The organism is Mycolicibacterium gilvum, from assembly GCF_900454025.1.
Lineage (GTDB): Bacteria > Actinomycetota > Actinomycetes > Mycobacteriales > Mycobacteriaceae > Mycobacterium > Mycobacterium gilvum.
In genome coordinates, this window is sequence record NZ_UGQM01000001.1 from 1,612,060 (window position 1) to 1,726,019 (window position 113,960).

At 68.3% G+C, this 113,960-nt stretch carries 107 protein-coding genes, 1 tRNA gene and 1 pseudogene (2 of these 109 only partly in view); 57 read left to right on the forward strand and 52 right to left on the reverse strand.

Annotated elements, in window-relative coordinates; translation table 11 throughout:
• Window positions 1–464, forward strand: the 3' portion of a protein-coding gene (locus DYE23_RS07635; protein WP_115326921.1) for a two-component system sensor histidine kinase PdtaS. Its footprint begins 1,027 nt before the window's first position; 464 of the gene's 1,491 nt are visible here — the last part of the coding sequence; its start codon lies beyond the left edge, outside the window; it ends in the stop codon at window positions 462–464.
• Between the two features lie 103 nt (window positions 465–567).
• Here the strand turns inward: DYE23_RS07635 and DYE23_RS07640 are convergent, their stop codons facing one another.
• Both DYE23_RS07640 and DYE23_RS07645 read right to left on the reverse strand, forming a co-directional pair.
• Window positions 568–822, reverse strand: a complete 255-nt coding sequence (locus DYE23_RS07640; RefSeq protein ID WP_011895521.1) for a WhiB family transcriptional regulator — start codon at window positions 820–822, stop codon at window positions 568–570.
• Window positions 823–1,093: 271 nt separating this feature from the next.
• Window positions 1,094–2,050 carry a diacylglycerol/lipid kinase family protein gene (locus tag DYE23_RS07645; protein ID WP_011895520.1) on the reverse strand — a complete coding sequence of 319 codons (957 nt, stop codon included), beginning with the start codon at window positions 2,048–2,050 and terminating at the stop codon, window positions 1,094–1,096.
• 79 nt (window positions 2,051–2,129) lie between these two features.
• Here DYE23_RS07645 and aroQ point away from each other — a divergent pair, with 79 nt between their 5' ends.
• Together aroQ and DYE23_RS07655 are read left to right on the forward strand one after the other, a co-directional pair.
• Window positions 2,130–2,573, forward strand: a complete 444-nt coding sequence (aroQ, locus tag DYE23_RS07650; protein WP_013472465.1) for a type II 3-dehydroquinate dehydratase — start codon at window positions 2,130–2,132, stop codon at window positions 2,571–2,573.
• Window positions 2,570–3,022, forward strand: coding sequence for a hypothetical protein (locus DYE23_RS07655; protein ID WP_013472464.1), 453 nt, complete (start codon window positions 2,570–2,572; stop codon window positions 3,020–3,022). The genes aroQ and DYE23_RS07655 overlap by 4 nt, the downstream gene beginning before the upstream one ends.
• Here DYE23_RS07655 and DYE23_RS07660 read toward each other — a convergent pair.
• The 3 genes from DYE23_RS07660 to DYE23_RS07670 are packed head-to-tail and all read right to left on the reverse strand — an operon-like array spanning window position 2,956 to window position 5,188.
• On the reverse strand, window positions 2,956–3,486 hold the full coding sequence (locus DYE23_RS07660) for a GNAT family N-acetyltransferase (RefSeq protein WP_115326922.1): 531 nt from the start codon (window positions 3,484–3,486) through the stop codon (window positions 2,956–2,958). The two genes, DYE23_RS07655 and DYE23_RS07660, sit on opposite strands and share 67 nt — an antisense overlap.
• Window positions 3,483–4,580, reverse strand: a complete 1,098-nt coding sequence (locus DYE23_RS07665; RefSeq protein WP_013472462.1) for an isochorismate synthase — start codon at window positions 4,578–4,580, stop codon at window positions 3,483–3,485. The genes DYE23_RS07660 and DYE23_RS07665 overlap by 4 nt, the downstream gene beginning before the upstream one ends.
• Window positions 4,577–5,188, reverse strand: a complete 612-nt coding sequence (locus DYE23_RS07670; protein WP_013472461.1) for an acid phosphatase — start codon at window positions 5,186–5,188, stop codon at window positions 4,577–4,579. Before DYE23_RS07670 ends, DYE23_RS07665 begins: the two co-directional genes overlap by 4 nt.
• Before the next feature lie 102 nt (window positions 5,189–5,290).
• Between DYE23_RS07670 and DYE23_RS07675 the strand changes: the two genes are divergently transcribed.
• Window positions 5,291–6,085 carry a ParA family protein gene (locus tag DYE23_RS07675; protein ID WP_013472460.1) on the forward strand — a complete coding sequence of 265 codons (795 nt, stop codon included), beginning with the start codon at window positions 5,291–5,293 and terminating at the stop codon, window positions 6,083–6,085.
• On the opposite strand, the gene DYE23_RS07680 is transcribed toward DYE23_RS07675, so the two are convergent.
• Both DYE23_RS07680 and DYE23_RS07685 read right to left on the reverse strand, forming a co-directional pair.
• Window positions 6,082–7,290, reverse strand: a complete 1,209-nt coding sequence (locus DYE23_RS07680) for an Rv3212 family protein (RefSeq protein ID WP_041788062.1) — start codon at window positions 7,288–7,290, stop codon at window positions 6,082–6,084. The two genes, DYE23_RS07675 and DYE23_RS07680, sit on opposite strands and share 4 nt — an antisense overlap.
• Before the next feature lie 9 nt (window positions 7,291–7,299).
• Window positions 7,300–8,817 carry a DEAD/DEAH box helicase gene (locus tag DYE23_RS07685; RefSeq protein WP_013472458.1) on the reverse strand — a complete coding sequence of 506 codons (1,518 nt, stop codon included), beginning with the start codon at window positions 8,815–8,817 and terminating at the stop codon, window positions 7,300–7,302.
• A 252-nt stretch (window positions 8,818–9,069) separates the two neighbouring features.
• Here DYE23_RS07685 and DYE23_RS07690 point away from each other — a divergent pair, with 252 nt between their 5' ends.
• Window positions 9,070–9,795 carry a ferritin-like fold-containing protein gene (locus DYE23_RS07690; RefSeq protein WP_013472457.1) on the forward strand — a complete coding sequence of 242 codons (726 nt, stop codon included), beginning with the start codon at window positions 9,070–9,072 and terminating at the stop codon, window positions 9,793–9,795.
• Between the two features lie 27 nt (window positions 9,796–9,822).
• Here the strand turns inward: DYE23_RS07690 and DYE23_RS07695 are convergent, their stop codons facing one another.
• Window positions 9,823–10,665, reverse strand: a complete 843-nt coding sequence (locus DYE23_RS07695) for a hypothetical protein (protein ID WP_115326923.1) — start codon at window positions 10,663–10,665, stop codon at window positions 9,823–9,825.
• 55 nt (window positions 10,666–10,720) lie between these two features.
• Between DYE23_RS07695 and DYE23_RS30800 the strand changes: the two genes are divergently transcribed.
• Window positions 10,721–10,879 carry a hypothetical protein gene (locus tag DYE23_RS30800; RefSeq protein WP_172527729.1) on the forward strand — a complete coding sequence of 53 codons (159 nt, stop codon included), beginning with the start codon at window positions 10,721–10,723 and terminating at the stop codon, window positions 10,877–10,879.
• Window positions 10,880–10,923: 44 nt separating this feature from the next.
• Window positions 10,924–11,172 carry a DUF3107 domain-containing protein gene (locus DYE23_RS07700; protein WP_011895509.1) on the forward strand — a complete coding sequence of 83 codons (249 nt, stop codon included), beginning with the start codon at window positions 10,924–10,926 and terminating at the stop codon, window positions 11,170–11,172.
• An 83-nt stretch (window positions 11,173–11,255) separates the two neighbouring features.
• Here the strand turns inward: DYE23_RS07700 and fasR are convergent, their stop codons facing one another.
• The gene (fasR, locus tag DYE23_RS07705; protein ID WP_011895508.1) at window positions 11,256–11,930 is read right to left on the reverse strand and encodes an HTH-type transcriptional activator FasR; all 675 of its coding nucleotides are present in this window, start codon (window positions 11,928–11,930) and stop codon (window positions 11,256–11,258) included.
• Between the two features lie 186 nt (window positions 11,931–12,116).
• Here fasR and DYE23_RS07710 point away from each other — a divergent pair, with 186 nt between their 5' ends.
• From DYE23_RS07710 to DYE23_RS07720, 3 genes are all read left to right on the forward strand, one after another.
• Window positions 12,117–13,139 (forward strand): DUF3152 domain-containing protein, encoded by a 1,023-nt coding sequence (locus tag DYE23_RS07710; RefSeq protein ID WP_041800319.1) that lies wholly within the window; start codon window positions 12,117–12,119, stop codon window positions 13,137–13,139.
• Between the two features lie 174 nt (window positions 13,140–13,313).
• The gene (gene moeZ, locus DYE23_RS07715; protein WP_013472454.1) at window positions 13,314–14,507 is read left to right on the forward strand and encodes an adenylyltransferase/sulfurtransferase MoeZ; all 1,194 of its coding nucleotides are present in this window, start codon (window positions 13,314–13,316) and stop codon (window positions 14,505–14,507) included.
• 36 nt (window positions 14,508–14,543) lie between these two features.
• Window positions 14,544–15,398, forward strand: coding sequence for a TIGR02569 family protein (locus DYE23_RS07720; protein WP_115328896.1), 855 nt, complete (start codon window positions 14,544–14,546; stop codon window positions 15,396–15,398).
• A 79-nt stretch (window positions 15,399–15,477) separates the two neighbouring features.
• On the opposite strand, the gene DYE23_RS07725 is transcribed toward DYE23_RS07720, so the two are convergent.
• On the reverse strand, window positions 15,478–15,774 hold the full coding sequence (locus DYE23_RS07725; RefSeq protein ID WP_013472453.1) for an MGMT family protein: 297 nt from the start codon (window positions 15,772–15,774) through the stop codon (window positions 15,478–15,480).
• A gap of 2 nt (window positions 15,775–15,776) precedes the next feature.
• Window positions 15,777–16,571, reverse strand: coding sequence for an alpha/beta fold hydrolase (locus DYE23_RS07730; protein WP_099961099.1), 795 nt, complete (start codon window positions 16,569–16,571; stop codon window positions 15,777–15,779).
• Window positions 16,572–16,649: 78 nt separating this feature from the next.
• Between DYE23_RS07730 and DYE23_RS07735 the strand changes: the two genes are divergently transcribed.
• Window positions 16,650–19,766: an ATP-dependent helicase gene (locus DYE23_RS07735; protein WP_115326924.1), complete on the forward strand. Its 3,117-nt coding sequence runs from the start codon at window positions 16,650–16,652 to the stop codon at window positions 19,764–19,766.
• Window positions 19,763–23,038 carry an ATP-dependent helicase gene (locus DYE23_RS07740; RefSeq protein WP_115328897.1) on the forward strand — a complete coding sequence of 1,092 codons (3,276 nt, stop codon included), beginning with the start codon at window positions 19,763–19,765 and terminating at the stop codon, window positions 23,036–23,038. The genes DYE23_RS07735 and DYE23_RS07740 overlap by 4 nt, the downstream gene beginning before the upstream one ends.
• A gap of 7 nt (window positions 23,039–23,045) precedes the next feature.
• Here the strand turns inward: DYE23_RS07740 and DYE23_RS07745 are convergent, their stop codons facing one another.
• Window positions 23,046–23,450 (reverse strand): DoxX family protein, encoded by a 405-nt coding sequence (locus DYE23_RS07745; RefSeq protein WP_115326925.1) that lies wholly within the window; start codon window positions 23,448–23,450, stop codon window positions 23,046–23,048.
• A 46-nt stretch (window positions 23,451–23,496) separates the two neighbouring features.
• Between DYE23_RS07745 and DYE23_RS07750 the strand changes: the two genes are divergently transcribed.
• The 3 genes from DYE23_RS07750 to DYE23_RS07760 all read left to right on the forward strand — a co-directional run bounded on the left by DYE23_RS07750 (window position 23,497) and on the right by DYE23_RS07760 (window position 25,829).
• Entirely contained in the window at window positions 23,497–24,576 is a 1,080-nt protein-coding gene (locus DYE23_RS07750) for a potassium channel family protein (protein WP_011895499.1), read from the forward strand.
• 28 nt (window positions 24,577–24,604) lie between these two features.
• The gene (nudC, locus tag DYE23_RS07755) at window positions 24,605–25,531 is read left to right on the forward strand and encodes an NAD(+) diphosphatase (protein ID WP_115326926.1); all 927 of its coding nucleotides are present in this window, start codon (window positions 24,605–24,607) and stop codon (window positions 25,529–25,531) included.
• A 61-nt stretch (window positions 25,532–25,592) separates the two neighbouring features.
• Window positions 25,593–25,829 (forward strand): hypothetical protein, encoded by a 237-nt coding sequence (locus tag DYE23_RS07760; protein ID WP_115326927.1) that lies wholly within the window; start codon window positions 25,593–25,595, stop codon window positions 25,827–25,829.
• On the opposite strand, the gene DYE23_RS07765 is transcribed toward DYE23_RS07760, so the two are convergent.
• Window positions 25,826–26,077 carry a mycoredoxin gene (locus tag DYE23_RS07765; RefSeq protein ID WP_011895497.1) on the reverse strand — a complete coding sequence of 84 codons (252 nt, stop codon included), beginning with the start codon at window positions 26,075–26,077 and terminating at the stop codon, window positions 25,826–25,828. The genes DYE23_RS07760 and DYE23_RS07765 overlap by 4 nt on opposite strands.
• Before the next feature lie 69 nt (window positions 26,078–26,146).
• Between DYE23_RS07765 and DYE23_RS07770 the strand changes: the two genes are divergently transcribed.
• From DYE23_RS07770 to DYE23_RS07780, 3 genes are all read left to right on the forward strand, one after another.
• Window positions 26,147–28,270 carry an ATP-dependent DNA helicase UvrD2 gene (locus DYE23_RS07770; protein WP_115326928.1) on the forward strand — a complete coding sequence of 708 codons (2,124 nt, stop codon included), beginning with the start codon at window positions 26,147–26,149 and terminating at the stop codon, window positions 28,268–28,270.
• A gap of 105 nt (window positions 28,271–28,375) precedes the next feature.
• Window positions 28,376–28,570: a hypothetical protein gene (locus DYE23_RS07775; RefSeq protein ID WP_147292271.1), complete on the forward strand. Its 195-nt coding sequence runs from the start codon at window positions 28,376–28,378 to the stop codon at window positions 28,568–28,570.
• A gap of 109 nt (window positions 28,571–28,679) precedes the next feature.
• Window positions 28,680–28,973, forward strand: coding sequence for a WhiB family transcriptional regulator (locus tag DYE23_RS07780; RefSeq protein ID WP_011895495.1), 294 nt, complete (start codon window positions 28,680–28,682; stop codon window positions 28,971–28,973).
• Window positions 28,974–28,992: 19 nt separating this feature from the next.
• Here the strand turns inward: DYE23_RS07780 and DYE23_RS07785 are convergent, their stop codons facing one another.
• The 3 genes from DYE23_RS07785 to DYE23_RS07795 form a co-directional block, all read right to left on the reverse strand.
• Window positions 28,993–30,330: a macrolide-binding ATPase MABP-1 gene (locus tag DYE23_RS07785; RefSeq protein ID WP_115326930.1), complete on the reverse strand. Its 1,338-nt coding sequence runs from the start codon at window positions 30,328–30,330 to the stop codon at window positions 28,993–28,995.
• 42 nt (window positions 30,331–30,372) lie between these two features.
• Complete coding sequence (locus DYE23_RS07790; RefSeq protein WP_115326931.1) at window positions 30,373–31,206, reverse strand: bacteriocin biosynthesis cyclodehydratase domain-containing protein; 834 nt, start codon at window positions 31,204–31,206, stop codon at window positions 30,373–30,375.
• Between the two features lie 87 nt (window positions 31,207–31,293).
• The gene (locus DYE23_RS07795; protein WP_115328898.1) at window positions 31,294–32,676 is read right to left on the reverse strand and encodes a zinc-dependent metalloprotease; all 1,383 of its coding nucleotides are present in this window, start codon (window positions 32,674–32,676) and stop codon (window positions 31,294–31,296) included.
• A 134-nt stretch (window positions 32,677–32,810) separates the two neighbouring features.
• Between DYE23_RS07795 and DYE23_RS07800 the strand changes: the two genes are divergently transcribed.
• The 7 genes from DYE23_RS07800 (at window position 32,811) to DYE23_RS07830 (ending at window position 45,022) form a co-directional block, all read left to right on the forward strand.
• Entirely contained in the window at window positions 32,811–33,833 is a 1,023-nt protein-coding gene (locus DYE23_RS07800; protein WP_013472440.1) for a YlbL family protein, read from the forward strand.
• An 89-nt stretch (window positions 33,834–33,922) separates the two neighbouring features.
• Window positions 33,923–36,937, forward strand: a complete 3,015-nt coding sequence (locus DYE23_RS07805; RefSeq protein WP_115326932.1) for a UPF0182 family protein — start codon at window positions 33,923–33,925, stop codon at window positions 36,935–36,937.
• A gap of 13 nt (window positions 36,938–36,950) precedes the next feature.
• On the forward strand, window positions 36,951–40,397 hold the full coding sequence (locus DYE23_RS07810) for an ATP-binding protein (RefSeq protein ID WP_115326933.1): 3,447 nt from the start codon (window positions 36,951–36,953) through the stop codon (window positions 40,395–40,397).
• A gap of 169 nt (window positions 40,398–40,566) precedes the next feature.
• On the forward strand, window positions 40,567–41,187 hold the full coding sequence (locus tag DYE23_RS07815) for a hypothetical protein (protein WP_013472437.1): 621 nt from the start codon (window positions 40,567–40,569) through the stop codon (window positions 41,185–41,187).
• Window positions 41,188–41,419: 232 nt separating this feature from the next.
• Complete coding sequence (locus tag DYE23_RS07820; protein ID WP_011895487.1) at window positions 41,420–42,808, forward strand: FAD-binding oxidoreductase; 1,389 nt, start codon at window positions 41,420–41,422, stop codon at window positions 42,806–42,808.
• Between the two features lie 83 nt (window positions 42,809–42,891).
• Window positions 42,892–44,847 (forward strand): molecular chaperone HtpG, encoded by a 1,956-nt coding sequence (htpG, locus tag DYE23_RS07825; protein WP_013472435.1) that lies wholly within the window; start codon window positions 42,892–42,894, stop codon window positions 44,845–44,847.
• A 101-nt stretch (window positions 44,848–44,948) separates the two neighbouring features.
• Window positions 44,949–45,022 (forward strand) — tRNA-Met (locus tag DYE23_RS07830).
• A gap of 183 nt (window positions 45,023–45,205) precedes the next feature.
• Here the strand turns inward: DYE23_RS07830 and DYE23_RS07835 are convergent.
• The 6 genes from DYE23_RS07835 to DYE23_RS07860 all read right to left on the reverse strand — a co-directional run bounded on the left by DYE23_RS07835 (window position 45,206) and on the right by DYE23_RS07860 (window position 50,209).
• A complete protein-coding gene (locus tag DYE23_RS07835; RefSeq protein ID WP_013472434.1) occupies window positions 45,206–46,219 on the reverse strand; it encodes a substrate-binding domain-containing protein in 1,014 nt (337 codons plus the stop codon).
• A 128-nt stretch (window positions 46,220–46,347) separates the two neighbouring features.
• Entirely contained in the window at window positions 46,348–47,679 is a 1,332-nt protein-coding gene (locus DYE23_RS07840) for a histidine phosphatase family protein (RefSeq protein ID WP_011895419.1), read from the reverse strand.
• Between the two features lie 113 nt (window positions 47,680–47,792).
• Window positions 47,793–48,071, reverse strand: coding sequence for a cytochrome C oxidase subunit IV family protein (locus tag DYE23_RS07845; RefSeq protein ID WP_011895418.1), 279 nt, complete (start codon window positions 48,069–48,071; stop codon window positions 47,793–47,795).
• Window positions 48,072–48,075: 4 nt separating this feature from the next.
• Window positions 48,076–48,678 carry a cytochrome c oxidase subunit 3 gene (locus tag DYE23_RS07850; protein WP_115326935.1) on the reverse strand — a complete coding sequence of 201 codons (603 nt, stop codon included), beginning with the start codon at window positions 48,676–48,678 and terminating at the stop codon, window positions 48,076–48,078.
• Window positions 48,675–49,475 carry a hypothetical protein gene (locus DYE23_RS07855; protein WP_115326936.1) on the reverse strand — a complete coding sequence of 267 codons (801 nt, stop codon included), beginning with the start codon at window positions 49,473–49,475 and terminating at the stop codon, window positions 48,675–48,677. The genes DYE23_RS07850 and DYE23_RS07855 overlap by 4 nt, the downstream gene beginning before the upstream one ends.
• The gene (locus DYE23_RS07860) at window positions 49,472–50,209 is read right to left on the reverse strand and encodes a hypothetical protein (RefSeq protein WP_115328899.1); all 738 of its coding nucleotides are present in this window, start codon (window positions 50,207–50,209) and stop codon (window positions 49,472–49,474) included. The genes DYE23_RS07855 and DYE23_RS07860 overlap by 4 nt, the downstream gene beginning before the upstream one ends.
• 208 nt (window positions 50,210–50,417) lie before the next feature.
• Between DYE23_RS07860 and DYE23_RS07865 the strand changes: the two genes are divergently transcribed.
• Together DYE23_RS07865 and DYE23_RS07870 are read left to right on the forward strand one after the other, a co-directional pair.
• Window positions 50,418–51,044 carry a TetR/AcrR family transcriptional regulator gene (locus DYE23_RS07865; RefSeq protein WP_011895414.1) on the forward strand — a complete coding sequence of 209 codons (627 nt, stop codon included), beginning with the start codon at window positions 50,418–50,420 and terminating at the stop codon, window positions 51,042–51,044.
• A gap of 182 nt (window positions 51,045–51,226) precedes the next feature.
• Complete coding sequence (locus tag DYE23_RS07870; protein ID WP_041800850.1) at window positions 51,227–52,522, forward strand: sensor domain-containing phosphodiesterase; 1,296 nt, start codon at window positions 51,227–51,229, stop codon at window positions 52,520–52,522.
• Between the two features lie 3 nt (window positions 52,523–52,525).
• Here DYE23_RS07870 and DYE23_RS07875 read toward each other — a convergent pair whose 3' ends face one another.
• Both DYE23_RS07875 and DYE23_RS07880 read right to left on the reverse strand, forming a co-directional pair.
• On the reverse strand, window positions 52,526–53,095 hold the full coding sequence (locus DYE23_RS07875; RefSeq protein ID WP_115326937.1) for a PaaI family thioesterase: 570 nt from the start codon (window positions 53,093–53,095) through the stop codon (window positions 52,526–52,528).
• Window positions 53,092–53,598 carry a flavin reductase family protein gene (locus DYE23_RS07880; RefSeq protein WP_115326938.1) on the reverse strand — a complete coding sequence of 169 codons (507 nt, stop codon included), beginning with the start codon at window positions 53,596–53,598 and terminating at the stop codon, window positions 53,092–53,094. Before DYE23_RS07880 ends, DYE23_RS07875 begins: the two co-directional genes overlap by 4 nt.
• Window positions 53,599–53,720: 122 nt before the next feature.
• Here DYE23_RS07880 and DYE23_RS07885 point away from each other — a divergent pair, with 122 nt between their 5' ends.
• Window positions 53,721–54,404 (forward strand): PadR family transcriptional regulator, encoded by a 684-nt coding sequence (locus tag DYE23_RS07885; protein ID WP_115326939.1) that lies wholly within the window; start codon window positions 53,721–53,723, stop codon window positions 54,402–54,404.
• Window positions 54,405–54,416: 12 nt separating this feature from the next.
• Here the strand turns inward: DYE23_RS07885 and DYE23_RS07890 are convergent, their stop codons facing one another.
• Window positions 54,417–56,117 (reverse strand): 3-ketosteroid-delta-1-dehydrogenase, encoded by a 1,701-nt coding sequence (locus DYE23_RS07890; protein ID WP_011895409.1) that lies wholly within the window; start codon window positions 56,115–56,117, stop codon window positions 54,417–54,419.
• A 101-nt stretch (window positions 56,118–56,218) separates the two neighbouring features.
• Here DYE23_RS07890 and DYE23_RS07895 point away from each other — a divergent pair, with 101 nt between their 5' ends.
• Window positions 56,219–57,373: a 3-ketosteroid-9-alpha-monooxygenase, oxygenase component gene (locus tag DYE23_RS07895; protein WP_115326940.1), complete on the forward strand. Its 1,155-nt coding sequence runs from the start codon at window positions 56,219–56,221 to the stop codon at window positions 57,371–57,373.
• The gene (locus tag DYE23_RS07900; RefSeq protein WP_011895407.1) at window positions 57,373–57,642 is read left to right on the forward strand and encodes a hypothetical protein; all 270 of its coding nucleotides are present in this window, start codon (window positions 57,373–57,375) and stop codon (window positions 57,640–57,642) included. The genes DYE23_RS07895 and DYE23_RS07900 overlap by 1 nt, the downstream gene beginning before the upstream one ends.
• 9 nt (window positions 57,643–57,651) lie before the next feature.
• On the opposite strand, the gene DYE23_RS07905 is transcribed toward DYE23_RS07900, so the two are convergent.
• The 7 genes from DYE23_RS07905 to DYE23_RS07935 form a co-directional block, all read right to left on the reverse strand.
• Window positions 57,652–59,226, reverse strand: a complete 1,575-nt coding sequence (locus tag DYE23_RS07905; protein WP_115326941.1) for an FAD-binding protein — start codon at window positions 59,224–59,226, stop codon at window positions 57,652–57,654.
• 5 nt (window positions 59,227–59,231) lie between these two features.
• Window positions 59,232–60,308: a hypothetical protein gene (locus DYE23_RS07910; protein WP_013472423.1), complete on the reverse strand. Its 1,077-nt coding sequence runs from the start codon at window positions 60,306–60,308 to the stop codon at window positions 59,232–59,234.
• Between the two features lie 194 nt (window positions 60,309–60,502).
• Window positions 60,503–61,447: an alpha/beta hydrolase gene (locus tag DYE23_RS07915; RefSeq protein ID WP_011895404.1), complete on the reverse strand. Its 945-nt coding sequence runs from the start codon at window positions 61,445–61,447 to the stop codon at window positions 60,503–60,505.
• Complete coding sequence (locus DYE23_RS07920; protein WP_115326942.1) at window positions 61,448–62,317, reverse strand: SDR family NAD(P)-dependent oxidoreductase; 870 nt, start codon at window positions 62,315–62,317, stop codon at window positions 61,448–61,450.
• Entirely contained in the window at window positions 62,314–62,805 is a 492-nt protein-coding gene (locus DYE23_RS07925) for a nuclear transport factor 2 family protein (protein ID WP_011895402.1), read from the reverse strand. Before DYE23_RS07925 ends, DYE23_RS07920 begins: the two co-directional genes overlap by 4 nt.
• A gap of 70 nt (window positions 62,806–62,875) precedes the next feature.
• Entirely contained in the window at window positions 62,876–64,465 is a 1,590-nt protein-coding gene (locus DYE23_RS07930; protein ID WP_013472419.1) for an acyl-CoA synthetase, read from the reverse strand.
• Entirely contained in the window at window positions 64,458–65,639 is a 1,182-nt protein-coding gene (locus tag DYE23_RS07935; RefSeq protein ID WP_115326943.1) for an acyl-CoA dehydrogenase family protein, read from the reverse strand. The genes DYE23_RS07930 and DYE23_RS07935 overlap by 8 nt, the downstream gene beginning before the upstream one ends.
• Before the next feature lie 122 nt (window positions 65,640–65,761).
• On the opposite strand from DYE23_RS07935, the gene DYE23_RS07940 reads away from it, so the two are divergent.
• The gene (locus DYE23_RS07940) at window positions 65,762–67,681 is read left to right on the forward strand and encodes a flavin-containing monooxygenase (RefSeq protein ID WP_115326944.1); all 1,920 of its coding nucleotides are present in this window, start codon (window positions 65,762–65,764) and stop codon (window positions 67,679–67,681) included.
• Complete coding sequence (locus DYE23_RS07945) at window positions 67,678–68,565, forward strand: SDR family NAD(P)-dependent oxidoreductase (protein ID WP_115326945.1); 888 nt, start codon at window positions 67,678–67,680, stop codon at window positions 68,563–68,565. The genes DYE23_RS07940 and DYE23_RS07945 overlap by 4 nt, the downstream gene beginning before the upstream one ends.
• A 10-nt stretch (window positions 68,566–68,575) precedes the next feature.
• On the opposite strand, the gene DYE23_RS07950 is transcribed toward DYE23_RS07945, so the two are convergent.
• Together DYE23_RS07950 and DYE23_RS07955 are read right to left on the reverse strand one after the other, a co-directional pair.
• On the reverse strand, window positions 68,576–69,202 hold the full coding sequence (locus DYE23_RS07950) for a Dabb family protein (RefSeq protein WP_115326946.1): 627 nt from the start codon (window positions 69,200–69,202) through the stop codon (window positions 68,576–68,578).
• Window positions 69,195–69,536 carry a hypothetical protein gene (locus tag DYE23_RS07955; protein WP_115326947.1) on the reverse strand — a complete coding sequence of 114 codons (342 nt, stop codon included), beginning with the start codon at window positions 69,534–69,536 and terminating at the stop codon, window positions 69,195–69,197. The genes DYE23_RS07950 and DYE23_RS07955 overlap by 8 nt, the downstream gene beginning before the upstream one ends.
• A gap of 100 nt (window positions 69,537–69,636) precedes the next feature.
• On the opposite strand from DYE23_RS07955, the gene DYE23_RS07960 reads away from it, so the two are divergent.
• A complete protein-coding gene (locus DYE23_RS07960; RefSeq protein ID WP_115326948.1) occupies window positions 69,637–70,866 on the forward strand; it encodes an NADH:flavin oxidoreductase in 1,230 nt (409 codons plus the stop codon).
• On the opposite strand, the gene lipP1 is transcribed toward DYE23_RS07960, so the two are convergent.
• The 6 genes from lipP1 to DYE23_RS07990 all read right to left on the reverse strand — a co-directional run bounded on the left by lipP1 (window position 70,831) and on the right by DYE23_RS07990 (window position 76,683).
• Window positions 70,831–71,754 carry a LipP1 family hormone-sensitive lipase gene (gene lipP1 / locus DYE23_RS07965; RefSeq protein WP_115326949.1) on the reverse strand — a complete coding sequence of 308 codons (924 nt, stop codon included), beginning with the start codon at window positions 71,752–71,754 and terminating at the stop codon, window positions 70,831–70,833. The two genes, DYE23_RS07960 and lipP1, sit on opposite strands and share 36 nt — an antisense overlap.
• Window positions 71,751–72,581, reverse strand: a complete 831-nt coding sequence (locus DYE23_RS07970; RefSeq protein ID WP_011895393.1) for an IclR family transcriptional regulator — start codon at window positions 72,579–72,581, stop codon at window positions 71,751–71,753. The genes lipP1 and DYE23_RS07970 overlap by 4 nt, the downstream gene beginning before the upstream one ends.
• 170 nt (window positions 72,582–72,751) lie before the next feature.
• On the reverse strand, window positions 72,752–74,200 hold the full coding sequence (locus DYE23_RS07975) for an FAD-dependent oxidoreductase (protein ID WP_115326950.1): 1,449 nt from the start codon (window positions 74,198–74,200) through the stop codon (window positions 72,752–72,754).
• Complete coding sequence (gene bphC, locus DYE23_RS07980; RefSeq protein ID WP_011895391.1) at window positions 74,197–75,105, reverse strand: biphenyl-2,3-diol 1,2-dioxygenase; 909 nt, start codon at window positions 75,103–75,105, stop codon at window positions 74,197–74,199. Before bphC ends, DYE23_RS07975 begins: the two co-directional genes overlap by 4 nt.
• Window positions 75,106–75,114: 9 nt before the next feature.
• Window positions 75,115–76,296 (reverse strand): acyl-CoA dehydrogenase family protein, encoded by a 1,182-nt coding sequence (locus DYE23_RS07985; protein WP_011895390.1) that lies wholly within the window; start codon window positions 76,294–76,296, stop codon window positions 75,115–75,117.
• An 87-nt stretch (window positions 76,297–76,383) separates the two neighbouring features.
• On the reverse strand, window positions 76,384–76,683 hold the full coding sequence (locus DYE23_RS07990; RefSeq protein WP_099961123.1) for a 2Fe-2S iron-sulfur cluster-binding protein: 300 nt from the start codon (window positions 76,681–76,683) through the stop codon (window positions 76,384–76,386).
• 100 nt (window positions 76,684–76,783) lie between these two features.
• On the opposite strand from DYE23_RS07990, the gene DYE23_RS07995 reads away from it, so the two are divergent.
• Window positions 76,784–78,400, forward strand: coding sequence for a flavin-containing monooxygenase (locus DYE23_RS07995; RefSeq protein WP_172527730.1), 1,617 nt, complete (start codon window positions 76,784–76,786; stop codon window positions 78,398–78,400).
• On the opposite strand, the gene DYE23_RS08000 is transcribed toward DYE23_RS07995, so the two are convergent.
• Window positions 78,397–79,209 carry an SDR family NAD(P)-dependent oxidoreductase gene (locus tag DYE23_RS08000; RefSeq protein WP_235660351.1) on the reverse strand — a complete coding sequence of 271 codons (813 nt, stop codon included), beginning with the start codon at window positions 79,207–79,209 and terminating at the stop codon, window positions 78,397–78,399. The genes DYE23_RS07995 and DYE23_RS08000 overlap by 4 nt on opposite strands.
• Before the next feature lie 45 nt (window positions 79,210–79,254).
• Between DYE23_RS08000 and DYE23_RS08005 the strand changes: the two genes are divergently transcribed.
• Window positions 79,255–80,103, forward strand: coding sequence for a TIGR03619 family F420-dependent LLM class oxidoreductase (locus DYE23_RS08005; protein ID WP_013472408.1), 849 nt, complete (start codon window positions 79,255–79,257; stop codon window positions 80,101–80,103).
• 17 nt (window positions 80,104–80,120) lie between these two features.
• Window positions 80,121–80,690, forward strand: coding sequence for a nuclear transport factor 2 family protein (locus DYE23_RS08010; protein WP_013472407.1), 570 nt, complete (start codon window positions 80,121–80,123; stop codon window positions 80,688–80,690).
• Here DYE23_RS08010 and DYE23_RS08015 read toward each other — a convergent pair.
• Together DYE23_RS08015 and DYE23_RS08020 are read right to left on the reverse strand one after the other, a co-directional pair.
• A complete protein-coding gene (locus DYE23_RS08015; RefSeq protein ID WP_013472406.1) occupies window positions 80,671–81,117 on the reverse strand; it encodes a hypothetical protein in 447 nt (148 codons plus the stop codon). The two genes, DYE23_RS08010 and DYE23_RS08015, sit on opposite strands and share 20 nt — an antisense overlap.
• Window positions 81,118–81,150: 33 nt before the next feature.
• Window positions 81,151–81,978, reverse strand: a complete 828-nt coding sequence (locus DYE23_RS08020) for an SDR family NAD(P)-dependent oxidoreductase (protein WP_235660352.1) — start codon at window positions 81,976–81,978, stop codon at window positions 81,151–81,153.
• Between the two features lie 199 nt (window positions 81,979–82,177).
• Between DYE23_RS08020 and DYE23_RS08025 the strand changes: the two genes are divergently transcribed.
• From DYE23_RS08025 to DYE23_RS08060, 8 genes and pseudogenes are all read left to right on the forward strand, one after another.
• Window positions 82,178–82,990, forward strand: a complete 813-nt coding sequence (locus tag DYE23_RS08025) for an MlaE family ABC transporter permease (RefSeq protein ID WP_013472404.1) — start codon at window positions 82,178–82,180, stop codon at window positions 82,988–82,990.
• A 6-nt stretch (window positions 82,991–82,996) separates the two neighbouring features.
• Entirely contained in the window at window positions 82,997–83,845 is an 849-nt protein-coding gene (locus DYE23_RS08030; protein WP_011895381.1) for an MlaE family ABC transporter permease, read from the forward strand.
• Window positions 83,846–83,865: 20 nt separating this feature from the next.
• Window positions 83,866–85,053: pseudogene (locus DYE23_RS08035) on the forward strand (MCE family protein).
• Window positions 85,050–86,081, forward strand: coding sequence for an MCE family protein (locus tag DYE23_RS08040; RefSeq protein WP_013472402.1), 1,032 nt, complete (start codon window positions 85,050–85,052; stop codon window positions 86,079–86,081). The pseudogene DYE23_RS08035 and the gene DYE23_RS08040 overlap by 4 nt, the downstream one beginning before the upstream one ends.
• A complete protein-coding gene (locus DYE23_RS08045) occupies window positions 86,081–87,163 on the forward strand; it encodes an MCE family protein (protein ID WP_013472401.1) in 1,083 nt (360 codons plus the stop codon). The genes DYE23_RS08040 and DYE23_RS08045 overlap by 1 nt, the downstream gene beginning before the upstream one ends.
• On the forward strand, window positions 87,160–88,623 hold the full coding sequence (locus tag DYE23_RS08050) for an MCE family protein (protein ID WP_013472400.1): 1,464 nt from the start codon (window positions 87,160–87,162) through the stop codon (window positions 88,621–88,623). The genes DYE23_RS08045 and DYE23_RS08050 overlap by 4 nt, the downstream gene beginning before the upstream one ends.
• Window positions 88,623–89,822, forward strand: a complete 1,200-nt coding sequence (locus tag DYE23_RS08055) for an MCE family protein (RefSeq protein ID WP_115326953.1) — start codon at window positions 88,623–88,625, stop codon at window positions 89,820–89,822. The genes DYE23_RS08050 and DYE23_RS08055 overlap by 1 nt, the downstream gene beginning before the upstream one ends.
• On the forward strand, window positions 89,822–91,336 hold the full coding sequence (locus DYE23_RS08060) for an MCE family protein (protein ID WP_115326954.1): 1,515 nt from the start codon (window positions 89,822–89,824) through the stop codon (window positions 91,334–91,336). Before DYE23_RS08055 ends, DYE23_RS08060 begins: the two co-directional genes overlap by 1 nt.
• Before the next feature lie 101 nt (window positions 91,337–91,437).
• On the opposite strand, the gene DYE23_RS08065 is transcribed toward DYE23_RS08060, so the two are convergent.
• Window positions 91,438–91,953 carry an Rv2253/PknI dimerization domain-containing protein gene (locus DYE23_RS08065; RefSeq protein ID WP_115326955.1) on the reverse strand — a complete coding sequence of 172 codons (516 nt, stop codon included), beginning with the start codon at window positions 91,951–91,953 and terminating at the stop codon, window positions 91,438–91,440.
• A 154-nt stretch (window positions 91,954–92,107) separates the two neighbouring features.
• On the opposite strand from DYE23_RS08065, the gene DYE23_RS08070 reads away from it, so the two are divergent.
• Genes DYE23_RS08070 through DYE23_RS08085 form a run of 4 tightly spaced genes read left to right on the forward strand, consistent with a single transcriptional unit; the run spans window position 92,108 to window position 93,902 of the window.
• Complete coding sequence (locus DYE23_RS08070) at window positions 92,108–92,473, forward strand: hypothetical protein (RefSeq protein WP_013472396.1); 366 nt, start codon at window positions 92,108–92,110, stop codon at window positions 92,471–92,473.
• A complete protein-coding gene (locus DYE23_RS08075) occupies window positions 92,463–92,873 on the forward strand; it encodes an Rv2576c family protein (protein WP_013472395.1) in 411 nt (136 codons plus the stop codon). The genes DYE23_RS08070 and DYE23_RS08075 overlap by 11 nt, the downstream gene beginning before the upstream one ends.
• 10 nt (window positions 92,874–92,883) lie before the next feature.
• Window positions 92,884–93,402, forward strand: a complete 519-nt coding sequence (locus DYE23_RS08080) for an Rv1363c family protein (RefSeq protein WP_013472394.1) — start codon at window positions 92,884–92,886, stop codon at window positions 93,400–93,402.
• Window positions 93,399–93,902 carry a hypothetical protein gene (locus DYE23_RS08085; RefSeq protein WP_013472393.1) on the forward strand — a complete coding sequence of 168 codons (504 nt, stop codon included), beginning with the start codon at window positions 93,399–93,401 and terminating at the stop codon, window positions 93,900–93,902. Before DYE23_RS08080 ends, DYE23_RS08085 begins: the two co-directional genes overlap by 4 nt.
• Before the next feature lie 95 nt (window positions 93,903–93,997).
• Here DYE23_RS08085 and DYE23_RS08090 read toward each other — a convergent pair whose 3' ends face one another.
• From DYE23_RS08090 to DYE23_RS08100, 3 genes are read right to left on the reverse strand one after another with little or no spacing between them, the layout of a single operon-like run.
• Window positions 93,998–95,197: a lipid-transfer protein gene (locus DYE23_RS08090; RefSeq protein ID WP_115326956.1), complete on the reverse strand. Its 1,200-nt coding sequence runs from the start codon at window positions 95,195–95,197 to the stop codon at window positions 93,998–94,000.
• A complete protein-coding gene (locus DYE23_RS08095) occupies window positions 95,194–95,625 on the reverse strand; it encodes a Zn-ribbon domain-containing OB-fold protein (RefSeq protein WP_011895368.1) in 432 nt (143 codons plus the stop codon). The genes DYE23_RS08090 and DYE23_RS08095 overlap by 4 nt, the downstream gene beginning before the upstream one ends.
• Window positions 95,622–96,494 (reverse strand): alpha/beta fold hydrolase, encoded by an 873-nt coding sequence (locus DYE23_RS08100; RefSeq protein WP_115326957.1) that lies wholly within the window; start codon window positions 96,492–96,494, stop codon window positions 95,622–95,624. The genes DYE23_RS08095 and DYE23_RS08100 overlap by 4 nt, the downstream gene beginning before the upstream one ends.
• 228 nt (window positions 96,495–96,722) lie before the next feature.
• Between DYE23_RS08100 and DYE23_RS08105 the strand changes: the two genes are divergently transcribed.
• The 8 genes from DYE23_RS08105 to DYE23_RS08135 all read left to right on the forward strand — a co-directional run bounded on the left by DYE23_RS08105 (window position 96,723) and on the right by DYE23_RS08135 (window position 107,582).
• On the forward strand, window positions 96,723–98,042 hold the full coding sequence (locus DYE23_RS08105) for an MFS transporter (RefSeq protein ID WP_013472390.1): 1,320 nt from the start codon (window positions 96,723–96,725) through the stop codon (window positions 98,040–98,042).
• Window positions 98,039–98,170, forward strand: a complete 132-nt coding sequence (locus DYE23_RS31735; RefSeq protein ID WP_264033100.1) for a hypothetical protein — start codon at window positions 98,039–98,041, stop codon at window positions 98,168–98,170. The genes DYE23_RS08105 and DYE23_RS31735 overlap by 4 nt, the downstream gene beginning before the upstream one ends.
• 45 nt (window positions 98,171–98,215) lie before the next feature.
• Window positions 98,216–99,103 (forward strand): ATP-grasp fold amidoligase family protein, encoded by an 888-nt coding sequence (locus DYE23_RS08110; RefSeq protein ID WP_115326958.1) that lies wholly within the window; start codon window positions 98,216–98,218, stop codon window positions 99,101–99,103.
• Window positions 99,104–99,187: 84 nt separating this feature from the next.
• A complete protein-coding gene (locus tag DYE23_RS08115; RefSeq protein ID WP_235660354.1) occupies window positions 99,188–100,312 on the forward strand; it encodes a transporter substrate-binding domain-containing protein in 1,125 nt (374 codons plus the stop codon).
• 216 nt (window positions 100,313–100,528) lie between these two features.
• Window positions 100,529–103,084: a SpoIIE family protein phosphatase gene (locus tag DYE23_RS08120; protein WP_115326959.1), complete on the forward strand. Its 2,556-nt coding sequence runs from the start codon at window positions 100,529–100,531 to the stop codon at window positions 103,082–103,084.
• Entirely contained in the window at window positions 103,084–103,404 is a 321-nt protein-coding gene (locus DYE23_RS08125; RefSeq protein WP_013472386.1) for an STAS domain-containing protein, read from the forward strand. Before DYE23_RS08120 ends, DYE23_RS08125 begins: the two co-directional genes overlap by 1 nt.
• Before the next feature lie 172 nt (window positions 103,405–103,576).
• Complete coding sequence (locus DYE23_RS08130) at window positions 103,577–105,844, forward strand: SpoIIE family protein phosphatase (protein ID WP_011895361.1); 2,268 nt, start codon at window positions 103,577–103,579, stop codon at window positions 105,842–105,844.
• A 517-nt stretch (window positions 105,845–106,361) separates the two neighbouring features.
• The gene (locus tag DYE23_RS08135; RefSeq protein WP_115328902.1) at window positions 106,362–107,582 is read left to right on the forward strand and encodes a PE-PPE domain-containing protein; all 1,221 of its coding nucleotides are present in this window, start codon (window positions 106,362–106,364) and stop codon (window positions 107,580–107,582) included.
• Between the two features lie 88 nt (window positions 107,583–107,670).
• Here the strand turns inward: DYE23_RS08135 and DYE23_RS08140 are convergent, their stop codons facing one another.
• Window positions 107,671–108,696, reverse strand: coding sequence for an alcohol dehydrogenase catalytic domain-containing protein (locus DYE23_RS08140; protein ID WP_099961133.1), 1,026 nt, complete (start codon window positions 108,694–108,696; stop codon window positions 107,671–107,673).
• Window positions 108,697–108,799: 103 nt separating this feature from the next.
• On the opposite strand from DYE23_RS08140, the gene hpnE reads away from it, so the two are divergent.
• The gene (gene hpnE, locus DYE23_RS08145; RefSeq protein WP_041788048.1) at window positions 108,800–110,164 is read left to right on the forward strand and encodes a hydroxysqualene dehydroxylase HpnE; all 1,365 of its coding nucleotides are present in this window, start codon (window positions 108,800–108,802) and stop codon (window positions 110,162–110,164) included.
• Here hpnE and DYE23_RS08150 read toward each other — a convergent pair.
• The 4 genes from DYE23_RS08150 to DYE23_RS08165 all read right to left on the reverse strand — a co-directional run.
• A complete protein-coding gene (locus DYE23_RS08150; RefSeq protein ID WP_013472383.1) occupies window positions 110,161–111,252 on the reverse strand; it encodes a GGDEF domain-containing protein in 1,092 nt (363 codons plus the stop codon). The two genes, hpnE and DYE23_RS08150, sit on opposite strands and share 4 nt — an antisense overlap.
• Window positions 111,253–111,431: 179 nt before the next feature.
• Window positions 111,432–111,557, reverse strand: a complete 126-nt coding sequence (locus DYE23_RS08155) for an aldehyde dehydrogenase family protein (RefSeq protein ID WP_115326961.1) — start codon at window positions 111,555–111,557, stop codon at window positions 111,432–111,434.
• Window positions 111,554–113,020, reverse strand: a complete 1,467-nt coding sequence (locus tag DYE23_RS08160) for an aldehyde dehydrogenase family protein (RefSeq protein ID WP_099961135.1) — start codon at window positions 113,018–113,020, stop codon at window positions 111,554–111,556. Before DYE23_RS08160 ends, DYE23_RS08155 begins: the two co-directional genes overlap by 4 nt.
• Window positions 113,017–113,960, reverse strand: partial view of an acyl-CoA dehydrogenase family protein gene (locus DYE23_RS08165; RefSeq protein WP_115326962.1) — the 3' portion only. 265 nt of this gene lie beyond the right edge of the window; 944 of the gene's 1,209 nt are visible here — the last part of the coding sequence; its start codon lies off the right edge, out of view; it ends in the stop codon at window positions 113,017–113,019. The genes DYE23_RS08160 and DYE23_RS08165 overlap by 4 nt, the downstream gene beginning before the upstream one ends.

Here is a 113,960-nt window from a genome sequence, read left to right on the forward strand (position 1 = left end):
TGTCGATGTCGGTGGACGAGGAGGTCAACCTCGACGAGGTCATCGACCGCATCCTGCCGATCATGAATGACGTTGCGGCGGTGGACTCTCCGATCAGGATCAACCGTGTCGGCGATCTCGGTGTGCTCGATGCGGACCGTGCGACGGCCCTGACGATGGTGATCACCGAGTTGGTCCAGAACGCGATGGAGCACGCCTTCGACGCGGAGACGCCGCAGGGCTGCGTGACGATCCGCGCGCAGCGGTCGGCCCGCTGGCTCGACGTCATCGTGCACGACGACGGGCGCGGTCTGCCCGAGGGATTCAGCCTGGAGAAGTCGGATCGACTGGGTCTGCAGATCGTGCGCACGCTGGTCTCGGCGGAGCTCGACGGATCACTGGGCATGCACGAGGCGGCCGAGGGCGGCACCGATGTGGTCCTGCGGGTGCCCATCGGACGGCGCGTGCGCGTCAGTCAGTACTGACGCTTTATGCCATTTCTGTTAGGCCTGATTTCAGTTGAATTGATTACACACGAGTACGGCCCCGACTTTTGTCGGGGCCGTATCGGTGTAGATCGAGGAGCGCTCAGACGTTCGTGCGGGCCTTCGTCCGGGCGTTGCGACGCTTGAGCGCACGGCGCTCGTCCTCGCTCATGCCGCCCCACACGCCGGCGTCCTGGCCGGACTCCAAAGCCCAGCTCAGGCATTCCGCGGTGACCGGGCAGCGGTTGCAGACGAGCTTCGCGTCAGCGATCTGGGCAAGGGCCGGGCCGCTGTTTCCCACCGGGAAGAACAGTTCCGGATCCTCGTCGCGACAGATCGCCTTATGGCGCCAATCCATGGTCTGACTCCCTTTCATATGCGCGCAGAAGGGCGCATGAGCTTTACATCGGCTGTTAACGCAAAGGCACGAAATGTTTCCGTGCTGTTGCAATAGATGCTTTCACAGGCTGAACAGATGTCAATAGAACTTCGTTAACTCGTGGGCTATCTCACTTCAAGGGTCGGGTACCCGGGCCCTCACACTGCTGTACTACGCTCTACCCATCTGCGCCCGAAATCATGCGGGGCTTTCTCGGAACCTTTCTCCTGCCCACGCCGGTCTGCGCAGTTCAGCGCCCCATTCTCGCCGGTGGCGCGACCACCTGCAGAGCGCCGGGCACGGCGGTGAAACGCATCCTGTCGCGAGGCCCGAGGAAATCTCCGTCGATCTGGCATGCGACCGGGGTGTCGCTGGTCACCTCGACCCAGGCGAGGTCGTCGTCACGGATCAGGTGTTTGGCGTCCAGTCGGGGCTTGCGGGAGTTCATCTGCCGCGCCAGTCCCAGGTTGGCCCAGATGTTCATGCTCGTCGTCGCAAAGACACCCAGGCCCGTCTCGAAGGTGGTGTCGGGGTTCGTCCACACCGGACGCGAATTTGCGTACGTCCACGGGCTGGAGTTGGACACGAAGGCGAAATGCACCCCGCCGACGGGCTCCCGGCCGGGGAGGTGCAGCGTCAGCTGCGGCTCCTTGCGGGTCGCGGCCAGCATCTCGCGGACTGCGACGCGGATGTAGCGCGATGCGGTGACCTTGCGGCCCTTGGCGCGCTGCGCCTCGACGGCGGCCACCACGTCGCCGTCGACGCCCATGCCCGCGGTGAAGACACCCCAGCGTTCGCCGCAGTCCATCAAGCCGATACGCCGCCACGATCCTCCGCGCCGGAAGGCGCCGAGCAGGTCGACGAGCTGATTGGTGGCCTCGATCGGGTCCGGGCTGATGCCCAGCGCGCGGGCGAACACGTTGGCCGATCCGCCGGGAACCACCCCGACCGCGGGGGCGGGATTGCCCGGGCCGCACTGCCCGACGATGCCGTTGACGACCTCGTTCACGGTGCCGTCACCGCCGTGCACGATGACCACGTCGACACCCCCGCGGGCGGCGTCCTGCGCGATCTCGATCGCGTGGCCGCGGTGGTCGGTGTGCACCACCGACAGCTCGACGCGGCTTTCCAGCGCGTGCGCCAGCAGGTCTCGGCCCGCCGGCGTCGTCGACGTCGCATTGGGGTTCACGATCAGCACGGCACGCACGGGGCCCGAGCCTAGTGGGCGCGGAGGTCTCGGGGTCGCAAGTGCTCGTGCCGGGCGATGGCGCCGGTACCGTACAACGGTGACCGAACGCCGCCTGCTCCTCCTCAACGGGCCGAACCTGAACCTGCTGGGCACCCGGCAGCCCGAGGTGTACGGCTCGACGACCCTTGCCGAGATCGAAGCGAAGGTCGCCGAGGTGGCCAAGGACGCCGGTCTGCAGGTCCGTGCGGTCCAGAGCAATCACGAAGGTGTCCTCGTGGACGCGATCCACGCCGCCCGCACCGAATGCGTGGGCATCATCATCAACCCGGCCGCCTACAGCCACACCTCGGTGGCGATCGCCGACGCGCTGCGCTCGGTGGGCCTGCCCGTGGCCGAGGTGCACCTGAGCAACATCCACGCCAGGGAGGAGTTCCGCCACCACTCCTACGTGTCGGCGGTCGCGGACATGGTGGTCGCCGGCGCCGGACCCCTCGGCTACGAGATGGCCGTGCAGTTCCTGGCTGACAGGCTCGGGCCGTGACCTTCCGCGATTCCCGGATGTTCACGCCCCGCCCGGTGCGCCTCGCCGGCGCGATCGCCGCACTCGAAGGCGCACTGGCGCTTCTGATGGCCGTGGTGCTGGTGGTCCGCGAAGCGGCCGGTCACCACGAGGACGCCATCAGCGGATACGGGACCGCCGGGTGGTTCACGATCATGGGCTCGGGGGTGGCGGCGGCCGGCTGGGCGCTGTGGACGGGCCGACGGTGGGGCCGCGGCATCGCGGTGTTCGCGAACCTGGTGCTGCTGCCCGTGGCCTGGTACGTGTTCAGTTCCGGCTGGGCGGGCTACGCGGCGGTCGTGGCGGCCGCGGCGATCACGGTGCTGGCCGGGTTGTTCAGCCCGTCGGGGCTGCACTGGCTCACTCAGGAACCCGACCCGGGCACGTCGCGGGAGGCCAGCTCCGACAGGCCGGGCCCCGACACCCGGTAGGTGATCCATTCGGTCTGCGGCTTCCCGCCGACACCGTCGTAGAGCGCGATCGCGTTGGCGTTCCAGTCCAGGACCGCCCAGCTGAGCCGCGAGTAACCGTTGTCGACGCACTCGCGCGCGAGGGTGGCGAGCAGCTTGCGCCCGAGGCCGCGCCTGCGGAACTGCGGGCGCACGAACAGGTCTTCCAGGTAGATCCCGGCCACGCCGTCCCACGTCGAGTAGTTGCGGAACCACAGCGCGGTCGCGGCAGCCTGTCCGTCGACCTCGACGATGTGCCCGTACACCGCCGGATCGGGACCGAAAAGCGCTTGCGCAAGCCGACTTTCGGTGACGGTGCATTCCTCGGCGGCGTGCTCGAACTCGGCGAGCTCGTGGATCATCGCCGTCAGTTCCGCCTCGTCGCCGGGGCGGACGGCACGGATGCAGATGTTTCCCCCGTCGCTTCGCTCGCCCCGCCTGCTCATGACTCGACTCCCAGCGCTGACAGGATGGTGCGGAACTTCGTGGTCGTCTCGTCGAGTTCGGCTCCGGGATCGGATTCGGCGACAATGCCGCCCCCGGAATGCGCCAGCGCGGTGTGGCGGTCGGCGGACAGTTGCGCGCACCGGATCGACACCACCCAGCGGCCGTCTCCGCGCTGATCGCACCACCCGACCGCGCCGGCGTAGAACCCGCGATCGCCCTCCAGTTCGTCGATCAACGCGACCGCGCGGTCGGTGGGGGACCCGCCGACGGCCGGGGTCGGGTGCAGTGCGACGGCGAGATCCAAAGCGGTCGTGGACCTTTCGCGCAGCGTCGCGGTGATCGGCGTGTAGAGATGCCAGACCGCGGCGGTCCTGGTCAGCTGGGGCCGCGGCGCGATCTGCAGGTCGGTGCACAACGGCTCCAGCGCGGCGCGCAGCGCGTCGACCACCAGCTGGTGTTCGTGACGGTTCTTGTCCGATTCGACGAGGGCGGCACCGCTGGCGGCGTCGTCCTCGGGGTCGGGCCTGCGGGGGGCGGAGCCGGCGAACGGGCGGCACAGCACCTGCCTGCCGTGGCGGGCGACCAGCAGTTCCGGACTGGCGCCGACCAGGGCGGTGCCCGAGTAGCCCTCACCGGCCGCGGACAGATCCACCAGGTACTTGGTCGCCTGCGCGTCCGCGGACGCCAGACGGTCCAGCACCGTCCTGGCGTCCAGGCGGCCCTGCGCGGTCAGCAGCAGCGCGCGGGCGAGCACGACCTTGTCCAGCGGGTCGGCCGGATCGCGCAACCGGGCCAGGGCCACCCCGATACGCCGGCGGTGCTCATCGGCGTCGGGGGACGTCTCGGTGATCTCGGTCGACGCCAGCTCACGCCCGGGTCCCTCCGGCATCACGTCGGTGAACCGCACCGACTGGGGGCGCATCAGGGCCGCGGGACGGGAGAGGTCGAAAGGCAACGCGCCCACCACAATCGGTGAACTGTGCGAGGCCAGCGCGGCCCGGGCGTCCGCGATGTGCGGGAAGGCGGTGTGCACGCCCTCGCCGACGACCACACCGTCGGGGCCGGCGAAGACGAACGTGGGTTCGCGGGTCACGTCGACACGGCCGGGTTGGGCAGACCGGTCTGGGCCAGCGCACTGAGCTGGCGCACACCGTGCTCGAAGCCGCACACCGCGATCGACGCCGCGGGCATCGCGAACCGGATGCCCTCGTAGACGGGCTGCTCGATCCAGCGGGTGATGACGGCGCGGGAGAAATGCCCATGCCCGACGAAGACCACATCGCGCGACTCCATGTGCCCCAGCGCAACGTCGATGGCCTGATCGGCCCGCGCACACACCTGCGCCGAGGTCTCGCCGCCCGGGCATCCGTGGGTCCAGACCAGCCAGTTCGGCACGGCCTTACGGATGTCGGCGGTGGTGGTGCCCTCGTAGTCGCCGTAATCCCATTCGCTCACCAGCGGGCTGACCTCGTCCACGGTCAGGCCGGCGAGATCGGCGGTCGTGGTGGCGCGCACCCGCGGGCTGCTCACCACGTAGGGATCGTCGAGTTCCATCTGCTTCAGCGTGTCTGCCGCGGCCCGGGCCTGTGCCCGGCCATGCTCGGTGAGCTCAAGTTCGGTACTGCTCGTATGCTTGCCCGATTTCGACCATTCCGTCTCACCGTGGCGGAGCAGGATCAGACGGTGCTGCAGGAGGCCCACAGAGTCCGATTCTGCCGTACGTCGAGGTTTGTCACACGAACGTGCCGGTGAACATGCACAGGGGAGGGCCAAGATGTCAGGATGGGCGGCAGGATGGGAACAGTGACTCGGGTACTTGCGGTCGCCAATCAGAAGGGCGGAGTCGCCAAGACGACGACGGTGGCATCGGTCGGCGCGGCGATGGTCGAGCAGGGCAAGAAGGTGTTGCTCGTCGACCTCGACCCCCAGGGTTCGCTGACGTTCTCGCTCGGCCACGACCCGGACAAACTGCCCGTCTCCGTCCACGAAGTGCTGCTCGGAGATGTCGAACCCGACGTCGCGATCGTGGAGACCCCCGAGGGCATGTCGTTGCTGCCGGCCAACATCGATCTCGCGGGTGCCGAGGCGATGCTGCTGATGCGGGCGGGCCGCGAGCATGCCCTCAAGCGGGCGCTGGACAAGGTCAGCGCCGAGTTCGACGTCGTGATCATCGACTGCCCGCCGTCGCTGGGCGTGCTGACGCTCAATGGGCTGACAGCCGCCGACGAGGTCGTGGTCCCGTTGCAGTGCGAGACGCTGGCCCACCGCGGCGTCGGCCAGTTCCTCCGAACGGTGTCCGACGTTCAGGCCATCACCAATCCGGATCTGAAGATGCTGGGCGCGCTGCCCACGCTCTACGACTCGCGCACCACCCACAGCCGTGACGTGCTGTTCGACGTCGTCGACCGCTACGGCCTGCCGGTGCTCGCGCCGCCGATTCCGCGCACGGTGCGATTCGCGGAGGCCAGCGCGTCGGGCGCCTCGGTGCTGACCGGCCGCAAGAACAAGGGGGCGATGGCCTACCGCGAGTTCGCCGACGCGCTGCTCAAGCACTGGAAGACGGGCAAGGATCTCGCCACGTTCACGCCGGACCTTTAGCCGAGCGCGACGAGGTCGTCCCCCCGCAGCTCCAGCACCGTCGTCCCCGCCACCGCCGGCACGACCGGACCGTCGACCGGCGGTCGCTGCACCGGGATGTGCTTCTCGCCGGTACCCGTCTCCGGATCGAACACGTCGTAGCCGGTGGTGACCGGCACCAGGAGCTTGCCGGCCATGATCGTCGCGGGACCCACCGGCGCGTCCGGACCCGTCGCCGCGACGGTGTACTTGTATCGAAGGTCGTTGCCGGAGAACACCATCAGCGCGTCGCCGGTCCACCACGTCACCAGGTCGCCGGCTTTCGACATGGTCGCCTCCGGCGACGGCGGACCGTCGACGATCGTGGTGTCGACCGTCGCACCGGTGTCGTCGATGAGGTCGAGCCTCGGCTTAGGCGTCGGGACGTAGAGGGCGGTGTAGGTGTCGCTGACCGCGACCACCCGGGCGCCGGTCCCGTCGGCGACGCCCGTCTGCTGGACGTACTTCGCCTCGGGGGAGTCCTCTTCATCGGATGGGCGCAGCAGGGTCAGGCGCAGATCCTGCGATTCGCAGGCCTCCAGCACCGACACCGAGTCGGAGCTCGCCCCTGCGGACACGAATCGGCACAGCGGAGTGGCGGGCACGCCGGGCTTGATCGGTGCGTCGAGGGCACCGTAGCTGAGCATGCGGACCATGTCCGAACGCCACATCTCCAGACGGGTCTCGCCCTGCGAGAGGACTGTGCTGCCGTCACCGGACAGCGTGACGTGGCGGTCGGCGTAGCTGGTGCGCGCCGGGCCGCGTCGCCCCGTCTTCGCGTCCACGGTGCTGACCTGGCCGCACCCGCGCGCATCCGGATAGACGGCCACCGCGTAGTTGTAGACCCACGTGACACCGCAGAGATCCAGATCGCGGGCGTAACTCCACACGACGTCGCCGGTGGCGGGCTCGCGGCCCTGCATCGCCTGGCCGTCCCCGGTGACGACGGCGCCGCCGACGACCAGCGGCCGGGTGGTCTCCCCACTGCGCGCCGTCCACAACTGGGTCAGCGAATCCGGTACCGCGACAGCCGGTTTCAGGCTCGGGAGCGGCTCGGCGGCGGGTGTGCTGCGCGTTGCCCGCGCATCACTGGTCCACCACACGACCGCTGCCACCAGAACGATGACCCCGGCGATCGCAGCAGCCGCCACCAGGTCCGCCCGAGTGCGGCGTTCGGGTTTGACCAACGCAGTCGGTTAGTTGGTGCCCGCGGACGTCCCTGCGGCCGTCCCTGCAGTTGAGGCCTTGTTGGGGCGGCGACGGCGACGCCGGCGGGCGGGACGGGGTGCGCCGTCGCCTGCGCTGTCGGAATCCGAAGCCTCTGACGAGGATGTGTCCGCGGCGTCGGGAGTGCCCTCGGGGTGGCCGCTGACCGACTGGCCGCCACGGGTACGGCGCCGGGTGCGGTCGCGTGCCGGCCGCTCGGCGCGGGGTTCCCGCGGCTCACGCTTGGGCTTGTCCGCCGAGCGCGCCGGCTTACCGATGGAGCCGCCGGCCTCGGTCGGGATGTTGAGCTCGTCGTACAGGTGCGGAGAGTTGGAGTACGTCTCGGCGGGATCGGGCGTGTCGAGCCCCAGCGCCTTGTCGATCATGGACCAGCGCGGCAGCTCGTCCCAGTCGACGAGCGTCACCGCGATGCCGGTCTTGCCGGCACGACCCGTGCGGCCGATGCGGTGCACGTAGGCCTGCTCGTCCTCGGGGATCTGGAAGTTGATCACGTGGGTGATGTCGTCGATGTCGATACCGCGCGCCGCCACGTCGGTGGCCACCAGGACGTCGACGTCACCGTTGCGGAACCCCTTGAGGGCCTTCTCGCGCGCGCTCTGTCCCAGGTCACCGTGCACCGCGCCGACCCTGAAGCCGCGCTCACCGAGTTCGTCGGCGACCTTCTGGGCGGTGCGCTTGGTGCGGGTGAAGATCATCGTGGCGCCGCGGCCCTCGGCCTGCAGGATGCGGGCGACCATCTCGACCTTGTCGAGCGCGTGCGCACGGTAGGCGAACTGCTCGGTGGTGTCGTGGGTGGCCGACCCTTGAACGCCCTCGGCCCGGATGTGCGTCGGCTGGGTCATGAACGTGCGGGCCAGTGTGATGATCGGGTCCGGCATGGTGGCCGAGAACAGCATGGCCTGGCGCTTGGCCGGGATCTGCTTGAGGATGCGCTCGATGTCGGGCAGGAAGCCCAGGTCCAGCATCTCGTCGGCCTCGTCGAGCACGAGCACGTTGAGCCCACCGAGTTGCAGATGGCCCTGCTGGGCCAGGTCGAGCAGTCGGCCCGGGGTGCCGACGACGACGTCGACGCCCTTCTGCAGGGCCTCGATCTGGGGTTCGTAGGGGCGGCCACCGTAGATCGCGGTGACCGTCAGCTTGCGGGTGTCGTCGGCCATCAGGTACTTCGACGCGTGGACGAGGTCCTCGTAGACCTGGATGCACAGCTCGCGGGTCGGGACGACGACCAGCGCGCGCGGAATGCCGGTCAGTGGCCGCTCGGTGTCGGTGGTGATCCGGTGCAGCAGCGGCACGCCGAACGCGAAGGTCTTGCCCATGCCGGTGCGGGCCTGACCGATGAGGTCGTCGCCGGCCAGGGCCAGGGGCAGCGTCAGCTCCTGGATCGCGAAAGCGTGCTCGATGCCGTTCTCGGCGAGGGCGCGGACGATCTCGTCACGCACTCCGAGCTGGGCGAATGTGGGATTGGGGTGTGTGGTAACCGGAGTCATGCTCGGTAAACGAAGCCTTTCACTTGTTCCTCATGCGGGTCCACGCGCGCACGAGTTGTGAAGAGAACTTCGCGGGCCCTGCGCTGAGGAGGCGGGCCACCGCGTGCACGCACATTTCTTAGGTGTCTGCGGCGAGAACTTGCCGGCGTGAGCTGGTTCGAACAGTCGGCACGCACACCGACACCATCGCCCATGGTAGCCGGTCGACTGCGCAGAAGCGGCATCGTGGCCGCTGGAGTCTAAGGTTGGGGCATGAATTCGACGCCGTCTGAGGCTGCTGCGTCCGCCCCGACGGGCGAGCTGGGGGACCTGTCCGGGCACGCTGACGCGCCGCCGATCTCTCTCGATCACGCGGGCATCACCGAACTGTTCGCACTGCTCGCCTACGGCGAGGTCGCGGCCTTCTACCGCCTCGCCGAAGAGGCCAGGATGGCGCCCAATCTCAGCGGTCGTATCAACATGGCCGCGATGGCGGCCGCGGAGATGCAGCACTACGAGGTGCTCCGCGACGCGCTCGGGCGCCGCGGCGTCGATGTGGTTCCGGCGATGACCCGCTACGCGTCCGCACTGGAGAACTACCACCGCCTGACCACGCCCAGCACCTGGCTGGAGGCACTCGTCAAAACCTACGTGGGTGACGCGATGGCCGCGGACTTCTATCTGCAGATCGCCGATGTGATGCCCGACGAGGCCGCCGAGGTGGTGCGGTCGGTGCTCGCGGAGACCGGGCACTCTCAGTTCGTCGTCGCCGAGGTCCGCGCCGCGGTGACGGCCAGCGACCGGCAGCGGCACCGCCTGGCGCTGTGGTCGCGCCGCCTGCTCGGTGAGGCGATCACGCAGGCCCAGTTCGTGATGGCCGACCACGATGAGCTCGTCGATCTGGTGATGGCAGGCGGTGGCCTGTCGCAGATGACCGAGTTCTTCGACCGTCTGCAGAACACCCACAACGCCCGGATGCAGGAGCTCGGGCTGGGCTGAGCCGGCGGCGCACCGGCGCGGGGACCGCTAGCGCGTGCAGTTGGTGATGATCGAGTTGTTGTTCTGCACGGCGATCAGCGAGCCGTTGGCGTCGAGGATGGCGCAGTTGAGCTGACCGGACACGCTGGTCGCGGTGACCGAGCTGAGCGTCACGCCCGGGTTGAGGACCACCGTCTTCGTCCACGGCAGCGCCGCGTTCACATCGGTCTTCAGCGCGCCCTGCTCGTCGGTGTAGATGATCGTGACGAGGTCGAGTAGGGCCCGGTTGCCGGTGATCCGGTAGGTCACGGTGCCGGGCGCGGCCGCGGCCGGCGGCGGGGCGGCCTGCGGGGCGGGCAGCAGCGGTGACGGGGCCACCGGCGCCGGGGTCTCCGCGGACGGGGTCACCGTCGTGACCGTCTCCGCGGGCAGCGACGGAGACGCCGGGGCGGCGGCGCGCGGTGACGGTGCGGCAGACGGTTCCGGAGCGCTGGAGGTCGGCAGCGGAGCTGCCACGGTCGCCGTGACGGAACCGCTGTCCCCGCCGCCGAGGATCATGCTGACGGTGATGACGGCGACGAACAGGATCGCCCCGGCGACACCGGCAATCCACATCCAGCGGCGGTCGATGCGCGCCTCGTCGAGGTATTCGTCATAGTTCTCGACGTCGGTGTAGTCGTCGGTGTCGTACGCGTCGTGGGCGTCGTGATCGCCTGGCCGGTAGTCCCGGTACGGGGGAAGGGCGTCGGTGTCGCTGTCGCCGTAGCGGTCCAGTTCGTCGACATCGCTCCCGCCGTATCCACCGCCGCGCCGTCCGCTGGCTCGCCCGCTGCGGATTCGCTCGGTCGGCGTCAGTGAGTACGGTGATTGCGCGGTATAAGGCCTGTTCATGAAGCTTTCCAGTCGTCCTGTATCCGGTGTCGCGGCCGATGCTACTGAGACAGAGGTGACGGATGAGGCTGACGCGCGTTCGACGCGGTCACGGTCGGGACTCGGTTCGGTCGCCGCGCTGTTATGGCACTGCCCGAAATCCCGCCGAGGTCGGTTGTTCGCTCTGCGCGAGGGCGCGGTGGCGGCTCCGTCGCACCGCGCCGACGTCCACTAGCCTCCATAAGGAAGACGAGCATTTCGAACAGAAGGGTTTCCACCGTGGAGGTCAAGATCGGTGTCACCGACAGCCCGCGCGAGCTGGTTTTCGCCAGCGCGCAGACGCCGGCCGAGGTGGAGAAGTTGGTGGCCGACGCGCTGAGCGGCGAGCCCGGCGTCCTGGGTCTCACCGACGAGAAGGGGCGGCGTTTCCTCGTGCAGTCCACGCGGATCGCCTATGTCGAGATCGGTGCCGCGGATTCCCGCCGGGTCGGGTTCGGCGTCGGCGCCGTCGGCTCAGAGGCCGTATAACTCACGCCAAACGTGCGTCCCGCGTGGCAGTTTCGATCGAGATGCCACGCGGGGCGCACGTTGTCGTTGTGGCCAGGGGGTAGCTAGGACCGTGTCAGCGGCACGTGGGACAGCCCGCCCCAGATGAACTGCACGGTGCCCTCGACGGCGTCGTCCTTGTCGATGGGGCGCTCGTTGTTGAGCCAGTACCGCGCCGAGTCGACGCTGATGCTGACCAGGCCGACCGCGATCATGCGGGCCCGGTGGGGTTCCAGGCCGGAGTCGTGGCTGATCAGGTCGAACACCGCGTCCGTGCAGGACTCGGTGGCGACCTTGACCTGGGCGGCGACCTGCGGCTCGGTCACATAGTCGTTCTCGAAGATCAGCCGGTAACCCTGGCTGTCATGCTCGATGAAGTCGAAGAACGCCTGCACGGCGGCGCGCACACGCTGGCGGTTGTCGGTCGTGGTCCGCAGTGCCTGGCGCACCCCGGAGACCAGATTGTCGACGTGACGCTGCAGCACCGCCAGGTAGAGCTCGACCTTCGAGGAGAAGTGTTGGTAGAGAACCGGTTTGCTGACACCCGCACGGTCGGCGATCTCGTCCATGCCTGCGGCGTGGTAGCCGCGGTCGACGAACACTTCGCTCGCCGCGGCCAGCAGCTGACCCCGGCGCTCGTCGCGCGGCAGACGGTTGCCACGTCGGGCCGCACCGGAGGAGCCGGTGCCGTTCGCCGGCTGGCCCCCTCGCCGCGGCGCCGTCTTGGCGAGTTCGCTCATCAGAACCTCGAGATCTCCGGCCGGCTCGACCGGCGGCTTCAATTCGCTGCGTATGACAGTACTACCGTTGGCCGACCCTACGCCTCAGGACAGCGCTCGACCGCGCCCGCACGCCGGAACGCCGCGCGCCGTACTTCGGTGGCGCGCCGGACCTTCACATCCCTTGACCTGTGTCATCCTGTTTCGGTGACCTACGACCCGGGGCGCGGTCGCGTGCCGGTGCTGCGCGACGAATGGCGAGAGCCGCTTCGCGCGCAACGCGACCCGCTGGCAGAGCACCCGGGACGGGTGCGCTCCAACCGGGATGAGCACAGGCGCTGGCGCAAACAGACCTGGATCGGTCGCTTCGTCTCCACCTACGGGTGGCGGGCCTACGCGTTGCCTCTGCTGGTGGTGCTCACCGCGGTCGTGATCTACCAGACCATCACCGGCACGAGCGCGCCGCAGGCGGTCGAGGACGAGGGCCCGGTTCAGGGCCCGCCGACCATCGGGGTTCCGAGCACGTCCATCGTCGGCGCGCCGCCCAAGGGCCTGACCGAGTTCGACGCGAACCTGCCGACCGGGATCCTGCCGCAGGGCGGCCCGTTCACCGAAGCCGGCGCAGGCACCTGGCACATCGTCCCCGGCGCACTTCCTCAGGTCGGCCAGGGCACCACCAAGGTCTTCACCTACACCGTCGAGGTCGAGGACGGCGTCGACACCACGACCTTCGGCGGCGACGAGGGCTTCGCACGGATGGTCAGCGAGACCCTGGCCAATCCGAAGAGCTGGACCCACAACGCGCAGTTCGGGTTCACCCGCGTCGACGCCGCCGCCGGCGTCGTCCCCGACTTCCGGGTGTCGCTCACCTCGCCGATGACGATCCGCCAGGGCTGCGGCTACGACATCCAGCTCGAGGCGTCCTGCTACAACCCCGCGTTCGGCGGCCAGCCCCGGGTGTTCATCAACGAGGCGCGGTGGGTGCGCGGCGCGGTCCCGTTCCAGGGCGACATCGGGTCCTACCGGCAGTATGTGATCAACCACGAGGTTGGACACGCCATCGGCTACCAGCGCCACGAGCAGTGCACGGAGAACGGCGCCCTCGCGCCGATCATGATGCAGCAGACGTTCTCCACCAACAACAACGACGCGGCCAGGTTCGACCCCGGCACGGTCACCCCGGACGGCCTGTCCTGCCGCTTCAACCCGTGGCCGTACCCGATCGCCTGACACCGTCGGTCCCTCCGCACCGCGAGCGCGCGCGTCTGCACGCCGCCGCGCCGCAATTCTCGTGCCAGCGCGCGCGCTCACCGAGCCCGAGCGCGCGGGAAGGGTCGGGCCCTCGTTGCTGTTGACATCGGTACCTGCTGAGATGGGTCATACAGCCAACCAAGGAGATAGTCGGTGTCGACACCGTTGCCGCCGCTGGTCGAACCAGCTGCTGAACTCACCAAAGAAGAGGTCGCGCGCTACAGCCGCCACCTCATCATCCCCGACCTCGGTCTGGACGGTCAGAAGCGTCTGAAGAACGCCCGCGTCCTCGTCATCGGCGCCGGTGGACTCGGATCACCGACCCTGCTCTACCTGGCCGCCGCCGGCGTCGGCACGATCGGCATCGTCGAGTTCGACGTCGTCGACGAATCCAATCTGCAGCGCCAGATCATCCACGGGCAGTCCGACATCGGCAGGCCGAAGGCGCAGAGCGCCAAGGACTCCGTGCTCGAGGTCAACCCGCTCGTCACGGTGAACCTGCACGAGTTCCGTCTGGAACCCGACAACGCGGTCGAACTCTTCGAGCAGTACGACCTGATCCTCGACGGCACCGACAACTTCGCGACGCGCTACCTGGTCAACGACGCCGCGGTGCTGGCGGGCAAGCCGTACGTCTGGGGCTCGATCTACCGCTTCGAGGGGCAGGTGTCGATCTTCTGGGAGGACGCGCCGGCCGACGAGGGCGGCAGAGAACGTGGCCTGAACTACCGCGACCTCTACCCCGAGCCGCCGCCGCCGGGAATGGTGCCGTCGTGCGCCGAGGGCGGCGTGCTCGGCATCCTGTGCGCGTCGATCGCGTCGGTGATGGGCACCGAGGCGATCAAGCTGATCACCGGGATCGGCGATCCGCTGCTGGGCCGGCTCATGGTCTACGACGCGCTGGACATGAGCTACCGGACCATCAAGATCCGCAAGGATCCGTCCACCCCGAAGATCACCGAGCTCATCGACTACGAGGCGTTCTGCGGAGTGGTCTCCGATGCGGCCGCGGAAGCCGCTGCGGACTCCACGATCACGCCGCGTGAGCTGCGGGAGCTGCTGGACTCGGGAAAGCCGTTGGCGCTGATCGACGTCCGTGAACCGGTGGAGTGGGACATCAACCGCATCGAGGGCGCCGAGTTGATCCCCAAGGGCGGATTCGAGAGCGGTGAGGCGCTCTCCAAGCTCGACAACGACCGGACCCCGGTGTTCTACTGCAAGACCGGTATCCGCTCGGCGGAGGTGCTCGCCATCGTCAAGAAGGCGGGGTTCGCGGATGCGATGCACGTCCAGGGCGGGATCGTGGCCTGGGGCAAGCAACTCGAACCCGACATGGTGATGTACTAACGCGGGGTTCGACCTCTCGGCGCTTAGGCTGTGGCGGTGACTGCAGAGCGACCGCCAGAGCATGTACTCGCAGCTTTCGGGCTGTCCGGCGTGCAACCGGCTCCGCTCGGCTCCAGCTGGGAGGGCGGTTGGCGCTGTGGCGAAGTCGTGCTGTCGATGGTCGCCGACCACGCCCGCGCGGCCTGGTCGGCGAAGGTCCGGGAGACGCTGTTCGTCGACGGGGTGCGGCTGGCCCGGCCCGTGCGCTCTACCGACGGACGCTACGTCGTCGCGGGCTGGCGGGCCGACACCTACGTGGCCGGCACCCCCGAACCTCGCCATGACGAGGTCGTCTCCGCGGCGGTGCGCCTGCACGAGGCGATGGCGAAGCTGGAACGCCCGAGGTTCCTGACCCAGCCGCCGATCGCGCCGTGGGGTGACGTCGACGTCTTCATCGCCGCGGACCGCGCGGCGTGGGAGGAACGGCCGCTGCACTCGCTGCCTCCCGGCGCCAGGGTCGGGCCGGGAGCGGCCGACGGTCAGAAGTCCATCGAACTGCTCAACCAGCTGGCGACGCTGCGCCGCCCGACCAAGAGCCCGAGCCAGGTGGTGCACGGAGACCTCTACGGCACAGTGCTTTTCGCCGGCACCGCAGCGCCCGGGATCACCGACATCACCCCCTACTGGCGCCCGCCGGCGTGGGCGACAGGTGTCGTCGTGGTCGACGCGCTGTCGTGGGGCGAGGCTGACGACGCGCTCATCGAGCGGTGGGCGCAGCTGCCGGAATGGCCGCAGATGTTGTTGCGGGCGTTGATGTTCCGGCTGGCGGTGCACGCCCTGCATCCGAGGTCGACGGCCGCCGCGTTCCCGGGTCTGGCGCGTTCGGCGTCGTTGATCCGCCTGACGCTCTGAGGCCTCGCGGTTCCGCCGAACGGAGGTTCCCGGCTGTGATCGCGGTCGGATTCACCGCTGTGGCGCCAGGCTCGACGCGTCAGAACGTGTGCCGGTACTCCGCGAGCGGCACCCTGCCGTCGCGGGCGAGGACGCCCTCGGCGCGCAGCCGGTCGAGCTGACGGCCGGCCAGATGCGGGGCGGGCCGGCCCGACACCGGAATCACCCTGTGCCATGGCAGATCCGCCGAATCCGTGCGCATGATCCACGCGACGATGCGCGGACTCGACAGGCCGGCTGCACCGGCGATGTCGCCGTAGGTCGCGACCCGGCCCGCAGGGATCGCCGCGACGAGCGCGCGTACGACCTCGACCTGATCGTCGGTGATCGCGGCCATGGTCAGGGAAGCAGATCCCGGATGAGCCTCGCGGTCTCGGCGGGCCTGGCGAGGGGCACCATGTGGTCGCAGTCCCATTCCAGCAGTGTGAAATTCGGTCCCAGGCCGGCGTCGAGGGCGGCGACCAGTTCGTCGCCTGCATACGGCGGATCGGTACGGGTTGCCCGCACCAGCGTGGTCGGCGTGCCGTCGCGGGGAATCACCGCGGGGCGGGTCAGCTCGCTCCAATAACACAGCATCGCCGGGATGCTGATCCGCCACCCGACCCGTCCGCCGGCGGAGGCGACGAGGTGTTCGTCGAGTTCGCGGTCGAGCTCGTCCTCGGCGACCTCACCCCACGAACCGCCGATCTTCTCCTGGCGGGCTTCCTCCCGATCGGTGTAGTCGGGGGAGGTGTACATCTCGTCGGCGATCTCGCGCATCCACCGCCCGTCGAGCCCCACCGCCGGATCGAGCAGCACCAGCCCGGCGATCAGATCGGGCCGCGCCGCAGCGAGGTTCAGCGCGATCGCGCCTCCGAACGAGTGACCCACGACTACCACCGGGCCGACCACCGGGCCCTCGGCTTCGGCGTCCAGGAGCGCGGTCAGGGCCGCCACGTTGGCCTCGATCGTCCACGGCGCATCCCACGACGACCGCCCGTGTCCCACCAGATCGGGGGCGACGGCGGGGATGTCGGACAGGTGACGGGTGAACAGACTCTCCCAACGCTTACCGTGGCCGGTCAATCCGTGGATCGCCAGAACGCGGGCGGGTCCGGCCGGTCCGAAACGGTAGGTGCACAGCTGTTCGGTCACACCCGCAGATGCTGCCAGGTGTTGTGGACGGCGGCCAGGTCAGGGCCACTTGTCGTACCCCCGTGATGTCATGCGTGCATGTCCGCACCGCAGACCGAACTCACGACTGACGCTTTGGGCCGGCGTGATCTGCGCGGCACCGTGCGGGTGCTGGGCGGGCCCGGGACCGGCAAGAGCAGCCTGCTCGTCGACACGGCGGTAGCCCACATCGCGGCCGGCTGTGACCCGGAATCGGTTCTGCTGCTGACGGGTTCGGCACGGCTGAGCGCGCAGGTACGTGCCTCGATCACCTCGGCGTTGCTGGGAGCGGGCGGTCGTGCCGCCGTGCGCGAGCCCCTCGTCCGCACCGTGCACTCGTATGCGTTCGGTGTCCTGCGGCTCGCCGCGCAGCGCAACGGGAGTCCGCCTCCGCGGCTCATCACGAGCGCCGAGCAGGACGGCATCATCCGCGAGCTTCTCGCCGGCGACGTCGAGGACGGCCCCGCCTCACCGGTGCGCTGGCCCGAGCAGCTGCGGCCGGCGCTGAGCACGGTCGGATTCGCCACCGAACTGCGCGACCTGATGGCCCGCTGCAGCGAGCGGGGCATCGATCCTGTTGCGCTGCAACGCATCGGGCGCAACGCAGGGCGGCCGGAATGGCAGGCTGCCGGCCGGTTCGCCCAGGCCTACGAGCAGATCATGCTGCTGCGGTCGGCGGTCGGCATGGCGGCTCCCCAGGCGACCGTGCCCGCGTTGGGCGCCGCGGAGTTGGTGGGGGCCGCGCTGGAGGCCTTCGCGATGGACGCCGACCTGCTGTCCGCCGAGCGTTCCCGGGTGCAGCTGTTGCTCGTCGACGACGCCCAGCACCTCGACCCGCAGGCGGCGCGTCTGGTCGAGGTCCTCGCCGCCGGCGCCGAGCTCACCGTGATCGCCGGGGACCCGCACCAGACCGTGTTCGGCTATCGCGGCGCCGATCCGGCCTTGCTGCGCGGGGACGGACCCGCATTGATCCTCAACCGCTCGCACCGTTGCGCGGCCCCGCTGGCCGATGCGATCGCCGCGATCACGCGAAGGCTGCCGGGTGCCGATGCGTCGCGTGAGTTCACCGGCCGTGGGGAGCAGGGGACGCTCGCCGTGCGCATCGCGGCGTCGCCGCACGCGGAGTCGGCGCTGATCGCCGATGCCCTGCGGCGGGCACACCTCGTCGACGGTGTCCCGTGGGACCGGATGGCGGTGATCGTCCGGTCCGTACCGCGCACGGGCGCGTCCCTCGGGAGGGCACTCGCCGCTGCCGGTGTCCCCGTCGAGGACCCGCACCCGGACGTCCCGCTGGCGAATCAGCCTGCGGTGCAGGCGCTGTTGACCGTGCTGGAAGCCACCGCCGAGAAGCTGGACGGGGAGCGCGCACTGGCCCTGGTGACCGGTCCGATCGGCCGCGTCGACCCGGTGTCGCTGCGGCAGCTGCGCCGCACCCTGCGCCGCGGTGCCACCGCCGCCGACCGCGGTTTCGGTGAGCTTCTGGTCGAGGCGCTCGGGCGGGACGTCGCCGCGCTGCCGGACCAGCATGCGCGGGCGCTGCGCCGGCTGCGTGCGGTGCTGACCGCGGCCCGCCGCAGCGCCGAGCAGGGTGGCGATCCGCGCCAGACGCTGTGGCAGGCGTGGAACCGTTCCGGACTGCAGAAGCGCTGGCTCGCCGCGGCGGAGCGCGGCGGTCCGGCTGCCGCGCAGGCCGAGCGCGACCTCGACGCGGTCACGGCGCTGTTCGACGTCGCCGAACAGTACGTGGAGCGCACCGCGGGCGCGTCGCTACGCGGTCTGATCGACCACATCACGGGGCTGTCGCTGCCGCCGGCGCGCGACGACGCACGCTCCGGTGACGCGATTTCGTTGATCAGCGCGCACGCCGCACTCAGCGGTGAGTGGGACTTCGTTGTTCTCGCCGGCCTGCAGGAAGGGCTGTGGCCCAACGTGTCTCCGCGGGGCGGGGTACTCGCGACACAGCATCTGGTCGATGTGATCGACGGTGTCGCCGCACCGGGGCAGCGGCTGTCCAGCCGGGCCCCGCTGCTGGCCGAGGAACGCAGACTGCTGATCGCGGCGATGGGACGTGCCCGCAGCCGGGTGCTGGTCACCGCGGTCGACAGCGACTCCGGCGACGAGGCGGCGCTGCCGTCGCCGTTCTGCCACGAGCTCGCCGCGATGGCGACCGAGCCGGTGCCGGAGCCGGCACTGCCGATCCGGGCGCCCCGGGTGCTCTCGCCCGCCGCGGTGGTGGGTCGGCTGCGCTCTGTGGTGTGCGCCGGATCCGATGAGGTTTCCGAGGACGAAAGAGTCTGTGCTGCCGCGCAGTTGGCGCGTCTGGCGACGGCGGGGGTGCACGGCGCCGATCCGTCGTCGTGGTACGGCGCGCGCGAACTGTCCAGCGACGAACCGCTCTGGGACGGCGACGACCATGTGGTGACGCTGTCGCCGTCGACGCTGCAGATGCTGGCGGACTGCCCCCTGCGGTGGCTGCTGGAGCGCCACGGAGGCGCGCGGGGCCGGGACGTGCGTTCCACCCTGGGATCGCTGGTGCATGCGTTGGTCTCCGAGTCCGGCACAGCAGAGTCGGTGTTGCTCGATGAGCTCGACAAGGTCTGGGGCAAGCTGCCTTTCGACGCCCAGTGGCATTCCGACAACGAGCGGATCCGTCATCTGGAGATGCTGGCGACGTTCCTGAAGTGGCGCAGCGACACCCGGGGCGAACTCACCGAGGTCGGTACCGAGATCGACGTCGACGGTGTGGTCGCCGGCGGTGACGGAGACGGCCCGGGGGTGCGGGTGCGCGGCCGTCTGGACCGTCTCGAACGCGACAGTGAGGGACGGCTGGTCGTGGTCGACGTCAAGACGGGTAAGAGCCCGGTCAGCAAGGACGACGCGCAGGCGCACGCACAGTTGGCGATGTACCAGTTGGCCGTCGCGGCCGGTTTGATCGCCGACGGCGACGAGCCCGGCGGCGGCCGCCTGGTCTATCTCGGCAAGACCACCGGCGGACGCGCGACCGAACGCCACCAGGACGCGGTGACCCCCGAGGTGCGCGAGCTGTGGGAGGCCCGGGTTCACGAGGCGGCCGCGGCGACGCAGGGCCCGTCGTTCGTCGCCCGGGTGAACGACGGATGCGCGCACTGCCCGGTCCGTGCGACGTGCCCGGCACAGAATTCCAGGAGTCAGCCATGAGCACACCCCTCTACAGCCCCGCCGAACTGTCCAGAGCGCTGGGCCTTTTCGAGCCCACCGAGGAACAGGCCGCCGTCATCGCGGCGCCACCGGGGCCGCTGGTCGTCATCGCCGGCGCCGGAGCGGGCAAGACGGAGACGATGGCGGCCCGGGTGGTCTGGCTGGTCGCCAACGGCTACGCGACACCGGGAGAGGTCCTCGGGCTGACGTTCACCCGCAAGGCGGCCGGGCAACTGCTGCGCCGCGTGCGGTCGCGGCTGGCGCGCCTCGCCGGTGCCGGACTGACCATCCCGGCGGCCGGCGCGGATCTTGCCGACGATCCCGTCACGATCGGGACCTACCACGCGTTCGCGGGCACTCTGCTCCGCGAGTTCGGGCTGATGCTGCCGGTCGAGCCCGACACCCGGCTGCTCGGCGAGACAGAGCTGTGGCAGTTGGCGTTCCGGGTGGTCTGCGAGCATCCCGCAGCGCTCGACACCGACAAGTCCCCGGCCTCGATCACCGCGATGGTGCTCCGGTTGGCCGGGCAGCTCTCCGAGCATCTCGTCGACACCGAGCAACTGCGCGACACCCATGTCGAACTCGACCGGCTGGTCCACACGCTGCCGGCGGGCAGATATCAGCGCGACCGTGGGCCGAGCCAGTGGCTGTTGCGGATGCTGGCCACTCAGACCGAACGCACCATGCTGGTGCCGCTCATCGATGCGCTGCACCACCGGATGCGCGAGGAGCGCGTCATGGATTTCGGGATGCAGATGGCCTCGGCAGCGCGGCTGGCGTCCACACATCCGGCGGTCGGGGAGCAGCTGCGGCAGCGTTACCGCGTCGTCCTGCTCGACGAATACCAGGACACCGGGCACGCGCAACGGGTGGCGCTGTCGTCGCTGTTCGGCGGAGGCGCCGACGACGGGCTGGCGCTGACCGCTGTCGGCGATCCCATTCAGTCGATCTACGGGTGGCGCGGCGCATCGGCGACCAACCTGCCCCGGTTCACCACCGACTTCCCGCTGTCGGACGGCACTCCGGCACCCACGCTGGAATTGCGCACCAGCTGGCGCAATCCGCCCGAGGTGCTGCACCTGGCCAACGCGGCCTCGGTCGACGCACGGCGCCGCTCGGTCGAGGTCCGGTCGCTGCAGCCGCGGCCGAACGCCGAACCCGGCAGCGTGCGGGCCGCGCTGCTCTCCGATGTCGAGGCCGAGCGTGACTGGGTCGCCGATCAGGTCGCGCACAGGTGGCACGGTGGACTCGCCGCGTCGGGGACCGCCCCGACGGCCGCGGTGCTGGTCCGGCGCAATGCCGACGCCGCCCCGATGGCCGACGCGCTGAGCCGGCGGGGCGTGCCGGTCGAGGTGGTGGGCCTGGCGGGTCTGCTCGCGGTGCCCGAGGTCGCCGACGTCGTGGCGATGCTGCGGGTCGCGGTGGACCCGACCGCCGGTGCCGCCGCGGTGCGCGTGCTCACCGGCCCGCGGTGGCGTCTCGGCGCCCGCGACCTCACCGCGCTCTGGCGACGTGCGGTGACGCTGGTCGACACCGGCCCGTCGGCCTCCGATGCGGTGTCGGCGACAGCGGAGATCGTGGCCAAGCTCGAGCCCGACGCCGATGACGCATGCCTGGCCGATGCGGTCTGCGATCCCGGACCGGCCGCGGCGTACTCGCCGACCGGATACGCCCGCATCGTCGCGCTCGGTCGCGAGTTGACCGCGCTGCGCGCGCACCTGTCGAGCCCGCTGCCCGACCTCGTCGCAGAGATCCGCCGCACTCTCGGTATCGACGCTGAAGTCCGTGCAGCGCAGCCGATCTCGGCGGGCTGGTCGGGTACCGAGCATCTGGACCGCTTCGGCGACGTCGTCGCCGAGTTCGCGTCGCGGGGAACACCGACCGCATCGGGGCTGCTGGCCTACCTCGACACCGCCGAGCAGGTCGAGAACGGCCTGGCGCCGGCGGAGGTCACGGTGTCGTCCGACCGGGTGCAGATCCTGACGGTGCACGCCGCCAAAGGCCTGGAGTGGCAGATCGTCGCCGTGCCGCATCTGGTGGGGCGGGTGTTCCCGTCCACCGCGTCCCCGCGGACCTGGCTCACCGATGCGGCCGACCTTCCGCCGCTGCTGCGCGGAGATTGCGCGACCGTGTCTGCCCACGGCGTCCCGGTGCTCGACACCTCCGATGTGAGCGATCGGAAAGGACTGTCCGACAAGATCGCCGCGCACAAGAGCAGCCTCGACCAGCGCCGCACCGACGAGGAACGCCGCCTGCTCTACGTGGCGATCACCCGTGCCGAGCACACGCTTCTGGTGTCCGGACACCACTGGGGTGCCACCGAATCCAAGCCGCGGGGTCCGTCGACCTTCCTGACCGAGATCAAGGACGTCATCGATGCGTCGATCGAGGAGGGGCGGCCGTGCGGATCGATCGCCGTGTGGGCCGATGCGCCCGCCGACGGCGAGACCAATCCGATCCGGGACCGGGTCGTCGAGGCCGTGTGGCCGGTGGACCCGGTGGCGGGCCCTCGGGGGCCCGTCGACCGCGGCGCACACCTTGTCGCAGAGGCACTCTCGGGTGAATGCCCCGAGGTCGGGTCCGACGATGATCACGGGTGGGTGGCCGACGTCGACGCGCTGCTCGCCGAACGTGACCTCGCCGCACAGCGGGCGGTTCCGTCGCTTCCGGCGCAGCTGTCGGTCAGCGCCATGGTCGAGCTCGGTCGCGACCCCGAAGCCGTCGCGCACCGGCTGCAGCGCCGCCTGCCCCGCCGTCCGGACTCACATGCGTTGCTGGGGACGGCTTTCCACGAATGGGTGCAGCGGTACTTCCAGGCGGAGAAACTCTTCGACCTCGACGATCTGCCGGGCGCCGTCGACGCCGACCGTCAGGACAGGGGAGAGCTCGACGAACTGCAGACCGCGTTCGCGGTGTCGCCGTGGGCGGCGCGCACCCCGATCGACGTCGAGGTGCCGTTCGACATGATGCTGGCCGGCCGCATCGTGCGCGGGCGGATCGACGCGATCTTCGCCGACGGCGACGGCTCGTTCACCGTGGTGGACTGGAAGACAGGCGAGATGCCGACAGACCCGGAGGTGCTGGCGCACAACGCACTTCAGCTGGCGGTCTACCGGCTGGCGTGGGCGCGACTGCACGGTTGTCCGACGTCTGCGGTGCGGGCCGCATTCCACTACGTGCGATCAGGGCGCACCGTGATGCCGGACGCGCTGCCCGAGGAGGACGACCTGATCGCCCTGCTGGCCGACCGCGACGACGAGGATGCCGCCTGACGGGTGCTCAGCTCTCCTTGTAGATCTTCCAGGCCTGGGTGATCATCGGGACCTGGAGCGGCAGCCGGGCGATCGCACCGAGGCGCATCGCGAGGTTCTTGGTCGGGTCGCGGAACCACATCCGGACCATGTTGGCGTTGCCCGGGAACACGCCGACGAACAGCGCGATCGCCGACAGGGCACCGATGCGCCGCGTCGCGGGGACCAGCAGCAGACCGCCGACGCCGACCTCGGCGACGCCGGATGCGTAGGTGTAGAACCGCGCCCAGCCCGGCAGCTCCTCCGGGATGATCGTGTCGAACGGCTTGGGGGCCGCGAAGTGCAGGACCCCCATCCCGACCAGCCAGGCGCCCATTCGGGCGCCACGTGAGGACGTGGAAATCCGCTGCAGTGCGGACGGAGAAGAGGTCATGATTACATTGTGCTGGTGCGGCTGCCTCACCTCCTGACCGGCCCTCGTGGCTGAGGGTCGTCTGCGCCGACGGCTGCGTCGGTTCGATCAGTCGTTGGCCGACATGCCGGTCCACGCGCTCACCGATCGTGTGCAGATCCCGACCGAGACGGTCAGCCCGGCGCGGCGCATCACGGTCCGCGTCATCTACGCCCTCGGCGCGCTGTTCGCCGCGGTGCTGATCGTCTACCTCGACCGCGACGGTTACCGCGACTCCCAGGAAAACCCGCTGTCGTTCCTGGACTGCCTGTACTACGCGACGGTGTCGCTGTCGACTACCGGCTATGGCGACATCACGCCGATCACGCCGGAGGCGCGGCTGATCAACGTCCTGGTCATCACGCCGCTGCGGGTGGCGTTCCTGATCGTGCTCATCGGTACCACCGTCGAGACGCTCACTACGCAATCGCGGCAGGTCTATCAAATCCAGCGCTGGAGGAGCAGATTGCGCAACCACATCATCATCGTCGGCTACGGCACCAAGGGCCGTACCGCCGCCGCGGCGATGGTCGGCGACGAGATCGCCCCCGGCGACATCGTGGTGGTCGACGAGGACACCTCGGCCCTGGACCGCGCCAAGAGCGCCGGTCTGGTGACCGTGCGCGGCACCGCGACCGACTCCGAAGTCCTGCGCCTGGCCGGCGCGCAACACGCCAAGACCATCATCGTGGCCGCCAATCGCGACGACACCGCGGTCCTCGTCACGCTCACCGCCCGTGAGCTCGCGCCGCGGGCGCAGATCATCGCGGCGGTGCGCGAGACCGACAACGAGCACCTGCTCAAACAGTCCGGTGCGGACTCCACCGTGGTGACCTCCGAGACCGCGGGGCGGCTGCTCGGCATCGCCGTGCAGACCCCGAGCGTCGTGGAGATGATGGAGGACCTGCTGACCCCCGACCGCGGTTTCGCCATCGCCGAGCGCGAGGTGTCCCCGAAAGAGGCGGGCGGCTCGCCGCGGCACCAGACCGACATCGTGCTCGGGGTCGTGCGCAACAAGAAGCTGATCCGGGTCGACGATCCCGAGGTCGACGCGCTCGAGCTGGGGGACCGGCTGCTCTACATCCGGTCCGCGGACGAGGATCGATGAGCGCTGGCGCGAAGAGCAGAGAACCTCTATGACACCGTTCCGGCTACGCAACATTCCGCTGCTGTCGAGGGTGGGCGCCGATCGCGCCGACACCCTGCGCACCGACATCGATGCGGCGATCGCGGGATGGTCGGAGGCGCTGCTGCTGCGCGTCGACCGACGCAACCAGGTACTGATCTCCGACGGCCGCGCCGTCCTGAACCGTGCGGTCTCGGTGGGTCCGTCCCCGCCCGAGAACGCGGTGTTCCTCGGAAAACTCGACGACGGCCGCCACGTGTGGGCGGTGCGTTCGGACCTGCAGCCACCCGAGGACGAGACCACGCCCGTCCAGGTGCTCGACCTGCGCCGCACCGGCGATGTGTTCGACGACGTCAGCGCGCAACTCGTCGCGACCGCGACGGCACTGCTGAACTGGCACGACAGCGCCCGGTTCAGCCCCGTCGACGGTGCTCCGACGACGCCGATCAAGAGCGGCTGGGCGCGGATCAACCCCGCCACCGGGCAGGAGGAGTTCCCGCGGATCGACCCCGCGGTGATCTGCCTGGTGCACGACGGGCACGACCGTGCGGTGCTGGCGCGCCAGACGGTGTGGCCGCCGCGGCTCTTCTCGATCCTCGCCGGCTTCGTCGAGGCCGGGGAGTCGTTCGAATCGTGTGTGGTCCGCGAAATCGCCGAGGAGATCGGCCTGACGGTCACCGACGTCGAATACCTGGGGTCCCAACCCTGGCCGTTCCCGCGGTCGCTGATGGTCGGCTTCCACGCCGTGGGTGACCCCGAGCAGCCGTTCTCGTTCAACGACGGTGAGATCGCCGAGGCGCAGTGGTTCACCCGCGCCGAGATCCGGGAGGCCCTCGACCAGGGCGACTGGAGCTCCGACAGCAGCTCCCGGTTGTTGCTGCCCGGCTCGATCTCGATCGCCCGCGAGATCATCGAGTCCTGGGCGGCCCTGGACTGATTCGCCGTGCGCGCCACCCCGTAGGCTGAATGACTTCAGTCAGTCTCGGGATCGGAGCGCCGTGGAGACCCTACTTCCGCCGACCGTCAGGCAAGCCCGGTGGTTCATCGTCGGCGGGCTTGTCGCGGCCGTGATGGGCGTGGTGCGCATCGTCGGCTTCGTGAACTACGGCGGCCTGGTGGCGTTGGTGATGGGCACGGTGTTCCTCGGCCTCGCCCTCGCCTCGTTGGCGGCGGGGATCATCCGGATCCGCCGGGGCGACGACCCCGGCCGGCCGAGCGGGCCGACCCGGACCTAGCTCGCCAGTTTGGCTTTGACCTGCGCTCCGGTCGGGTTGGTCAACGTCGAACCGTCGGCGAACTTCAGCGTGGGGACGACGTGGTTTCCGCCGTTGACCGAACCGACGAACTCCGCGGCGGCCGGATCCTCCTCGATGTTGACCTCGGCGAACGTGATGCCCTCGTTCTTGAGAACCTTCTTCAGCCGAACGCAGTAGCCACACCACGAGGTCGTGTACATCGTCACCGCCGGTACATCAGTGCTCATAAGGCATTCAACGTAGTCGACGCCGCGGACATGCCCTCCCGAGGCCCGCGTTTGTCGGGGCACGCTGACATGATGGTCGCCATGTCCCCGACGGCCTCCCGCGACCGGCTGCTGGGCGACCTCGACGACGAGCAGCGCGAAGCCGTGCTGGCGCCGCGCGGTCCGGTGTGCGTGCTCGCCGGAGCCGGCACCGGTAAGACGCGCACCATCACCCGCCGCATCGCACACCTCGTCACCGCGGGGCACGTCGCGCCCGGTCAGGTGCTCGCGGTGACGTTCACCCAACGCGCCGCGGGCGAGATGCGAGGGCGCCTGCGCGCCCTCGACGAGGGATCGGGCACCGGTGGCGTGCAGGCGCAGACGTTCCACGCCGCCGCGCGCCGTCAGCTGTCGTACTTCTGGCCCCGGGTCGTCGGTAACACCGAATGGCAGCTGATGGACAGCAAGTTCGCCGTCGTCGCGCAGGCCGCCAACCGTGGCGGGCTACCGACCGGCACGGACAACGTCCGCGACCTCGCCGGCGAGATCGAGTGGGCCAAGGCCTCGTTGATCAGCCCGGAGACCTATGCCGACGCGGTGGCCGAGGTCAGCCGCGACATCCCGTTCGACGCGGCGAAGATCGCCACCGTCTACGCGAACTACGAGGCGCTCAAGACCCGTAACGAGGGTCTCGTGCTCTTGGACTTCGACGACCTGCTGTTGCACACCGCCGCGGCCATCGAGAACGACCCGGCGGTCGCCCAGGAGTTCCGGGACCGGTACCGGTGCTTCGTCGTCGACGAGTACCAGGACGTGACGCCGTTGCAGCAGCGCGTCCTCGACGCCTGGCTCGGCAACCGTGACGACCTGACCGTGGTCGGCGACGCGAACCAGACCATCTATTCGTTCACCGGCGCCTCCCCGCGCTATCTGCTCGACTTCTCCCGGCGCTTTCCCGAGGTCACCCTCGTACGGCTCGAGCGCGACTACCGGTCGACCCCGCAGGTGGTCTCGCTGGCCAACCGGGTCATCGCCGGGGCCCGCGGTCGCATGGCGGGCAGCAGACTGCACCTGGTCGGGCAGCGTCCACCGGGTCCCGAGCCGGTGTTCAAGGAGTATCCCGACGAGGTCGCCGAAGCCGCCGCCGTCGCCAAGAGCATCCGGACGCTCATCGAATCCGGTACCGCCGCATCGGAAATCGCGGTTCTCTACCGCATCAACGCCCAGTCGGAGGTCTACGAGGAGGCGCTCACCGAAGCCGGAGTCGCGTTCCAGGTCCGCGGGGGCGAGGGCTTCTTCAGCAGGCAGGAGATCCGCCAGGCCCTGCTGGCGCTGCAACGCGTCGCCGAACGCGGCGCGGGCGACACCGGCGGTTCGCTGCCCGAGATCGTGCGCGCCATCCTGGAACCGCTGGGACTGACGGCCGAACCTCCGGCGGGCACTCGTGCCCGGGACCGCTGGGAGGCGCTCGTCGCGCTGGCCGAACTGGTCGACGACGAGGTCGCCCAGCGTCCGCACCTGGATCTGCGGGCGCTTCTCACCGAGCTGCGTCAGCGCGCCGATTCCCGTCATCCGCCGGTGGTCCAGGGCGTCACGCTGGCGTCGCTGCATGCGGCCAAAGGGCTCGAGTGGGACGCGGTCTACCTCGTCGGGCTCGCCGACGGCACGTTGCCGATCTCGCATGCGCTGTCGCACGGACCCGACAGCGAACCCGTCGAAGAGGAACGTCGGCTGCTCTACGTCGGGGTCACCCGGGCTCGCGTGCATCTGACGCTGAGCTGGGCGCTGGCCCGTAAACCGGGCGGCCGGCAGGGCAGACGCCCGTCACGGTTCCTCACCGGGATCGCTCCGCAGTCGCAGCGCGACGACGGTCCCAGTCGCTCCCGCAAGCCGCGCGGGCCGGCGCCGCGATGCCGGGTCTGCAACGCGCAGTTGACGTCTCCGACGGCGATCATGCTGCGACGGTGTGAGAGCTGCCCGTCCGACATCGACGACGAGTTGCTCGCCGAGCTCAAGGACTGGCGGTTGCGAATCTCCAAGGAGATGAGCGTGCCGGCCTTCGTGGTGTTCACCGACAACACCCTGATCGCGATCGCCGAATCCATGCCGACCGACGATGCGGCACTGGTGGCGATCCCGGGCATCGGCGCCCGCAAGGTCGAACAGTACGGACCCGACGTCCTCGCACTGGTCAAAGGCCGCCAGAAGTCGTAAAGATCGCGCCAAAAGTGCTGGTCAAAAATGCGTTGCGGGATTTTCCTGCTAGCGTTTAGCCTCGAACGACACAGACGGGCCATGTGCGAAAGGAGGGTGTCCGACATGATCAGCAACGACATGATCACCAGCGTCAGCGCGACCGGCATGCTGCGGACCCTCCATGTGCCGTCCCAGGTACATCCCGCACACCCGATTGCTGCCGCTGCCGCCGTGGCCGCGCCGCGTAAGCGCCGCGCCGCCGCCGGCACGATTGCCGCGTCCGTGAAGGGCTACCCCGAGGTGCCAGCCCGGCACTAGCCCTCACACCGCCCCCGAGGCCACGGACCCGCGATCAGGGATCCGTGGCCTTTTTGTTTTTCCCGCAAGACCCCGCCGAGTATCAACGATCAGAAAGCAGAGGACCGACATGTCTTCGCCGACATGCGAGATGACGCCCTCATCGGAAACGAGGCAGCCAGCGGTGCCGTGTCATGTCGAGGACCCCGACCTGTGGTTCGCCGAGGATCCCCGCGACCTCGAACGCGCCAAGGCGCTGTGTGCGGACTGCCCGCTACAGCGGGCCTGCCTGAACGCCGCGTTGGAGCGTCAGGAACCGTGGGGCGTCTGGGGTGGCGAGATCCTTGACCGCGGCTCGGTCATCGCCCGCAAGCGGCCGCGGGGGCGTCCCCGCAAGGATTCGAAAAGCCCTGTCGCCGCGTGAGATTCGCTGATCCCGACGGTCACACCCCGTCGGGATCAGCGAATCCCGGGACGTTCTCCATCGCGATGCGCCGGGTGGGGACGTGCGCGTCGAGCTGGCACGAGATCGCGACGATCGATGCGATGACCCGCATCGGGATCGCCAGCTTCGGCGGAATGTCCATCTGCCGGGCCGCTTTGATCTGGCCTGCGGCCTTCTCCAGCTCGATGTTGGTCATCTTCTGCAGCCACCGGCGGGTGTAGTGGAAGACCTCGACCTCCAGCGGTTCGACGTACTGCTTGAGCATGTCGTCGATCTCGCGGGTCGACACGCTCTGACCCTTCTGGATGAACCCGACCTTCTCCATGGTCGGCAACAGCTTGTCGTAGTTCTTGTCCACCGCGTACCGCAGCATCTGGCCGAGCTCGATGGGCCAGCCGCCGGGCATCGGCGCGACGGCGCCGAAGTCGATGACACCCATCTTGTCGCCGGGCAGCAGCATGAAGTTGCCGGGGTGAGCGTCCCCGTGGACCATCTCCAGGCGGGTCGGCGCGTCGTCGCAGAACTCGAACAGCCGGGTGGCCATCAGGTCACGCTGCTCCTGGGTGCCTTCGCGGATGATGTGCGACAGCGGGATGCCCTCGATCCACTCCTGGATGACGACCTTGGGTGCGCTCGCGACGACGTGGGGGACGACGAACTCGGGATGACCGGCGTAGGCCTTCGCGAAGGCCCGCTGGTTGTCGGCCTCCAGGCGGTAGTCCAGCTCCATCTCGGTGCGCTCGATCAGCTCGTCGACGACACCCTGCACGTCGGCGCCGGGGGAGAGCTGCTTGAGCACACCGACCATGCGCTGCATCGTCTTGAGGTCGGCGCGCAGGGCCTCGTCGGCGCCCGGGTACTGGATCTTCACAGCGACCTCGCGGCCGTCGGCCCACACCGCCTTGTGCACCTGGCCGATGCTGGCCGACGCGACGGCCTTGTCGTCGAAGGTCTGGAAGCGTTCCCGCCACTTGGTGCCCAGTTGCTGGTCCAGCACGCGGTGCACCTTGGCCGCGGGCAGCGGCGGCGCTTCACGCTGCAACTTGGTCAACGCCTCCCGGTACGGCTTGCCGTACTGCTCGGGGATGGCCGCCTCCATCACCGACAGCGCCTGGCCGACCTTCATCGCGCCGCCCTTGAGCTCGCCGAGCACGGTGAACAGCTGCTGGGCAGCCTTGTCCATCATCTCGGCGTTGACCTCGTCTTTCGACTTCCCGGTCAACCGCTTGCCGAAGCCGAGCGCGGCGCGTCCTGCCATCCCCACCGGCAACGATGCGAGCTTGGCATTGCGCGCGACGCTGCCCCGCTTGATCTCACTCACCAGTCCATCATCCACGAACTCCGCGAACTTCCACCAACGAGTTGGTAACAGGGGTTGTCAGCACGAGCAGTCCGGATGGCGCGTCCACCGACGCGCCTGCACCGTCCCGGCGGCGACGTCGAACTCCAGGGTCGTGTCCAGGGTCTCCGGCGAGGCCGCGACGGCGCCCGGATGGTCGGGCCGCAGCGACCGGACGATGTGGTCGATCTCGTTGAGCGCCAGCGCCGCGGTGGCCAGGACGGTGGCCCGGTCGGCGTTGCCGACGGTGCGGCTCAGCTGCGCCGCAATGGCCGGCCACGCGGCATCACGGTCGCTACGGTGCAGGTCGGCGCACCGCAGGCAACTGGTCACCGACGGGATCACCAGCGGGCCGACCAGGCCCGTGCCGTCGCGCACCCGAACAGGCAGGTGCGGGACGCGGGCGTCGCAGAGGTCGCGGACCAGCCGTGGGTCCGCCACCAGGTAGTCGGTCAGGACGACGAGGTCGGGGCGTCCGCTCGACGCATTGGGCCGGGTGCTGTGGCTGACCCGCACGTTCGCGTGACGCAGCGAATTGATCAGCAGGTCGGCGAGCGGACCGTCCCCGTGCACCCGCACCGCGACGGATCTCACAGGGGTCCGCGGTGCCTCGGTGACGATTCCGCGGGTGATCAGGTGGGCGACCAGGCCGTCGACCACGGGTGCGTCGACACCGTGTCCGGCGGCCAGTCTCTGCAGCTGCGGCGCGGTCGCGACCCCCTGCAGTGCCCGCAGCAGCTCGGCGAGAACGCTACCCGGCAACCCGGCAGGGGGACGGACCACGACCGCCTTGCGGGGATCCCACCCGACCTGCACCGTCCCGTCGGGACGGGACAGGACCGGGGTGGCGGGGCTGAGCGCGTACCGCGTCATGGTTCGACACCGCGTCATGTTCCGACACTGTCACGGCGCCGAGGCCCGCAGCCGGGTTATCCACAGGGGCCGGGAACCACGCGGGGACTAATCCGTGGACTCGCCGGGCCCGGTGTCACCGCGCCTGAAGTCGCGCTCCAGATCGGCGATCGCGCTGTCGATGTCGCTGGTGTCGCCGCCGATCATCCGGTCGATGAAGGCGGCCGGCTCATCGAGATCGGACGCGCTCGGCAACAGGTCGGGGTGCTGCCAGACGCCGTCGCGGGCATCGGCGCCGACGGCTTCGGTGAGCCTGACCCACAGGTCGGCGGCCTCGCGCATCTTGCGCGGCCGCAGTTCCAGACCGACCAGGGTCGCGAACGTCTGCTCGGCGGGGCCGCCGGTGGCGCGGCGGCGGCGCAGCATCTCGCTGAGCGCCGAGGTGCCGGGGATGCGGTCGCCGAGCGCGTCGGTGACCACGGTCTGGACCCAGCCCTCGATCAGCGCGAGCATCGTCTCCAGCCGCTCCAGCGCCGCCGTCTGCTCCGGGGTGGCCTTCGGCTCGAAGATGCCCTGGTTGAGCAACTGCTCCATCTCCGACGGGTCGGTCAACGACGCCGGGTTGAAGCCGCGCGCGAACTCCTCGATGCCGCTCATGTCGATCTTGGTGCCCTTGGCGAACGCCTCCACGGCGTTGAGCAGCTGGCTCGACAGCCACGGCACGTGGCTGAACAGACGGTGGTGGGCCGCCTCGCGGGCGGCGAGGAACGTGACGATCTCACTGCGCGGCTGCTCCAGACCTTCGGCCAGAGATTCGACGGCCTCGGGCATCAGTGCCGCAACACCTTTGGGGCCCAACGGAAGTCCGATGTCGGTGGAGGTGAGCACCTCTTTGGACAGCGTGCCGAGCGCCTGGCCCAGCTGCGAGCCGAACGCCATGCCGCCCATCTGCGACATCATCGCCAACAGCGGGCCGGCCATCGCCTGCGCCTCCTGGGGCAGTGCCTGTGCCCACACCGTCGAGATCTGCTCGGCCACCGGGTCGCACAACCGCTTCCAGGTGCCCATCGTGTTGTCGATCCAGTCGGTCGGCGTCCACGCCGCCGTCCTGGTCGTGCCCGCGGGGATCGGGGTCACACCGTCGAGCCAGGTCTCGGCCAACCGCACCGCATCGGCGATGGCGCTGGTGGTCTGTTCGGGTATCGGCGCGACGAAGCCGATCGAGCTCGCCGCGAGCTGGCGGGCGAGGTCGTAGTTGACCGGTCCGCCGGACTTCCCGCCGGACATCGAGGTGCCCGCGCCGCTGAACATCTCGCCGAGCTTGGAGAAGATCTGCCCGAGCTGCGACATGTCGAATTCACCGCCCGCGCCGGGCATGCCGAGCCCGAACGGGTCCGCACCCGAGCCGGGTCCGGATCCGGAGTTGTCCTTGTTGCGCTTGTCGCGGTCGGGGTCGTCCCCGGCAGAGAAGCCGAAAGGCAGGTCAGCCATGCCCACAACGGTACTCACCATGGCCGCGTCGTGTGCCGACGCGGTCACGCTGAGAGTGAACCGGGGCGTCCCGCCGGCCCGTCCCGGGCGGTCTTCACGGCTTCCCCGCAGAACCGACCTTTACTGTGGGCGGCGTGAACAGGCGGATTTCGACCCTGGTCGTCGCGCTGGCGCCGATCCTGATCTTCGGGATCTTGCTGTCCGCGGTGACCGTCCCCTATGTGGCCCTCGGACCCGGACCGACGTTCGACACCCTGGGCGAGGTCGACGGCAAGGAGGTCGTCGACATCGAGGGCGCCGACGTCCACACGACATCAGGGCACCTCAACATGACCACGGTGTCGCAGCGTGACGGCCTCACGCTCGGTCAGGCGCTGATCTTCTGGGCCTCGGGACGCGACCAGTTGCTGCCGCGCGATCTCGTGTATCCGCCGGACAAGACCCGCGAGGAGATCGACGAGGCCAACAGCCAGGACTTCCGTCAGTCCGAGGACAGTGCGGAGTACGCCGCGCTGCACCACCTGAAGTACCCGATGGCCGTCACCGTCGAGAGCATCGACGAGGAAGGCCCCTCCAAGGGCAAGCTCCAGGGGGGCGACGCGATCGACGGTGTGAACGGCAAGCCCGTCGCGACCCTCGACCAGTTCCAGGAACTGCTCAAGGCTTACAAGCCGGGAGACACGATCGCCGTCGACTACCGCCGCAAGAACGCGCCGATGGGCACCGCCGAGATCACGCTCGGCAAGCATCCGGACCGCGATCAGGGCATTCTCGGGGTCAACGTGCTGGATGCGCCGTGGGCGCCGTTCACGATCGACTTCAACCTCGCCAACATCGGGGGACCGTCGGCGGGGCTGATGTTCAGTCTGGCCGTGGTCGACAAACTCACCACCGGCGACGTCACCGGCGGCAAGTTCGTCGCCGGCAGCGGCACCATCTCCGGCGACGGGAAAGTGGGCTCCATCGGCGGCATCACCCACAAGGTGACCGCGGCGCAGGAGGCCGGTGCCACCGTGTTCCTGGTGCCCGCCGACAACTGCGCCGAGGCCAGGACCGCCGACGCAGACGGGATCGAACTGCTCAAGGTCGAGACCCTCGAGCAGGCCGTCGACGGTTTGCGGACGCTTTCCGCTGGTGGTGAACCTCCACGCTGCTGACTCGCCGCCTCAGATCAGATGCGTAAAGTGAGGGCGGAATCCGTCCTTCCTGTGCATGTGCTGGGAATTTCCGAGAGTGGAGTAGTCGAGTGGGTATGCGGCCCGCGGCAAGAATGCCGAGCCTGACGCAACGAAGCCGGTTTCTGATCGCGGTCTCCGCGGTCCTCGTTCTGCTCCTGCTGCTGGGGCCGCGCTTCATCGACACCTATGTCGACTGGCTGTGGTTCGGCGAGCTGGGGTACCGGTCGGTCTTCACCACCCAGATCATCACGCGGCTCGTCATCTTCTTCGTGGTCGCGATCCTCGTCGGCGCCGTCGTGTTCGCCGGGCTCGCACTGGCCTACCGCACCCGGCCGGTCTTCGTGCCGACCGCAGGCCCCAACGACCCGATCGCGCGGTACCGCACCGCGGTGATGGCCCGGCTGCGCCTGATCGGCATCGGCGTGCCGCTGGCCATCGGTGTGCTCGCGGGTTTCGTCGGACAGAGCTACTGGCAGCGGGTGCAGTTGTTCCTGCACGGCGGTGACTTCGGAGTCTCCGACCCCCAATTCGGCATCGATCTCGGCTTCTACGCGTTCGACCTGCCGTTCTACCGCTTGGTGCTGACGTACCTGTTCGTCGGGGTCTTCCTGGCGTTCCTGGCGAACCTGCTGGGCCACTACCTGTTCGGCGGCATCCGACTGGCCGGTCGCAGCGGGGCGCTGAGCCGCGCGGCCCGCATCCAGCTGATCACCCTCGTCGGGTTGCTGATGCTGCTCAAGGCGGTCGCGTACTGGTTCGACCGCTATGAGCTGCTCAGCCACACCCGTGGCGGCAAGCCGTTCACCGGCGCGGGCTACACCGACATCAACGCGGTGCTGCCCGCGAAACTGATCCTGATGGCGATCGCCGTCATCTGTGCGGTCGCGGTGTTCTCCGCGATCTTCCTGCGCGACTTGCGTATTCCGGCCATCGGCGTGGTGCTGCTGTTGCTGTCGTCGCTGGTGGTGGGCGCCGGCTGGCCGCTGGTGGTCGAGCAGATCAGCGTGCGTCCCAACGCCGCGCAGAAGGAAAGCGAATACATCAGCCGAAGTATCACCGCGACACGGCAGGCCTACGGACTGACCGAGGAGTCGGTCACCTACCGCGACTACCCGGGTAACGCCTCCGCGACGGCGCAGCAGGTCGCCGCCGACCGCGCCACCACGTCGAACATCCGGGTGCTCGACCCCAACATCGTCGCCCCGGCCTTCACCCAGTTCCAGCAGGGCAAGAACTTCTACTTCTTCCCCGACCAGCTGAACATGGACCGCTACCGCGACGACTCCGGCAATCTGCGCGATTACGTGGTCGCGGCCCGTGAGCTCAACCCGGACCGGCTGATCGACAACCAGCGCGACTGGATCAACCGGCACACCGTGTTCACCCACGGCAACGGGTTCATCGCGTCGCCGGCGAACACCGTGCGCGGGATCGCCAACGACCCGAACCAGAACGGCGGGTACCCCGAGTTCCTCGCCAGCGTGGTCGGCGCGAACGGCGAGGTGTCCTCACCCGGTCCCGCTCCGCTGGCGCAGCCGCGCATCTACTTCGGTCCGGTCATCGCGAGTGCGGCCGACGACTACGCGATCGTCGGCGAGAGCGGCACCCCCCGCGAGTACGACTACGAAACCAACACCGACACCCGCAACTACACCTACACCGGTAGCGGTGGTGTCCCGATCGGCAACTGGCTGACCCGCAGCGTGTTCGCCGCGAAGTACGCCGAGCGGAACTTCCTGTTCTCCAACGTCATCAACGAGAACAGCAAGATCCTGTTCAACCGCGACCCGGCCGACCGTGTCGAGGCGGTGGCCCCGTGGCTGACGACCGACACAACGGTCTATCCGGCGATCGTCAACGAGCGCATCGTCTGGATCGTCGACGGCTACACCACGCTGGACAACTACCCGTATTCGGAGTTGTCGACGTTGTCGTCGGTCACCACCGACTCCAACGAGGTGGCGCAGAACCGGTTGCAGCTCGACAAGCAGGTGTCCTACATCCGCAACTCGGTCAAGGCCACCGTCGACGCCTATGACGGCACCGTGACGCTGTACGCACAGGACGAGCAGGACCCGGTGCTGCAGGCGTGGATGAAGGTGTTCCCGGACAGCGTCAAACCCAAGAGCGACATCTCCCCGGAACTTCAGGAGCATCTGCGCTACCCCGAGGATCTGTTCAAGGTGCAGCGAGCGCTGCTGGCCAAGTACCACGTCGACGATCCGGTCACGTTCTTCTCGACGTCGGACTTCTGGGACGTGCCCCTGGATCCCAACCCGACGGCGAGCAGCTATCAGCCGCCGTACTACATCGTCGCCAAAGACCTTGCGGAGAACAACGGTTCGGCGTCGTTCCAGCTGACGAGCGCGATGAACCGGTTCCGGCGTGACTTCCTGGCGGCCTACATCAGCGCGAGCTCGGACCCCGAGACCTACGGCCGGCTCACGGTTCTGACCGTTCCGGGTCAGGTCAACGGTCCGAAGCTGGCGTTCAACGCGATCAGCACCGACACCGCCATCTCGACCGAGCTGGGTCAGATCGGCCGCGACGGCCAGAACCGGATCCGTTGGGGCAACCTGCTGACGTTGCCGATGGGCGACGGCGGATTGCTCTACGTCGCACCGATCTACGCGTCCCCGGGCAACACCGATGCCGCGTCGACCTATCCGCGACTCATCCGCGTGGCGATGATGTACAACGACCAGATCGGCTACGGGCCGACGGTGCGCGACGCGCTGACCGACCTGTTCGGTCCCGGCGCCGATGCGACCGCAACCGGGCCGGCGGCCACCGAACCGCCTGCCGGGCAGGCGCCGCAGGCGCAGGGCAACAACACCGCGCCGCCGGCTGCGCAACCACCGAACCGGCAGGGGCAGGCGCCGGCAGGGCGGCCGGAGGTCCCGGTTGCGGTGCCGCCGACTGGTCCCACGCAGCTCTCTGCCGCGAAATCGGCTGCGCTGCAAGATGTCAACGCCGCCCTGGATGCGCTTCGCGGCGCCCAGGAGAGCGGTGACTTCGCGCAGTACGGAGAGGCTCTTCAACGCCTCGACGACGCGGTGAACAAGTACCAAGAAACCGACTGACCCACCCCCGCCGGTGCGCTATCGGTTGCTCGGGCCACTCCAGGTGGTCCACGGGGAGGCAGCGGTCGATATCGGCCCGCGCAAGCAGCGGTCCGTACTGGCGGCGTTGCTGCTGGCGCAGGGGCGGGTGGTCTCGACGGACCGGCTGGTCGACGTCGTATGGGGAGACGACGTTCCCGCCAGCGCGACGGCGAGCCTGCAGGTGTACATCTCGAACCTGCGCCGCGCGCTGCGTAGCGGTGCCGGTGACCGGACGGTGTCGTCGGTCGCGCAGCCGATCGTGCGGCAGCCCCCCGGCTACTTCCTGGACGCCGGACCCGACGAGTCGGACATCGCGGTGTTCACCGCGGCGTGCGCGCGGGCAGCGGCGGCGATCGACGGCGAACGCTGGGACGAGGCGCTCGCCGAAGCCGACACGGCGCTGAGCCTGGTGCGCGGTGAGTTGCTGGAGGACATCGGCGACGCCGACTGGATCCGTGAGGATGCGGCCAGGTTCGCCGAGATGCGCACCGAATGCCTTGCCGGCAAGGTGATGTCGCTGTTGGCGCTGGGCAAGATACCGGCAGCACTGACCGCGGCATCCCAGTTGGGTGCGCTCGACCCGCTGGCCGATCGGGGGTGCCGGCTGCAGATGCTCGCGCTGTACCGGGCGGGACGCACGGCCGACGCGCTGGAGGTCTACACCCGGTATGCGCGCCGCCTCGACGCCGAGCTGGGTCTCGAACCCGGGCCCGAGCTGCGTGATCTGCAGACCGCGGTGCTGCGGCAGGCGCCCGAGCTGTCCGGCTGGCCGCGTTCGCCGGGGTGGACCGGGGCTGCGGCCGTCACCGCGACCGAGGCGGTCCCGGTGCGGCTCGACACCGTCGAGTCGGCGTCGCACCGGGCACCACTGGTGGGTCGGCGACGCGAGTTGGCCGCCGCGGCAGACGTTCTGGATCGCGTGACCGCGGGCGCGGCGCGCTGGCTGGTGCTCTCGGGTCCGCCCGGGATCGGCAAGACCCGGCTCGCCGAGGAGATCGCCGGGCTCGTCGCCGCCGGCGACGGTGACGTGGTGTGGGTGAACTGCCCCGACGAGCGCGGCACACCGCCGTGGTGGCCGATGCGCCAGCTCGTCCGCGCGCTGGGGGCCGACGCCGACGAGGTTCTCGAGATCCCGCCGCACGCCGATCCGGACACCGCGAGATTTCTCGTCTACGAACGCATTCAGAGACTCCTGGAGTCGGCGCCACGCCTGCTCGCGGTCGTGGTGGACGACGTGCAGTGGGCGGACACCACCTCGGCGGCGTGCCTGGCCTACATCGCGGGGACGCTGCGTGACCGCCCCGTTCTGGTGGTCGTCACGGTGCGCGACGGTGAGCACCCGGCCGAGGTCTCCCGGCTGCTCAGTACCGTCGCGCGCGGCGAGGCGAACCGGCTCATCGAGGTCCCGGCGCTGTCGTCGGAGGACGTCGCGACGCTGGCGAACGAGGTCGCCGAGGAAGTGGTGACCGCCGCCGAGGCCGCCGAGCTCGCCGACCGTACCGGCGGCAACCCGTTCTTCGTCTCCGAATACGCCCGTCTTCCCCGAGAAGAGCGGGCGGGCAACGAGATTCCGCGGGCGGTGCGGTCTGTGCTGGATCGGCGGCTCGCCGCACTCGACCCCGCGGTGATGCAGGTGCTGCGCGCCGCGGCGGTGATCGCCGACGTGCTGGACTCCGTGACGGTCCCACTGCTGGCCCGGACGACGGCACTGGACCTCGACACCCTCGCCGACTATCTCGACGAGGCGGCCGACGAGCGCATCATCGTCAACTCCCATACCGGCGACGGCTACGTGTTCGCCCACGGCCTGCTGCGCGAACAGCTGCTGACCGGGATGCCGGCGTTGCGCCGGCAGCGGGTGCACGCCAAGGTCGCCGACGTGCTGGCCGACAGCGCCCTGCCCGACGCTCCGACGTGGCGTGCGCAGCACCTCGTCGCGGCGCAGCCTCTCGTGGAGCCGACGGTGGTGGTGCCGGCGTGCCGGTTGGCCGCCGAACAGGCGACGCAGCAATGGAGTTCGGATATCGCCGCGGGCTGGTGGCAGGCCGCACTGGACGCCTACGACCGGCTCCCGGCCTCCGAGCGCGACGACGCCGACCGCGACGCGCTGACCGTCGAGCTGTTGGAAGCGCACTCCCGGGCCGGCCGGGGGCAGCTCGTCCTCGACAGCGTCACACGGTACCTGGGGGAGGCGCTGCGCACCGGCCGCGCGGCCAGCGCGGGGCGGGTGGCCAGCGCGCTGCTGCGGGCCAGCGGGGGATGGCCGTGGCTCGCGCCCGGAAACGACCCGGGAGAGCTGCTGACCCTGTTGTCGCGGGCGGCGACCCTGTCGGAGGGGGAACCCGCGTCGGCGGCGCGGGTCCTGCCGGCGCTGGCCGTCGGGCACTGCTACCACCCCGACCCGACGATCGCCCCCGAACTGCTCGACCGCGCCGAGCGGCTGGCCGAAGCCACCGGGGATCCGGATGTGATCGCCGACGTCCTGATCGGCCGGCTCATCACCTTCTCCGGGGTGGCGACGCTGAGTGCGCAGTCACTGGAGTGGGTGCAGCGCTTGAACGCTCTGCGCCACAGCAGATCTCGTGAGGACGCGGTGATCGCCCATTCGGTGGCCACGATGGCCGCGATGAACCTCGGCGACGTCGACGGCGCCCGGCGGCACGTGCAGGCCGGTATCGCGGGCAGCGAGGAACTGCAACTGCCGGTGCTGCGGGCGCAGCTGCGCTGGATGGAGGCGGTGCTGGCGGTGTGGCACGGTGATTTCGCCGAGGCCGGACGTCACCACGCGATCGCGGCGCACGTGCACGAGCAGACCGAGTTGTACGAAGCGGGCAGCGGGCTGCTCGCTCGCGCGACCCTGCTGCGCGAGCGCGGCGGTCCGGTCGATCCCAGCTGGACGGACCTGAACGCGCAGCAGGCCGGCGGTCTCGGCATGGTCGGTGTGGTGCGGACCGGGGTGCTGACGTTGCTGAGCGGCCCGAAGGCCCGAGCCGAAGCCCTGGCCACCTTGCGGCATTGGGCGCAACACACCGACCGGGCCCACATCTGGACGACGCTGGGTCACCACACGCTGCTCGCACATCTCGCCGTCGACCACGACCTGCCCGATTTCGCCGAACCGCTTCTGGCGCAGCTGGATCCGTATCGGGACCGGATCGCCGTGATCGGTCAGGTCGGGATGGCCGGACCGGTCGCGCTGGCCACGGCACGGTTGCACGCGCTACGCGGCGACAAGGTGGCCGCCCTCACTGATCTGGCGGTGGCGCGCACTATCGCCGAGCGCAGCGCCGGGGTGCCCACGCTGTTGCGGTGCCGGCTGCTGGAGTGCGAGCTGGCCGAGGAGTCGCCCGGGCGTTCGGCTGCGGCCTCGGCCCTGGCGGCCGAGGCCGCCGACCTGGGCATGGCCGCGGTCGTGGAGGCGGCCTCACGTCTGGTGTGACCCCCCTTGCCCCGCGAGCGCGCGTGTCTGCCCGCCGACACTCCGTGTCGGGGCGTGCAAGACCGCGCGCTCGGCGGGCCGTTCGTCCTTGCCCTGAGGTCGGCGGGGGAGGACGATGAGGACGTCCGGCGGCGCCGCTGGGACGCTGCCACGTCCTACGGAGGCAGACATGTATGCGCGTAGTTCAACTGTCCACGCGCGGTCCTCGGCCGTCGACGCGGGGATCACCTACATCCACGACACGGTGTGGCCGGGGCTGACCGAGCTCGACGGCTACGTCGGTCTCTCGCTGCTGGTCGATCGCCAGACCGGGCGCTGCATCGTGACGACGGCATGGGATTCCGAAGAGGCGATGCACGCCAGCCGGCGGACCGCCGACACCTACCGCGACCACGCCGCCGAGATCCTCGGGGGCAGTCCCACCGTCGACGAGTGGGAGATCGCCGCACTGCACCGCGACCACCGCTCCTCGCCGGGCGCCTGCGTGCGGGTGACCTGGGCCCGCGTTGCCCACGAGAACGTCGAACGGGCCGTCGACGGCTTCCGGCTCGCGACCATCCCGGCGCTGGAGGAGCTGGACGGCTTCTGCAGCGCCAGTCTGATGGTGGATCGCGATTCGGGATTCGGGGTCGCGTCGGTGACCTTCGACAGCGCGGAGGCGCTGCGGCGCAACCGGCAGGCGATGGAGGAGCTGCGGTCGGCCACGATCCGCGACGCCGGCGCCGAGATCCTCGACGAGTGCGACTGCGACCTGGTGCTGGCCCACCTGCGGGTCCCCGAGATGGCCTGACGGGCCCGCGCAGCACCGGGCCCAGCAGCACCGCGAGCGCGCGAGTCTGCACGCCGACACTCCGTGTCAGGGCGTGCAAGACCGCGCGCTCGCCCCACTCGAGCGCGCGCAAAGTTCCAGGTCACGCGGTAGGTTTCCGCTTGGATTTTTCTTGGTGCCCGCGGCCAAGCCCTCGCCAAGGCGACTCGGCGATGCTCGTCGGCAGCACAAGACATCCGAGAAAAGGATTCCGATGACCGTACCGACCGACCTGAGGCGCGACGAGGCGCTGCGCAGTCTGCGCGACCAGGTCGCCACCCCTGTGGCCCTGCCCGGCGAGCCCGGCTATGAGCGTTGCAGGCCGTGGAATGTGGTCGCACCCGTCGAACCCGCTGCCGTCGTGCTCGCGACGTCCCCCGAGGATGTGGCCGGCACCGTGCGCTTCGCTGCGGCCCACGGGTTCAGGGTCACCGTCCAGGCCACCGGGCACGGCGCCGTCGGGGTGGGTCCGGACACGATCCTGATCCAGACGTCGGCGATGAGGCACGTCTCGGTGGACGTGGTGAACGGAACGGCACGGGTGGGCGCGGGCGCACGGTGGCAGGACGTGCTCGACGTCGCGACCCCGCACGGTCTTGCGCCGCTGTGCGGTTCGGCGCCGGGCGTCGGCGTCATCGGCTACCTGACCGGTGGGGGTATCGGCCCGCTCGTCCGCACCTACGGGCTGTCGTCGGACCATGTGCGCTCCTTCGACGTGGTGACCGGCGGAGGACGGCTGTTGCGTGCCGCGCCCGACGAGAACGCCGACCTGTTCTGGGGGCTGCGCGGTGGGAAGGCCACCCTCGGCATCGTCACCTCCGCCGAGATCGACCTGCTGCCGGTTCCCGAGTTCTACGGCGGTGCAGTATATTTCGCTGCCGATGACGTCGCGGATGTGCTGCGCGCGTGGGCCGCGTGGTGCGTGGATCTGCCCGAGACGATCAACACGTCGATCGCGATCCAGCAGCTCCCGCCGCTTCCGGAGGTCCCCGAGCCGCTGGCCGGCCGGATGACGGTGGCGGTGCGCTATGCCGCGGTCGGCGACGTCGACGAGGCCGAGCAGGCGCTCGCACCGATGCGCGCGGTCGCAACACCCGTGCTCGACACCGTCGGTGTGCTCCCGTATGCCGCGATCGGGGCCGTGCATGCCGATCCGGTCGACCCGATGCCGATCAACGAGGATCAGGCCCTGCTGCGCGAGCTGCCACCGGAGGCCGTGGAGGCTCTGCTGGCCGCCGCGGGTCCCGAGTCGGGGTCGCCGCAGGCCATCGTCGAACTGCGCCACCTCGGGGGCGCGCTGGCGCGCGAGGCGACGCACCGCAGCGCGTTCTGTCACCGCAACGCGGCGTTCTCGCTGGCGGTCATCGGGGTGCCGGCACCCGAGATCGCCGACATGGTGATCGCCCACGCCGGCGCGGTGACGGGGGCCGTGGCGCCGTGGTCGACCGGCGGGCAGATGCCGAACTTCGCGCCGTCCTATGACCCGGCCCGCCCGTCGCGGGTCTACACCGACGACACGTTGCACTGGCTGGCCGGTCTCGCCGATCGCTACGATCCGGCGCGCACGCTGGCGACGGGTCAGGTCATCCGAACCGTCGTGTAGCGGCCGTCCGGTAACCGACCCGGAGGGCTCGCTACTATTTTTCTCCCGGCATCTGCAGATCGTCTTGTCGAAGGGGAGAGCACATGGCACCGCACGTTGAGCAGCTCGAATTCCAGGCGGAGGCACGGCAACTGCTGGATCTGATGATCCACTCCGTTTACAGCAACAAGGACTCGTTCCTGCGCGAGCTCATCTCGAACGCCTCCGACGCGCTGGACAAGCTTCGGCTCGAGGCGTTCCGGAACAAGGACCTCGACGTCGACACCTCCGATCTGCACATCGAGATCGTCGTCGACAAGGAGGCCCGCACGCTGACGGTGCGCGACAACGGCATCGGCATGTCACGCGACGAGGTCGTCCGCCTGATCGGAACGCTCGCGAAATCGGGGACGGCCGAGCTTCGTCAGCAGTTGCGGGAGGCGAAGGACGCGAACGCCAACGAGGAACTCATCGGCCAGTTCGGCATCGGCTTCTACGCGAGCTTCATGGTGGCCGACCGTGTCGAGCTGCTCACCCGCAAGGCGGGCGAAAGCGAGGCCACCCGATGGGAGTCCACCGGTGAGGGCAGCTACACCATCGAGACGGTCGATCAGGCGGGAGGTGAAGTGCCGCAGGGCACTTCGGTGACGCTGCACCTCAAACCGGAGGACCGTGAGGACGAGCTGCACGACTACACCTCGGAGTGGAAGATCCGGGAGCTGGTCAAGCAGTACTCGGACTTCATCGCGTGGCCCGTCCGGATGGATGTCGAGCGTCGCACCCCGGCGTCCGAGGAGGGCGGCGAGGAGACGGTCACCGTCGAGACCCAGACCTTGAACTCGATGAAGGCGCTGTGGGCCAGGCCCCGCGACGAGGTCTCCGATGAGGAGTACACCGAGTTCTACAAGCACGTGGCGCACGCATGGGACGAGCCCCTGGAAACCATCGCCATGAGGGCCGAGGGCACGTTCGAATACCAGGCGCTGCTGTTCATCCCGTCGCATGCGCCGTTCGACCTGTTCCAGCAGAACGCCACGGTCGGGGTGCAGCTCTACGTCAAACGGGTCTTCATCATGGGTGACTGCGACCAGTTGATGCCGCCCTATCTTCGCTTCGTCAAGGGCGTCGTCGACGCACAGGACATGTCGCTCAACGTCTCTCGCGAGATCCTTCAGCAGGACCGCCAGATCCGGGCGATCCGGCGCAGGCTCACCAAGAAGGTGCTTTCGACCATCGCGGAGATGCAGGCTGAGCGGCCAGAGAAGTACCGCACGTTCTGGACGCAGTTCGGCAGAGTCCTCAAGGAGGGCCTGTTGAGCGACACCGACAATCAGGACACGCTGCTGCGTGTGAGCTCGTTCGCCTCGACGCGCAGCGACGACGAACCGACCACGCTGGCCGAATATGTCGAACGGATGCCGGAGGGGCAGACCCAGATCTTCTACGCCGCAGGCGAATCGCGGCAGCAGCTTCTGAATTCGCCGCATCTGGAGGCGTTCAAGGCCAAGGGCTACGAGGTGCTGCTGCTGACCGATCCGGTCGACGAGGTCTGGGTGGAGTCGATCCACGAGTTCGACGGCAAGCCGTTGCAGTCGGTGGCCAAGGGTGAGGTGGACCTCGACTCCGAGGCGGACAAGGAAGCCCAGGAGACCGAACGCCAGGAGCGCGAGAAGGAGTTCGCCGACGTGATCGCGTGGCTCACGGAGGTGCTGGGTGACCACGTCAAGGAGGTGCGCCTGTCGACCCGGCTGACGGATTCGCCGGCGTGCCTGATCACCGACACCTTCGGGATCACCCCGGCGCTGGCGCGCATGTACCGGGCGTCAGGTCAGCCGGTGCCGGTCGAGAAGCGGATTCTGGAGCTGAACCCGACCCATCCGCTCGTCGTCGGTCTCAGGGAAGCGCACAAGAGCCGGGGTGCCGACGACGAGCTGGCCGGTACCGCTGAATTGCTCTACGGGACCGCGCTTCTCGCCGAGGGCGGTGCGCTGGAGGATCCGGCGCGCTTCGCCGGACTGCTCGCTGACCGGCTGACGCGCATGGTGGGGGATCAGTCCTAGTCGCAGGAGACGCGTTTTCGCGGGGGAGAATCCCGGTCCAAGCCCTCTGAACAGGCGATTTGGAGCCGAGCGGCCGTCCCGGTAACCTAGCTTTCACCCGTCGCGGGGTGGAGCAGCTCGGTAGCTCGCTGGGCTCATAACCCAGAGGTCGCAGGTTCGAATCCTGTCCCCGCTACTAAATGGAACGGCCCTCGGAGGAAACTCCGGGGGCCGTTTTCATGGGCGGTGACGGCGTTGATCCCTCTCAGATCCGAGTACGACACGACGCGGCTCAGTGGCCGCGCAGGCGTTCTCGCCGGCGGTTCCTCACGGGGCCGGATGGTCGTCGACGTGGGACTTTCGCAGACGTACGGATCGTTCAGAACTGGTACTGGGAGATGGTGTTGGCGTCGGCTTCCAGCGCGGCATTTCCGACGAAGACGTTGTCGTAGCCGTCGAGTTTGGTCAGCGAGTCGTAGCCGGGGACATTCAGGTCGGTGCCTGTCTCGATCTTCTCGCCCTGCACAAGCATCAGCGCGATCTGCAGCTGCGCTTCCGCGGCCATCGCCGGATCCCAGAAGAAGATCTTGTCGATCGAGCCATCGGCGAAGAACGTCGACGCCACGGAAGGAACCGCCGTGCCCATCACACATGTCCGGTCCTGCAAGCCCGCGTCCCGGACGGCCCGGGCGATTCCCGGCACATCGGTACTGGCCGCGCCCTGGAAGCCCTTGAGGTTCGGGTACTTCACCAGCAGCTCGGTGGCCCTCGCGTAGGCGGTCGGCTCGTCGTTGGCGGTTTCGACCGGTCCCTCGATGCGGGTCATACCGGGGAACTCGGCCAGCTGCATGTCATGTGCGGCGTCCACCCACTGCATGTGTGTCGTCATGGCCACGCTACCGACGAACTGGACGTACTCGCCTTGCCCTTCCATGCACTGGGCGAGGCTCTGCATGGTCTGCCTGCCGAAGGCGGCGTTGTCGAAGGCCTCGATGTCGATGTCGGCGTTCCGAATTCCGGTGGCCTCGTGCGAGACGACGGTAATGCCTTGGGCGCGAGCCTGGCCGAGAACATCCTCCAGCGCATCTACCGAGTTGGGCACCACGGTGATGGCGGTGGGGCGGCGAGGGATCAGGTCCGCGATGAGCTGAACCTGCTTCTGCGCGCTGGTGTCGTCTGCGCCCACCTGGCTCGCGTGGACGCCGGTGCGACTCGCAAAGTTCTCGACGCCCACCGCCATTCGGTTGAACCAGGGGATGCCTTCGACCTTGACGACGTTGACCATCGTCACGTCGCCGGCATCCGGGGAGGCGTTGGCGGCGCCCGCGGACGCGGCGACCAGCGACATGGTCACGCCCACCGCACCGAGAAGGGCAGTTCGACTGCGGCGCATTCACTTCTCCATTCGTGGACCCGGCAGGGTTGAGTACCAGACTGGCCTACTTAGGTGCTGGGCAGAGGAGGATTGCCGTCTTCCGTTGTGATGGAACCCAATCCGTCGGCGAGTCTGACTGTGGGTGGCTACGCGGCTGCCCGTTCCGACGCGTCGTCGTCGGAATCCCCGTCGTCGTCGGAGGACTTGGCCGAGCCGTTCGCCGGTGCTGCGTCATCGGCCTCGGCGTCGGGGTGGTTCCCGACGGCATGGTCGGATGCGCCGGTGTCCTCCTCGACTGTGTCTACGTCGATGGTGTCTACGTCGACGGTGTCCTCGAGGACGACGTCGGAGGCCGTCGCCTCGTCGTCGTCAGTACTGCCGGTGACCTCGTCACCCGACGGCGGTGTGGAGCCCGCGGGTGCAACGCCCGAACCGTTGCGTGTCTCGGCCTCGGCGACCGCCACGGACTGCGGTTCGGCTTCGTCGTCGTCCTGGGGAGCGGCGGTCACGACAGCACGGTGCAGCTCGGTGACGTCCAGACTGTCCTCGGTCACGGATGGGCGGAACTCGTCGACGATGTCGCGCACGGTGTCGGGGATGAACCGGACCACCGCCCGGGTCACCTCGATCAGGCCGTCGCGCACCGCATTCACCAGCGTCTCGAAGTCGCCCGACGAGAACGCCGTGCCGACGTTGTAGAGCGCGGTCTGCGGCGCGACCACCAGGTCCCGGACGTTGACGAGCAGCTTGGTGGCCAGCGACGGGTCGGCTGAGACGGCTTGTCCCGCCCAGCTCACCAGTGTCCAGCCCTCCTCGGGGCTGCCTTCCACCACCACCGACTCGACGTTGTCCAACTGATGCCTGAGCATCAACAGAAGGTCGGGGTTGTCGACGTTCATCATCACCCAGAACATGATCGTGGCGCCGTGCGCAAAGGCCACTGCGTTCTCGTCGCCGTTGTCGGCGATCTCCGCGATCGCACCATCGACTCTGGCGTCGAACGCGTTTCCGTCCTCCCCGCCGGGCACGGGCACGAACCGGGCGCCCAGCATCCAGGTGACCGGTGCCAGGGCATAGCCCAGCCGGCCCAGGCCCTCGTTCTCGGACGATCCCTCGAAGATGCCCGCCGAGATCTCCCGAAGGCCGGGCAGGACCTGATAGCTCGACCCGGGCAGCAGATCGAGCATCGGCTGTGCCGTCAGCTGGGTCCGCAGCATCGACGACACATAGATGCCGTCGAAACCCATGCCGGCGAGCACAGGTGCGATCGCCCGCGCCTGAAGCTCACCTGCCTCACTCAGCCCGGGGCCGGGCACTCGGGTGTCGATGATGCCGGCCTCGTTGGCCAGAGATTCCGCGTGACGCACGAACGTCAACGTCATCGCCCACGACGGAATCGCCGACACCAGGACGAGGAGCACCGCCGACAGCGCCGCGATCAGAATTCGTCGAACTCGACACGTCCGTGGATCTGGCATCACCACTCCGATTCTGCCCCGGTGCGTGTGCCCACGGTACGACGCGCACCGCAGGGAAGGGGCCCAAACGGCGGAGCCACACAGCGCATCTCGCCCGCGTGACCCCGCAGCGCTCACAACGCAGCGAAGTAGAAGCCCAGCAGCAACCCGACGACGGCGATCAGCCACCCGTTGGCCGTCACCTTCAGCCACTGTGGCGCGTGGCGGACCTCCATGAAATGCCAGATCACGAGTTGGGTCTTGACGGCCGCGATCACCAGCACGACGACGGTGACCGTCGCGTTGAGGTGGTGCGACGCGCCGCCGTCGCGCGCGGTCAGCCACGACACGATCGTCACCGCGGTGAGCACCGCCCAGACGGCGGTCAACGGGTGGCGCACATAAGACGTCACGGCGTCACCTCATCAGATAGAGCAGGGCGAACAGGATGATCCACAGCAGGTCGACCATGTGCCAGTAGGTCGCACCCGTCGCCGCCAGCGAGAGTCGCGGCTCGGCGGGACCGCGCAGATCGCGGACGACGAAGTACAGGATCGCCAGCCCGAGAAGGACGTGGCACAGGTGCATGCCCGTCATCACGTAGTAGAACATGAAGAACAGGTTGGTTCCCGGCGTCAGACCGGAGGCGACCTCCGGGACGTATTCGAAGGCTTTGAGCACCGGGAAGACGGAGCCGGCGACCAACGCCATGAGGAACAGCCGGTGGGCATCGGCGACCTTGCCGGTGCGCAACGCCGACGTTCCCAGCGCGACGAACAGCGAACTGGTCAGCAGCACAACGGTATTGACCGCGCCGATGTCGGTGTTCAATCGCGCCTGGCTCTCCAGGAACAGCTGGTGGTCCTGGCCGCGGTAGTACATGTACACCACGAAGTACACGCCGAAGATGATGAGGTCGCCGATGACGAAGAACCACATGCTGGGCTCACCCGGAAGGTGGCCGCGGCCCTTGGCTTTTCGGGGCGTCTCGTGCGTCTCGGCCACCCCGAGCCCCGTCACGAGTCCGCCCCTGACCTGACCGGCGGTCCGGTCGGTGCGGCGATCAGCGCGGCGTTGTCGAGTTCGTCGTCCGGTTGGTTCTTGATGGCCCGGAAGATGCACACGTAGACGATCATCTGCCAGGACACGTAGAGCGCCATCGCGAACCAGAATGTCAGCAGGCCGTTCCAGGCGAACGGCCCCGTCTTCGCGATCCACACCGGCGCGGCCATCAGTTCGGTGACGTACTGCCAAACGGTGTAGTAGCCGAGCCATTTCGGCAGGATGGTGTTCTTGTCGAGGATGATCGCCAGGCCGAACGCCATCCACATGATGCAGAAGCATCCGAGCGATCCGATGAACGCGAGATAGCCGAAGTCGTAGAGCATCGCCAGGATGGCCGGGTCGTAGCCGGGCCGGAACGCGCCGAGCCCGAAGCAGAACATCGGGAACAGCATGCCGACGATGGTGCCGGTCGTCGCGCCTGCCATCAGCGCGTAGCGCAGTGCCGGGCTGACCGACATACGCCTGATCTGGTTGAGGTAGCACGCGTTGGACACAGGGGCCAGCCCGAACGCCAAAATCAGGATGACGCAGGCGATCAGGAGGTTGGGCGACTGCATGAACGCGACGATCTCGTCCTTCGGACTGCTCGGTGATCGCGGGGGCATCATCCAACTCAGCGGGATGAAGACCAATCCGAACAGGCTGAAGAACACCGGGACCGACCAGAACGCGATCCACTGGTCCAGCTTGGCAGGTCGGCGCCGTCGGCGGGCCCGCCCGCCGGCATGCGCGGGCGCGGTGTCGGTGCTCATACCGTCTCGTCCGGCTCCGCGCCCTGACGGTTGACCACCCCGACCAGGACGACGAACATGACCGCGACATAGACCGCCAGAACGATCATGCGCAGATCGAAGGACACCGCACCGTCCCAGGCCAGCGGTCCGGACTTGTACAGCAGGGAGAACGCGCTCGGAACCAGAAGGACCGCGGTGGCGACGTTGAAATGCGCCACCCAGCGCGCGAAGACCGGTTCGGGGCGAGCGTCGAGGTAGATGCTGACTGCCAGGCACAGGTTGGCCACGACGATCGTGCCCACCGGCGCGATGAAGAAGAACCACGCCATGTCGTTGAGCAGGCTGATCAACTGAGGGTCTCTGTCGGTACGGAACGCCGCCATTGCCCAGCAGTAGTCGGCGAGGATGAACGCGGTCAGTCCGACACCGACGCACAGCATGTACGCGTAGGTGAAGACGTTGCTCGACGTGCCGATCCGCGAGATCTGGACAGCGGTCACCGCGAACAGCGGCACCAGCGAGCATGCGATCAGGTTGCACAGGATTGCGACGCCGAGGATGCCGGTGACGTTGTCGGCGAAGAACGCCGCCACCTGCTCGGGCGTCATCGTGGGTGACAGCGGCGCGGAGAAGACCGGAAACAGGAAATAGGCGAGGACGAACAGGGCAGCCGCCGGCGGCACGGTCCACAGCAGAATGCGCTGACCCCTGGTGTTCATCGCTGCTGACGGCGCGGCGGTGGTCGTCGTCATCTCACTGTTCCTGCCTGTCTGCGTCCGTTCGGTGTCCATCCGGCGTGCGTGCCGTGCCGGCGCCGTCTCAGGTCTAGCATGTTCGCTGACAGATGACAACGAGTTCGGTAGCACGTTGATACGTCGATCGGCTCGAACCTCCTGCATAAGGCTCGCTAGAGGTCCAGATCCCGATGATTAGGCCGACAAGCGTCAGTCAGACGCCACGATGCGGCAGAATGGGCGAGTGCCGAACAGTGCCACGCAGCGGGAAGTGCAGCGTCAGAACACCCGCGCCCGCCTGCTGGACGCCGCCATCGTCGAGTTCCAGCGCTCCGGCACCGGCGGCGCCGACATCAACGCCATCGTCAAGGCGGCCGGGGTGGCGCGCAGCACCTTCTACTTCCACTTCCCGACCAAAGAACATGTGCTGCTCGAGCTGATCCGCCGTGACGAGCGGCACCTCGCCGAAGAGCTCGACCGGTTCCTGGAAACCCGGCACGACCTGCCGACGGTGCTGACGACCATCGTCGAGTTGGTCTTGGACCTCGAAAGCCGTTGGGGCGGAGCACTGTTCCATGACGTGATCCGCCTGTACTTCTCGCCTGCCCGTCCCGAGCGTGAGCAGTGGATCAACCATCCGATCTTCGTACTGCTGGCCGCCGAGATCGAACGCTCCCGCATTCGCGGCGAACTCTACGATGACGTCGACGCCTACCACAGCGCGGCCTTCTTCCTGCTCGGCCTCTACGCGTTGCTCACCACCGTCGGAGAGTCCAGGTCCGAGCGTGACCTCGCGCTGACCAAGTTCGTCACCAGTACGCTGCGCAGCCTTCGGCCGGCATCACCGCGCTGAAGCGTCGCCCCGGCTTCCGGCATAAGGGCAGCCCTGCCACAATTGCGGGAAATGTCGGGCCGGTCCGAGATAGGTTGTCGACATCGGGCGACCGACCGACACGGGAACTGCGGGGGGCCATATGACTCCGGGCCATGCGCGGCCTTCGTCCTACGGTGCCCGGGCTCAGCGGTGGAAACATCGTGCGTGACCTCGTCGGTGAGCTGATCGCCTCGATCGATCCACAGTCGCTGCTGCAGCGGATCGTCGAGCAGGTGTGTGTCCGTATGCCGACCGCGTCGGGGGCGTCGGTGGCGTTGAAGACGCCCGGCGACTTCCTGGAGGTCCTGGCGACCTACGGCGCGACGGGGACCCTGAAGGGACGTGTGGTGCCGATCGACGACACCTTCCAGGTCTATCCGCTCGGGTCGGGACGACCTGAGATCGTCGACGACACCGCGACCGATGCGCGTATTACCCCGCAGGTGCGCGAGCTCAGTCAGCAGCTCGGCGTCCGCAGCTGTTTGTCCATTCCGCTGATCAGCGAGGGCTCGGCGATCGGGACGCTGTCCGTCGTGGCGCACGAGCCGTACGCGTTCGGCGCGAGCGACGTCGCTCCGGTCTCGGCGGTCGCCGAGTTCCTCGGTGTATTGATCAGCGCGAGTACGCAACTGGCCGCCCTGCTCAAGGATCTGTTGGGCGCGGGCTCGATCCGGGTCGACTCGCGGGCGGCAGCGGATCTGCTGGCGTCGGTGCTCCTTCCCGAACTCTCCGAGCGTGATGAACTCCGGCGGGTCATCGACGACGTGGTGATGGCGGGCGAGATCGTTCCGGTCTTCCAGCCGATCTTCGATCTCATCACCGGCGAGGTGATCGGCTTCGAGGGGTTGAGCCGATTCAGGTGCGAGCCCACACGCAGTCCCGACAAATGGATTGCGCTGGCGCACAATGTCCGTCGGGGTATCGATGTCGAGCTCAAGGCTCTTCGGGCACTGTTGAAGGGGGCGCTTTCGATACCCGACAAGTATCTGGTCTCGGTGAATCTCAGTCCGCTCGCACTCGCCGATCCGATCATTCAGCAGGAGTTGCTGTCGTATCCGCGGGGCGTGGTCGTCGAACTCACCGAACGCGAACCCGCTCCGGAACTTCTCGGCGAGAGTGTGGAGCCGTTGCGTCAGAGTGGGATTCGCCTCGCCATCGATGACGCCGGTAGTGGATTTGCGGGGCTGACGACCATCCTGCGCCTGCGGCCCGACATCATCAAACTCGACCGGGAGCTGACCGTCGGCATCGACACCGACCCGAGTCGACGGGCGCTGGCGACGGCGCTGACCCACTTCGCCCGTGAGATCGACGCATATACCGTCGCCGAGGGCATCGAGACCGAGGTGCAGATGCAGTTGCTGCGCGACATCGGGATCCGTTATGGGCAGGGGTATTTCCTCGGCCGCCCGCAACCTGTGGACGTGTTCGAGGAATCACTCTTCTCGCGTGCGTAGGCCTCAACGTCTGGGGAACAGGAAGATCCCGTCGGCCTCGACGGTGACCTCGCCTCCGTGGGTGATGAATCCCTCGACGAAGGTCTTGCTGCCCTGGGTTTCCCGGATCCTGGCCTCGGCACGAAGCGCAACGTCCAACGGTGTGGGACGCCGGTAGCGCAACGTCAGCGTGCCGGTGACCGCGGGCCGGCCGGGTTGGTGCACCGCGGCGCCGAGTACGTGGTCGAGGATCATCGCGCAGACGCCGCCGTGGACGTGCCCCGGCGGACCCTCGTACGCGACGCCGAGTGCGAAATCGGTCGCTACGCCGCCGTCGTCACGGTGGTGCATGGTCAGCGGAGGTGCGATCGCATTGCGTTCGCCGATGATCACGTTGCCGGCAACCCGGGAGATGCCGGCAATGTGGTGTACGCCGACCGCACCGGGGATCGTCTCGACCGTCAACTGCGCTGTGAGGGAATCGATCTGGCTCTGCACGGCCCTGATCGTCGCGTCGTCGGCGAGGGTCCGGATGGTGGCGTCGATCAGTCGGCGTACCGATCCGGCCAGCTCGATCGCAGGATCGTCGCTCACGGTGCGGACGCGTCGAGTCCGCCGTAAGCGCCCCGAAAGTACAGCAGCGGCTCGGTATCCCGCGCCGCCCGCAGCCCGGTCACGTGCGCCACCACGATCGTGTGATCGCCCGCGCCGTGCTCATACTCGAGCTCGGCCTCGATGGTGGCGACCGTGCCGTCGAGGACGGGGGAGCCGTTGTGGCCCGGCGACCACGAGACACCGCGGAACTTGTCGCCCCCGCTGGTGGCGAACTGTGCGCACAGCTCGCGCTGCTCGCGGGCCAGAACGTTGACCGCGAGCCTGCCGGTGCTGCGGATCAGGGGCCACGTCGCCGACGTCGACGCCGGGCAGAACGAGATGTACGGCGGTTCCAGTGACACCGAGGTGACCGACTGGCACGCGAAGCCGAGGGGCCGGACGCCGTCGTGGCCGGTGATCACGGCGATCCCGGTGCAGAAGTGGCCGAGCACGTGGCGCATGGTCGCAGGATCGGGCACGAGCAGTTCCGGGTGCGTGGTCATGGGTCTCCCTGGTGGTCGGGCGTTCCCACGAGCGTCGGTCCGCGGGCCGGGACGCACAAGACCTCATCCCGGCCACCGGTCGCTGATCAGTGCGCAGACATTCAGGTTGTTAACCTTGGGCAGTGACCGACAGCGCCGACAGCGGATCCGGACGCAAGCCAGGGCTGGCTGCGACCAGCTATGCGCTGCTCGGGCTGCTGTCCTATGAGCAGGAACTCTCCGGATACGACATCCGGAAGTGGATCGGCTGGACCATGCGCTTCTATTACGGGAGCCCGGCCTACAGCCAGATCTACAGCGAGCTCAAGAAACTGGAAAGCCTGGGCCTGGTGACATCCCGGGTCGAGAGCACCGGGGGTGCCCGCAGTCGCCGGCTGTACAAGATCGCCCCGGCCGGACTCGACGAGGTCATCCGCTGGGCGAACGACGAACCCTTCGATCCGCCCTCGCTCAAACACGGTCCGTTGTTGCGGATGACGTTCGGGCATCTGTCGACCCCGGCGCGGCTCAAAGAGCTTCTGAACGAACACATCGCCTACGCCGACGAAATGGAACGTGAGGCAGCCAAGGACGCGCGGCTGGCTGGTGCCGATCCTTCGTGGGCGTACGCGCGGGTGGCGTTGCGGTGGGCGGAACGTTACTACGCCAACGAGCGCGAACTCGCGCTGCAGATGATCAAGGATCTCGACGAGGCCGAGGCCGAGTTCCCTCGGGCCGCCCGCGGGGATCAGGCCGCGGTGGCGTGGCCGGAGCCCGCGTATTGGTACGAGGTCGAGCAGCGCGCGCAGTCCGAAGCGGACTCCTAGCGCCCGCCGGCCTCAGCCCCGCGCGGCGTCCAGTGCGGCGACGTAGCCGTACACCAGCCCCTGCGCGATGGTCGCGCCCGCGCCCGGGTAGGTCGCCCCGAAAGCGTTGGCGGCACAGTTGCCGATCGCATACAGGCCCTCGATGGCGGCGCCGTCCTCGCGCAGCACCCGTGCCCGTTCGTCGGCACGCAGCCCGCCGCACGTCCCCAAGTCGCTGAGCACCATCTTCACCGCGTAGAACGGACCCTTGGCCAGGGGCCGCAGGTTCGGGCTGGGCGTGACGGTCGGGTCGCCGTAGTAGCGGTCATAGGCGCTCTCACCGCGGTGGAAGTCGGAATCGATTCCCGCGCCTGCGGATTCGTTGAAGCGTCGCATCGTGTCGCCGAAGGTCTCGGGCGGTACGCCCATCAGGCCGGCGAGCTCGCTGAAATCGTCTGCGCGGTGCGCGATCCCGGCGTCGTACCAGGACTGCGGAATCGCCATCCTCGGGAAGAGTTCGGCGGCGAACACGTAGCTGTTGCGGTATTTCTGGTCGAACACGATCCACATCGACTCGACAGGCGTACCGGTGCGCTCCAGCTCGAGGACCCGTTGACCGAAGGACATGTAGTCGCTGGACTCGTTGGCGAAGCGGCGCCCGTTCTGGTCGACGATCAGGGAGCCGGGCAGGGAACGCTCGGCGAGCATGACCGCCGGCGCCTTGCCGGGCAGCGGCGCCACCGCGGGGAACCACCAGGACTGATCCATCAATCCGATTGCCGCACCGCGGTCCTGGGCGATGCGGATGGCGTCGCCGGTGTTGGTGTCGGCGCCCAGGCTGACGCCGGGCTGCAGCGATTCCGACTGGAACTTCCAGCGCATGTCCATGTTGTGGTCGAATCCGCCGGCGGCCAGCACCACGCCGCGACGGGCGGTGACCGTGATCTCGGTGCCGCGGTGCGACACCACAGCCCCGGTGACCCGGGCGTCGTCGCCGGTCAGTTCGACCAGCGCGGTGTCGGTCCACACCGGGATTCCGGCGCGCAACACACCGGCGAACAGGCCGGCGGCCAGTGCCTGGCCGCCCGCGGCGTAGCGCCGGCCCAGCAGCAGTCCACCGACGCCCTGGCCGAGCCGTTTGGCGATGGTGGGCAGACCCTTGCGGGGCACGCGGGTCATCAGGTTGAGCCAACGGTAGTCCGCGCCGGTGGTCGGCATCGGGATGGTCACTTCCATCACGCCCGGCCGCAACCGGGGCAGGTACTCGCCGAGCACCGCGGTGTCGAGGGGTCGGCATTCGCAGGTGCGGCCCGCGGCGCTGCCGCCGGGCTGCTCGGGGTGGTAGTCGGAGTACTCGCGCGCCCAGAACAGCTTCATCGGGGTGGTGCGCCGCAGCATGTCGAGGGTGCCGGTCAGATGTGCGAGGAATCCCGCCGAACGCTCCGAGGGTGCCGCGCCGTCGACCACCGCATCGAGGTAGGTCCGGGCACGCTCGACGCTGTCACCGGCTCCGGCCGCGCCGAGCACCGGGCTGGCGGGCAACCACAGCGCGCCGCCCGAGCGCGCGGTCGACCCGCCGACGTACTCGGACTTCTCCACGATGAGCACCGAGAGCCCGGCCTCGTGCGCGGCGAGCGCGGCCGACATACCGGTCCCCGACCCGACGACCAGCAGATCGACAGTGGTGTCCGAGACGGGAAGTCCGGCGGGAATCGTCGCAGAAGCAGCGGTCACCGAGGTGACGTTAGGGGCCGCCGCACGCAGGCGGTAAACGGCCTCCTGATGAGTGGAACAGCGACCGTCCATCGAGGCCGGGGGGCGCTCTAATCGTGGGTATGACTGTGCAGCCCCCCGCCGACGAGGTGCGTCTGATCGAGGCCGACGCCGCACCGACCCGCTTCGCCCGTGGATGGCACTGCCTGGGCCTGATCCGCGACTTCGGTGACGGAACACCCCACCAGGTCAACGCGTTCGGGCAGAAGCTCGTGGTCTTCCATGCCGAGGACGGCTCGATCAACGTGCTGGACAGCTACTGCCGGCACATGGGCGGAGACCTGTCGCAGGGCACGGTCAAGGGCAACGAGATCGCGTGCCCGTTCCACGACTGGCGCTGGGGTGGCGACGGCCGGTGCAAACAGGTTCCGTACGCCAAGCGCGTCCCTCGCCTGGCCCGCACCCAGACGTGGCCGACGCTGGAGCAGGACGGCATGCTGTTCGTCTGGAACGACCCGCAGCGCAAACCGCCGCCGGACGACGTCACCATCCCGCGGATCGAAGGCGCCACCAGCGACGAGTGGACCGACTGGCACTGGTACACCACCGTGGTCCACACCAACTGCCGCGAGATCATCGACAACGTCGTCGACATGGCGCACTTCTTCTACATCCACGGGTCGCTGCCCACCCAGTTCAAGAACATCTTCGAAGGTCACACCGCGACGCAGTTCATGAGCAGCGGCGGCCGTCCCGACCTCGGCCAGGCCGAGGGCGGGGTCAAACTGCTGGGCACGACGTCACTGGCGTCCTACCACGGCCCGTCCTTCATGATCGACGACCTGACCTATCACTACGAGCACGGCGACACGAAGACCGTGTTGATCAACTGCCACTATCCGATCGACGCGAATTCCTTTGTGCTGCAGTACGGCATCGTGGTGCAGAAGTCCGCCGACCTTCCTGAGGACCTGGCCGTGCAGACCGCGGTCGCTCTCGGTGACTTCGTGAAGATGGGCTTCGAACAGGACGTGCAGATCTGGCGGAACAAGGCGCGCATCGACAACCCGCTGCTGGTCGAGGAGGATGGTCCGGTGTATCAGTTGCGACGCTGGTACGAACAGTTCTACGTCGACGTCGAGGACGTGACCCCGGACATGGTCGATCGCTTCGAGTTCGAGATCGACACGACACGGCCGCGCGAATCCTGGATGAAAGAGGTCGAGGACAACATCGCCGCCGGCCGGGTACCGAAGCTGGCGTCCGGAACCACCTGATGACGGTTCGTCCCGACAACCGGCTCGCCGACGGTCCCATGGCCCCGGTTCAGTGCAACCGTTGCGCGGCAACCGTACTGGTCCGTAAGAGCAGTTGGCATCAGACCAGCGTGCAGTGGGACGCGACGGCGACGGCGCGATGCGAGGAGCGTCATGATGCCCGGCAGTTGGCGGGGGAGGGCGGTCTGTTCCTGACGTGCTCGGCGCTGGGGGACTCGGTCGCCGACGCGGTGGTGCGCGGTACCCTGCACACGGTCGACGACGCCTGAGCGCCGCTACTACCCGGCCGCGTGTGCTCCGGCGCGGCGGCCGCTGAAGACGCAGTCCGACAACGACAGTCCGCTGACGTAGCTGTTCGAGCAGATGCCGACCGCGGTGCGTCCCACCGCGTACAGCCCAGCCACGGTGCCACCGGCGCGGTGCATCACCTCGCCGGTCTTCTCGTCGACGACCAGCCCGCCGAGCGTCAGCCCGGGGACCGGATAGAACATCGACGACGCCGCGGAGATGTCGATCGAGTAGAACGGTCCCGTCGTCATCGGCGCACACAGACCGGGGTCCTTGTGTGCCGGATCACCGGTACCGGAGACGATTCCGGAGTTGTAGGCATCGACGGTGCGCCGCAGTCCGGCCGGGTCGATGCCGTTCTTGCGGGCCAGACCCTCCAGGGTGGAGCTCTTGCGGTGTCCGGTGGTGAACAGGTAGATCAACTGCAGACGCTGGAACAGCTGCGTCTGGGTCCGGACCTGACCGCGGATCTTCGCCCATGTGCGCGCGTCGTAGATCGCCCATCCGGTGCCGCCGAACTCGCGCATCATCACAGTGCTGTGTGTGGCGCCGTAAAGGTCCTCGTTGGTGATCCGGAGGCCGTCGGCGCCGACGGTGAGGCCTTCGAGAAATGCGCTGGGCGGGGCGAGGAACCGCCAGGCGGCGACGTTGCCCATCTTGTCGGTGAACCCGCCGGCGTCGAGCCCCAGCGTGATCCCGTTGCCATCGTCGCCGGCGGTGCCCAGCGGGGAGATCTTCGTGAACTCCGGCGCGTGCGCCTGAACCCACTCGCGGTTGAAGATGAAGCCGCCCGCGGCCAGGATCACCGACGGCGCGCGTGCTTCGGTCTGCACCGCTGCCTCGGCCCATAGCCGTTCGGCCCGGGCCACCACACCATTGACCAGGCCCGGCATCCACGTGCCCAGTTTCGCGGTGGCTCTGGTCAGCACGCGGTGACGGTGTGCGTTGGGGTGGCCCTGATCCAGCACGCGGTATCGCACCCCGACGACGCGGCCGGCGTCGGTGATCAGACCGTGGACGCGGGCCAGTGGAATCACAGTGACTCCCTTGGCTTTCGCCGAGTCCCGTAGGCGCTCGTAGAGCACTCGGCCCGAACTCATACCGGGGGCGAGCACGCGGTGTCCGCGCGGTGCCGGGGCAGCATGCTGAGCGTAGGGGTAGGCCTTCTCGTTGCCCGAGTAGTAGAGGTAGAAGTCGTCGGTGGGGTAGGACGTCTTGTACGACGACACGGGTCCACCGCGGAACTCGACGCCTTGCGCCTTCAACCATTCGATGAGGCCGGGACTTTCGGCACAGAAGCGTGTCAGCGTGTCCTCGCCGACCGCGTCGCCGACCTCCTGTGTGAGGTAGGCCCGAAGGTTGTCGACGGAATCGGTGTGGCCGCCCGCGTGTTGTTCGGCGGTGCCTGCGCCGGCGTAGATGATCCCGCCAGACAACGCGGTCGCGCCGCCACCGTAGCCGCGGTCCAGCGCGAGGACCCGTGCGCCGCGGTCGGCCGCCTCGATCGCGGCGGCCGCACCGGCGGCGCCGAACCCGACGACGATGACGTCGTACTCGTCGGCCATGGTGCTCAGGCGAGCTGGAACGCGCTCAGCGGTGCCTCGGCGGGATACGTGGTGGGAGCGCCGATGTCGTAGGCGGCGTTGAGGGCCCCGATGAACGCCGGATCGTGCAACGGGGCGCTCGGGATGTCGAGATTGATGCCCTGTTTGCGGAGGTTGTCGACGAGCATGTCGATGGCCTTGTCGATGGTGAGATCGTCAGAGCCGTCCATGTTCTTCTTGAGCTCGTCGAAGTCGCTGAACACCTCGGCCGACCAGTGCACCAGGAACCGGAGGTCGTCGGTGTGGTGGCGCGCGATGACGTCGTCGCCGTTCTTGAGCACCCACCGGTCGCGGTCTGCGGGGTCGCCGGCGAACACGGTGTCGAAGGCCAGTCCGGCGGGCATCTGCTGCTCCAGCGGACCGTTGGCCTCGCCGCGGTGCACCATCATCTCGTTCTGCACCACGACGCCGCGGTTGTTGATCGGCGGCAGAAGACGTTTGGGGGCGGCGAGCGGACCCTCGGGCCAGTAGGTGAAGCCGCTACCCTCGTCGAGGGAGAACCACGTGATGACCTGGGCCATCTTGATCAAATAGTCGGAGAACAATCCGGACTTGCCCATCACGCTGCACAACCAGGTCGGGGCGTTCTCATGCCGCACACCGCGGAAGCTCGGCGAATCCAGATGTCCCGGATCACGGTTCGCGCACGGGCCGTTGATGTTGAACAGCATCAGCTCGGGTTTGGCGTACTGGGCTCCCCAGTAGCTCTTGGCATGGCTGAGGAACTTCTCGTTGTAGAAGACGTCGTGCAGTTCGGGGTAGAGCACAGCGCCGTAGTTGGCGAGGTAGCCGCGAAAGGTCGGGGTCAGGAACAAATCCAGCGACGGCTCGAAACCCTCGGGGAACGCACCGCTCATCGTGGCCATCAGCTCGTCTGCCGAGGCGAAGTGCTGGGCGATGATCAGCTTCCACGGCCCCCGGTCGTGCACCACGTCGAGGAGCCGGCGCTTCTGGTCCTCGGTGTACACCCCGTCGACCTCGACGGGGGGTGCGGCGGGACGCAGGACATCGGACAGCTCCCTGCGTCGCTCCTCGGTGAGCATCATGGTTCTCCTCTTGTCGGCACGTGTCATGTCGTTGCGGCGATGGTCCCAGCCGCGGCGACCCTGCGACCGCGCGATGACCGTTGATCGGGACAGACTTTCGTGGCCCGCGAGCAGACGCATACCCGGGCGCGTCGCCGGCGTGTCCTGCGAGTTCGCGTCTGCTCGCGGGTGGTGGCGGGGAGGGGATACGGTCAGAACGGCAGGGGTTCAGCGAATTTCGCCCGCAGCAGTGCGCCGATCTCGGCCATGGCGAGTCGGCCGCGGGCGGTGCCGTCGGGCCGCATCAGGAAACCGTGGTACATCCCGGGATACCGGGTCAGGGTCGTCTGGACGCGGGCGTCGCGCAGCCTCTGTGCGTACCGTTCGCCCCAGTCGCGGATCGGATCGCATTCGCCGGTGACGACGATCGCCGGCGGCAGGCCCGAAAGGTCCTCGGCGTAGGCAGGGATGCGGTACGCGTCATGCGGTGCGCCCACCCCGTCGTCGGCCAGCTCGTGCATGTAGTCGATGTCCGCGCGGGACAGCAGCGGAGCGTCGGGCATCGCAACCATCGACGGCGCCGCCATATCGCGATCCAGACCGGGATACATCAGCACCTGAGCGCAGATCACCGGTCCGCCACAGTCTCTGGCCGCCAGGGTCACGGCGGCAGCGAGGGATCCGCCTGCGCTGTCACCCGCGACGGCCAACCGTGCCGGGTCGACACCGAGCGATGTGGCGTTCTCGGCAACCCACGTGGTCACCGCGGAGCAGTCGACGAACTGTGCGGGGGCGGGATGTTCCGGTGCCAGCCGGTAGTCCACCGAGACCACCGTCGCGGTGCTGCCTGCGGCCAGTGCTCTGGCGAGCGGTTCGAAGGATCTGTTGGAGCCCATGACCATTCCGCCGCCGTGGAAGTAGACCACCACCGACGCGTCGGTGGCGTCGGTGGGCCGGTAGATGCGCAGTGGGATCGGACCATCGGGGCCGGGGGCGCAGCGCTCCTCGATGGAGGCCATCGCCGGCATGTCGTCGGGCACAGGGGTGTTCTCGACGCCGGCCCGCACCGCATCCAGTCCGCGCTCGTGCATCGGCGGGATGGGGCCGAACGATGCGACGCGCGCTGCGGCGTCGGGATCGAGTGTGGGGCCGGGCATTCAGTGTTTGGCCGGGTCGAAGCGGCGCTCGGTGCGCAGTTGCGGAGCCTGGCGGGTGCTCAGGACGCGGGCCCGTTCGGTCATCGCCGAGGACACATACTCGGGCTGGGTCAGCAGGTAGAACTCGCCCGCGGCCGCCTGGTCGAACACCACCTCGGCGGCGGCGACCGGATCCATTGCGGCAGCCTTGATGTCGAGCATCGCCGCACGCTGGGACTCTGCGGCCGTGACGGCCTCGGAGTCGGAGTCGTCGACACCGCGGGCGGACTCGAAGATGTTGGACACCACCGCTCCCGGCAGCACCGCCTGCACATGGATGTGGTCGTGCCCGGCGTGGCGGACTTCCAGGTGCAGACACTCGGTCAGAGCCAGCACCGCGTGTTTGGTGACGATGTAGGGGGCCTGCAGCGGGACGACCGCCACCCCTCCGATCGACGACATGTTCCACACCCACGCGGGCGTGCCCGCGTCGATCATCTTCGGCAGGAAGGCGCGGACACCGTGGAACACCCCGTCGACGTTGATGTCCATGATCCGATTCCAGTTGGCGACCGGGGTGTCCCAGAGATAGCCGAACTGTTCGACCCCGGCGTTGTTCACCAATAGGCGGACCGGACCCACGTCACGGTAGACACGGTCGGCGAGCTCCTGCACCGCGACGGGGTCACGGACATCGCACATCGCGTCCACCGCGACACCGCCGGCGGCCTCGAGTTCGGCGCGCAAACCCGCGACGGCGCCGGCGTCGATATCGACCAGCACCACCGTCATTCCGAGGCTGCTCGCGTAGCGCGCCAGCCCCGCTCCGATCCCCGCGCCGGCGCCGGTGATGACGGCGACGCCACCGGCGAACGTGCCGCGGGCGCTCACGAGCCAGAGACGACGGCGGCCGAGTTCTTGGTGCGGTACTCCGCGAACGGGATCGAATCCTCGGCGTCGAGAACCACGCTCATCGAGGTGAACACCAGACCGCCCTCGCCGCGGCGGATACCGACGTCGACGACCCCGCTGGACACGTCGAACGGCACATTGTTGGTGACCTGGTTGACGTACAGGTAGAAGCGGGCGGTGGTGACCTCGCCGGAGACGCCGGTGCGGAAGATGTTGGTGGCGTGATGGCGCAGCGGGTAGGGATTCTCGTTGCGGTGCTGGGTGAGCCACGCCAGAGTCTGCTCGCCGCCGTGCAACTCGGCCGCCAGCAGTTCCTCGAAGGGGCAGTTGCCCGAATCCGACCGGCTCACGTACTCCATCTCGTCGCCGATGCGCGAGGCGAGTTCCTCGAAGTGGCCCTGGTCGTAGTGGTACCAGAACCCGGCGATGAACTCCTGAACCTCGGGCAGCGTGATCTCGTTGCTCATACCGTCAGTGAACTGCAGTGTGGCGGCCGTTACAGTGGCGTTGCCCGGTCAGTGGAACACCGCCGCCGGCTCAATTCATCGCTGAGGCGAACCGTTCGCGGAGTTCACGTTTGAGGAGCTTCCCGCTGGGGTTCTTGGGAAGCTCGGCGACGGTGAAGATCTGCTTGGGTGTCTTGAACCCCGCGAGCCGGGACCGGCAGTGCGCGATGACCGCGTCGGGATCGAGCACCCGTCCTTCCCTCGGGACCACCGCCGCGACGACGGCCTCGACCCACACGGGGTGGGGCAGTCCGAAGACGGCGGCCTCCTGCACATCGTCGTGCTGATAGAGGACTTCCTCGACCTCGCGGCTGGCGACGTTCTCGCCCCCGGACTTGATCATGTCCTTCTTGCGGTCCACCACGTGCAGCAGCCCGAACTCGTCGTAGTAGCCGAGATCCCCGGAGTGGAACCAGTCCCCGCGGAAGGCCTCGGCGGTGCGTTGCGGATCGTCGAGGTAGCCGACCATCAGATGTGGGCTGCGGTGGGCGATCTCGCCGACGGTGCCCGGTGGCACCGGATTGTCGGAGTCGTCGAGGATCGCGGTCTCCACGTTGACCGCGGGGCGTCCGGCCGCGCCGCCGTGCCGGTCCTGCTCGTCGGGTCCCAACGAGGAAGCGAGCGGCGCGATCTCGGTCTGGCCGTAGAAGTTCCACAGGGAGACGTTCGGGAGCCGGTCACGAAGCTCGTGCAGGATCTCGCGTGGCATCGCCGACGCGCCGTAATAGCCCTTGCGCAGGCTCGTCAGGTCGTACCGGTCGAACGCCGGGCAGCGCAGCAGCGCGATCCACACCGTGGGTGGTGCGAAGAAATTCGTCACCTGCTCGGCTTCGATCGTGCGCAGGATGGCCTCGGGGTCCGGGCCGGGCAGGATGATGCTGGTCGCACCGAGGTACACGTCGGTGATCAGGAAATTGTCCAGCTGTGCGCAGTGGTAGAGCGGCATCGAATGTATCTCGACATCCTCGCCCGACATCGATCCGGCGACGATGCTGCTGATGTACTGCCACATCAGGCTGCGGCTGGTGTGCATCACGCCTTTGGGTCGCGATTCGGTTCCGCTGGTGTACATCAGCCGCAGGACGTCGTCATCGGCGATCTCCACCGGGGGTGCCGGGGTGGCGGCCGACTGCGACCAGTCCGCGTAATCCTGCCAGCCCGCGGGAACCGGATCGCCGGAGGTGATCGCGATGCGGGTGGCTACCGCGCAGTCCTCGCCGGCCGCAGCCATCGCCTCGTCGGCGACCGGCACCAGAGCGGTTTCGACGACGAAGCCGGTGACCTTGCTGTGCCCGAGGATGAAGGCGATCTCGTCAGGGCCCAGCATGAAGTTGACGGGCACCATGACCACCCCGGCACGCGCGGTGGCGAAGGTCAGCACCGCGTACTGCCAACAGTTGTGCGAAAGCAGTGCGATGCGGTCGCCCTTGCCGAAACCGCTGTCGCGCAACGCCGATGCGACGTGGTCGACGTGGGCGTCGAGTTCGGCGAAGGTCAGCCGGGTGGTCCCGTCCACGATGGCGAGCTTGTGCGGGTGGCGGCGTGCCGACCTGCGGGGGATGTCGCCGACGGTCTGACTGCGCACCCGTCTGATCTGAGCCGCCAGAAGGTCCTCAGGCACGGGTGGCCTCCTTTGCCGAAGGTGATCTGTCGAGGCGCAGGTCGCGGCCGATGATCTCGCGCATGATCTCCGACGTGCCGCCGTACACGCGGGTGATCCGCGCATCGATGGCTACTCTGGCGATCGGATACTCCCGCATGTACCCGTAGCCACCGAACAGCTGCTGGCAGGCGTCGAGGCACCGGAACTCGGTTTCGCTCGCCCAGAGTTTCGCCATCGCGGCGTCGGCGGCGGTGAGGCGGCCCTCGTTGAGCTCGATCACACAGTTGTCGATGAACGCCTGCGTCACGGCGAGCTGGGTGGCGACGTCGGCCAGGCTGAATCGCGTGTTCTGCAGCGCGCCGATCGGCTTGCCGAACGCCGTGCGTTCCCGGACGTAGGTCACCGTCCAGTCCAGCGCCGCCCGGATCCGGCCCAGGGAGCCCACCGCGATCTGCATGCGCTCCTGGGCCAGGTTGCGCATCATGTGCGCGAAGCCGTCACCGACCTCCCCGAGGACGTTCTCCTTGGGCACCTTGACGTCGGTGAAGGTCAACTCCGAGGTGTCCTGACAGTGCAGGCCGAGCTTGTCGAGGTTGCGCCCCCGCTCGAATCCGTCGAGCCCGCGCTCCATCACCAGCAGGGTGAGGCCCCGGTGCCGGTCCGGTGAGGTGCGCACCGCGGTGATGACGAGATCGGCGTTCTGCCCGTTGGTGATGAACGTCTTGGCGCCGTTGACCAGGAAGTGGTCGCCCTTGTCGACGGCCGAGGTCCGGATTCCGCTGAGGTCCGACCCGGCACCGGGCTCGGTCATCCCGATCGCGGCGATCAACCGGCCGCTGACGAAGCCCGGCAGCCACCGCTTCTTCTGTTCGGGTGTGGTCAGATCGGCCAGATAGGGCAGGCAGATGTCGTTGTGGACGGCGAAGCTGAGTCCGACCCCGCCGCAGCCGGCGTCCATGAACCGCTCGACGAGGATCTGGTTGTACCGGAAGTCGGCGGTTCCGACGCCGCCGTACTGCTCGGGTGCGGCGAACCCGAGCAGTCCGAGCGCTCCGGCCTCGGTGAACACGTCGCGGGGGATGATCCCGGCGTCCTCCCACGCCTCGTAGTGCGGCGCAACGGCTTTCGCGGCGAAGTCCCGGGCGAGTTCGCCGAAGGCGAGATGGTCGTCGGTGTAATGCACCCGTCTCATGGGGTCACAGGCTAGCCAGCGTGCCCGCTCCGGACAGTGAGCCGTCCCGGTCAGCGGCCCGTCTCCCACTGAGCAGACAAGGTACTGCTGCGACCACCGGATCTGCGGCGATACTCGCTGCCATGACCGCTGCCCCCGAAACGGCCTCAGCATCCCGCTACGACCCCGCGGAGCTACGCGCCAACCTCATGCAGGCCGACGCGGGTGTGCTGGTCTGTGTGCTCGCGCAACTGACCGGCGACGCCGGCGTCGTCGACAGATTCGGCCCGCTCATCGAACATGTGGCGGACCCACCGGAACGCATCGGCGTCACCGATGAGCAGACCCGGTCCGCACTGGCCGATGTGATCATCGCGGCATTGGACGCGCCGGCGACAGATGCCGCCGAGAAGGTCACCGACCGCGAATTCTTTGCGCTGCTGCTGAGTACGGGTCTGGGATCCGAGGTCGACGACGAGCAGGTCGACCTGCTGCTGGAGCAGGGCGGTTTCCGGCCGTCGGCGCCGACGCTGCCGCGCACCGTGGCCATTCCCGACACCACCACGATGGCGATCATCGGGGCCGGCATCGCCGGCATCGCGGTCGCCCTCGCCGCCGCGGAGGAGGGCGTGTCGTTCGAGATCTTCGACCGCAACCACGAGGTCGGCGGAACGTGGCTGACCACCACCTACCCGGGGATCGGTGTCGACACCCCGTCGGCGTACTACTCGCTCTCGCGCGAGGTGAACCCGAACTGGACGAACTACTACCCCCAAGGGGCGGAGTACCAGGACTATCTCGTCGCGCTGGCCGACAAGCACCAACTGCGTGAGCACATCCGGTTCGGCACCGAGGTCGAGGCGCTGTGGTGGGACGAGGAGCGGGGCCAGTGGCAGATCCACACCGTGGGTGCCGACGGCACGCGGTCGGTCAGCCACGCCGGCGTCGTCGTGACCGCGGCGGGATACCTGAACCGCCCACGGTGGCCCGACGTCAAAGGCCGTGACACCTTCGCCGGCGTGAGTGTGCATTCGGCCCAATGGGATTCGTCGCTGGATCTGACCGGCAAGAAGGTCGCGGTCATCGGAGCCGGATGCACCGCCGTGCAGATCGTCGACGCCTGTGTCGACGAGGTCGAGCATCTGACGGTCTTCCAGCGCCAACCTCACTGGGTCGCACCGCGCAAGCGGCCCTCCGACGACGTTCCCGAACACCGGCGCTACCTGGGGAAGCATCTGCCGTACTACGCGAACTGGCACCGGCTGAAGTCCTACTGGGCGACCGCGGACAACAACTACCCGGTCATCCTGCAGGATCCGCAGTGGGCGGCCGAGCACCTGTCGATCTCCCCGGCCAACGACGTGCTGCTGCAGCTGTGCCGGGAATACATCGACCGGACCTTCGGTGCCGGAAGCGAACTCGCGAAGAAGGTGACACCGGACTTCGCGCCGTACGGCAAGCGGATCATTCGGGACCCGGGCGGCTACTACGCCGCGTTGACCCGTGACCACGTCGACGTCGAGGCGAGCGAACCCGCAGAGATCAATGCCCGCGGCATCGTCACCGCCGACGGCCGACAGATCGACCTCGACGTCATCATCTATGCCACCGGCTACCATCTCGACTTCCTGTCCACCGTCGACATCCGCGGTCGCGACGGCCGGAAGCTCTCCGAGGAGTGGGGTGACAGTCCGCGCGCCTACCGCGGCGGGACCGTGCCGGGCTTCCCGAACCTCTTCATCACCTCCGCACCGAACTACAGCCCGGGACACGGTGCGGGAGCGAACTTCTCGATGGAGGTGCTGGCGCACTACATCATCGAGTGCCTGCAACTGATGGCGCTGCGCGGTGCAACGACCATGGAGGTCACCCGGGAGGCCTACGAGAACTACGTGGCCGGCATCGACGAGGCCATGAGCCGCACCGTGTGGTGCCACACGCCCAACGCCCACACCTACTACCGGTCGAGTTCGGGTCGCGTCGTGGTGTCCACCCCGTTCCGGCTGGTGGACCTCTGGCAGCAGCACCGCGCACCGATCGAGGAAGACTTCACACTGCGATGACAGGATTGCTCACCGGAAGAACCGCTCTGGTCACCGGAAGTAGCCGCGGGATCGGCAGGGCCATCGCGCAACGGCTGGCCGCCGAAGGCGCCACCGTCGCGGTCACCGCCCGCGCCCACCAGCCCTCGGAATCCGTGCGTGCCGGGGTGAGCGCCGCGCTGCCGGGCACCATCGACGAGACGATCGCGCTGATCGAGCAGTCGGGTGGCACCGCCTTCGGGCTGGCGGCCGACCTGGAGAACAGCGAAGACCGCGCCGCCCTGGTGGATCGCGTCGTGGAACGCACCGGCCGGCTCGACATCCTGGTCAACAACGCCGGATTCGCCGATTACTCGGTGGTGGCCGACATGTCGATGGACACGTTCGAACGGACCGTCGAGCACTATGTCCGCACACCGTTCGTCCTGACACAGGCGGCGGTCCCGCACATGAAGACCCAGGGGCAGGGCTGGATCGTCAACATCGGATCGGTGACCGGACTGGCGCCCGCGCGCCCGTACCGGGAGTACAACAAGACCTCGGGCGACGTGATCTACGCATCGATGAAGGCCGCGCTGCACCGTTTCACCCAGGGTGTCGCGGCCGAGTTGCTCGATGCCGACATCGCGGTCAATGCCGTCGGGCCGTCCAGCGCGGTGCGTACTCCCGGTGCGGCAGCGTTGATTCCGGACAGCTTCCCGACCGAACCCGTGGAGTACCTCGCGGAGACCGTGCTGGCGATGTGCCATCGACCGGCGGCCGAACGCACCGGCCTGGTCGCATTCAGCCTGCATTACCCGTGGTCGCAGAAGCTGCCGGTGCATTCGCTGGACGGGGCGACGGTTCTTCCGCCGCTGGAACCGCCCGCCACGGCCAACCCGAACATCCTGCCCGCCGGGCTCTGAGGCTGCGCAGTCAGTCCAGGACCGGGGCGGGCAGCGCGCAGAAGCTGTGGCAGACCCGATCTCTGATGATCACGTCGGTGGTCTCCGGGTCGAACCACCGATCCACCACGGCCCAGTGGATGGGGTGCATCAGGTACGGGCCCATCAGCCCAGCCTCGTCGGTGAACTGCTGCTCGAACACATGCGTCCACCCGGCGTCACCGGTCGGATCCTGCGCGCGGCTGAGCTGCCAGGCCGTGATCGAGCGTACGTAGCGCGGCATCAGGCGCAGCTCGTCCTCGAACCTGGCGACGACACTCGGCTCGGTGCCGGGCAGGACGCGCAGCAGCAGCGTCCGGTACACACCGGACGGGCCGGGATGGCCGCGCTGCGGACGACCCGGGTACTCCGCGCCGTTGACCCTGGTGATCGCGCTGTCCTGCAGCGCACCTTCGAAATCTGCTGTGTGGCAACGCCACTCGTCCTCATCCTGGAAGCGCAGGTGGACGAGGACGTCGCCCCCGTTGCGGGACCCGGGCAGCGTCGGCTCGACCACGGTCCGGTGCGCTCCGGTGCGGGCTGCCGCGGCCCGGACGTCTCGCAAGACGCGGTCACGCTCGGGTTCGGCGACGTCGAGCAGTCGGATGACGCTATACATCGCACAGCCCGTCGACATGCGCCGCGACGGCGGCCACGCTGCGCTGCCGCTCGCTGATGAACTCGCCGACGCTGTCCCACCACAGGCCCAGCGTCGGGTCCGGCCTGCCCTTCCACGTCATCTCCCACCATGCCTGCGGGCCGGACAGCACCCAGGTGGCGGTGACGATGTTGGGCTGGTCCTCGAACCAGATCGGGGGACTGACGAGGATGTCGCGCAGCACCATCCCCCGGGTGAGCGCCCCGGGCGCGTACTCGGCCAGGTATCTGTCGACGAACTTCCTGGCGCAGCCGGGCCGGGTGATCACCCGGTCGACGACGAAGACCTCGGCCATGCCGTGAGGGTAGGCACCAGAGAATCCGGCCTCACGATCCGTTCCCGGCCATCGGGATACCGCCATTGACCGCGCAGCGGCACGGGGACAGCCTGGTGCGGTGAGCCCGAACCCGCCCGAACCCTTCAGTCCCGTCTCCCTGGGGCCGGTGACCCTGCGGAACCGGGTGATCAAGGCCGCCACGTCGGAGGGACGGTCACCGCACGGCCTGGTCACCGACGACCTGATCGCGTTCCACCGGGCGTTCGCCGACGGCGGCGTCGGGATGACCACGGTGGCGTACTGCTGCGTATCGCCGCAGGGGGCGAGTGCGCCGGGACAGATCGTGATGAACGAGGCGGCACTGCCGGGGCTGCGACGCCTGACCGAGTCCGTTCACGAGGGGGGAGCGGCGATCTCGGCGCAGCTCGGCCATGCCGGCGTGGTCGCTCCGAAGAAGCTCACCGGTGTGACCGCGGTGGCGCCGAGCCGATTCGTCAACCCGACCTCGTTCGCCTACTGCCGTCAGATCACCCGTGACGAGATCCGTTCCGTGACAGCGCAATTCGCCGCCGCTGCGCAGATCGCCGTCGACGCGGGATTTGACGCCGTCGAGCTGCATTTCGGGCATCTCTACCTCCCGAGTTCTTTCCTGAGTCCGCTGATCAACCGCCGCAAGGACGACTACGGCGGGTCCATCGACAACCGGTCCAGGTTCGTCCGCGAGATCGCCGCGCGCGTGCGCGACACCGTCGGCGGACGGATCGCGGTGATCGCCAAGCTCGACATGGACGACGGCCTGCCCGGCAGCATCTGGATCGACGAGGCGCTGCGGACCGCGCAACTGCTCGATTCCGACGCGACGCTCGACGCCCTCGAACTGACCCAGGGTTCGTCGGTGTACAAACCGATGTACCTGTTCCGCGGCGATGTCCCGGTGCGTGAGTTCGCCACCGTGATGCCGCCTGCGATGAGGCCTGCGGTGCGGCTGGTCGGCAAGCAGACGATGGGCGTGTATCCGTACCAGGACCTGTACATGCTCGACGCGGCGCGGCAGTTCGTTCCGGTGATGCGCAACACCAAACTCGTTCTGCTGGGCGGTATCACCGAGCGCAGCCACATCGAGACCGGGTTGCGGGAGGGTTTCGACTTCGTCGCGATGGGTCGCGCGCTGCTGCGGGAGCCGGACCTGGTGAACAGGATTCAGTCCGATCCGAGCACCCGCAGCCGGTGCACCCACAACAACAAGTGCATGGTCACGGTCTTCGGCCGGACCCACTGTGTGCTCGACCCCGATCAGCGCTACGGGGGTGTCTCACCCGTGCAACAGCGCGGTGAGCTCCTGGCATGACCGCGCGCGCGCCTCATGGGCGATGTCGAGCATCGGCATCGTCATGAAACCGTGGACGGCGCCGTCGAATTCGCACCGGACGACCGGCACGCCCGCGTCGGTGAGCGCCTGCGCGTAGGCCACCGCCTCGTCGCGCAACGGATCGTGTCCCGTCATCACCATGACGGCGGGCGGAAGACCGGTGAGCTCGCCGTGCAGGGGTGATGCGTAAGGGTGCTGCCGGTCCGACAACGCGGGCACGTACTGGTCCCAGTACCACCTCAGCGCCGGCTCCGGATTGTAGAAGCCGTGTCCGAACAGCCGGTAGGACTCGGTGTCGAAGTCCGCCGCGATCACCGGATACAACAACAGCTGTGCCCGCAGGGCCGGACCGCCCCGGTCACGGGCCATCAGCGCCGTCACCGCCGCAAGATTGCCGCCGGCGCTGTCGCCACCCACCGCGATCCGGGCCGGGTCGACGCCGAGTGCGTCCGCATCGCCGGACACCCACCGGGTGACCGCGTACATGTCCTCGGCGGCAGTCGGCCAGCGATGCTCGGGCGCCAACCGGTAGCCGACCGAGATCACCACCGCACCAAGCCGATTGCTGAGGTTGCGGCATAGCCCGTCATGGCTGTCGAGGTCGCAGAACACGAACCCGCCGCCGTGAGCGAACACCAGGGCGGGCAACGGCGCGGGGCCGGCGGGCCGGTACACCCGGACGGGCACCTCCCCGTCGTCGACCGGAACCGCCATGTCGTGCACCGAATGCACCGGCTCGGGCTCCGCCGCGGGCGTGAACCGGGAGCGGATCGTGGCCCGCGCCTGCGCGCCGGTCATCGTGTGGACCGCCGGGAAGCCGCCGTCGAGCGCGTCGATCAGGGCGGCGATCTGAGGGTCGAGCCTCACGCGTACTGCAGGGCGTCGTTGCGGACGGCAACGGGTCGCGCCGCGGGGCCACCGCGCAGCGGGCGCAGCGGTTGCAGGGTCGGGGTGACCCGTGCGGGACCGTCCTCGGCGTTGCGCCAGATGCCCATCGCGGTGACCCGCACCGGGGCGGCCAACCGCTCGAAGGCCATCCGGTTCATCGGTCCGCACACCGAGACCGCGGCCACAGCCTCCCCGGGCCTGCCGATGGCCGCGGCGACACATCCGAAGCCGGGCAGCGATTCCTCGCGCTCATAGGCCACGCCGTGCGCGCGGACCTTCGCGAGCTCGGCGGCCAGCTGGGCCGCGGTGCCGATGGAGTACTTGGTCATGCGTGACTGCAGATCCACGTCGACATCGTCGTTGAAGGCCAGCATGGCCTTGCCGACCGCGGTGCAGTGCGCGGGCTGACGTCCGCCGACCCGGGTCGGGATGGCCGAGGCCATTCCGTCGCCGATCTTGTCCAGGTACACGACGTCGGAGCCGTCCAGCACGGCGAGGTGGACGACCAGCCCCGTCGCGCGATGGAGATCGTGCAGCAGCGGGGTGGCTGCGCGGTGTACCCGATCCTGGTGCACGGCAAGCGAACCGAGCTCGACGAGGCGCATGCCGAGTTCGTAGTCCCGTCCGGTGCGACGCAGCCAGCGCAGCTGCACCAGGCGCTCCAGCATGCGGTGTGCGGACGAGCGGGGGAGGCCGGTGCGACGGACGATCTGGGCCAGCGTGAGACGTCCGGGACCGTCGAAGGCGTCGAGGACGAGGGACACGCGATCGATGACCGCGCTGGGGGTTTCGACAGGTGTCGTCATGATGCCTCCGTGGCTGCTCGTACTAGCAGGTATATGACTACTAGTCATATACCTGTTTGTACCATATGGTTGTGCGCGCTGTCACACGAACCGGTGAAGCGTCATCTCTGACACCTCACGACCGGTGGCCCCACCGGTCGATGGCCGGTGGGGCTGAGGAAGGGACGGGGTCAGTGCGTGGCGGTGCGTCCCGCGCGGCGGCCGTAGAAGCTGCCGTCGCCCAGAGAGATGCCGCTCGCGTATCCCCACGCCGCCAGGCCGGCCGCGCACCGTCCCGCGGCGTACAGCCCGGGGATCGGGTGGCCGTCGACGTGCAGCACTTCGGCGTCGAGTGTCGTGTGCAGCCCGCCGAGGGTGAAACCGCCGGTGCTCTCCCGGAGGTCGATCGCACCGAGCGGGGCACCGATGGGCCGGACCCACTGCGTCTTCTTGCCCAGGAGCGGGTCCTCGCCGCGGACGGCGGCGTCGTTGTACGCCGTGACGGTGGACTGCAACGAGCCCGGCGGCAGGCCGATTTCCGACTCCAGGTCCGCGACGCTGTCGGCCACCCACGTCGCCGGCCGCATCATCAGCCGCGGCGACAGCGACGCCATCGCCTCATCCTGGGCGTCACCGTCGATGATCAGGTACGCGGTGTTGTTCTGGTGATACAGGGTCAGTTGCCCGATGCGGCCGGGATAGGTGTCCTCGGCCACGTAGCGCTGCCCGCGCTCGTTGACCAGGATGCCGCGGACCAGCTGCTGGGGATCGATGAAGATCGCGACCTCGGTGGCGTCCATGTGGGCCAGGTCGGCGCCGAGCGCCTGGGCCATCCGGATCGCCTGGCCGTCATGTTGTTCCACCGACGCTGCGGGGCGGCCGGCGATGCGCGGCGCGTACTGGGCCACCATCGCGTCGTTGTAGGCGAAGCTGCCCATCGCCAGCACCACTCCGCGGCGCGCCCGGATGAAGACATCGGTCCCGTACTGCCGCGCCCGGATCCCCACGACCCGGCCGTCGTCGACGACGAGTGCCTGCACCCGCACGTCGTAGCGGGCCCGCGCCCCCGCGGCGGTGGCCGTCTCGACGAGCGGCTTCATCAGCATGAAGCCGGCGCTGGCCTCGCCCTGCTTCTTGTTCTGCATCTGGGGGACGTGGCCGCGAGGCACCGGCGTCGCGATGGTGTTGAACGGGTAGGAGTTCTCTCCGCCGCTGTACATCAGCCCCTGGTCGCCCATCGGCTCCCAGCCCGGCTCGTCGAAGAACTCGGGTTTGAACACCACCCCGCATCCGACCAGCCAGTCGTAGTGCGCGACGCTGTTTTCGCAGTAGTCGGCGATGCGCCTCTCGTCCGCCCCGGGCCCCAGCGCCGTATTCAGGAAGGCGGCCATATTGACGGCCGAATCATCGAACCCGCAGGCCTTCTGGGTGGCGGTGCCGCCGCCGAGATAGATGAAGCCGCCGGCCATCGCGGCCGCGCCGCCCCAGGATCCGGTGCGCTCCAGCACCAGCGCGTCGGCACCGGCGCGGGAGGCCTCGACCGCCGCCGCGGCACCCGCGATGCCGTAGCCGGCGATCACCACGTCGGCCTCGTCGTCCCAAGAGGAGACCGACGACGCCGGTATCGGAGCGACGCTCACGGCTGCATGGCTATGGGCAGATCGGTGACCCACTCGTGGCCCCAGTAGCTGTCTGCGGTGATCTCCTCGGCGGTGTAGGAGGATTCGTCGACCAGCATGCCCTCGGTGCCCAACTCGATGTCCCAGTCGCCGGGCGCACGGACGTAGAACGACACCATCTTGTCGTTGGTGTGCCTGCCCAGCGTCGACGACAACTGGAAGCCGTCCTTGTGCACCCGGTCCAGCGCCTGCCCGACGGCATCCAGCGTGTCGACCTCGACCATCAGGTGGACCAGCTTCGGGTCCCGGACGGTCGCCGCAGGGCAGATGGCCAGGCTGTGGTGCCGCTGATTGACACCGAGGAAGCGCACCCGCACGGGGCCGTACTCGGGCGGTGTGGGCACGCGGAACGCGCCGCGGGACTTGAAGCCGAGCACCTGCGTGTAGAAGTCGAACAGTCCGTTGACGTCCAGGGCCGGGATCACCACGTGGCCCAGACCCTGTGCGCCAGTGACGAATCGCGCGCCGTACGGCGTCACGACGGGGCTATGGTCGAGTACCGCACCGTGGAACACCTCCAAAGAGTTGCCGGCGGGATCCTCGAAAGCGATGACCTCCTCGACCCGTCGGGCGTCGGCTTCGGCAAGCGAAAGCTCCTTGAAGGGTGTGCCGGCAGCGTCGAGAGCACGCATGACCGCTTCCAGGCCGCGACGGTCACGAACCTCCCAGCCCGCGGTGACGATGCGGTCCACGTCGCCGGGCACCACGATGATGCGCGCGGCGCGTTCGTCCATCCGGAGGTACAACGCGTCCGGTTCCGGGCCGGAGCCCTGCGCGAAACCCAGCACGCCGAAGGCGAACTGGCGCCAGCGGGGAAGATCGGTGGCCTGGACCTTGACATAGCCCAGGCTCTTGATGTCGCTCACGTGGATCTCCTAGATCATCGCCCGCAGGGGACCCTGCGGATCCACGCCGAGCGAACTCAACGCCGACGCGTGGTACACGGTGCCGGGCACGTGGATCGCGTGCGCGACGCCGGCGTGCGCATCGCGCCAGTAGCGTTGCAGCGGCTTGTCCATCCGTAGTGCGTTGCCGCCGGAGCGGGCGAAGATCTGATCGACTGCGGCGACAGCCCGCCACACCGCCTTGATCTGCGAACGGCGCACTGCAGCACGGGTTTCGAACGTGACCTCGCGGCCTGAGTCGACGATGTCGTAGACCCTGTCGACGTTGGACAGCAGAGTGTTGCGGGAGGCCTCGATCTCGGCTGCGGCGTCGCCGATGGCGTACATCACGTACGGATCGTCCTTGATCGCCGTTCCGTTGGCGCCCACCCGCTCGCGCTGGTAATCGAGGTGCGCGGCGAGCGCCCCTTCGCAGATGCCGATGGTGGCCGAGCTGATGCCGAGCGGGAACATCGTCGACCACGGCATCTTGTACAGCGGTTCGGTCATGCCCGCCTCGATCTGCGCGCTGCCGTCCATCACCTTCATGCCGTCCATCGTGCGATAGGTCGGGACGAAGGCGCCGTCGACGATGACGTCCTTGGAGCCGGTGCCGCGCAGGCCCACGACATCCCAGGAGTCGTCGACGATCTGGTAGTCCTTCCGGGGCAGGATCATGTGCAGCATCTGCGGCGGCATCAGCGGAACGCCCTTCGCGTCACCGACCATGGCGCCCAGGATGATCCAGTCGCACGCGTCGGTGCCCGAGCTGAACTGCCAGCGGCCCGTGAAGATGTAGCCGCCGTCGGTCGGTACCGCCACGCCTTGGGGGGCGTACGGCGACGCCACCCAGGTGTCGATGTCGTCGGCCCAGATCTCCTCGCCCACCTTGGGATCGGCGTAGGCCAGCTGGTAGGGATGCACCCCGACCACGCCGTTGACCCAGCCCGCGGCCGGGTCCAGCGCGGCGGTCGCCATGACGGTCTCGGCGAACTCGCGGGGGTGCACTTCCAGGCCGCCGTGCTTCTTGGGTTGCAGCAGCCGGATGGACCCGATGGACTTCATGCTCTTGACCGTCGCATCGGGCAGCTTGCCCAGCTTCTCGGCTTCGACAGCCTGTTCCTTGAATTGACCTGCCAGCTCGTTCAGCCGGTCGAGTACGCGCTCGCTCATCTTCGCAGAATTCCTCACTGTGTGGCTGTGACCATCGTCGCGCGCCCGCGCCGCGCAGTCCCGGGATTGTCCCGATCAGCGGGTCGCTCAGTACTCGACGGCGATGTCGTCGTCGACCGGGCGAGCCTGGCACGCGAGCACCAGGCCGTCGGCGAGATCGGCCTCGTCGAGGATGTCGCACGTGTCCATCGACACCTCGCCCGACGTCACGGTGGTCACGCAGGATCCGCAGTGGCCTTCCCGGCATGAGTACGGCACGGCGATGCCGGCCTCGAGCATGATCTCGACCAGCGTCTTGTCCCGGGGCCATCGCAGCTCATGATGGTCACCGTCGAGATCGATGCGCACGGTCGCCGCGCCCTCGGTGACGCGTTCGGCAGACGACATGGCGCCGAGTGTGGCCCGGCGGGCCGGAGCGCGGATACCGGGCGTCCGGTGACCGGGAAGAATGCCGGTGGTCGGGCATCTGCCAACTACGGTTGGCGCCGTGAGCAATTCGGCAGATGCGGGTGTCGTCGACGCGGTCGTGGTGGGAGCGGGCTTCGCGGGCCTGTACGCACTGCACAAGCTGCGGTCTCAGGGTCTGGTCGTGCGGGTCTTCGAGGCTGCCCCCGAGGTCGGCGGCACCTGGTACTTCAACCGCTATCCGGGCGCGCGGTGCGATGTGGAGAGCGTCGACTACAGCTACTCGTTCTCCGACGAGCTGGAGCAGGAATGGACCTGGACGGAGAAGTACGCCACCCAGGGCGAGATCCTCCGGTACATCAACTGGGTCGCCGACAAGCTCGACCTGCGTCCCGGGATCACTTTCGACACGAGGGTCGTCTCGGCGACGCTCGACGAGAAGACCCTGCGATGGACGGTCGTCACCGATGCCGGGGAGACCGTCACGGCACGCTTCGTGATCATGGCCACCGGGCCGCTGTCGGCCGCGCTCACCCCGGCCTTCCCCGGACTGGACACCTTCGCCGGCGAGGTCTACCACACGGCGCACTGGCCTCACGAGCCCGTCGACTTCAGCAGCAAACGCGTCGCCGTGATCGGCACGGGATCCTCGGGGATCCAGTCGATTCCGCTGATCGCCGAGCAGGCCGAACAGCTCTACGTGTTCCAGCGGACACCGAACTACAGTGTGCCCGCGGGCAACCGGACCCTGACCGAATCCGATGTGGCCGAGGTCAAGTCGAACTACGCCGAGCGGCGTGCGATGTCGTGGCGCAGCGGCGGCGGTTCACCCCACGTCGCGCACCCGAAGCTGACCATGGAGGCGACCGCCGAAGAACGGCGTGCCGCTTTCGAGCGGCGGTGGGAGCTGGGCGGTGTGCTGTTCTCGAAGACCTTCAGCGACCAGATGATCGACCCGGTCGCCAACGACGAGGCCCGCAGGTTCTACGAGGAGAAGGTGCGCGCCGTCATCGACGACCCCGAGGTCGCCGATCTGCTGATCCCGAACGACCACCCGATCGGGACCAAGCGGATCTGCACCGATACGAACTACTTTCAGACGTTCAACCGCCCCAATGTGCGGTTGATCAGCGTCCGCAGGACGCCCATCGAGTCGATCGACGCCACCGGTATCACCACCTCGGACGCGCATTACGACATCGACGCGCTGGTGCTGGCGACCGGCTTCGACGCGATGACCGGCGCTCTGGCCAAGATCGACATCGTCGGACGCGGGGGACAGAGTCTGCGGGAGGACTGGGCGGAGGGCCCCCGGACCTATCTCGGCCTGGGAGTCGACGGATTCCCCAACCTTTTCCTGGTGTCCGGACCGGGGGCGCCGGCGGTACTGGCCAACATGGTGCTGCACGCCGAGGCGCACGTGAACTGGATCGCCGACGCGATCACCCATCTGGACAGCCACGGCCACACGGCGCTGGAAGCCACGGCCGAGTCGGTGGACAACTGGATCGCCGAGTGCAACCGGCGCGCCGAGGCGACGTTGTTCCCACGGGCGAACTCCTGGTACATGGGCGCGAATGTGCCTGGGAAACCACGGGTCTTCATGTTGTTCATCGGCGGCTTCGGTGTCTACCTGGACATCTGCGCCGAGGTCGCCGCGGCGGGGTACAAGGGTTTCCAGATCCTCGACGCGTCCTAGGGGCGCATGCCCCTGAGTCGCTTGATCATCTCGTGGGAACCGAGTACCACCGCCGCGCGGTCCGGGGCACTACTGCGTGCGGCACGTTCGGCGTTGCCACCCGCGATGAAGACGGGTCCGTCGGCAATGTGGCGCAACCCCTCACGGGCGACGTCGGCGGGGTCGTTGACGATGATGCCCGGCGCGTCGAAATTCACGCCGGCCCGCTCCATCGCCGGGGTGCGGGTGACACCGAGAACCAGTTCCAGCACGTCGACCCCGTGCTCCCGCAGTTCGAGCCAGAGGCTCTCGGCGAACACCCGGCTGAACGCCTTGGCCCCCGCGTACACCGAGTGGCGCTCGGCGCCCATGTACCCCGACAACGATCCCACCAGTACGATGCCGCCTCGGGACATGGCGGCCATGCGACGCCCGAAATGCTGTGTGAGTTCCAGCATCCGGGTGGTGTTCAGATCGATGACCTTGCCGAACTCGCTCAGCTCGGCATCGAGGAACCGCTCGTTGCACGTGCTCGCGCCGGCGTTGTAGATCAGCAGTCCGACCTCGACGTCGGACGTCGCGTCGACGATGCGCGACGTGGAATCGGCATCCAGCAGATCCAGGGCGATCGTGCGGACCTGCGCTCCGAGCCGGCGGCACTCCTGCGCCGTCTCGTCGAGCGGTTGGGGTTTACGCGCGATCAGGACGAGGTTGGCGCCGTCCTCTGCGAGTGCCTTCGCGAATTCCGCGCCCACGCCCTCGGACCCGCCCGCGATGACCGCCCACGGGCCGTACTTCGTCACATCCACTCCGGCACCGCCTGTGCTCACCCGGCCATCTAACCAACGGCGGCCCCCGGACGCTATAACGGTACGGTGCGCATCGGACTGTCGACACCCGTCGTCGTGCAAACCCCGGCAGCGGCCAGTCCCTGGGAAGCCGGGGCGGGCATCTGTGACATCGCTCGCATCGCCGAAACCGCCGACGACCTCGGGTTCGACTACCTGACCTGTTCGGAGCACGTCGCGGTACCGGTCGGGGACGCAGCCGTCCGCGGCGCGACGTACTGGGATCCGCTGGCCACGCTCGGTTTTCTGGCAGCGCGGACCGCCCGCATCCGGCTGGCGACCTCGGTGCTCGTCCTGGGCTACCACCACCCCCTGGAGATCGCCAAGCGGTACGGGACCCTCGACCGGGTCAGCGGCGGCAGGCTGATCCTGGGCGTCGGAGTCGGCTCGCTGCAGCCCGAGTTCGACCTTCTCGGCGCCCCCTGGGAGGAGCGCGGCGCCCGCGCCGACGATGCGATCCGCGCGCTGCGGTCGTCGCTGTCGGTGGCCGAACCGTCCTACGACGGCGACTTCTACACGTTCGGCGGGATGGTCGTCGAGCCACACGCCGAACAACCCCGAGTGCCCATCTGGGTCGGGGGACGGAGCAGGCGTTCGCTGCGCCGGGCCGTCGGACTGGCCGACGGATGGATGCCGTTCGGCCTGCGGACCATGCAGATCGCGGACATGCTGGCGACCGTCGACATCCCCGACGGCTTCGACATCGTGTTGCCCGCCGGCCCACTCGACCCTCGCGAACCCTCCGGATGCCTGACCCGGTTGCGGGCCTTACGCGACGTCGGCGCCACCGCGGTCACGTGCTCGGTGGCCGCGGACTCGACCGACCACTACTGCGCGCAGCTCGCCTCGCTACGGGGAATCGTCGATGAGCTGTGACCTGAAGGGAGACCCCGATGGGTTCTGACCGAGGAGACCTCGAAGCACGCCTGCAGCAAGTCGAGGACCGATTGCGCGTCGTCGAGGACGAACGTGACATCGCGCGCCTGATCGCGACCTACGGCCCGAGCGTGGACGCCGCGGATGCTGTTGCGGCCGCGGCGCTCTGGAGTGCCGACGGTGTCTACGACGTCGAAGGTCTGCGGATGTCGGGTCGCGACGAGATCGCGGCGATGGTGAGGTCGGGAGGGCATCGCCGGTTGGTGGACAACGGTTGCGCCCATTTCCTCGGCCCCGCCGTGGTGACGGTCCGAGGTGACGATGCGGTGGCCCTGTGCGAGTCCCTGGTGGTGCTGCGCGCCGCCGAGGGCTACGCCGAACGGGAAAGCGGCGCAACAGCCGAGCGGCTACCGGCGCCGGGTTACGTCGTCTGGCGAGCGGCGGCCAACCACTTCCGGCTGCGCCGGGTCGACGGCGACTGGCGGATCACCGAACGTACGAGTCGCCTGCTCGACGGGAACGCGGCCGCCCACGCACTACTCAGGGCCGGGGCCGCCGGAGACGTGGTCAGAGCCGAACCAGCGTGAACGGGTAGGTGAACGCGCCACCCGGGGCTCCGTCGCAGCCGCGTGCGAACGAGGACGTCATCGTCCCCTGCAAGGTCGTCGCGTCCCATTCGTAGACGTCGTGGGTCGGGACGACGGGGCCGTAATACACGTTCCCGCAACGGAGTCCGTCAGGGACATCCACGGCGAGGGTGTATCTGCCGTCGACCAGGCGGGCATCGCCGCTGTACTCGAACGCTTTCGCGGTCGGCATCGGGATCGCCTTGATCTGGGCGCAGTCGGCGGCGGCCGGGATGCAGTAGGTCACCGCCCAGGTCCAGGTGTGAAAGTCGTAGCGGCCCTGGATGTTCAGGGAGTAGTTGGCGAAGAACGGTTCGGCGTGGGCCGGTGCGGACGTGAGCGCCGCGGCCGTCAGGAGAACCGCAGCCGCGGCTGCGCGCATTGTCATGAGTGAGCTCCGTGAGTGTGACGACGGTGAGGGCTACATGTGGGATCCGCCGTCGATGCGGACCTCCGTGCCGGTGATGAAGTAGGCGTCGCTGCTGCCCAGCATCGCCACCACCCCGGCGACAGCGTCCGGTGCGGCGAAGATGGCGCCGCCGTCGAGCGGCAGCATGGGCGCGACCTTGCCGAAGAGCGCATAGTCGGCGTCCTCGGGCAGGCCCGGTCCCACACTCTGACGTGAGGCGCCGGTTCCGTCGGTCATTCCCGACGAGATCGAGCCGGGCTGAACGCAATTGAATCGGATGCCCGCCTTGGCGAACTCCAGCGCCCACGCATGCGTAATCGCCAGCACCCCGCCCTTGGACGCGGCGTAGGCGGCCATGTAGGGATGCGCGAAATGCGCCGAGGTGGAGCTGAAGTTGACCACCGCGGGACCCCGGCCCCCGCGCAGCGCCGCCAGGGACTCGCGGGTCACCAGGAACGTCCCGATCAGATTGATGCGCAACACCTGCTCGAAGTCGGCGAGCGTGGTGTCGGCCAGATGCGCAGACCGCAGGATCCCGGCGGCGTTGACCAGAGTGTCCAGACCGCCCAGCGTGTCGATCGCCTGGGCGACCCCGGACGTCACCGACGCCTCGTCGCCGACGTCCATCGCGACCGTCGTCAGGTTCGCCGCCAGGTCCCCGGCCTTGTCCACGGTGTCGGCCAGGCCGTCTGCGCTGATGTCGGCGGCCGCCACCCGGCCGCCCTCGGCCAGAATGCGCAGCGCGCAGGCCTGTCCGATCCCGGAACCGCCGCCGGTGATCAGCACCCGGCGGTCGGAATAGCGCACCAGGGCGGACAACCCTGCGGGGGTAGAGGACACAACGCACTCCTGTCGGTTCGATCCGGTCGCGCTCGAGTGTGACACCGGGCGACCACGTTCATGGGTCATCGCGGCGAAGTGCCCGGCGCTTCCCGGTGGATGGGACGGGGTGTGTCGTGCGCCACGCCCAGCTGTCAACGTGTGTCTCGCTGCAGTGGCGGCGGTTTTTCAGTCGGTATCGAGAAGGGTTCGGCGGCACATGGTGAACGAAGCCGCGGACCGCTGGTCCACCGGACTACCGGGGCTGCGCAGCGGTGTCTCGACTCCGATGCAGGGCATCGGAGGGCTGCTGTCGATGTCGGCCGACGCGGTGAAGTTCCTGTTCCGGCGGCCGTTCCAGACCAGCGAATTCCTGCTGCAGTCCTGGTTCGTCGCACGGGTGTCGCTGGCGCCGACGCTGCTCGTGGCGATCCCGTTCACCGTCCTGGTCAGCTTCACCCTGAACATCCTGCTCAGCGAACTCGGTGCCGCCGACCTGTCGGGAGCCGGGGCCGCGTTCGGCGCCGTCACCCAGGTCGGCCCGATGGTCACGGTCCTCATCGTCGCCGGGGCGGGAGCCACCGCGATGTGCGCCGACCTCGGCTCGCGGACCATCCGCGAGGAGATCGACGCACTGGAGGTGCTCGGTATCAACCCGGTGCAACGGCTGGTCACCCCGCGCATGCTCGCGTCCGGTCTGGTGGCCCTGCTGCTCAACAGCCTGGTCGTGATCATCGGAATCGTCGGCGGCTACGTGTTCTCGATCTTCGTCCAGGGTGTGAACCCGGGCGCGTTCGCTGCGGGGATCACCTTGCTGACCGGCGTGCCCGAGGTGATCATCTCGTGCGTCAAGGCAGCGCTGTTCGGTCTGATCGCCGGGTTGGTGGCGTGCTACCGCGGCCTGAGCATCAGCACCGGCGGTGCGAAAGCGGTGGGCAACGCGGTCAACGAGACCGTCGTCTACGCGTTCATGGCGCTGTTCGTGGTCAACGTCGTCGTCACGGCGATCGGCATCCAGATGACGTCGGGCTAGGCGGCGATGGTGGCGATACGCACACTGCACCCCCAACTGGTCCGGCGGCTCGGCCGGCCGGTGGACACGCTCGGCGGGATCGGGGAGCACACCGCGTTCTACGGCCGGGCGCTCGCCGGCGTTCCGCACGCCGTGGTGCACTACCGGCGCGAGATCATCCGGCTGGTCGCCGAGATCAGTATGGGGGCAGGCACTCTGGCGATGATCGGCGGAACGGTCGTCATCGTCGGCTTCCTGACCCTGGCAGCGGGCGGCACCCTGGCCGTGCAGGGTTACAGCTCGCTCGGCGACATCGGTATCGAGGCGCTGACGGGCTTCCTCGCCGCGTTCATCAACGTGCGAATCTCCGCGCCGGTGGTGGCGGGTATCGGGCTGGCGGCGACGTTCGGTGCGGGCGTGACCGCGCAACTGGGTGCGATGCGCATCAACGAGGAGATCGACGCGCTGGAGACCATGGGCATCCGTCCGGTCGAGTACCTGGTGAGCACCCGCATCGTGGCCGGCATGATCGCGATCGCGCCGCTGTACTCGATCGCGGTGATCCTGTCCTTCCTGGCGAGCAAGCTGACGACCGTGGTGCTGTTCGGGCAGTCGGCCGGCCTGTACAACCACTACTTCACCACCTTCCTGAACCCGCGAGACCTGCTGTGGTCGTTCCTGCAGGCGATCCTGATGGCAATGGCGGTTCTGTTGGTGCACACCTACTTCGGATACTTCGCCGGCGGCGGGCCCTCGGGGGTCGGAGTCGCGGTCGGCAACGCAGTCCGGACGTCCCTGATCGTCGTCATCTCGGTGACGCTGCTCGTGTCCCTGGCCGTCTACGGCGCCAACGGCAACTTCAACCTGTCTGGATAGCGGGTACCTCAACTGTGTCGATGACTACGCGCCCCGGCCGGCCGCTGATCGGTCTGGCCACCGTGCTCGCCCTGGCCGCCGTGGTCGCGGTGGCCGTGGGCCTTTTCCGCGGCTCCTTCACCAGCACGGTGCCCGTCACCGTGCTGTCGCAACGGGCGGGCCTGGTCATGGACGCCGACGCCAAGGTGAAATGGCATGGTGCACAGGTGGGTTCGGTGGAATCCATCGAGGCGTTACCCGACGGCAGGGCCTCGATCCGGCTGGCGATGGACCCGTCGTACCTGGGGATCATCCCGTCCGACGTGCGGGTGGACATCGCCTCGTCGACGGTGTTCGGATCCAAATACGTCGAACTGGTACCGCCGGCCGAGCCGTCGACGCAGGCGTTGCGCGCCGGTCAGGTCCTGACCGCCGATCACGTCACCGTCGAGATCAACACGGTGTTCGAGCAGCTGTCGCAGGTGCTCAACAAGATCGAGCCGGCCAAACTGAATCAGACGCTGGGGGCGCTGGGCACCGCGCTGGACGGCCGCGGTGACCAGATCGGGCAGACGATGGCCGACTTCGACGCGTTCCTGGCCGACATCGAACCGAGCCTGCCCGCCATGGAGCGCGAACTGGCGGTCGCGCCGACGGTGATCGGCACCTACGCCGATGTCGCGCCGCAGCTGGTCGACACACTCGACGCCGCGACCACGATCAGCGACACCCTCGTCGCCGAACAGGGGAACCTGGATACGTTGCTGGTCAGCGTGATCGGGCTCTCGGACATCGGCAACGACGTGGTGGGCGGAAACCGGCAGGCCATCAGCGACGTGATGGAACTGCTGATCCCGACCACCGATCTGCTCAACCAGTACCACCAGGCGCTCACCTGCGGAATCGGCGGTGCGGTCCAACTCGCGAAGGCACCCGGCACGCCCGTTCCCGGCGGCCTGCTGCTGCAGACGGTCGTGCTGGGCCAGGAGCGGTACCGCTACCCGCAGAACCTGCCCAAGGTCGCCGCCAAGGGCGGTCCGCAGTGCACGGATCTGCCGAAGGTCGGATTCTAGAAACGGCCGCCCTTCGTGATCACCGACGTCAACGCCAACCCGGCGCAGTACGGAAACCAGGGCATCATCTTGAACTCCGACGGCCTCAAGCAGATGTTGTTCGGTCCGATCGACGGACCGCCCCGCAACGGCGGACAGATCGGGCACCCGGGATGACCGACGTGGGCAAGGCGGCGGCGAAGTTCGCGGCATTCGGGCTGACGATGGTCCTGCTGACAGCCGGGCTGTTCATGATCTTCGGCGAGTACCGGTCGGGTTCGGCCAATCGCTACTCGGCGGTTTTCACCGACTCCTCGAGTCTGCGTGGTGGAGATTCGGTGCGGGCGGCGGGGATTCGGGTCGGCACGGTCAGAGGCGTGACGCTGCAGGATGACAACACCGTGGTGGTCGACTTCGACGCCGACGACAACGTCCGTCTCACCGAGGGCACCAGGATCGCGGTGCGCTACCTGAACCTCGTCGGCGACCGCTACCTCGAACTTCTCGACGAGCCGGGCTCCGCGCGAATTCAGCCGTCCGGCTCGCGGATCGGTGTGGAGCGCACCGAGCCTGCGCTGAACCTCGACCTGCTACTGGGTGGCCTCAAGCCGGTGATCCAGGGCCTGAACCCCGACGACGTCAACGCGCTGACCAGCTCACTGATCCAGATCCTGCAGGGTCAGGGCGGAAACCTCGAGTCGTTGTTCAGCAGAACCTCGTCGTTCACCAACTCCCTGGCCGACAACGGCCAGACCGTGGAACGCCTGATCGACACCCTCAACGAGACCCTGGCCACCGTGTCGGCGGATGGGCAGAACCTCTCGTCGGCCATCGACCAACTCGAACAGCTGGCGACCGGACTCGCCCAGGACCGTGATCCGATCGGCGATGCGATCACCGCGCTCGACAGCGGGACCGCGTCGTTGGCCGGACTGCTCACCGAGGCTCGGCCACCGCTGGCCGGAACCGTCGACCAGCTGAACCGCCTGGCGCCGCTGCTGTCGAACGAAACCGACCTGGCCCGGCTGGATCTCGCTTTGCAGAAGACACCGCAGAACTACCGAAAACTGGTGCGCCTGGGTTCCTACGGGAGCTGGCTGAACCTCTACATCTGCGGTGTGTCGATCCGCGTGTCCGATCTGCAGGGCCGAACCGCCCACTTCCCGTGGGTCATTCAGAACACCGGAAGGTGTGGTGAGCCCTGATGCAGAAGTATCGCGGAGCGTCCCTCGTACGAGCCGGCTTCCTCGGCGCCGTGCTCATCGCGCTCGTCATCGTCGTCGGCCTGCAACCCCAACAGCTCTGGGCGATGGCGACATCGGTGCGCTACCAGGCGGTGTTCGCCGAGGCGGGCGGGCTGGCGCCCGGCAACGAGGTGAAGGTGTCGGGGGTGACCGTCGGCTCGGTGTCCGACGTCGCACTCGAGCGCGGCACCGCGCTGGTCACGTTCTCGGTCGACAGCGCGGTGCGGGTCGGTGACGCCACCACCGCCACCGTCGGCATCTCGACCGTGCTCGGTGAGCGGGTGCTGGTGCTCAAACCCGAAGGAACCCGGTCGCTGGGCTCGATGGGCGTCATCCCGCTGACCCGCACCGGCTCGCCATACTCGCTGACCGACGCGGTGGGGGAGTTCACCACCAACACCGAGGGCACCGACACCGCCGCGATCAATCAGTCGCTGGACACGCTGTCGGACACCATCGAACGCATTGCGCCGCAACTCGGTCCGACATTCGACGGGGTGTCGCGGCTGTCGAAGTCGTTGAACAGCCGCAACGAATCGCTCGTTGCGCTGCTGGACGCCGCCGCCGACGTCACCGGCGTGCTGTCCGAGCGCAGCGCCCAGGTCAACACGCTCCTGCTCAATGCCAACGACCTGCTGGCGGTACTACAGGATCGCCGCTACGCGATCGTCAACCTGCTTTCGAGCACCACGGCTGTCGCGCAGGAGCTCTCGGGCATGGTGGCCGACAACGAACAGGAACTCGCGCCGACGCTGGAGAAGCTCAACACGGTCTCGGAGATGCTCGAACGCAACCGGGACAACATCTCGGCCTCGTTGAAGGGCCTGGCCAAGTATCAGGTCACCCAGGGTGAAGCGGTGAACAACGGGTTCTTCTACAACGGCTTCGCGTCGAATCTGCTTCCCGGCCCGGCGATCCAACCCTTCCTGGACTACGCGCTCGGGTTCCGCCGAGGCGTGAACGCCGGACAGCCCCCGGACAACGCGGGGCCCCGAGCGGAGTTCCCGTGGCCCTACAACGGCATCCCGGGAGGGTCTCGATGACCGCACGAGTCAGGCAGTCGTCGGTGGCCCGCATGGTGCTGCTCGCCGCGCTGAGTGCGCTGGCCGTTGCGGGAGCGGGTGTGGTGATCTACCAGCAGTTCTTCAGCCCGTACACCGTGGTCGCCTACTTCCGTTCCGCCACCGCGATCTACGCGGGCGACGAAGTCCGGGTTGCCGGCGTGCGCGTCGGCACGATCGAGGCGATCGAGCCGCAGGGCACCCGCGCGAAGATGACCATGGCCATCGACCACGACGTGCCGGTCCCGGCGGATGCCGAGGCGATCATCGTGGCACCGAACCTGGTGTCGGCGCGCTACGTCCAGTTGACGCCGGCCTGGGGAGCCACCCCGGAGACCAGCGGACCGATCATGGTCGACGGCGCCGAGATCGGGCAGGACCGCACAGCAGTGCCGGTGGAATGGGACGAGATCAAACAACAACTCACCCGTCTGGCCACCGAACTCGGGCCGACCGGGGGAGTGTCGGAAACCTCGCTGGGACGGTTCATCGACACCACCGCCGGCGCGATGGACGGCAACGGTGAGAAGCTGCGTGAGACCATCAGCCAACTCTCCGGCGTCGCACGGGTTCTCGGCGAGGGCAGTGGCGACATCGTCGAGGTCATCACGCACTTGGAGACGTTCGTGACCGCGCTGCGCGACAGCAACGTCCAGATCGTGCAGTTCCAGGATCGGCTCGCCGACGTGACCCAGGTCGTCGACGGCAGCCGCTCGGAACTGAATTCGGCGATCACCACGCTGTCCGAGGCCGTCGGCGAGGTTCAACGTTTCGTGGGGGGCTCCAGAAGCCAGACCGCGGAACAGGTTCAGCGTCTGGCCAACGTCACCCAGGTGCTCGCCGACGACAGCCTGGTGCTCAAGAACATCCTGCACGCCGCGCCCAATGCGCTCGTCAACGGATACAACATCTACAACCCGGACACCGGCGGTCCGCGTGGATCGTTCGCGATGAACAACTTCTCCAACCCGGTGACGTTGATCTGCTCGGCGATCGCGGCTGTCGAGAACGTCACCGCGGAGGAATCCGGCAAGGCGTGTGCGCAGTACCTCGGGCCCGCGCTGCGGCTGATGAACTTCAACTACCTGCCGATGCCGTTCAACGCCTACCTGGGCCCGGCGCCGCAGAACGTGATCTATTCAGAGCCCGGTCTGGCTCCCGGTGGCGGCGGCACCCCGCCCGCACCGGCCGAGATCGGACCTGCGGTGTCGGCCTACACCGGCGCCGGCGACGTCGCACCGCCCCCCGGGTGGACCGACCCGCCGCAACCGCCGGGCGCCTTCGCCCCCCACGGTCTGCCCGCGAACCCGTCGGGTGCGCTGTATCCGGGTGCGCCTGTCCCGCCGGGGGTTCCCGCACCGCCACCGGCGGCCGGCCCCGCCGGTATCGCCGAGATGCTGCTGCCCGCAGAGGCGGCGCCGTCGCCGGGAGGGAATCCGTGATGCCCCGACCCACCGTGAGGCGTACGCGGCGATGGGCCGCGGCGGCGTGCTGTGTGGCGCTGACCGCGACCGGTTGCTCCTTTGACGGTCTGAACTCGCTGCCGCTGCCCGGCACCGTCGGAACCGGCTCCGACGCGGTCGTCTACCGCGTCCAGCTCGCCAATGTCGGTTCACTGGAATCCAATTCGCCGGTCATGCTGGACGACGTCGTCGTCGGAGCGGTCGGCCGGATGACGTTCGACGACTGGCACGCCGAGGTCGACATCTCGGTGCGGCCCGACGTCGTGGTGCCGGCGAACGCCGTCGCCACCGTCGGCCAGACCAGTCTCCTCGGATCCATGCACATCGCGCTGGACCCGCCCGTCGGAGAGCCGCCGACAGGACGCCTGGCGCCGGGTGCGAACCTCCCGCTGAACCGCACCTCGACGTACCCGTCGACCGAGCAGACCCTGTCCTCGCTGTCGGTGGTCGTCAACGGCGGGGGTCTCACCCAGATCGGCGACATCATCAGCAATTTCAGCGCCGCACTCGACGGTCGCCAGGGACAGATCCGCAGCCTGCTCACCCGGATGAACGACGTGGTGGGCGTCCTCGACGGCCAGTGGGACAACATCAACGCCACCATCTCGGCGCTGTACCGCCTGAGCGAGACGCTCGCGGGCCAGCGCGAGGTGCTCACCGCGGCGCTGAAGCGGATCCCCGAGGCTCTCGAAGTGCTCAACCGTGAGCGGCCGCGCATCGTCACCGCGATGCGCAAGCTCGGTGACTTCAGTGACACGGCAACGCAGTTGATCGACGAGTCGCAGGAAGACATCGTCGGCAATCTGCGCAACCTTGAGCCGGCAGTGCGTGCGCTCGCCGACGTCGGACCCGACCTGGCGACGGCGCTGTCGTATCTGCCGACCTACCCCTACACCCAGGAGTTCATCGACCGCGGTATCCGGGGCGACTACATGAACCAGTTCATCGTGTTCGACTTCACGATCCCGCGCCTGAAGAGCGGCATACTTCTCGGCACCCGCTGGGGCGAACCCGGTGCCTCGCTGGTGCCCGCCCCCGGTGATCCGTGGTACTCGATGTACACCCGCGACCCGCTGCAGGCGCCGATCACACCGATTCCCGCTGAGGTGGCGACCATCCCGCCACTGATCGACCTGCCGCCGGCCCCCGCCGACAACCCCGCCGAGGGGGGGAACTGATGCTGACACGGTTCGTCCGGATCCAGTTGATCGTCTTTACGATCGCCTCCGCGGTGGGGCTCGGGGCCATGGTCTTCGTCTACCTGCAGGCGCCGGTGCTGCTCGGAATCGGCCGCATGACAGTGGCTTTGAAGTTGCCGAACACCGGCGGCCTCTACGAGTTCTCGAACGTGACCTACCGGGGCATCGAGGTCGGCAAGGTCACCGGCATCGAGCCCACCAGCGACGGGGTCACGGTCACGATGTCGCTGAAGTCGTCACCGCAGATCCCGGCCGACCTGACGGCGAATGTGCGCAGCGTCTCAGCGGTCGGGGAGCAGTACGTCGATCTGCAGCCGCGGTCCGACGCCGGACCCTACCTTCAGGACGGCTCGGTCATCACCGGTGACCGCTCGTCGATCCCGCAGGCCGTCGGCCCCATGCTCGATCAGATGAGCGCGTTGGTCGACAGCATCCCGACCGGCACGCTGAGCGGTCTTCTCGACGAATCGTATGCCGCGCTCAACGGATCCGGATACGAGCTCGGATCGCTGTTCGACTCGTCGGCCCGGCTCGCCGCGGACGCCGACAGCACCGGCGACAGGATGCGCAACCTCATCACCGACAGCGAGCCGCTTCTCGACGGGCAGGCGCAGAAAGCCGACGCGATCACGACATGGGCACGCAGCCTGGCCGGGATCACCAGGCAGATCGCCGACGACGACCAGGCGGTCCGCACCATCCTGCAGACGGGCCCGGGCGCGGCCGACGAAGCGAGCCGGCTGCTCACCGACGTCAAACCGACACTGCCTGTGCTGCTGGCCAACCTGACGACGGTCGGACAGGTCGGTGTCGCCTACCACCCGTCGCTGGAGCAGTTGCTGGTGTTGCTTCCCCCGTACCTGGCCGCGACCCAGTCCTACGGCTCGTCGCTGAACAACCCGACCGGTATGGCGCTGTCGGAATTCAGCCTCACACTGGGAGATCCGCCCGCGTGCAGCGTGGGGTTCCTGCCGCCGTCGTCGTGGCGTTCACCGGCGGACCTCACGGATGTGGATACCCCGGACGGCCTGTACTGCAAGCTGCCCCAGGACTCACCCATCGGCGTGCGCGGCACGCGGAACTTCCCGTGCATGGAACAGCCCGGAAAGCGGGCGCCCACCGTCGAGATCTGCCAGAGCGACCGGCCTTTCGAGCCGTTGGCCATGCGTCAGCACGTGACCGGCCCTTATCCCATCGACCCCGCACTGATCGCACAGGGTGTGCCGCCCGACGACCGCGTCACGCTTGACGATCAGATCTACGGACCGCTGGAGGGAACCCCGATGCCCGCACCTGCGCCGGGCGCGGCGCCGGCGTCGGTGCCCGGGCCCGTTCCGGCAGCAGGCGGTCCGCCCGTCGCCGTCGCGACCTACAACCCGGAGACCGGCCAGGTCGCGACCTCGGACGGCGAGGTGTTCACACAGTCGAATCTTGCGGCACCGAATCCTGCTGCGGGAGAGCAGAAGAGCTGGCAGGACATGCTGCCCCGGTGAGTCGGCCCCGGTGAGTCGGCTCAGCCGACTTCGTCCGTCGAGTCGGCTCAGCCGACCTTGACCGTCGAGTCGGCTCAGCCGACCTTGTCCGTCGAGTCGGCTCAGCCGACCTTGACCAGCTTGAACGGCATGTTGATGAACACGGAGCGACTCACTCCGCACGCGCCGCTGACCCCGGTGGTGACGTCCTCGCCCACCAATGTGGTCGCCGTCGGGTCGGCCATCGCGCCCTCGGCGTTCATCGCCTTGAACCGGAACACCTGAAGGCCTGGCGCCGAGGTGCCGTCCGGGCAGGGGATCCAGTTCTCGACGGTGTGCTTGACATACCAGACACCGCTCTTCTGATAGATCGGCGCGCTCCAGCCCCATTCGCTGTCCACTGTCCCGGTGCACTCGCCGGGATAGCTGCACTGCGTGCGGACCGTCCAGGTGCTGCGCAGGCTCGCCTGATCGTAGAAGACCTCGTTCTTGCGGGCCCACTCGCCGTTGGACGTCGCGACGTACGTCCCGTTGAGGCCCCAGTCCGGGTTGTCGGCGGCTGCGGACGGCGCACCCCACGTCGCGCCGCAGATCGCCACCGCCGCAACAGCACCGGCCGCAGAGGGTACTCGGATCATGGCCTGCTCCTCACGCCACGGACAGACACGCGCCCGCGGCGCTCGACGCTAACACCGCCGACGCAGCTTCTCCGGTCGCAGTGTCCGCTGAGCGGACCGTCCGGGCCCGCGGCGTCTCCCGCGATGTCATGCTCTCGGCGTGCGCAGGGGAATCATGGTGCTCGCGGCGTCGCTGGCCGCCGGACTGTGGACGTCGGCACCCGGCGCCGCGCAGCCGCCGGACTGCGACGACGCATTCTGCACGCCGGGGATCACGCCCGCCGTCGTCCTCGGGGCGCCGTGCGGGGACACCGCGAACTACGTCTTCGGTACCACGTCCTGGGGTCGGCTGGTGTTCTGCGGCTCTCCGCGCCGGTACGAGCCGCGCTACTTCCGCTCGCCGTCGATGGCCGGCGTCAAGGCTCTCGACGCGAACTGCGCCGGCTATGAGAACTGGGTCGCGCAGAGTCCCGAGGGCCTGTTCCTGAGTTGTCAGTCGAAGAACGGCGCGCCCACCTGGAGTCGTGGTGATGACGGGTAGAGCGCCCGCGGTCGTGTCGGCGTTGCTGCTTGCCGCGGTGGTGTCGGCGCCCGCTGCTGCGGCCGACCAACCGACACCGCGGCAGATCACCTACACCGTGACCGCGGACCGGCCGGTGAGCGCGGACATCTACTACCGCGACACCGATCCGCCGAATTGGGCTGACTACAGCCACAATCCGTATCGGTACAGTCCGCGGGCGCGTGTCGATATCGGTCCCCAGCAGCCGTGGGTGCGCAGTGTCGTGCTGGCCGATCCGGACCGTTGGGCGATGGTGTCGGCGACGAGTGGAGCTGGTCCGGTGGACTCGGGGCTGCGGTGCGCGTTGGCCGTCGACGGTCAGGTGGTCGCCACCGGGGAAGGTCCACACGGTGCGCTCTGCTCGCTGCGGCACTGGTGACGGAGGAAACGTGCGGATATCGAAACCCCGGGCCGGGTGGCGCAGACCACGGTGGCAGACCGCGGCGGGCATCGTCGCGGTGCTGTGCTCGGTGGCGATGCTGGCAGCCGGTGGGTTCATCTGGTCCGAGCATCGCGACGCCGTGCGCGGTCAGCAGAGTCGGGCGGAGTTCGCGGCGGCAGCCGAACAAGTGGCCGTGACGTTGATGTCGCTCGATCACGCTGATCCGCAGACCGGCGTGCAACGCATCCTCGACAACTCCGTCGACCCGTTCCTGTCCGAATTCCGGAGCACCACCGGTGATTTCGTCAAGCTGTCCAAAGATGCGGAGGTCACGACGAAAGCCGTGGCGAATGCTGCGGCAGTGCAGTCGATCAGCGGGGATGCCGCGGTGGTGTTGGTGGCTGCGACCTCGACGGTGACGAATGCCGATGGCGTCACCGAAGCCCCGCGCTCGTGGCAGCTGAAACTCGACCTGCGCCGCGACGGTGACCGCATCAAGATGTCGAAAGTGGAGTTCCTGCAATGAGAATCGGTGGCGCTGTGGCGAGCCGATGGCGCATCGTCGCGGTGTCGTTGTTGCTGATCGCCTCCGGTGCGCTGCTGGCGACGCTGTATGTGACGCAGTACCGTATCGACAGCCAGACCGATGGTGCCGCGGCGGAAGCGGCGGTGGAGGCGGCGTCGAGCGCCACCGCGACTCTGCTGTCGTACACGCCCGAGACCATCGACGCCGACCTGGCCGCCGCCCGGTCGGTGATGACCGGTGAGTTCGCCACGTACTATGGCGGCTTCACCTCGGAGGTGGTCGCACCCGCGGCCCGTGATCGCGGTGTCAAAGCTCAAGCGCACGTGATTGATTCGGCCCTGATGGACATTCAGCCGGATCAGGCCAAGGTGCTGGTGTTCCTGAAGCAGGAGACCGCCAGTCGCGAACGCCCCGAGGCCGCGGTGACCGCGAGCAGCGTGGCGGTGACCGTCACCAAGGTCGACGGGACGTGGCTGGTGTCGGCCTTCGATCCGGTGTGAGGCCCGGCGCGGCAGGTCGGTAGCGCCGTGAGTGTGCGCAAAGTGCGGGATTTCGGCGGCGTGTCACCCGCTGACACGCACGGTCGCGGTGGTTGTTACCGGGCGAGGATGACGGAGCTGCCGTGGCCGAAGAGGCCTTGGTTGGCGGTGATGCCGACTTTGGCGTTTTCGACTTGGCGGCCGGTGGCTTGGCCTTTGAGTTGCCAGGTGAGTTCGCAGACTTGGGCGATGGCTTGGGCGGGGATGGCTTCGCCGAAGCTGGCGAGGCCGCCGGAGGGGTTGACCGGGATGCGGCCGCCGAGGGTGGTGGCTCCGGAGCGCAGCAGGTGTTCGGCGTCGCCACGGGGGCACAGGCCGAGGTGTTCGTACCAGTCCAACTCGAGGGCGGTGGACAGGTCGTAGACCTCGGCCAGGGAGAGGTCTTCGGGGGCGATGCCGGCTTCGGTGTAGGCGGCGTCGAGGATTTGGTCTTTGAAGACGCGGTCGGGGCCGGGGACCACGGCGGTGGAGTCGGTGGCGATGTCGGGCAGTTCGGGCAGGTGTTGGGGGTATTGGGGGGATTGCAGGCTGATCGCGCGCACGCTGGGGACGCCGGCGACCGAGCCGAGGTGTTTTTCGGTGAACTCTTTGGAGGCCACGATGAGGGCGGCGGCGCCGTCGCTGGTGGCGCAGATGTCGAGCAGGCGCAGCGGGTCGGAGACGACGGGGGAGGCGTGGACGTCGTCGAGGGTGGCTTCTTTGCGGTAGCGGGCGTTGGGGTTGGCCAGGCCGTGGCGGGCGTTTTTGACTTTGACGGTGGCGAAGTCGTCGGTGGTGGCGCCGTAGAGGTCCATGCGGCGCCGCGCCAGCAGGGCGAAGTAGACGGTGTTGGTGGCGCCGATGAGGTGGAAGCGTTGCCAGTCGGGGTCGTTTTTGCGTTCGCCGCCGACGGGGGCGAAGAAGCCTTTGGGGGTGGTGTCGGCGCCGATGACCAGGGCGACGTCGCACAGGCCGGCCAGGATGTGGGCGCGCGCGGATTGCAGGGCTTGGCTGCCCGAGGCGCAGGCGGCGTAGCTGGAGGTGACGGGGATGCCGTTCCAGCCGAGTTTTTGGGCGAAGGTGGCCCCGGCGACGAAGCCGGGGTAGCCGTTGCGGATGGTGTCGGCGCCGGCGACGAGTTGGATGTGTTGCCAGTTCAGGCCGGCGTCGGCGAGGGCGGCCCGGGCGGCGACGACACCGTATTCGGTGAAGTCGCGGCCCCATTTGCCCCAGGGGTGCATGCCCGCGCCGAGGATGTACACCGGTTCCGGGCTCATTTCGCGATCCTCCAGGCATGGGTGGTGCGGGTGACGCCGTCGTCGTCGACGTAGAGCGTCATGGTGGTCAGTTCCATCTCCATGCCGACGTGCAGGTCGGCGGCCAGGGTGCCCTCGACGACTTTGCCGAGCACGATCAGGCCTTCGGCGGCCAACTCGACGGCGGCCACGGCGAAGGGTTCGAAGGGGTCTGGGGAGGGATAGGGCGGGGGTGGGGCGTAGCGGTTCTCGGTGTAGGACCACAGCGTGCCGCGCCGCGACAGCGGGACCAGAGCCAACTCGTCGCTGGCACAGCCCGGGTTGGGGCAGTTGTTCTCCCGCGGCGGGAACACATAGGTCCCACACCCGGTGCACTTCCCACCGATCAGATACGTATCACCCGATTCGTCTGTGCGCCACCAGTTCTCGACGGCAGGCAGAACAGTCATCGGGCGGCCGCCGAGGATTCGGTCAGAAACGACAGCACGGTCCGTTCGAAGGCGGCCTTGGCCTCGATCATCACCCAGTGCCCGCAGTTCGGGAACACGTGGAACTCGGCATTCGGGATGGTCCGCATCGGCACCAGCGCCATGTCCAGCGGGCTGACCCTGTCGTCTCGGCCCCACGTCAGCAGCGTCGGCGCTTTCACCTTGTGCATGGTCGCCCACGGCAGCGGGAAGTCGGCGTCGCGCATCATCTCCATCATCGCCGCGAACGCCGCCTTGCCGTACATCCGCCGTGCGGCAGCGAGCGTCTCGGGGTCGGTCGCCAACTCCCAACGCTCCTCGATCAACTGCTCGGTGACCAGAGCGGGGTCGTACACCATGGAGTTGAGCCAGTCCACGAGGCGCTGACGCGTCGGGTCCTCGGTGAACTCCTGCAGCAAGCGGATTCCCTCGCTCGGCCCCGGGCTGAAGATGTTCACCCCGATCCCGCCGATGGTCACGAGCTTTCCGACCCGGTGGCTGTGATTGACCGCGAAGTTGATGCCCACACCGCCGCCCATCGAATTACCGATGATGTCGACGCGGTCGAGGCCCAGCGCGTCGGCGAAGGCCACCACCGAACTCTGCGCATCCATCATGGGATGACCGCCGAAGTCGTCACTGACACCGAAGCCCGGGAACTCCAACACCAGACACCGGAAATGCTGAGTGAAGACCGCGAGATTGCCGCGGTAATTACGCCACCCGGTCACCCCGGGGCCCGAGCCGTGCAGAAGCAGCAGCGGCGGACCATCACCGGCCTCGTGATAGCGCAGAACACCCGCCGGGGTGGCGACCTCGCGCAGGGACTCCTGATAGTCGATCGAGTGCATCCGTGGCCCTTCTGGGTTGGCCGTGTCTGTATCGAGCGTGTCTGTGCTGACACTGTGATCTCACACCTCATCACCGGCAGGCAACCGCGACACCGGTGAGCGGGATGACCCTACGGCGTCGCCGGCGCGCACGCCCGGATTTTCGTTCCGCTGTGCGAGACCGCGCCGTCCCACTGATCGGGATCTCGGCCACACTGTGCGCCACCGCGCCGCTCGTGAGAGGACTCCATGACCATAGCCACACCGTCGGACCCGGCGACCCTGCGCAGGGTGGCGTTGTCGAGCCTGCTCGGAACAGCCATCGAGTACTACGACTTCCTGGTGTACGGCACGATGAGCGCGCTGGTGTTCGGCAGGGTGTTCTTCCCGGATTCCGATCCCGCGGTCGCGACCATCGCCGCATTCGGCACGCTGGCCGCCGGATACGTCGCCCGACCGGTCGGCGGCATCCTGTTCGGTCACTTCGGAGACCGTCTGGGACGCAAGCGAATGCTGGTTCTGACGATGGGCCTGATGGGCGCCGCGAGCTTCGCCATCGGACTGCTCCCGACGTTCGCCGCGGTCGGCGTGACGGCGCCACTGCTGCTCGTCGCTCTACGTGTGATCCAGGGGATCGCGATCGGCGGAGAGTGGGGCGGGGCCACCCTCATGGTCACCGAGCACGCCGAACCTCATCGCCGTGGATTCTGGAACGGTGTCATGCAGATGGGCTCACCCATCGGCTCACTGCTGTCGGTCACCGTCGTCACGGCGATCACGCTGCTGCCCGACGAGGCGTTCGTCTCCTGGGGATGGCGGGTGCCGTTCCTGCTCAGCGTGGTGCTGCTGGCGATCGGTGTCTACGTGCGCGTATCCATCACCGAGAGCCCCGTTTTCGAGCAGGCGAAACCGAAGGTTGTTGAGAGCAGGCGCATCCCGCTGATCGAGGTGCTGCGGCGGCCCCGCAACCTGATCCTCGCCTGCGCGGTGGGCATCGGGCCGTTCGCGCTCACCGCCCTGATCAGCACCCACATGATCAGCTACGCCACATCGATCGGCTATCACCGCACCGATGTGATGACATCTCTGGTGTTCACCTCGCTGTCCGCGCTGATCGCCATCCCGGTGTTCTCCGCGCTGTCCGACCGGGTGGGGCGCCGACCGGTCATGCTGGTCGGCGGCGTCGCGATCATCTGCTACGCATGGCCGTTCTACTGGTTGGTGGACATGCGGGCGATGGCATGGCTGGTCGTCGCGATGATGGTCGCGCAGATCGTCCAGTCGTTGATGTACGCACCGCTGGGCGCGCTGTACTCCGAGATGTTCGGAACCACGGTGCGCTACACCGGAGCCTCCATGGGATATCAACTTGCGGCATTGGTCGGTGCCGGATTCACCCCGATGATCGCCAGCAGCCTGCTCGTCGACGAGGTGACCAGTGTGCCGTTGGTGGTGCTGGCGATGGGTTGCGGCGCCGTCACCGTGCTCGCCGTCTGGCGGATCCGGGAGACCCAGGGTGTCGATTTGGCCGGCATCGACTCTGGGCGCAACGCGGTCCGTACACCGTGAACTCGCAAGCACAGCACTCGGAGATCCGGCGTTGGAAGACGCCGGCGCCGTCGATCTTCGACCGGTTGCCTGACGGGGTCTACGGTCTGATCACCGTGAACCTCTTCGCCCGCTGCGTCGCAGGCTAGACCGGACAAACCCTCGTCGCGATCGGGGTGATCTAGCCTGGCGGCATGGGTGCGCAATCTCCGTGGCGCGAGCGGAGCAGACTTGTACGGGCACTGCGTCTTTGGCGAACCCGCGACCCGCACACCTTCCGGGAGAAGGTGAGATACAAGATGCTGCGTGACCATCGCGCCCTGGTCGTCACCTTCGCCGACAAAGCCGCGGTGCGGGATTACGTGGCGCACAGGGTGGGAGACAGGTACCTGCCGTATGTGCACGGGATCGTCGACGACCCGGCGATGCTGCCCGAACTGCCCGAGTCCTTCGTGATCAAGCCGACGCACGGCAGCGGGGCCGCCATCATCGTCGCGCCGAATGCGCCTGCCGACGCCCGGCTGCCACCCGTCGCGCAGAGTTGGACGTACGCACACATCCGACCCGAGTTCGCCGATCGAGCACAGATCCTCGCGATCGCGACGGACTGGCTCACCCGGTTGTACGGGCAGGGACCCAACGCGGAGTGGGTCTACGGGCAGGTGCAGCGCCGGATTCTGGTCGAAGAACTGTTGACCCGCACCGACGGCGGCATCCCCGACGACTACAAGTTCTTCGTCTTCCACGGCAGGTGCGCCTACATCGAGGTCGACGCCGGCCGCTTCGGGTCGCGCACCCAGGACTTCTTCACCGCGGACTGGACGCACCTGCCGCTGAGTGGCGGCCTGCCGTGGGCGCAGCCCGAACCCCGCCGTCCGCGGACTCTGGACGAGATGATCGAGGTCGCCGAACGCCTCGGCGCAGAAACGGATTTCGTGCGCGTCGACCTCTACGACGTCGACGGTCGCATCGTCTTCGGCGAGCTCACGAGCTTCCCCGCCGGCGGCAACAGTCCCTTCGATCCCGAATCCTTCAACGCCGAGTTCGGACGCCACTGGACCGTCCCGCGTCATTACCGCTGACCCGACATCGCAGAACATGACGGCTCTTCGCGGCGGCGCACCCTATCCTGAGCGCCGACACAACACTCTATGGGGGAAGCCGTGGTGAATGCTCGCCGGCGGGCGCTGCTCACCGTCATCCTGATGGTGGCGGGGATGGTCACGGCCAGTGGTCTGGCGGGACCGGCGGCGGCGCAACCGTCGGCCGTGACCGTCGCGGTCGCACCCGTCACCCCGTTCGTGATCAACAACGACGGCATATGGTCCGGTTTCACCGTCGAACTCTGGCAGGCGATCGCGAGTCGAGAACGGTGGACGACCGACTGGCTCGCGGTCGACACGCTGGACCAGCAGTTGGCCGCCGTCGCCGAGGGACGGGCCGACGTCGCGGCGGGCGCCATCTCGGTGACCGCCGACCGTCGCCAGCGGTTCGACTTCTCCCAGCCCATCCTCGACGCCGGGATGCAGATCATCGTTCCCAATCACGACCCGCAACCGTCGTCACCGGGGCTGCGTGAGTTCCTGAGGCTGGTGTTCTCCGGCACGATGGTGACGTGGCTGGCGGCCGCGCTGGCCATCACCATTCTTCCGGCGCACCTGCTGTGGCTGATCGAGCGCCGGCACACCGACCCCGCCGTGTCGAAGTCCTACTTTCCCGGCATCGTCGAGGCCTTCGGCTGGGGACTGGGCACGCTGGCTGCCTCCGACGCCGCCTCGCCTCGACACTGGGTGGGCCGCGCGATGGGGATCGGGTGGGCGTTCATCGGCATCATCTTCGTCGCGTTCTACACGGCCAACCTGACCGCCGCCCTGACCGTCGAAAAGCTCGACGCGCAGATCAACGGCCCGAACGACCTGTACGGCAAATCGGTGTGCACCGAGGCGAAGACGACCTCGGCGGCCTACCTGACCCGCATCGATGTGAAGCCCGTGCTGGTGCCGGTGATCGAGCAGTGTTACGACGGTCTGCGCGACGACACCTACGAGGCCGTCGTGTTCGACGCACCGGTGCTGCGCTACTACGTGACACATGACGGCAACGGCATCGCGGGGATGACCGGGCCGGTGTTCCACGACGAGGACTACGGTCTGGCGATGCCGGTGGGCAGCCCCCTGCGCGCACGGATCGACCAGGCACTGCTCGAACTACGCGAGGACGGCACCTACGACCTGATCGAGGAGAAGTGGTTCGGGGACGACCAGGACACCGAGGCGGGAAGTGGCGGATGAGTAGTGTCGAATCGGGATCCCAAGCGCCCTAGAGACATTCGCGGTCACTCCGCCCTCCAGGGATGTGTTCGAGAGCAGCGCTGATCCGAAATGCGAAGAGTGGTTTCGTAATACGGCCCCGAGGGGATGGATGTTCCTGTCGGGTCACGCGGACTCCTGCGCGTCGGTCGGCATGCCCGGCCGATATTCCAAGATCACGAGGTCTAGCTTGTAGGTATGGCCGACGACAGGAACCTCCCCGCGTTCCGTCGTCATGGACGTCAGGAAGGCGACCGGACCGACGCCGAATTCGACGAGCTGATAGCCGCCCGCAACCAGATGGATCACCTGGTCCGGGCCATCGTCGCGATCGGCTCGGACCTGGATTTCAGTGTGACGCTCGAACGCATCGTCACCGCGGCCCGCGAGTTGAGCGGTGCCCGCTACGGAGGTCTCGGGATACGGGCAGCCGGGGGCAACCTCGTCTCGTCCGTCGAATCCGGTGATGAGTTCGATGTCGCGGCGCTCGCCGGGTTGCCGATCGACGGCGGACTGCGGATCGACGATCTGCGGGACCATCCCGAGATCACCGACCTCCAGGCGCTCAATCGCCCGATCCGGGCGCTGCTGGCGATCCCGGTCACGGTCCGCGGAGCCGATTTCGGCTCCCTCTATCTCGCCGACGACCGTCCGGGACGGGTGTTCTCCGACGCCCAGGAGAGCGCGGTCCGTGCGTTGGCGACCGCCGCGGCGGCCGCGATCGACAACGCTCGGCTCTTCGAACGGGAACGCGAGGCGGCGAGATGGACGAAGGCGAGCCGCGAGATCACGACAGCGCTGCTGTCGGGAGATCCGCAGACGGGGCCCCTTCAGCTCATCGTGAACCGGGCGCTGGAACTGGCCGGCGCCGAGCAGGCGATCCTGCTGGTGCCGCTGGAACCCGACGTGCCCGCCGAGGACGTCGACACCCTGATCGTTGCGGCGACCGCGGGCCGGTACTCCTCGGAGGTCATCGGGCGGCAGGTCCCGATGGCGGGTTCCACCACGGGAGGTGTCGCACGCCGCGGTCTGCCGATGATCACCGACTCCTTCCAGTATCCGATCGAGGGCTTCACCGATGTGGGGGAGCGGTCGGCGATCGTGATGCCGCTGATCGTCGATGACGCCGTGCTGGGGGTCATCGCGGTGGCCCGGCGTCCGAACCAGCCGGCGTTCGACGAGGATTACCTCGAACTCGTCAGCGACTTCGCCCGCCATGCCTCCATCGCGCTCGCGCTCGCGGCCGGTCGGGAGCATGCGCTCAATCGTCAGCTGGCACAAGCTGATTCGGTGAGCGAAGCGATGGCCGGAGCCGCCGAGGAACTGCGTCGGCTCTGGCGTGCGCGCCGTGTCCTGGCCGTCACGTTCCCGACCCGGTCCGAAGCCGCCAACGTCGAACCCGTGGTGGTGTCGGCTGGTGAGCACACCACCTGGCGGGAGTTGCCCGACGGCATCCGCCAGATCCTCCTGTCGATGCGCAGGGGCGACCTGCTCACGCCGAACGCGGCCGAGCCCGGGACCGCCGGAATCGCCGTCCAGCATCCCGAGGGAATCCTCGTGGTCTGGATAGAACTCGCCGAGCACCGCTCCTTCACGCTGGAGGACCAGACGCTGCTGACCGTGCTCGCCGGGCGCCTGAGTGCGGGACTGCAACGGGTCCACCAGGTGGATCAGCAGCGCGAGACGGCACTGGCCCTCCAGCACGCGATCCTGGGACCGGCCCATCTCCCACCGGGTTTCACGGTGCGCTACCAGGCGGCCAGTCGACCCCTGCAGGTCGGTGGCGACTGGTATGACGTCGTCGATCTCGACGACGGCCGCATCGCGCTCATCGTCGGCGACTGCGTCGGTCACGGGCTGGCGGCCGCCACCGTGATGGGACAGGTGCGCAGCGCCTGTCGGGCGCTGCTGCTGGAGAATCCCAGTCCCGGCGCGGCGCTGAGCGGGATGGACCGCTTCGCCGCGCGCCTGCCGGGCGCGCAGTGCACCACCGCCGTGGTGATGGTGCTCGATCCGGCGTCCGGCGAGATCGCGTATTCGAGCGCCGGGCACCCGCCTCCGTTGGTCGTGCACGCCGACGGTGAGGTGGAGACGTTCGACGACGCCCACACCATCGCGCTGGGTCTGCGGCTGAACTGGGCGCGGCCCGAGACCCGTCGGACGCTCGAGGTCGGCTCGACGCTGGTGCTCTACACCGACGGTCTGGTCGAACGCCGCCGAATCCCGTTGGAGGAGGGGATCTCCCGCGCCACCGATGTCGTCGTGGAACACCGCGCCGCCCCGCTCGACGACTTGGCGAACGCGATCATGTCCGAGCTTGCGCCCAGCGTGGGCTATCAGGACGATGTCGCGCTTCTGCTCTACCGCCACCCGGCTCCGCTGGAGCTCACCTTCCCCGCCCACGCAGACCATCTGGCGCCGACGCGGACTGCTCTGCGGCGTTGGCTCTCGGGGGCGAAAGTGGAGCAGGGCCGTGTGATGGAGGTTCTCGTGGCAGCAGGCGAGGCGGTTGCGAATGCCATCGAGCACGGCCACCGACACGGTCCGCCGGGAACCGTGCGACTGCGGGCCACCGCCCTGGTCGATCTGGTCGAGTTGATCATCACCGACAGCGGCTCCTGGAAGCCGCCGTCGGCGATCCCGGACACCTACCGCGGTCGAGGCATCGGCATCATGCGGGGCCTCATGCAGGACGTCACCATCGCCCACGATTCCGACGGGACGACGATCCATCTCTACGCGAGGATCAGCTGATGCCCACCTTTCTGACCTTCGACACGGTGCGCGCGGCCGACGGCCGCGAGGTCCGGCTGATCGCGGCGGGCGAGATCGATCTGAGCAACGTCGACGACCTGAAGTCTGCGCTGAGCGCCGCGATCGGTGAGACCGCCGCGGCCGGAGCGGTGCTCGTCGTCGACTTCGCCGCGGTGGAGTACGTCGACAGCGCGGCCATCAACGTTCTGTCCGCCGACTCCGAGACGATCCACAAAATCGTGGTTCATCCGTTTCTGCTGACCACGTTCAGGGTCAGTGGCCTGACCGAACTCGTGACCGTCGAGGCGGCGGCGATCTGATCCGGTCACGGAGACGGCGACGCAGGGTCCGGGCGCGTCCCGGACGTGTCCTCGCGGGCGTCGACTGGTTGGATGGGTGAGGTATGCACGCGGCACGCGGTGAAGCACCCCGGTACACACCTGGAATCCGGGCGGCTGATCCGTGGCGTCCGCAGGTAGTGGAGAGCGGCCCGTGACCGGCCCCGGGCCGGCCGGTCTCGACGCGAGCGACGGTCTGGTCGCCGTCGGCACGCCGATCGACCTGGACAACTGCGCGCGGGAGCCGATCCACATCCCCGGCAGTGTCCAGCCCCGCGGAGTTCTCGTCGTGGTGCGCGAGCCCGAATTCGAGGTCAGGCAGGTCAGCGCCAACGTCGAGGAACTGCTCGGACACCCTGTCGAGTCGGTACTGGGCCGGCATCTGTCGGCACTGATGGGGGCTTCCCAGGCTGCGAGAGTGCAACAGGCGGCGTCGATCGTGGGCGATCTGCACCGCCGCAACCCGGTGGAGTGCGTTCTCGATGTCCGCGGAAAGTCGCTCGAGTTCGATGCGATCCTGCACCGCGAGCCCGGCGGTGTGCTGTTGGTCGAGCTGGAGGTGGCCTTCGGGGCACGGCCGTACTCGTTCCCGAACACCTACCAGGCGGTGCGCAGCTCGGTCGAGGCGCTCAACCGGGCGACGACGATGGCCGACCTGTACGACACCGCCGCCCGTTCGGTGCGTGAACTGACGGGTTTCGACCGGGTGATGGTCTACCGCTACGACGAGGAATACAACGGCGAGGTGGTTGCCGAAGCCAAACGCGACGACCTCAACTCGTTCCTCGGACTGCACTATCCGTCGACCGACATCCCGGCGCAGGCCCGCGCGCTGTACGAGAAGAACTGGCTCCGGCTGATCTCCGACGTCGACTACGCTCCTGTGCCCCTGGTGCCCGCGGTCGACCCGGCGGTCGGTAAACCCCTGGACCTCACCCACGCCACCCTGCGCAGCGTCTCGCCGATCCACATCGAATACCTGCAGAACATGGGTGTGCACGCCTCGATGTCGATCTCGCTGCTGCGGCACGGGCGGCTGTGGGGACTGATCGCATGCCACCACTACGCCGGGCCGCACCTGCCGCCGTTCGGCAACCGCGCAGCGGCGGAGTTCCTGGGTTCGACGCTGTCTTTGCGGCTCGTCGATCAGTACGAGGACGATCAGCTGCACAGGCGTCTCGATGCGCAGGCCGTCCTGGTGAAACTGACCGCCGCCACGATGAACGACGGCAAGCCGCTGGTGTCGGCGCTGCTCGGCGCACCCGACCTGCTCGACCTCGTGCCCGCCGACGGTGTCGTCGTCGACATCGGCGGCCACCACCGCACGAGGGGATCGGTTCCCTCGCCCGAGGTGGTCGCGGCCGTGGCCGCGTGGGCACGGGCCGCGGAGGACGAGATCGCGCGGTCCGACAGCCTGTCGAGGACATTGCCCGACCTCGATGTCGATCCCGCTCTCGCCGCCGGTGCGCTGGTGCTCAACCTGCCGGACGGCCAGTTCGCCGCGTGGTTCCGGCGGGAGTCGCTGCGATCGGTGGACTGGGGAGGCGACCCCCACAACAAGGCGATCGCGGTGAGCGAGGGCGGCGAGGTACGCCTGAGCCCGCGCAAATCCTTCGAACGATGGCAGGAGATCGTCCGCGACCGCGGAGAACCGTGGACACCCACCGAGATCGAGTCGGCGGACATGCTGCGGCGCCACCTCGTCGAGACGCTGTATCACCGCACCCGTGGAGCGCTGCGGGTCGCAGAATTGGTGCAACGCAGCCTGATTCCCGACTCCATTCCCGACCTGGAGAGCTGGGAGCTGACCGCGCACTACGAACCGGCAGCAGGCGAACGCGTCGGGGGCGACTGGTACGACGCGTTCGAGTTGCGCGACGGGCGGTTGATCGTGGTGGTCGGTGACGTCGCCGGGCACGGCGTCACCGTCGCGGGCACGATGGCGCAGCTGCGCAATGCCCTGCGCGCACAGCTGTTCGCCGGCGCCGCACCCGCCGAGGCGGTGAGGCAGCTCAACGATTTCTGCGTGCATCTGCTCCGCAGCGCTTTCGCCACCGTGCTGGTGGCCCGCGTCGATCTGGACTCCGGCCTCGTGGAGGCAACCTCCGCCGGCCACCTGATGCCCTACCTGACCGAAGGTTCCGCGACTGCGGTGGCTGCGCCCATTCGGCTCTCACCGCCGATCGGGCTCAGCAGCGCGCGCTACACCCAGAGCACGTTCACCATCGAACCCGGGCAGTGTCTGGTGCTGTACTCCGACGGGCTGGTCGAGCGTCGCGGCGAGGTGATCGACGACGGCATGGACCGTCTGGCCCGAGGGCTCGGGGAGTGCGCCGAACCGGCTGCGTACCCGATCTGGGCGGCGCTGGCGTCCGGACACACCGAGGACGACGTCACCGTCGTGACGCTGCGCCGGCCTTGATCATCGAGGCCGCCCGTAAGCGGTGCGCACCCACGTTTGCTGAACAGCAACATAAATTCACTTATGTGTAAATTTGCCTCTGTGGGCGGATGGCTGGGCCCGCCGATCGCTAAGCCCCCCAAAGGAGATAGCTCGACGACATGGGGCCGGGGGCGTTGAGTGTGCTCGATCGGGTCTTTGAGGTCACGAATTTTTCTTAGCAGCATGGCTTCTGGCAATTTCTGAGCAAACAAGACGCAGAATGTTACTGCCGAGATAGATGAGGGCAGAGTGAATGCCGCACCCGTTGACGTCACAGTATTCCGGAACAGTATTTGCAAAAACAACGAATTTACCGCGTTTCGCAACCTATAAGAAGACTTATGGCGAATGGCTGCGTCTTCGCTAAAGCTGCAATCATTAGAAATTGTAGTTTTTTGCTGTTTAGAAGCTGGAACACGCTCATATGCTTCCCTGGCGCCGGTCATCGGCAACCATTTCATCGTGACAAATCCGGGGAGATCTCGTGGGAATCAGCATGCGAAAAACAGGTGTCGTCTGCGGCACCGTCTTTGCCTCAGCGGCACTGGCGTTGTCGTCGTCCTCGTTGGGCCAGGCCGCCAACACAGCGCTCGTCATCGGTGGCATCTCGACGCCGTCGATGGCGGATGCTCTGATGTCTCCGCTGCTGGGCGGCAAGTTCAAGGATCAGCAGCGCGTCAGTGTGAAGTGGCCGGCGCAGGCGGGTCCGATGACCGGAAAGGGCGATCTCACCCTCGGCGCGTCGATCGCGCAGGGCGCGACCAACCTCAACGCACAGATCGATGCCGCGCTCGCGCAGCTCAAGAGCGGCGAGAAGGTGACCGTCGTCGGTCTGTCGGCGGGGTCCCTCGTCGTCAACGAAATTCTGCGCGAACTCGACGAGAGCGCAGACGCCCCCGGCAAGGACAAGATCACCTTCGTGGTGGTCGCCGACTCCAGCCGCCAGAAGGTGATCAGCCGCACGCGGTACAACGCGAACCTCGACTACACCTACCAGACCGCTCCCGAGACGAAGTACGACATCATCGTCGTGACCGGTGAGTACGACGGCATGGCCGACTTCCCGGATCGCCTCAACCTGCTGGCGATCGTCAACGCCGTCGCTGGTGGCATTTTCGTTCACATCCCGGTGATGTACGCCGACCTGTCGAAGGTTCCGGCCAGGAACATCTCGGTCGAGATGAACTCCGAGGGCGGGACCACCACCCACTACCTGGTGCCGGCCGAGAAGCTTCCGCTGGTCCGGTTGTTCCCGTCGCTGGCCAACCGTGAAGCGGAACTGAAGGCCAAGATCGACGCCGCCTACAGCCGCAACGACGTCGTGGCCGTGTCTGCGCCGAAGGCGGCGGTCTTCGCTGCGGCGCCGGCGCCAGCCGCCCCGACGGCGGTCGTGCAGACCCCCTCTGCGGCCCAGGTGCCGGGTAGCGTCGCGGCATCGCTGCGGACGGCGAAGGCCGACGCCGTGGTCGAGGACGCCGCGGTGTCCGAGGAGGTCGACGTGAAGGGTGCCGACACCGCGGACGCGGACATCGAGTACGCCGACACCTCGGACCAGGCCGACATCGACTCGGGTGCGGAAAAGGAAGCGGCGCAGGAGGATTCGAATTCCGGTGCGCAGAGTGGTGACGACGCGGACAAGGACGGCTCGGTGAGCTCCGACTCCGGCGCATCGACCGACAGGAGCCCGTCGAAGCCCAGCGCCTCGTCCGACTCCTGAGGATCTTCGGAGTAACCCTCCCCGGGCTCCGACTGACCCGACGCCCCGGCCTTCCGGCCGGGGCGTTGTGGTCTGTCGTCGGGCCGCGTCACGGAACGAGGTGGACCTTGAGGTGCTCACCCGATCGGGAGAACGCAGCGGCGTAGGCCGCCTCCGCCTCCGCCAGCGGCATCGCGTCGGTGAAGATGCCGTCCACGCTGAGCCTGCCGGCCTGCAGTAGCGGGACGAGTTCGGCCCAGGTCTGCTGCACGGGAGCGGTCGTCATCCGGATGGTCAGGCTCCGTAACAGGCAGACGAGCGCCGGCAGGGGATAGGGCGCCAGATCGTGGACGCCCACCACGGAGACCGTGCCGCCGGTGCGGACACCGGCGAGGGCGTCGTCGATCGACGCGTCCGTGCCGACGGCGTCGATCACCGAATCGGCGCCGAGGCCATCGGTGGCTTCCAGGATCGTCTGCGCTGCGGGTGAATCCATCGGCGTCGCGCCTGCGGCAGCTGCGCGCTCCCTGCGCGCGACCACCGGGTCGACGGCGAAAACCCTTGCGGCGCCGAGGGCGAGCGCGCTGCGTAGGGCGCACTGGCCGACCGCGCCCGCGCCGATCACCGCGACCGTGCCGCCGACCGGGATGTCGGCCCGCTTGGCGGCCGCCCACCCGGTGGGCAGGTTGTCGGTGAGCAGCAGGGCCTCCTCGGTACCGATCCCGTCCGGGACGGCGAGAAGCTGGAAGTCGGCCGCGGGTACCACGAGCAGGTCGGACTGCGCTCCGCCGAGCAGGCCCGTACCGAAGATCTGCGGTCCGTGGACGCATTTCACCGGATCCAGGGTCAGGCATCCGGCGCACCGGCCGCATCCGGTCACCGACGACACCAGGACCCTGTCGCCGTTCGTGAATCGCGTGACATCCGAACCGGTTTCGACCACCACGCCGACAGCCTCGTGTCCGATCGGCACCGGCTGGTCGATGGGGTAGTGGCCGTCGAGGAAATGTAGGTCGGAACCGCAGATCGCGCTGGCGGTCACGTCGACGATGACTCCGTCGGGGCCCGGGAGTCGAGGGTCGGGCCGGGTGTCGACCCGGATGCTGCGTTGGCTGTCGACGACCACGGTGCGCATGGCGGTCCTTCCCGTAGCCGTCGGATGTTGCGGGCGCAATACGCTACGACCAGTAACGTATCCGCGGCGGCGGTCTCAGGCAATGCCCTCTACGATTCGGGTCATGCACCCGTCTTCTTCCCAGCACGTCGTGGTCGTCGGCGGGGGTCTCGCAGGCCTCGCGTCGACCGTGTGGCTCGCCGAACTCGGCTACCGCGTGACCCTGCTGGAGAGCAACGGCTCTCTCGGGGGACGCACCATCGGGCTGACCTCCGGCCACGGTGATGCGATCGAGAACGGTCAGCACGTGTTCGCCGGCTCGTACGAGAACATCTTCCGCTACCTCGATTCCATTGGCACCCGCCATCTTCTGGAGTTTCCCGATCAGTTCGGGGTGAGGTACCCGGGAGGGCACGCCGAGAAGTTCGGCCTTCGGCTCGCGAATCTGCGCCGGATGATGCTCGGAAGGGTGCGCGGTCTGGGACTTCCGACTCTGCTGCGTGCGTCCCCGGCGTGGGCACGTCTGATGCGCGACGTGATCAGATTCGACGACTCGCTCGACGACATCACCGTCGACGAGTGGTTCGACCGCGTCGGCTTCCCCCCGGAGGTCCGCCGCGTCGTGCTGAACTCGATGGTGATCGGTCTGCTCAATGAACAGCCGCACCTCGCATCTGCCCACGCGTTCGCCGCGCTGTTGCGCACCGGCGCCGACCGGGTGCGGAGCTTCGGCGGCAGTGCGGTGCGGATCGGTTATCCGACAGTGGATCTCGACACGCTCTACCTCGACGGCGCTCGGCGCGTGATGGCCGAACGTGGGGTGGATGTGCGGTTGCGCACCCGCGCGGTCACGGTGACCACGGATGCCGGCCGGGCGACCGGGGTCACGCTGAGTGACGGTGCGACCGTGGCGGCCGATGCGGTGGTGCTCGCCGTCCCGTCGTGGAATCTGCGTTCCCTCCTCGACGACGTGCCGAGTTCGGAGGACGCGCGTCTGTCGGCCAAGAAGCTCGAACCCATTCCGATCATGAACGCCTATGTTCTGCTCGACCGGCCTCTGGGTACGGTCGCTCCGTGGGAGTCGTTGCTGGACAGCGATATCGGCTGGGTATTCGACCGCGACCGGATGCACGGTCCCCGCGACGACGGCAACCACCTGTACGCGCTGACCACCTGCGCCGCCTATGACCTCATGCCCTTGAAGAACTCCGAGGTCGCCGACCGTCTGGTGCGGGCGCTGCGGGACAGCTACCCGGCCGCGGCCGACGCCGAGGTCCTCGACGTCACGGTCGTGCCGTGGCCCAGAGCGACGTTCTCGTCACGGGTGGGGATGTCGACGATTCGTCCGCAGAACCGGACAGCGCTGCCGAACCTCGCGCTCGCCGGCGACTGGACCCACAACGACTGGCCGACCACGATGGAGGGCGCGGCGCAAAGTGCCTCGCACGCCGTCGATCTGGTGCATGCCGAGCTGGGCGGCTCGGGCTAGGCGATCTCTGCGCAGGACTTGGCTTTCTTCTGCGCGTACATCAGCTCGTCGGCGCGCGACAGCAGGTCCTCGAGCGGGCTGACATCGGTGGGCGGGATCTCCACCACCCCGACACTGATCATCACCTGGTAGGGCCTGGAACTGCGGGCGTCGAACCGACGGAACGCATCCTGCACCCGCGCCGTCAATGCTGCGGCGCCGTCGCTGTATTCGGGAACCAGCGTGCAGAACTCGTCACCGCCGAGGCGCGCGACGATCGCGGACGGTCCGAGGGTCTCGCGCAGCACCCGGGCGACGTCGACGATGAGGCTGTCGCCCGCGTCGTGTCCGATGCCGTCGTTGACCCGCTTGAGTCCGTCCACGTCGAGGAATGCCAGCGCACAGTCGTGACCGTGGGTGCGTGCGGCCAGGAGCGCAGCCTCTGCCAGCAGGCGGAAACCACGGCGGTTGTTGAGCCCGGTCAGGTCATCGGTGAGGGAGAGCTGACGGATCTCCTCGTTGGCCTGTTCCAGCGCCGCGGTCCGGTCGCGGACACGCTGTTCGAGTTCGGCGTAGATCTGCACGTTCTCCATCGCGATCGACGTCGCGTCGGCCAGCGCCTGCAATAGCGACACCTCGCGGGGGGTGGGCTGACGCTCCTGAGCCCAGTAGTTCCCGATCGCTCCGACGGGGTCGAGCTTGCGGATCGGCGCCATCACCAGGCTCTTGACGAAGGTCGGGCGGTAGGCCTCGTGGGGGATGCGGCCGTCCAGGTAGATGTCGGGGATGATCGCAGCCTCGCGGTTGAGCATCGCCCAGCCGCTGATGCAGATCTCCATCGGAAAGCGGCTGCCCTTCCACAGGGGCGCGATCGCGTCCTCGTCGGCGTAGTAGCACTTGCCGTTGTCCCGGAGCACGAAGGTGGCGCCGTCGCAGCCGGTGAGTTCGCGCGCCGCGGTCCGGACGATCCGCTGGATCTCGGGCAGGCTGCGCGCCAGCGACAGTTCCTGGACCGCTTGCAGCAGTCGAGCCATTCCCCGGACGTACTCGGCGTCCGGCGTGTCGGTGACCCGGCCCTCCACGGGTGAGGTGACAGCTGAGGCACTCATGCGCAACTCCACAAACACCGGCCGCCGTTTCTCGACGGATGTTCAGCAAAGGTACACCGCAACCGATCCGCACGTCATGGCGAACACGGATGTTTCCGACTCCGTTGTCCGTCTTCTTCCTCGTCCATGGCGGGAAAGACCCGGCCGGGGAGCGTTTCGGCCCCCTGCGTCGTGCGCGCTCAGTCCGCGACGACGTAGACCTGCTTGTTGACGAACTCGTCGATCCCGAGCGCTCCCAGCTCACGCCCGAAGCCCGACCGCTTCACCCCACCGAAGGGGATGTCGCGATCGAGCGCGCCGGTCACGCCCCTGGTCTCCCACCGCGCAGATACACCGTGGTGGTGTGGGTGAAGAACTCCCGCGCGGCGCCGCCCTGCTCCTTGGGGCCCAACCCGCTCTTCTTCGCACCGCCGAACGGCACGTGGGGGTCGGCGCCGGCGGACTCGGAGTTGACGTGCAGCACCCCGACGTCGATGCGCTCCACCGCCTCCAGGGCGCGTGTCATGTCCTGGGTGAACACCGCTGCCGAGAGCCCGAATTCGCCGTCGTTGGCCAGTGTGAACGCTTCCTCGGCATCGGCGGCACGGCGGATGGCCAGCACAGGGCCGAACAGTTCGTCGGTCCACACGTCGCCCGGTGAGGTACCGAGCTGAAGAACCGTCGGCGCGACGAAGAACCCGTCGGCCAGAGGACCGTCCGCGTAGGGCTGTCCGCCGGCCAGCGCCGTCGCGCCCTGGGCCAGCGCGGTGTCGATGCCCGCGGTGATCGACCGCTGCGCGAGATCGCTGACCACGGGACCCATCTGGGTCGCGTCGTCGACCGGGTCGCCCACCCGCAGCGCCCGCGCCTGCGCCAGCAGTGCGTCGCAGAACGCGTCGGCGATCCCGGCGGTGACGATCAACCGTGACGTGGCGGTGCATTTCTGGCCGGTGGACCGGAACGCGCCCAGCATCACCTGCTCGACGGCGAGGTCGAGGTCGGCGTCGTCGAGCACCACGGCCGCGTTCTTGCCGCCCATCTCGGCCTGCGCCGGCACCCCGCGTGCCGCGGCGGCCGCCGCGATCCGGCGGCCGACCGCTGTCGAACCGGTGAACGTGATCCCGTCCACCCCTGGGTGATTCACCAGGGCGTCGCCGATGTCGACGCCTCCGATCACGAGGTTCAGCACTCCTGGCGGCAGCCCCGCCTCGGTGAGCGCCTCGGCCAGCCTGATCGCCAGCAGCGGGACGGTGCTCGCCGGCTTCCACACCACGGCGTTGCCGTAGGCCAGCGCGGGCGCGATCTTCCACGCCGGGATCGCGATCGGGAAGTTGAACGGCGTGATCACCCCGACGACACCGAGCGGCTTGCGGGTGACCAGGATCTGCTCCCCGGCGCGGGGCGATGCGTAGATCTCGCCGGCCTGCCGGTCACCTTCGGCGCCGTAGTAGCGCAGGATCTGCGCGGCGCGGCGGACCTCGCCGATGCCCTCCGCGCGCGTCTTACCCTCCTCGGTGGCGAGCTCGTGGCCCCACGGTTCGGCGTTGCGCTCGACGATCTGCGCGGCGGCCGACAGCATCGCGCCGCGTTGGTGCACGCCCAGCGCAGCCCATGGCCGCGCGGCGGCGGCGGCCGCGCCGACGGCGGTGTCGACGTCCGCGGCGACCGCGGCGGATCCTTCGGCGACCACGACGGCGGGGTGCGCCGGGTTGACGCTGCGCAGCGCCTCACCGTGGCCGGGCCGCCATTGGCCGGCGATCAGATGCCGGACCGGCGCCGGTGCGCTCATGCGCGGAACGCCGCGTGGCCGGTCAGCGCCTTCCCGATGGAGAGCAGGTGCATCTCCGAGGTGCCCTCGTAGGTCAGTACCGACTCCAGGTTGTTGGCGTGGCGCAGCGGCGAGTACTCCAGCGTGATCCCGCTGCCGCCCAACAAGGTTCGGCACTCCCGGGCGATAGCGATGGCCTCCCGCACGTTGTTGAGCTTGCCGAGGCTGACCTGTTCCGGACGGACCCCCTCGGCGTCCTTGATGCGGCCGAGGTGGATGGCCAGCAGCATGCCCTTGCCGAGCTCGACGGTCATGTTCGCGAGCTTCTCCTGCGTCAGCTGATAGCCGGCCAGCGGACGGTCGAACACCTCGCGGGTCTGGGTGTAGGCGATCGTCGTCTCGAGGCTGTCGCGCGCGGCGCCCAGCGCGCCGAACACGATGCCGAACCGCGCCTCGTTGAGGCACGACAGTGGGGCGCTCAACCCGACCGCCTCCGGCAGCTGCGCCGACGCGGGCAGCCGAACGTTGTCGAGCACCAGCTCCGAGGTGATCGATGCCCGCAGCGAGAGCTTGCGATGGATGGCGTTGGCGGTGAAACCCGGTGTGTCGGTGGGCACCAGGAAACCCCGAATGCCCTCGTCGGTCTGCGCCCACACCGTCGCGACGTCGGCCAGGTTGCCGTTGGTGATCCACATCTTGGTGCCGTTGAGGATCCAGTCTGTGTTTTCCCCTGAGCCGTCGCGCTTGGCCCGGGTCCGCATGCCTGCCGGGTTCGACCCGAAGTCGGGTTCGGTCAGGCCGAAGCAGCCGATCGCGTCGCCGGAGGCCAGTCGGGGCAGCCATTCGTTCTTCTGCTCCTCGGACCCGTACCGGTGGATGGAGAACATCGACAGCGACCCCTGCACCGAGACGAAGCTGCGGAACCCGCTGTCGCCGGCCTCGAGCTCCATGCACGCCAGCC

Bases quoted from the DNA above. Each gene is read 5' to 3' on its own strand.
- DYE23_RS07640 (WP_011895521.1), bottom strand. From the start codon at position 822: ATGGATTGGCGCCATAAGGCGATCTGTCGCGACGAGGATCCGGAACTG.
- DYE23_RS07660 (WP_115326922.1), bottom strand. From the start codon at position 3,486: ATGAGCAGGCGGGGCGAGCGAAGCGACGGGGGAAACATCTGCATCCGT.
- DYE23_RS07685 (WP_013472458.1), bottom strand. From the start codon at position 8,817: ATGACTCCGGTTACCACACACCCCAATCCCACATTCGCCCAGCTCGGA.
- DYE23_RS07690 (WP_013472457.1), top strand. From the start codon at position 9,070: ATGAATTCGACGCCGTCTGAGGCTGCTGCGTCCGCCCCGACGGGCGAG.
- DYE23_RS07695 (WP_115326923.1), bottom strand. From the start codon at position 10,665: ATGAACAGGCCTTATACCGCGCAATCACCGTACTCACTGACGCCGACC.
- fasR (WP_011895508.1), bottom strand. From the start codon at position 11,930: ATGAGCGAACTCGCCAAGACGGCGCCGCGGCGAGGGGGCCAGCCGGCG.
- DYE23_RS07725 (WP_013472453.1), bottom strand. From the start codon at position 15,774: ATGGCCGCGATCACCGACGATCAGGTCGAGGTCGTACGCGCGCTCGTC.
- DYE23_RS07735 (WP_115326924.1), top strand. From the start codon at position 16,650: ATGTCCGCACCGCAGACCGAACTCACGACTGACGCTTTGGGCCGGCGT.
- DYE23_RS07740 (WP_115328897.1), top strand. From the start codon at position 19,763: ATGAGCACACCCCTCTACAGCCCCGCCGAACTGTCCAGAGCGCTGGGC.
- DYE23_RS07745 (WP_115326925.1), bottom strand. From the start codon at position 23,450: ATGACCTCTTCTCCGTCCGCACTGCAGCGGATTTCCACGTCCTCACGT.
- nudC (WP_115326926.1), top strand. From the start codon at position 24,605: ATGACACCGTTCCGGCTACGCAACATTCCGCTGCTGTCGAGGGTGGGC.
- DYE23_RS07765 (WP_011895497.1), bottom strand. From the start codon at position 26,077: ATGAGCACTGATGTACCGGCGGTGACGATGTACACGACCTCGTGGTGT.
- DYE23_RS07770 (WP_115326928.1), top strand. From the start codon at position 26,147: ATGATGGTCGCCATGTCCCCGACGGCCTCCCGCGACCGGCTGCTGGGC.
- DYE23_RS07775 (WP_147292271.1), top strand. From the start codon at position 28,376: ATGATCAGCAACGACATGATCACCAGCGTCAGCGCGACCGGCATGCTG.
- DYE23_RS07780 (WP_011895495.1), top strand. From the start codon at position 28,680: ATGTCTTCGCCGACATGCGAGATGACGCCCTCATCGGAAACGAGGCAG.
- DYE23_RS07790 (WP_115326931.1), bottom strand. From the start codon at position 31,206: ATGACGCGGTACGCGCTCAGCCCCGCCACCCCGGTCCTGTCCCGTCCC.
- DYE23_RS07795 (WP_115328898.1), bottom strand. From the start codon at position 32,676: ATGGCTGACCTGCCTTTCGGCTTCTCTGCCGGGGACGACCCCGACCGC.
- DYE23_RS07815 (WP_013472437.1), top strand. From the start codon at position 40,567: ATGTATGCGCGTAGTTCAACTGTCCACGCGCGGTCCTCGGCCGTCGAC.
- DYE23_RS07820 (WP_011895487.1), top strand. From the start codon at position 41,420: ATGACCGTACCGACCGACCTGAGGCGCGACGAGGCGCTGCGCAGTCTG.
- htpG (WP_013472435.1), top strand. From the start codon at position 42,892: ATGGCACCGCACGTTGAGCAGCTCGAATTCCAGGCGGAGGCACGGCAA.
- DYE23_RS07835 (WP_013472434.1), bottom strand. From the start codon at position 46,219: ATGCGCCGCAGTCGAACTGCCCTTCTCGGTGCGGTGGGCGTGACCATG.
- DYE23_RS07840 (WP_011895419.1), bottom strand. From the start codon at position 47,679: ATGCCAGATCCACGGACGTGTCGAGTTCGACGAATTCTGATCGCGGCG.
- DYE23_RS07855 (WP_115326936.1), bottom strand. From the start codon at position 49,475: ATGAGCACCGACACCGCGCCCGCGCATGCCGGCGGGCGGGCCCGCCGA.
- DYE23_RS07860 (WP_115328899.1), bottom strand. From the start codon at position 50,209: ATGACGACGACCACCGCCGCGCCGTCAGCAGCGATGAACACCAGGGGT.
- DYE23_RS07865 (WP_011895414.1), top strand. From the start codon at position 50,418: ATGCGGCAGAATGGGCGAGTGCCGAACAGTGCCACGCAGCGGGAAGTG.
- DYE23_RS07880 (WP_115326938.1), bottom strand. From the start codon at position 53,598: ATGACCACGCACCCGGAACTGCTCGTGCCCGATCCTGCGACCATGCGC.
- DYE23_RS07895 (WP_115326940.1), top strand. From the start codon at position 56,219: ATGACTGTGCAGCCCCCCGCCGACGAGGTGCGTCTGATCGAGGCCGAC.
- DYE23_RS07900 (WP_011895407.1), top strand. From the start codon at position 57,373: ATGACGGTTCGTCCCGACAACCGGCTCGCCGACGGTCCCATGGCCCCG.
- DYE23_RS07905 (WP_115326941.1), bottom strand. From the start codon at position 59,226: ATGGCCGACGAGTACGACGTCATCGTCGTCGGGTTCGGCGCCGCCGGT.
- DYE23_RS07910 (WP_013472423.1), bottom strand. From the start codon at position 60,308: ATGCTCACCGAGGAGCGACGCAGGGAGCTGTCCGATGTCCTGCGTCCC.
- DYE23_RS07915 (WP_011895404.1), bottom strand. From the start codon at position 61,447: ATGCCCGGCCCCACACTCGATCCCGACGCCGCAGCGCGCGTCGCATCG.
- DYE23_RS07925 (WP_011895402.1), bottom strand. From the start codon at position 62,805: ATGAGCAACGAGATCACGCTGCCCGAGGTTCAGGAGTTCATCGCCGGG.
- DYE23_RS07935 (WP_115326943.1), bottom strand. From the start codon at position 65,639: ATGAGACGGGTGCATTACACCGACGACCATCTCGCCTTCGGCGAACTC.
- DYE23_RS07940 (WP_115326944.1), top strand. From the start codon at position 65,762: ATGACCGCTGCCCCCGAAACGGCCTCAGCATCCCGCTACGACCCCGCG.
- DYE23_RS07945 (WP_115326945.1), top strand. From the start codon at position 67,678: ATGACAGGATTGCTCACCGGAAGAACCGCTCTGGTCACCGGAAGTAGC.
- DYE23_RS07950 (WP_115326946.1), bottom strand. From the start codon at position 69,202: ATGTATAGCGTCATCCGACTGCTCGACGTCGCCGAACCCGAGCGTGAC.
- DYE23_RS07955 (WP_115326947.1), bottom strand. From the start codon at position 69,536: ATGGCCGAGGTCTTCGTCGTCGACCGGGTGATCACCCGGCCCGGCTGC.
- DYE23_RS07970 (WP_011895393.1), bottom strand. From the start codon at position 72,581: ATGACGACACCTGTCGAAACCCCCAGCGCGGTCATCGATCGCGTGTCC.
- DYE23_RS07985 (WP_011895390.1), bottom strand. From the start codon at position 76,296: ATGAGCGAGCGCGTACTCGACCGGCTGAACGAGCTGGCAGGTCAATTC.
- DYE23_RS07990 (WP_099961123.1), bottom strand. From the start codon at position 76,683: ATGTCGTCTGCCGAACGCGTCACCGAGGGCGCGGCGACCGTGCGCATC.
- DYE23_RS08010 (WP_013472407.1), top strand. From the start codon at position 80,121: ATGGGTTCTGACCGAGGAGACCTCGAAGCACGCCTGCAGCAAGTCGAG.
- DYE23_RS08015 (WP_013472406.1), bottom strand. From the start codon at position 81,117: ATGACAATGCGCGCAGCCGCGGCTGCGGTTCTCCTGACGGCCGCGGCG.
- DYE23_RS08025 (WP_013472404.1), top strand. From the start codon at position 82,178: ATGGTGAACGAAGCCGCGGACCGCTGGTCCACCGGACTACCGGGGCTG.
- DYE23_RS08030 (WP_011895381.1), top strand. From the start codon at position 82,997: ATGGTGGCGATACGCACACTGCACCCCCAACTGGTCCGGCGGCTCGGC.
- DYE23_RS08040 (WP_013472402.1), top strand. From the start codon at position 85,050: ATGACCGACGTGGGCAAGGCGGCGGCGAAGTTCGCGGCATTCGGGCTG.
- DYE23_RS08045 (WP_013472401.1), top strand. From the start codon at position 86,081: ATGCAGAAGTATCGCGGAGCGTCCCTCGTACGAGCCGGCTTCCTCGGC.
- DYE23_RS08050 (WP_013472400.1), top strand. From the start codon at position 87,160: ATGACCGCACGAGTCAGGCAGTCGTCGGTGGCCCGCATGGTGCTGCTC.
- DYE23_RS08055 (WP_115326953.1), top strand. From the start codon at position 88,623: ATGCCCCGACCCACCGTGAGGCGTACGCGGCGATGGGCCGCGGCGGCG.
- DYE23_RS08060 (WP_115326954.1), top strand. From the start codon at position 89,822: ATGCTGACACGGTTCGTCCGGATCCAGTTGATCGTCTTTACGATCGCC.
- DYE23_RS08065 (WP_115326955.1), bottom strand. From the start codon at position 91,953: ATGATCCGAGTACCCTCTGCGGCCGGTGCTGTTGCGGCGGTGGCGATC.
- DYE23_RS08070 (WP_013472396.1), top strand. From the start codon at position 92,108: ATGGTGCTCGCGGCGTCGCTGGCCGCCGGACTGTGGACGTCGGCACCC.
- DYE23_RS08075 (WP_013472395.1), top strand. From the start codon at position 92,463: ATGACGGGTAGAGCGCCCGCGGTCGTGTCGGCGTTGCTGCTTGCCGCG.
- DYE23_RS08085 (WP_013472393.1), top strand. From the start codon at position 93,399: ATGAGAATCGGTGGCGCTGTGGCGAGCCGATGGCGCATCGTCGCGGTG.
- DYE23_RS08090 (WP_115326956.1), bottom strand. From the start codon at position 95,197: ATGAGCCCGGAACCGGTGTACATCCTCGGCGCGGGCATGCACCCCTGG.
- DYE23_RS08095 (WP_011895368.1), bottom strand. From the start codon at position 95,625: ATGACTGTTCTGCCTGCCGTCGAGAACTGGTGGCGCACAGACGAATCG.
- DYE23_RS08100 (WP_115326957.1), bottom strand. From the start codon at position 96,494: ATGCACTCGATCGACTATCAGGAGTCCCTGCGCGAGGTCGCCACCCCG.
- DYE23_RS08105 (WP_013472390.1), top strand. From the start codon at position 96,723: ATGACCATAGCCACACCGTCGGACCCGGCGACCCTGCGCAGGGTGGCG.
- DYE23_RS08110 (WP_115326958.1), top strand. From the start codon at position 98,216: ATGGGTGCGCAATCTCCGTGGCGCGAGCGGAGCAGACTTGTACGGGCA.
- DYE23_RS08120 (WP_115326959.1), top strand. From the start codon at position 100,529: ATGGCCGACGACAGGAACCTCCCCGCGTTCCGTCGTCATGGACGTCAG.
- DYE23_RS08125 (WP_013472386.1), top strand. From the start codon at position 103,084: ATGCCCACCTTTCTGACCTTCGACACGGTGCGCGCGGCCGACGGCCGC.
- DYE23_RS08135 (WP_115328902.1), top strand. From the start codon at position 106,362: ATGCGAAAAACAGGTGTCGTCTGCGGCACCGTCTTTGCCTCAGCGGCA.
- DYE23_RS08140 (WP_099961133.1), bottom strand. From the start codon at position 108,696: ATGCGCACCGTGGTCGTCGACAGCCAACGCAGCATCCGGGTCGACACC.
- hpnE (WP_041788048.1), top strand. From the start codon at position 108,800: ATGCACCCGTCTTCTTCCCAGCACGTCGTGGTCGTCGGCGGGGGTCTC.
- DYE23_RS08150 (WP_013472383.1), bottom strand. From the start codon at position 111,252: ATGAGTGCCTCAGCTGTCACCTCACCCGTGGAGGGCCGGGTCACCGAC.
- DYE23_RS08160 (WP_099961135.1), bottom strand. From the start codon at position 113,020: ATGAGCGCACCGGCGCCGGTCCGGCATCTGATCGCCGGCCAATGGCGG.